Genomic DNA, 115,343 nt, shown 5'->3' on the forward strand with positions numbered 1-115,343 from the left:
ACCAGATCATCGGGCGCCCCGTCCCGGGTTCGTCGCGATCACCCGTAATCCGGTCGTTTTCGGTTTGATCACCGGGACAACGGGTACCAGCTAGCGCAACGGACGGTCTGTCGACTCACACGGACGTTCGTCGGCCGCCGTGGCAAGATGCGCGGCAGCCTGCCGCATCCGATGTTACGAAGGAGTCACCCCCCGGTGAACAGCGTTCCACAGCACCAGCAGCTCGACGACGATCGGCCGTCGCGCCGAATTCACCTACGGCGCACCATGATACGGCGGATCGGCCTCGTCGCCGCGGCTCTGTCGCTGGCGCTGTTCGGCACCGGTCAGGCGCTCGCTGTGCCCACGCCCGTGCACACCGGAGCACCCGGGTGCATGAACGCGGGACCGGCCAAGCCCAACGGCAAGCAGTGGCCCGCCGCACCGGGCATGACGATCAACCAGAAGGGGTCGTACACCGCGAGCCTGGAAACCAACTGCGGCACCATCACCGCCAAGCTCGACGCCGCCAAGGCTCCCCGGACGGTCAACTCCTTCGTCTTCCTGGCCGGACAGCAGTTCTTCGACCACACTCACTGCCACCGCCTGACCACCGAGGGCATCTTCGTGCTCCAGTGCGGCGATCCGACCGGCACCGGGCGCGGCGGCCCCGGCTACAAGTTCCCCGATGAGAATCTCGCCGGTGCGACCTACCCCGCGGGCACCCTCGCGATGGCCAACGCCGGGCCGAACACCAACGGCAGCCAGTTCTTCCTGGTCTACAAGAACTCCCAGCTCCCGCCCAACTACACCCCGTTCGGTCGCATCACCGGCGGTACGGACGTCCTGCAGAACATCGCGTCGGGCGGGACCAAGGACGGCTCCGGCGACGGCGCGCCGGCCACCGATATCGTCCTGCAGTCCGTCACCACCCACTCCTGATCTCCGCTGCTGCCGGACCCGGCGCGGTCGGGTCCGGCAGCACCTTCGTGGCTCACAGTTTCAGCATGCCCGGCCACGCCCGCGACCACGGCTCCCGCGGATCGGCACAGCGCCAGATGGTGACGTCGCGGGTCACGCCCGGCAGGCCCAGTCTGGTCTCCACCCGTCCGGCGGCGGTGACTTCACCGAACCGCGATCGCAGATCGGCCTCGTCGCCGCCGACCCACAGCACCGTGCGCGCGGAATCCGGTGGGACGCCGAAATATCCGAAACCACGACTCGGGCTGTACACCGCGGGCAGGCCGTAGGTCTTCCGGTAGACATCCAGAGCGCTTGCCTGCCAATACGAATCGGTGATCAGCACGGTCGTCGCACGATCGCCCGCCGGAAGTGAGCGGTACGTCGCGGCGGTCGCGGCGGCGAGTTCCGGCCAGCCGAACTTCGCGTAGAGCAGAGAGGACATCCCGTCCTCCGCGGGCGCCGGGGGCAGCTCCCGTTCCGGTTGCAGCGGCAGAACGAGGATCACGATGACTGCCGATACTGCCGCGAGCACCACGGCAATGCCGTTGCGCAGCAACGTTTTCGACCGCCGCGTCCACCAGACCGCACCAGCGGCCAGCACCGCGGCATAACAGCCGACGACATAGTAGGGCCGACCGTCGGTCAGGACGAATGCCACGATCAGAACCGGCGGGACCACCCCGAGGAACCGGTAGGGGCGCAACACCTCCGCGCGGAACAACGCCCAGAGCCCGCAGATCAGCAACAGTACGCCCAGTACACCGGCCGACCCGACCGCCAACGGGACGAAGGTGAACCGGCCGCCGATCGAATCCTGTTCCGCGGCAACCTCAGCGCCCATCCCGAGCTGCGGCCAGCCGTGCCGGGCCTGCCAGATCAGGCTCGGCGCCATCGTCACCGCGACGACGGCCGCACCGCACCACAGGGCCGGGCGGCGCAACATCTCCCGAGGCCCGAAGGCCAGCACGCCGAGGACCAGCGCCAGCCACAGGAACGGGACCAGCCACTTGACCTGCATATCCAGCGCCGTCACCAGTCCCGCCCACAGCAGCAGCGAGTCTCGGCGGGTGCGCACCCATCGGACCACCAGCCAGCAGATCACCACCCACAACGCCGTGTCGACGACGTTGGTGGACAGCTGACCACCCTGGGGCAGCAGGAACGGCGAGACGGCGTAGGCGGTCGCGGCCAGCACCTGCGCCGATCGCGACCCGCCGAACTCACGGGCGATCTGCGCGGTCACCACGATCGCCACGAGGGTGACCAGCACCGCCGGAATGCGCACTGCCACCAGCGATCCCGGGGCGATCAGGTCCATCGACCGCGCGATCACGGGCAACGCCGGACCCTGGTCCGCATAGCTCACCGCGAGCCGGCGGCCCGCGGAGATGAAATACAGTTCGTCCCCGAAGAAGCCGTAGCGCCCGATCGACAGCCCGAGGGCGATCGCCGCGCACACGACCACCGCCGCGACCCCCACGACCGCGAACCGCGGCCGGTCCGAAGCCGAATCCCCTTGCACCACATCGGTATCCAGCACAGTAGACATCAATTCCTCCCCTTCCGCGTGGCCAGATCGAACAACCGGCACACGTCCGCCGAATACTGCTCCACATCCCATTCCGCTTCGCGGATGGCACGCCCCGCCGCGCCGTCGATCGTGTCGCGCATGACCTTGGCCATCACCACCGGATCGAACTCGCCGAAATCGCCCACCCGCTGCCCGTCCCGCAACATATCGATCAGCGGCCGGATGATCTCGTCCTCACCGTCCGCCGCCGAGGCGAATTTCGGCGTCCCGTCCGGACCGCGCAGGTTCAGCACGACCTCGGTCAAGGCCGCGACATAGGCCCGATTCGCATCGATGAAACGCAGATTCGAGTCGAGATAGGCCAGCACGCGGGCACGCGGGCCGTCGGCAGCCTGGATCGCCGGAGTCATGAACTCCGCACCCGAGACGTACAGCTGGATCACCAACTGCGTCATCAGGTCGTCCTTGCCGTCGAAGTGGTACGAGATGACCCCCTTCGAGATCCCCGCCCGCTCGGCGATCCGCGCCAACGAGGCATTCCCGTACCCGACCTCGGAGATCACCTCGACCGCCGCCGCGATGATCTGACGACGCCGCGCCTCCTCGATGAACGACCGCTTCTGGCCATCTGAACTATTTTCTGGCCGCATGGTCAAATTTTATCCCACACGGCCAGACCCATGCTGCCCCCAATATTGCGGGCCCGGCCCCCTACACGACCGAGGGCCGCAATCCGATCGGATTGCGGCCCTCGATGTATGGCGGATCTACAGGTACTGACCCGTATTCGACTCGGTGTCGATGGCGCGGCTGGCGGAGGCGTTCTTGCCGGTGACCAGCGTGCGGATGTAGACGATCCGCTCGCCCTTCTTACCCGAGATGCGTGCCCAGTCATCGGGATTCGTGGTGTTGGGCAGGTCCTCGTTCTCGGAGAACTCGTCCACGATCGAATCGAACAGGTGCTGGATGCGCAGACCCGGGTTGCCGGTGTCGAGCACGGACTTGATCGCGTACTTCTTCGAGCGGTCCACGATGTTCTGGATCATGGCGCCGGAGTTGAAGTCCTTGAAGTACAGGACCTCCTTGTCACCGTTGGCGTAGGTGACCTCCAGGAACCGGTTGTCCTCGCTCTCGGCGTACATGCGGTCGACGACCCGTTCGATCATCGTCTGCACACACTTGACCCGATCGCCGCCGAATTCGGCGATGTCGTCGGCGTGCAGCGGCAGCGTCTCGGTGAGGTACTTCGAGAAGATGTCCTGCGCCGCCTCGGCGTCCGGCCGCTCGATCTTGATCTTCACATCGAGGCGTCCGGGTCGCAGGATGGCCGGGTCGATCATGTCCTCGCGGTTGGACGCGCCGATCACGATGACGTTCTCCAGCCCCTCCACGCCGTCGATCTCCGACAGCAGCTGGGGCACGACGGTGGTCTCCACGTCCGAGGAGACACCCGAACCGCGGGTGCGGAAGATCGAGTCCATCTCGTCGAAGAACACGATCACCGGGGTGCCCTCGGAGGCCTTCTCCCGTGCGCGCTGGAAGATGATCCGGATGTGCCGCTCGGTCTCGCCGACGAACTTGTTCAGCAGTTCCGGGCCCTTGATGTTGAGGAAGAAGGACTTGGCCTCCTTGGCATCCTCACCGCGAGCCTCGGCGATCTTCTTCGCCAGCGAGTTGGCGACCGCCTTGGCGATCAGCGTCTTACCGCATCCTGGCGGGCCGTACAGCAGCACACCCTTGGGCGGACGCAGCGCGTACTCGCGGAACAGGTCCTTGTGCAGGAAGGGCAGCTCCACCGCATCGCGGATCTGCTCGATCTGGCGGCCCAGACCACCGATGTCCTCGTAGCCGACGTCGGGCACCTCCTCGAGCACGAGATCCTCGACCTCGGCCTTGGGGATGCGCTCGAAGGCGAAACCGGCCTTGGTGTCGACCAGCAGCGAATCGCCCGCGCGCAGGCGGCGCACCGGACGATCGGGATCCTCCACGTCGTCGACGTCCACCAGGGCTGTGAGCGGGCCCGACAGCCACACCACGCGCTCCTCGTCGGCATGTCCGACCACCAGAGCCCGGCGGCCGTCGTCGAGGATCTCGCGCAGGGTGCCCAGTTCACCGATCTGGTCGAAGTTGCCCGCCTCCACGACGGTCAGCGCCTCGTTCAGCCGCACGCTCTGCCCGTAGTGCAACTCGGAGGTGTCGATATTGGGCGAACAGGTCAGCCGCATCTTGCGCCCGGAGGTGTAGACGTCGACCGTCTGATCCTCGTAGACGCTGATCAGGATGCCGTAGCCACTCGGTGGCTGACCCAGCCGATCGACTTCCTCGCGCAAGGCCACCAACTGCTGGCGCGCCTCTTTGAGCGTGTCCATCAGCTTGGTGTTGCGAATCGTCAGCGAATCGACGCGCGCTTCCAATTCTCTTGTGCGATCCGGCGAGTCGGCGAGTTGCCTCCGGAGTGCAGCCGCCTCGGCGCGTACCGCCTCGAGCTCTCTCCAGGCCGCCGAATCCGAATTCTCGATGGGGCTCATGATGCCGCTCCTCCCAGTCCCGGTCTATCAACGCTACCGGGCCCGAACCGTTCTCGCTTTCCGACATTGTTTCGTCGTGATCACATCTGGGCTGCGTACTGCGGCTGGTCGAGCGCTTGCGCCGTCCTTGACCCTCCGCCTCCGGCGCGTTGTTCGCCGGACCCGAGCCGAGTGATACGGACCGATGCTCCTTTCACCGGTCGTACTGTTGTAGCAGTAACGCCGCGCGGACCGTATCTGTTTCCGTGCCTACCGCATTCACAGCCCGGAGCGTTACCGACCATCACAGCATCGACCACCGACACATTCGGCCGAATCGCTCCGGCACACACCGAATCAATACCCGCCGATCACCTCGGCCAATAATTAGGCTACCCTTAGTTTCCTTGTTCGGAAACAGATTGAAAGGCATTCGCTTCATATGCTTGCCCAGACTCCCCGCCGGATCGCCGCCAGAACCCTCCGCACCGCTGTGACCAGCGCATTCGCCGCAGCCGCAGCGGTCGGCGGCACCGCGATCGCCGCCGCCGACACCCCTGCCCCCGCCCCTCAGGAGCTGCAGAGCAGCCTGGATCAGTTCGTCGATCCGGGTATTCCGGCCGCCGCCAAGACCAAGCTGATCGTCGGCGGCGACCGGCGCGTGGCGAACATCGAGACGATGAACAAGGGCCTGGCCAACTACGGCAAGGTCGGCTTCAACGTCTCCGGCGTGCAGACCAAGGGCGATACCGCCGATGCCCGGGTCGCGATCGTCTCGCCGCACGGAACCATGCCCGGCGTGCCGATGAGCTGGCAGCACACCGCCGCGGGCTGGCAGATCTCCGACAGCACCGCGTGCGTGATCCTGGCCATGGGCAAGGCGCCCTGCTGAGCTGCTCGCCGACTCCGCTCAGCCCTTGGAAGGGCGGCGCTGCGGCTTGGGCGCGACCACGCCGTCGGCCAGCCGCCGCGCGCTGATCAGGAACGCGGTGTGGCCCTGCATGCGATGTTCCGGGCGAACCGCCAGGCCCACCACATGCCAGGGCCGCACCAGCGACTCCCAGGCCCGCGGTTCGGTCCAGCATTGTTGCTGCCGAAGCGCCTCCACCGTCTCCGAGAGCTGCGTCACGGTCGCCACGTAGACCAGGAGCACGCCGCCGGGGATCAGCGCCTTGGCGACCGCGGGCAGCGCGTCCCAGGGTTTGAGCATGTCCAGCACGGCGCGATCGACCTTCTCGCCGTCGTAGTCGGCGACGTCACCGAGCGTCAGCGTCCAGTTAGCTGGACGTTCGCCGAAGAACCGTTCGACGTTGCGGACCGCATGTTCGGCGTGATCGTCGCGGATCTCGTACGAGAGCACCTGCCCCTCCGGGCCCACCGCGCGCAGCAGTGAGCACGTCAGCGCGCCGGACCCCGCACCGGCCTCGAGTACGCGCGCGCCGGGGAAGACATCACCCTCGTGCACGATCTGTGCGGCGTCCTTCGGATAGATCACCGCCGCACCGCGTGGCATCGACAGCACGTAGTCGACCAGCAGCGGGCGCAACGCGAGATACGGTGTGCCATTGGCAGATTGGACCACCGTGCCCTCGTCGGCGCCGATCAGGTCGTCATGGGAGATCTGGCCCTTGTGGGTGTGGAAGTCCTTGCCCGGCTCCAGCACGACCGTGTGCTGGCGGCCCTTGGCGTCGGTCAGCTGCACCCGGTCACCCTCGGTGAATGGACCGGTCCGTCTGGCCGTCATGGATCTCCGTTCTCTTACTTGTCGGTGCCCCCGGCTAGCCTGCCAGGTATGTCAGCGCCGCCGACGATCACCCCGCCGCCGGAGCCTGCGCATGCGTACACTCCGGCGCTGTCTCCTTCACGGGCAATGGATTTCAAACAATGTCCGCTGAAATACCGCCTGCGCGCGGTGGATCGGATACCCGAGCCTCCGGCGCGGCCCGCGGTGCGCGGCACGGTGGTGCACGCGGTCCTGGAGTCACTGTACGGGTTACCCAGCGGCGAACGAATTCCCGACCGCGCCGCCACCCTCGTCGCCCCCGCCTGGCAACGTTTGCTGGCTGAACGCCCGGAGCTCGCCGAGGTGGTCGAAGAGGGTGGTCTCGACGGTTTCCTGGACGAGGTGCACCGGCTGGTCCAGACCTATTACAACCTGGAGGATCCCACCGCCTTCGACCCGGAGTCCTGCGAATCGCTCATCGAGGTGAGCCTGCCGGACGGCTCCCCGCTGCGCGGTTTCGTCGACCGCATCGACGTCGCCCCCGGCGGCCGCCTGACGGTGGTGGACTACAAGACCGGCCGCTCCCCCGCACCCGGCAGCGAGAACCGCGCCCTGTTCCAGCTCAAGTTCTACGCCCTGATCATGCTGCGCACCCGCGGTGTCGCACCCACCCGGCTACGCCTGATCTACCTGTCCGACGGCCAGATCCTCACCTACCACCCCGACGAGGAGGAACTACTACGCTTCGAGCGCATCCTCTCGGCCCTCTGGACGGCCATCAGCACCGCTCTGCGCACCGGTGATTTTCCGCCCAACCGCAGCCGGCTCTGCCAATACTGCGATTACCAGGCTCTGTGCCCGGCCTTCGGCGGCACCCCGCCGCCCTATCCGGGTCCGCCACCCACCGTGGCGGACCCGCGCTAGGCGCGGCCTAGAACCTGCAGGAGCGGATATCGGTTGCGAGGATGGCCTTGGCGCCCATATCGGCGAGCTGGTCCATGAGCGCGTTGCTCTGCTTGCGGGGAACCATCGCGCGCACGGCGACCCAGCCCGGATCGGCGAGCGGGGAGACGGTGGGCGACTCCAGGCCCGGGGTGATCTTCACGACGGCGTCGAGCAGATCCTTGGGGCAGTCGTAGTCGAGCATCAGGTACTGCTGGGCGAACACCACGCCCTGGATGCGCGCGACGAGCTGGTTGCGGCCCTTGTCACTGCGTTCGGATCCGGCGCCCTCGATCAGCACCGCTTCCGAATCGCACAGCGACTCACCGAACGCCACCAGATTGTGCTGACGCAGAGTCCGACCCGAGCCCACCACATCGGCGATGGCATCGGCGACGCCGAGCTGGATGGAGATCTCCACCGCGCCGTCGAGACGGATCACCTCGGCCTGGATGCCGCGACGCTGCAGGTCGGCCAGCACCAGATTCGGATACGAGGTGGCGATGCGCTTGTCGTAGAGGTCCTCGACCTTCCATTCGCGACCGGCGGGCGCGGCATAGCGGAATCGGGAGCCGCCGAAACCCAGGCTCAGCCGCTCCTGGACCGGTGCACCGGAGTCCAGCGCGAGGTCGCGACCGGTGATGCCCAGATCGAGTTCACCCGACCCGACGTAGATCGCGATGTCCTTGGGACGCAGGAAGAAGAATTCGACCTGATTGGCGTTGTCGATCACCGACAGATCGCGCCCATCGGTGCGCTTGCGGTAACCGGCTTCGGTGAGGATGGCGACGGCGGCCTCGGACAGGGCGCCCTTGTTGGGTACTGCGACGCGGAGCATGGGGATGTTGTCCTTTCCGGACTCGTGACGGAGGGATTGTGTGTGGACGGCCGCGCGGGCATCGCGCGAGCTATCCGTCACAGATGTCGGTACACGTCCTCCAGACGCAGTCCCCGGCCCACCATCAGCACCTGCACCCAATACAGCAGCTGCGAGATCTCCTCGGACAGCGCGTCGTCGCTCTCGTGCTCGGCCGCCAGCCAGACCTCACCGGCCTCCTCCAGCACCTTCTTGCCCTGCGAATGCACACCGGCGTCCAATGCCGCCACGGTTCCGGACCCCTCGGGGCGGTTGACCGCACGATCCTGGAGCTCGGCGAACAGGGTTTCGAAGTTCTTCACGGGTCGTGATTCTTTCAGATCCGGGGGCAGGGTGTTTTTTCGGCCTCCGGTGAGCAACTCTCGGAGTCAAGCGGTCACTCGGCCGGGCCGATCGATGGCGTAGACGTAGTGATGGCCGTCGTCGGCGGGACTGTCCGGCGTCATCGGGCCCTCGGCGATCCGGTGCATCCCGGCCTTCTCCAGCGCGCGCCACGACGGCCGATTCTTCGCGGCGACCGGGATGATCACGCAATCGGCGAGCGGGTATTCGAACCAGGTCGCGGCGATCATCGCGCGAATCATCGCCGGTCCGAGACCGCGCCCGACCCGTTGCGGATCGCCGATGAAGTAGTCGAGCGAGGCCGCCTCGGTCGGCACCGTGATCAACTTCACCAGGTCCTCGAGGTACTCCGGAAAGTCGGTCAGCCGGCACCGCTGCATCAGGCCGATCGGTTCGGCGTCGGCGAAGATCAGCAGATCCTCTCCCGGTTCCTCGCCGCGCATGCACGGGCCGAAGTCGCGTTCGACCGCCGCCGGGGTGAATTCGTGGTTCCACCAGCGATGCACATGAGGCTGTGCCAGCCACCCGCACAGCAGCGGGAAGTCCGCGGCGCTCAGCCGCCGCCAGGTGAACTCGGGCAGGGATCCGCCGGTCATGAAGCCGACGCTAACAGTGCAGGTAGTCCGTTTTCACCCGATTTTTCGCGGCGGCACAGCGCCGCTCGCGGATTCCGGCGACAGGTCACCGGAATCCGCGAGGAGTGGCTATCCGGCGAGCAGCACCTGAAGTTCGGCCACGGCGATGCGCAGCTGTTCGGCGAACGCGTGCATTTCGTTCGCCACCGAGGTCGGCGTGGCCAGGTACAGGTTCCAGCGGTCCGGCAGCAGGACGTACGCGACGCCGATGCACTTGGCGCTCGTGCAGCCGAAACCGAAGTACTCGATATTCGCCGACGGCGCCGAGCTGGTGCTCAGATAGTCGTCACGGGTGATCAGCCAGCCGGGACTGTCGTAGAACGGCATCGGCTCGGTGATGCCGAGCTCGGCGCCGCGACGCCGCTGGATCATCTGCAACTCCCACAGATGCTGTTCGGGCGCCTTGCCGCTCTGGCATTCCTTCGCCCGAGCCACGTGCGCCTGCGCGGCGGTGCGCGCGATCTCCTGCCGCTGCTGCGCCGACAATGCCGGATCATCCATGGCCGCAACGAATTCCAGCATCTCCGGAGTCACCACGCGCATCGCCTCGGTCCGCCCGTTGCGATACTGGCGAGTGGCGATCGATTCGTAGGTGGCCCCGGTGAGCCCCTTGCTGCGCCGGTGCGCGAGCTGATAACTCAACTGCGCGAAGGCATCCGGCGAAATGCCCAGCGATTTGGCCTGCTGGGTGCCGAAATCGGGGAAGGAGACCGTGAGGGTCGCGTTGTCGGCAGCGAACGCCGCGAACGATGCTGCGGCCCGGTGGATTTCACCACGCAACGCCTCGTCCAGCGAGAACTCGACGGCTTCGATCGGCGGGATGCCCTGCGCCCGAGCGCCGGAGCGCTCGGCGTGTTCGGCGACGGTCTGCTCCAACAGCGCGTCCACGAAGGACAGGATCGTGGTGCCGTCCAGCCCGCAGTGCTCGACGTTGATTCCGGCGGTGCCGTCGGCGAATATCAGGAACGACACCGCCTTGTCGAACCACCGGTTCCCGCTGTCGCCGTGCAACAGCTGGTCACAGGCGTGCTGGGTGTCGTGCGGGGCGAAATCCTCCAGACAGACGCTGAACAGCGCGGTCTCGATGACGTCCAGCGCCGCGGCGTTCACCGGTTCGGCGCGCAACGTCGGATACACGCCCGCCCATTCCACCCGGGACAGCGTGGTGAGGTGTCCGACCGCCGTGCCGTCCGCCGCTCGGCTCGCGCCTGATTTCATCACCGCACGCAGGCCGCCCGCGAGATCCTCGGGGGCATAGGGCGTTCCGGACGAATCGAGCACGTCCATCCGGAATATGTTGCCGCGGAACAACACCACGATGTGCCGGGCCTGCGAGGGGCCGGGCCACTGCGCGCTGTACGGCACGCGCACGGTGTCCTGCGGATCGCCGGGAATCCTGGTCTCGGAGAACAGCGACTTGTTCTGCGCCATCGAAAGATGCTGTCCGCGTTGCAGGATCGGCGGAATCAGTTCCTGATCGAGCAGCAGTTTGTAGTCCACCGCCGCGGTGATGATCGCCGCGGCCCGATCGACCTGCCGCGCGCCGGCGGCGTCATCCGAGGTCGCCTCGGACACCGACGCGGCCGAGCGGGCCAGCGGGGTGTCGTCGCGGAAGAGGAAGAAGAAGTTGGCGTTCAACGCAATTCGATCGCGCCGCCCCAGATACCGCGACGGCCAGAACTCGTCCAGCCAACTGCTCACCCCCGGCTCCGCATCGAACCGGACCAGATCCGCATGCAGGGCGCGGGCCGGGCCGTCCTCGCGCAGCAGATCCTGTACCGCGAGGCGGGTCTGCTCGGATTCCTCGTCGGTGAGCAGCGGAGCGCTCCACTGCAGAAAGCGGGCGCAACTGTCTTCGAGTGTCGGCAGCGGCACACGCGGCAGCTGGTCGTCGAAGGCGAAGGTGCGGTCGGTCACTGGCGGTCCTCGGGGTCGATGGGTACGGGGCCGGTTGGTGAGACATGTGCGTATCGATCATCGCGTCCGGTCGCCGAGCGACCGGACGCGGGCCGATCAGACGGACTCGGATCGCCCGGGAGCGGGCGAATCAGGTTCGTACGGTTCGGGTGTCGAATAGTACAACTCGGCGTGCATCCAGCCGTCCTCCTCCACCCCCGAAGGATCGATTCCCTTGGCGGACAAGGTGTTCAGCACCTGCGTGCGCTCGGCATCGGAGGCGAAACGGCGCTGGTGGAAGGTGCCGGGCATCTTGCGGGTGTGGTAACCCAACCGGGACAGCCGCCGGGCGATCGGCTCGTAGTCGTACATCCGCAACACGAAATGCGCCATCCAGGGCAGGCGCTCGCCGTGCGCGTGCACCACCTGCAGCAGCGTGCGATCGGTGACGTAGCCGATGCATCCGGTGGAGATCACCATGTCCGTGGACGCGAGCACCGTGCGCTGTGCCGCGGTCGGTGGACCCGATTCCAGGTCGGCGTGCACCGCGTCGTGTAGCAGTCCGGCGGCGGTGGCGTAGGCCAGCGCCGGCTCGGAGGCGTCCATACCCACGAAGCGTACCTGCGGATGCCGGTCGCGGGCCGCCAGACGGGCGCGGTCCCGCTCGATCCGCGCGGTGGTGTCCCCGCCGCGGTAGTGCTCGGCCAGCTGGGCGACGGTGGTGTCGAACCGCATGAGCGCGGCGCTCACCCCGTAGGAGCAGCCGATGTCCAGGACGGTCGGCGCCGCGCCGACGGCGGCTCGGTAGTCGGCGATGAAGCTCTCGAAGTGCGGTTTGGCCAATTCCGGTATCCGATAGTCCAATTCGGACATGCGGAGGTAGTAGTCACGAGGATCGGTACGGTCGTAGATGTCGTCGAACGAGGCTTTTCCAGTGCTGTGCAAGGAAACCGGCACGGGCACTCCTCTCAATCGAGTAATCGGTCACCGCGCACGGATCGGCCCGCCGCGGCCAGATGGTCCGGCAGGACCCGCCCGAACAGCTGCCTGGTGCGCTCGGCTGTGCCGATCACCCCGGGACGCTCGTTGTAGGCGAAAATTGCGGTGTGCCGCTGTCGATCTCCCGCGACCGGCGACACCCGGTGCAGCGAGAACCGGCCTTGGAACAGTTGCAGATCTCCTGGCCGCAGCTCGAGCCGTCGTACGAGTTCGTCCCCCGCGCCGGTCAGCACCGAGCGCACATCGTCGAGATTCTCCGCCTCCGGCGACCGGATCCCCGGGCAGTACTCGAAGGTTCCGCCCTCGTCCGGCAACTGGGTCAGCATCGACACGGTGAACTCGTTGGTGTCGAAATGCCACGGATGCGACATGCCCGGCGACACGACGTTCAGGCACAGCCCGGCCAGCGGGTCGGCAAACTCGTGCAGCGCGGGCAGTTCGAAACAGTCGGCGAGAAATCGCCGGAACAGCGGACTGCTGTACAGGATCTGGATCAGCGCCTCGGGTGGGATGAGATCGCGTGCCACGAAGGCGTTTCCACGCTCGAGCACGATCCGGCCCGGATGATCCGCCGGCAGATCCGCATCCAGCGGGATGTTGTACGCGTTCACCCGTTCGACGCGATAGTAGGCCTGCGGGGCGAGCGCGACGCCTTCGGTGCGCAGCGCCTCGAGCAGCTCCGGACGAATGAAACCCCGGAGCACACAACAGCCGTCAGCACCCAGGTCGGCCCGTGCCGTGCCGACTACCTCGTCCCATGCCGCGGATCGCGGCTCCCGCAACGGATACCGGACGGTATCGATGATCGCTTCCAGGGTGCCCGAGTCGTCCTGTCCCGAACCGTTTTCCGATTCATGCACCTGCGCCCCCTGTCGCTGTCATGGCGACCATTGTGACCCGGGGACGGCGGGTCCACGGCAATTCGGACAGATCGTTGGCATAAATCACAAACCGGCGAGTAGCCGTGCGCAACAGCGCCATTCATGATCACAACCGATCGGACCGACCGTCCCGTATGTATCGACATCGGCAATCGGCGGCGACGACGGAACCGATGCGCGAGAACGTGCGGCAGACTCAGACGAGTGCGTCCAGATCGGCGATCGTCAGTCCGATCAGGGAATCGCGGAAGGTGTAGCCGGGTGCGGGCGGCACCGGAATCTCACACGGGATCACCAGCACCGCGCAGCCCGCGGCCGCCGCGGACGCCGAACCGGTCGGTGAATCCTCCACCGCCACACAGTGTTCGGGAGCGATGCCGAGCAGTTCGGTGGCACGGCGATACGGGTCGGGCGCGGGTTTGCCGTGCGCCACCTCGTCACCGCACACCGAGATGTCGAAGTGCTCGCGGCCGAGCGTGTTCAGGCACACCTCGGCGACCTCCCGCTGCGTATTGGTGACCAGCGCGCTCCGCAATCCCGCCGCACGGACCATCCGCAACGCCTCCCGCGCGCCGGGCCGCCAGGGAATCGGACCGGCCATCAACTCGGTCACCCGCCGCTGCAGCCACTCCCCCGCCTCGGCCATCCGCACCGGATCCGGTTCGAGTCCCAGACCGGTGAAGATGATCCGCAGGGCATTCGCCGCGGCGGAGCCGATCAGCGCATGTCTGGTCGCATCGGTCATCTCACCGCCGAGTTCGACAGACAGTTCGCGCACCGCGATGTCCCAGAGTTTCTCCGAATCCAGCAGAGTGCCGTCCATATCCCACAGCACGGCCTTCGCGGCGGGTACGGACACCCGGCGACTCCTTTTCCTCGGATCTGTCGTCCGGAGCCGGTTATCGGCCTCCGGGTGCGTACACCGCCCCCCGAAATGGCTACTTTCCGAGGTGATCACGCCGTCGCCAGACTATCGGCCCGGCACCTGTGACCTGGATCCGGCCCAGCACGGGTAACTCGGCCGGATCAGCGCTCATCCCACCTGGGAGTCGAGGATCACCGTCTGACCGTTGACCGAACCGACCCGGCACCACCGCTGCTCCGAGGTGACCTGTCCGTTCTTGTAGTGGTACGTGACCGTGCCGGTAGCCGTATCGCCGTTCTCGGATACCCCGCTCACCGTCACCGAACTGAATTCACCCCAGAATTGCAGGTAGTTGTCGTATCCGCCGGACGAGGACTGATACCCGGAGGACAGCAGCGGCCACGCGGCTGCCGCATTGCCCGGCAGCATGCCGTAGTAGCTGCTCATGAATCCGGCGGGGTCGGCGGGCGCGGCCGCTGTGGTGGTGGTCGTCGTGGTGGTACTCGACGCCGGCGCGGACGTCGTGGTGCTGTTCGCGGTGGTCGGGGCGGCGCTGCCGGTGCTCTGCGCACCGGCGGCAGGCGGCACGGCCGCGGCGGACGCGGCCTGGGTCGACGATGCCGCGGCGACGGTGTGGTCGTCTCCACCGCTGCGCACCATCGCGACCAACCCGACGATCACCAACACCACGACGACACCGGCCGCCGCGAGAACGAGCACGCGACGGTTGGCCGTCAGGGCGGTCGGCTTCGGTTTGTCGACCGGCGCTGCGACCGGAGTCGTCCCGCCCGGACCTCCCGCACCGATGTGCAAGGTCGGATCGGCCGCATTACCCGCCGCCGCACCGCCCGCCATGACCGTCGTCGCGGCCGCACCGTCGACCGCGGATGATTTCGGCAGGATCTTGGTAGCCGAAGGCGGCAGCACCGGCGCTCGTCCCTCGGCGACCGCCTCGAGTTCCTTCTGCGCCTCGGTCATGGTCGGCCGGTCGCCCGGCTCCGCGGCCAGCAAGCGCATCAGCACCGGAGCCAATGTGCCGGCGCGCTGCGGGGCGGGCACCTCCGCGCGCACCACCGAGTGCAGGACGGCCAGCGGGTTGTCGCCCTCACCGAACGGTGGCTGACCCTCCACCGCCGCGTACAACGTCGAGCCCAGCGCGAACACGTCCGACGGGGATTCCGGATTCTCCCCGCGCGCCACCTCGGGCGCCAGATAGGCGGGCGTGCCCGCGAGAAATCCGGTGGAGGTGACCGTGACATCGCCGACCGCGCGGGAAATGCCGAAATCGGTGATCTTCACCGCGCCGTTGTCCGCGACCAGAATGTTGGCCGGTTTCACATCGCGATGCACGATTCCGGCATCGTGCGCGGCAGCCAGCGCGGCGGCCACCCGCGCGCCGATCCGGGCCGCCTCCTGGGGATCGAGATGTCCCTTCTCCTTCATCAGCGTCGCCAGGCTCGGTGCGTCGACGAATTCCATGACCAGCCACGGCTGGCCGTCCTCCTCCGCGACGTCGAATACCGTGACCGCGTTCTGATGATGCAGCCGCGCCGCGATGCGCCCCTCACGCATCGCGCGCATCTTCGCCTCCAGCGCCTGCGACCGCGTCAGGCCGGGTGCTAGCAGAAGTTGCTTCACCGCGACCGTTCGCCGCAACCGGACGTCACTTGCCCGCCAGACGACCCCCATTGCCCCCGAGCCGATGGGATCGCCCAGCCGGTAACGTCCCGCAATCAGCCGGTCTGATGTCATGTTCTCGTGCCCCTCCTACGCTTGCACGCCGAGCCACCCTGCCACTCTGCGTGAAGCCCGGAAACTCAAATATCTTATGCGTTAAAATATTTCGCTTCCGGATGCAGTAGGACGAACGCATCCGTCGACTGCTCCGGATGCAGTTGCAACTCGTCGGACAGTGTGACACCGATCCGCTCGGATTCGAGAATCGACACCAGTTTCGCCCGATCCTCGAGTTCCGGGCATGCGCCGTAGCCGAATGAGTAACGCGCACCACGATATCCGAGCTTGAAGTACTCCTGCACATCGGCGGGATCGTCGTCGGACACCGCATGCCCGTCCAGCACGAGTTCCTCGCGAATCCGGCGATGCCAGTATTCGGCCAGCGCCTCGGTCAGCTGCACGCCGATGCCGTGCACCTCGAGGTAGTCGCGGTAATTGTCCTGTGCGAACAACTCGTTGGCGAAATCGGCGATCGGCTGGCCCATCGTGACCAGCTGGAACGGCAGCACGTCCACCTGTCCGGTTCGTGCCGCGAGTTCGCGCGAACGGATGAAATCGGCGATACACAGGAAACGGTCGCGTTGCTGGCGCGGGAATGTGAACCGATAACGCTCCGGCGCACCGGGATCCGCTTCGGTGAGCACGATCACCTCATCGCCCTCGGAGACCGCGGGGAAATATCCGTAGACGACCGCCGCATGGGCGAGTACACCCTCGGCGGTGAGCCGATCGAGCCAGTACCGCAGTCGCGGACGACCCTCGGATTCGACCAATTCCTCGTAACTGGGCCCCTCGCCGCCGCGTTGCCCACGCAGGCCCCACTGCCCGAGGAACAGCGCCCGTTCGTCGAGCAGACCCGAATATTCCTGCAGCGAAAGGCCCTTCACCACCCGGCTGCCCCAGAACGGCGGCACCGGGATGGGCAGATCGGCAGCCACATCGGAGCGGGCGGGCACATCCACCGGCACCTCGGCCGCCTTGCGTTCGGCCGCAATGCGTTTGGAGCGTTCGTGCCGGGCCTTGCGCTCGGCGGCCTTCTCCCGCGCGGCGATCGCCTCCGGACTGTCGACATCGAGACCGCCGCCGCGTTTGATCGTCATGATCTCGTCCATCAGGCGCAGGCCCTCGAACGCATCGCGCGCGTAGTGCACATCACCCGCGTAGACCTCGGTCAGATCGTTCTCGACGTACGAGCGGGTCAGCGCGGCTCCGCCCAGCAGCACCGGGAACTGATCGGCCATCCCGCGGGTGTTGAGCTCCTCGAGGTTCTCCTTCATCACCACGGTCGACTTGACCAGCAGACCGGACATGCCGATCACGTCGGCCTTCTTGTCCACCGCGGCGTCCAGGATCGTCGCGATCGGCTGCTTGATGCCCAGGTTGACGACCTCGTAGCCGTTGTTGGACAGGATGATGTCGACCAGGTTCTTGCCGATGTCGTGCACGTCGCCCTTGACCGTGGCCAGCACGATGCGGCCCTTGCCCGAATCGTCGGTGGCCTCCATGTGCGGTTCGAGGTAGGCGACCGCGGCCTTCATCACCTCCGCGGACTGCAGCACGAACGGCAGCTGCATCTGGCCCGAGCCGAACAGCTCGCCGACGGTCTTCATCCCGGACAGCAACGTCTCGTTGATGATCCGCAGCGGCGGCACCTCGGTCATGGCCGCATCCAGATCGGCCTCGATATCGTTGCGCTCACCGTCGACGATGCGCCGCTCGAGCCGGTCGAACAGCGGCAGTGCGGCCAGTTCCTCGGCGCGCGAGGCCCTGGAGGAGGCCGTGGAGACGCCCTCGAACATCGTCATCAGCTTCTGCAGCGGGTCGTAGCCGTCGCTGCGCCGGTCGTACACCAGATTAAGCGCCGTCTCGCGCTGCTCCTCGGGAATCCGGCTGATCGGCAGGATCTTCGAGGCGTGCACGATCGCCGAATCCAGTCCGGCTTCGACGCATTCGTGCATGAAGACCGAGTTGAGCACCTGGCGCGCGGCCGGATTCAGGCCGAAGGAGATGTTCGACAGGCCCAGGGTGGTCTGCACGTCCGGATGCTTGCGCTTGAGTTCGCGGATCGCCTCGATGGTCTCCAGACCGTCGCGCCGGGACTCCTCCTGACCGGTGCCCAGGGTGAAGGTCAGCGTATCGATGATGATGTCGCTCTCGGCCAGGCCCCAGTTGCCGGTGATGTCGGCGATCAGGCGCTCGGCGATCTCGACCTTGTGCTGCGCGGTGCGCGCCTGGCCCTGCTCGTCGATGGTCAGCGCGACCACCGCCGCGCCGTGCTCGGCGACCAGCTCCATGGTCTTCTGGAAGCGCGACTCCGGACCCGCGCCGTCCTCGTAGTTCACCGAGTTGACCGCGCAGCGGCCGCCCAGATGCTCCAGACCCGCTCGCAGCACCGGGGTTTCGGTGGAGTCGAGCATGATCGGCAGCGTCGAGGCGGTGGCCAGACGGCTCGCCAGGGCCTCCATGTCCTTGGTGCCGTCGCGGCCGACGTAGTCGACGCACAGGTCCAGCATGTGCGCACCGTCGCGAGTCTGGTCCTTGGCGATGTCCAGGCACCTCTGCCAGTCCTCGGCCAGCATCGCCTCACGGAATGCCTTGGAGCCGTTGGCATTCGTGCGCTCGCCGATCATCAGCACCGACGCGTCCTGCTCGAACGGGACCGCGGTGTACATACTCGACACACTCGGCTCGTGCACCGGCCGGCGATCGCCCCGGGTCGCACCGCGCACCGCCTCGGCGACCTGACGGATGTGCTCGGGGGTGGTGCCGCAGCAGCCGCCGACCAGCGCCAAACCGAACTCGGTCACGAAACCGCTCAGCGCGGCCGCCAATTCCTCTGGCGTCAATGGGTATTCGGCGCCATTGGGACCCAGCACCGGCAGGCCCGCGTTCGGCATCACCGACACCGGCAGCTTCGCGTGCTTGGACAGGTGCCGCAGATGTTCGCTCATCTCGGTCGGGCCGGTGGCGCAGTTCAGGCCGATCATGTCGACCCCGAGCGGCTCGATCGCGGTCAACGCCGCGCCGATCTCGCTGCCCACCAGCATCGTTCCGGTGGTCTCCACGGTGACGTGGGTGATGATCGGAATCCGGCGGCCCGCCTGGACCATCGCCCGCCGCGAACCAGTCACCGCGGCCTTGACCTGCAACAGGTCCTGGCAGGTCTCGATCAGGATCGCATCGGCACCGCCGTCGAGCATGCCCAGCGCGGCCTCGGTGTACGCATCGCGCAGGGCGGCGAACGGCGCATGGCCCAGCGTCGGCAGTTTGGTACCCGGTCCCATGGAGCCCAGCACGTATCGCGGAGTGCCCTCGGCGCCCGGACCCATCTCGTCGGCGACCTCGCGGGCCAGCCGGGTGCCGCGCTCGGACAGATCCCGGATCCGGTCCGCGATGTCGTAATCGGCCAGATTGGGCAGATTGCAGCCGAATGTGTTGGTCTCCACCGCATCCGCACCGGCCTCGAAGTAGGCGCGGTGGATGTGCCGCAGCACGTCCGGACGGGTGTCGTTGAGGATCTCGTTGCAGCCCTCGAGGCCGCGGAAGTCGTCCAGCGACAGATCCGCGGCCTGCAGCATGGTGCCCATCGCACCGTCTCCGATCACGACACGCCGGGCGAGCGTGTCGAGCAAGGTGGTATCGAACTCGGCGCGAGGGGACACAGACATGTACTAGAGGGTAATGGGAAGCACGGACAAGTCCGACGACAGCGCCGGGCCTCAGGCGCCGGAAGTGGTCCGCGCCACACTCGATCCGGCCACCCGGTCGGCCCGCCACACGGTATGCCCGAAATTCGCAACCGGCCCCGCCCAACACGGACACGCTGTCGGCAATATGCCATGAACAGCAGGGCCTGTACACCGTAGGCTGACCGGGTGAACGCCAGTGCATCACCCGATCCGGACCTGCCGACGTTGCGCGATCCGGTGCTCGTCGCCGCCTTCGAGGGCTGGAACGACGCCGCCGACGCCGCCAGCGGCGCCATCGAGCATCTGGAACTGATCTGGGACGCCGAACCTCTCGCCGAACTCGACTCCGAGGACTACTACGACTACCAGGTGAACCGGCCGACGGTCCGCCAGGTCGACGGCGTGACCCGTGAGATCCAGTGGCCCGCCACGACGCTGTCGGTGTGCTCGCCGCCGGGCAGTGAGCGCGATGTGGTGCTGTTACACGGGATCGAACCGAATATGCGATGGCGCAGTTTCTGTGACGACATTCTCGAACTCGTGGAGCAACTGCGGGTGACCACCGTGGTCATCCTCGGCGCGCTGCTCGCCGATACCCCGCACACCCGCCCCGTCCCGGTCACCGGAACCGCCTACAACAAGGAGGCGGCCGAGCAGTTCAGCCTCGAGCAGACCCGCTACGAGGGGCCGACCGGGATCACCGGCGTCCTGCAGGACGCCTGCGTTCGCGCGGGCGTCCCGGCCGTGTCGTTCTGGGCGGCCGTGCCGCACTACGTCTCGCAGCCGCCCAACCCCAAGGCCACCATCGCCCTGCTGCACCGGGTCGAGGAGGTTCTGGACATCGAGGTCCCACTGGGTGAGCTACCCGCCCAATCCGAGGACTGGGAGTCCGCGGTGGACGAGATGACCGAGGGTGACGACGAGGTCAGCGAGTACGTGCGCTCGCTCGAGGAACGCGGTGACGCGGCCGTCGACCTGAACGAGGCCATGGCCAAGATCGACGGCGACGCGATAGCCGCCGAGTTCGAGAAGTACCTACGCCGCCGCGGCGGACCCGGCGGATTCGGGCTGTAATTCCGGTCTCGGCAACTTTGGCCTCCGCTTCGCTCCGGCGGGCCGCGGCCCCCCACGGCTCGATTCTTCCCTCCCTCCGCTCCCCCGCTTCGCTCCTGGCGCTCCACTCAGTCCAGAATCGACCCGGGCCGCGGCCTTCGGTGTTGGCGTTGTCGAGGGTGGGCGGGCCTGGGTTGTCCGCGGGTCGGCGTTGTTCGGGGCGGGCGGGCCTGGGTTGTCCCCGGGGTCGGCGTTGTTCGGAGTGGGCGAAACGAAGGAGCCCATGGGGCTGTCCACGGACGCGCCCAGCGGCGAAGCGTCTCCGTGCGCCGGAACTCGCCCGCGAAGCGATAGGCAAAACCACAGCACCCCAAGGTTTTCGGCGCGGCGCGCCGTTCCGGGGGCGCCGCGTAGGCGACGAAGGAGCAAGCGGCGCCCCCGGAACGGCGAGCCCTAGGGCGCCGAAAACTCGCCGGAGCGAAGCGGAGGCAAATTAGATACCGTCCAGACTCTTGCTTCTGCTTCGTCGGCCAACTTGGCCAGCAGGATCTCGCGCGGGATGGTCTGTCCTGCCAGGTGCTCCAGGGACGGGACCACGACGTGGTGTGCGTCTGCGCGCTTGAGTTCGGCGGTCAGCTCCGCGAAGGCGGTGCCGTCACCGGTTGTCGATTCATGGAACGTCGCGGCGAAGCACATCCCCGCAGAACTGGCGAGGCTGCACATGGCGTCCTCGAGCTCCTCGGAGTCGCCTCCGGCCAGTTCGTCACGCACATACCCGTAGATCAACGCTTCCACCCGAACCTCCGTTGGGATCTGGATAGGGATTCGCTGTTCTGTTGTCGGACCCCCGCACGTGGCGGGGCACTGCTCGACGAGATATCGCTGCTCGTTCGATCCGATACCACTGCTTCGGCGGTACCGCGCGGGCCGGAAATCGACCCGCTTCGAGCATGCGCCATCGACAAATGTAATTGCAGATGTCAATGCGCTGACATTCGGATGCCCTATCCGGGCCATCTGGAGTTAACTGGTGGGATACTGACCGCGTGGCCGCTGGTGACGATCGACCCGTCTGGGCAGTCAGGATGCGTTCAGAACGAGATGCCAGGGGGTGGTCACAAACCGAAGCGGTTCGCGCGATGCGCGCCAAGTCCTCGCACAATCTGCCGACCGACAGCACGTTGCTACGCAACTGGCGGCGGTGGGAGTCGGGCGAATCGCGTCCGGACGAGTTCTACGCGCCGATCATCGCCGCTGCCTTCGACACCGTCACCGCGGCGTTCTTCCCCAAGGCCCGGCCGAGCCGGGACGACGAGTTGCTGTCCTCCACCGGGATGGACACGCTCGAGTTCCTCGGCCGGCTGCGCATGTCCGACGTCTCGGCGGCCACCCTGGACGCCATCCGGATCACCGCCGAGCGGCTGTGCTGCGAATACCCGTGCAGCGATCCGCGCACTCTGCATGCCGAAGGCACCGCGTGGCTGCGGCGCATCACCTCCCTGCTGGACGGCCGGTTGACCTTGGCGCAGCATCGCGAGGTGCTGGTCCTGGCCGGATGGGTCGCGCTGCTGGTGGGTTGCCTGGACTACGACCTGGGCCGACGCACCGAGGCCGAGGCCACCCGCCGCGCGGCGCTGTCCCTGGGCCAGGAGGCCGACCACGTCGAGATCGTCGGCTGGGGCGCGGAGATGGCCGCCTGGTTCGCCCTCACCCAGGGCAACTACCGCGGCGCGATCGACGCCGCGGGCGCCGCTTTGGCAAGCACTCAGCAACTCGCCGTCGGGGTCCAGCTCGCCGCGCAGCAGGCCAAGGGCTGGGCACGGCTGGGCGATCGCACGGCGATGGAGGCGGCGCTGCGGCGGGGGCGCGCGATCCTGGAACGCCTCGACCATCCGGTCAACCTGGACAACCACTTCGTCGTGGATCCGCAGAAGCTCGACTTCTACGCCATGGACTGCTGCCGCGTCATCGGTGAGGACCAGTTGGCGCGAAACTATGCGCACCAGGTGCTCCGGGCCTCCACGGGCCCCGGTGACACCGTCCTCAAACCCATGCGGGTCTCCGAGGCTCGGCTGACCCTGGCCGTGGTGGCCGTGCGCGAGGGCGAACTCGACCGGGCCGTGGACGAGGGGCTGCGCGCATTCACCGGAACCCGGCGCTCGCTGCCGTCGCTGATGTGGATCGCGGGCGAAACCGCACGTGAGATGATCGCGCACTATCCCGAGGACGCTCGCACCCACACCTACCTCGACCAGTTGCGTGAGGTGGCAACACCGTAACCGGGCCTTGTTACGCTCCCCCAATGGATTTCAGTCTACGGTCCTGCTCGTGGCGGGGGCATGCCACCTACGCGCCCGACGAGACCGAACTCGCTGCACGCCTGCATGTTTCGACTCCGGCCGGAGTCGCGTGGCGGTGCCTGCGCTGCGGCAACTTCGTCGTCGGTGATCCGGTGGGCAGCGGTCCGGCCGACGAGGCGCCGGAGGTGCCGCGCGGGCGGCTGCTGCGGGACCGGTTCATCATGCGGTTCCTGGCGATCGAGCGCATTCTGCGCGGTCTGGTCTTCGTCGCGCTCGGGGCGGGGGTGTTCAAGGTGCGCAATTCGCAGCATCAGCTGCGCGCGGCCTTCGACAAGGAGATGCCACTGATCCAGCCGCTGGCCGATCAGATCGGCTGGAATCCGGACAATTCGAAGATCGTGCATTTCATCGAACAGGGCTGGAAGCTCTCGCCGACAGTGCTCACCCTGATCGCGGTCGGACTGCTGGCCTACGCTGCGATCGAATTCATCGAGGCGGTCGGGCTGTGGCTCGCTCAGCGCTGGGGCGAGTACTTCGCGGTCATCGCGACCGCGATCTTCCTGCCGCTGGAGATCTACGAGCTGACCGAGAAGATCACCGTGTTGCGCGCGGGTGCGCTGGTGATCAATGTCGCTGCGGTGCTGTGGCTGCTGTGGTCCAAGCGACTGTTCGGAATCAACGGCGGCGGGCGCGCGTACCACGCCGAACACAACGAGGCGAGCCTGCTCACGGTGGAGCGGTCGGCCGTCGCGCTGCCCGCGTCCTGATCGATGACGCCCGACGCGTCGCGGGCTCGGCGCGCCGATGCCGGGGACGCGTCGTCGCCCGCGGGCATCGGTATTACCCTCGACCCGGTGACCGAGTCCGCTGAAGGATTGCTGCCCGACGCCGCGCCCGCGACGTCCCGGGGTGGGTCCGCGGTGACGCGCACCTCCGGGACGGTCGCGCCGGACCCGGACACGAACCGATCAGCGCAGGATTCGGGCCCGGCCGCGACACCGGGGGCACTGTTCGACGGTGCGGCGCTTCCGCGCGGTCGCGTGGTGTTCGCCCCGGCGGGGATCGACGCCGCGGCGGCGGAGGATCGGTTGCGGCTGTTCACCTTCGCAACGGCCGAGAAGCGCGGCGAGTATCTGTGGGTGTTGCGGGCGTTCGATCAGGCCCGCGCCGCCTACGTGGTGCTGCTGCACGCCAACGATGTCGCCGATACGCTGACCCGATTCCCGGACGCGCCGCGACTGTCCGCGGCCGAGGTGGGGCCGCTGCTGGAACAGCTGCATCAGTGGGGTGTGCTCGAGCGCAGCTACGACGGCACCCGCGCGGCGACCCTGGCCGAATATCGCAACCGGCACTTCGTCTATCAGTTCTCGCAGAGCGGATATCACGCCTATCGCGCGGTGTCGGAGGTTCTCGGCGCACGCTTGGACGAGGCCGCGTTGTCGCGATTGGTCCTGCCGGAGTTGCTGACCGATCTACAGGCCCTGGCTCAGGCCAACCGCGCCGGTGACGCCGAACGCGTCTACCGGATCCTGAATCGTCTCGATACCACCCTGTCCGAACTGGCCGAACGCGCCGCACACTTCTATCTGACCCTCGGCGATCTGGTGCGCACCACCGAGGCGACGCCGGAATCCTTTCTGGCACACAAGGATGCGCTGCTGGCGCATATGCGCGAATTCAGTATGGATCTGGCGCGCTTCGCCCCGCGGCTCGCGGCGGCGATCACCGAGGTCGAGGAGACCGGCGTCGAGGAGATGATCGCGCGAGCCGGGGCCTGTGACGAGCGGGTGCTGCTCGGTGTGGCCGATCGCGAGGAGGATTGGCGCGACCGCTGGCGCGGGCTGCGCGGCTGGTTCGTCGCCACCGCCGCGGATATCGCTGCGGGCGAGGGCAATTCGGAGGCACAGACCAGGTCCGGTGCGGGCCAGACCGAGGCCGAACGGCTGCGCGATGCGACGATGAGCGCCATCGCCGCGGTGCTCTCGCTGTTGCGCCGGGTCACCGAGACCCGCAAGGGCGGGGTCAGCCGGGAATCCGCACTGCGTCATCTGGCCGGGTGGTTCACCGCGACACCGACCGCCGAGAGCGCGCACGCGCTGTTCGACGCGGTCTTCGGTCTGGGCCGTCCGCGGCATCTGTCGATGGAACATCCCGACGCCGATATCATCCCCGCGATCCGATCCTGGTGGGACGCACCCCCCTTGGAGATCGCGCGAACCCTCGCCGAGACCGGGCGGCCACCGACACCGGGCGCGCCGTCGCGCATCGCGCGCAACGACGCGGGTATCCGGCGGCTGCGTCAGGCCCAGTTGGACGCCCAGCGCGCCCGTGCGGCCGCCGCGCAATCGCTGGCCGCCGCCGATCTGCACGAACGCGTACTGGACGACGGCGAGACCGAGGTGCTGCTGCGCCTGCTCGACGCGGCCTCGACCGCGTGGGTTCCGGTGAGCGGGCGGACCGGCACCTCCGGATCCGACAGCGGGGTCACCCTGACGGTCTCCGAACATCCCGGTTCCACCGTCGTGCGCACCTCGCGCGGGCTGCTGCACCTGAACAACCGGCGACTCGAGATCCGTGAGAACGGCCGTGCCCGAACGTCTTCCCCGGGGGCGCGCTCGTGATCCACGCCCGCACAATAGATTCGCTCACCCTGGACAACTATCAGCGCGCTGCCCGGGTGATTCTGGCCAATCATCTGGTGACGCGCAGTTATCCGGATCGGATCGCCCTGCCGCTGCTGCGTCGCTGGGCCACCGAACTGCGCGAGGATCTGGCCGAACTGTTCGGCTACCGGCTCGAGGTCACCGAGACCACCGCCCGGTTGTTCCCGGTGCTGGATCGGCTCGATTCGGGCCGTCCGGCGCGCACGCCGGGTGATCGGCTCTTCGACCGGCGGCGCTATGCGTATCTGTCGCTGGCGCTGGCCGCACTGGGCCGGGCGGGCGATCAGATCACCCTGTCCGAACTGGCCGATCAGGTTGCTTCGTATGCGACGCGGGTCGACGGCCTCGAATTGTCCACCGATCGTGCCGCCGATCGCGATGCGTTCGTCGACGCCGTGGCCTGGCTGGGCGCGCGCGGAGCGCTCACCCTCGCCGATGGTGACGCCGGGGGTTGGGCCGCTGATCCGGAGGCCGGTGAGGCGCTGTACGACATCGATCGGGCCGTGGTCTTCGCGATCTTCCGGCCGCCGCGCGTGCTGCAGCATCTGCAGAGTGTGCGCGGGCTGTTCGAGGACGAATCCGACAGCGGCCCCGGTGTTTCCACACCGCAGGCACGAGCCGCGGATGCCCGCCGGGTGCGGCGCGCACTGGTCGAGCGGCCGGTGGTGTACGCCCAGGAACTGACCGAATCCGAGCGGGTGCAGCTGGGTACGGAGAAGGTCGTCGCCGAGGTGGAGCTGCTCACCGGGCTGCGGGCCGAGCGCCGCGCCGAGGGCGTCGCGCTGATCGACACCTCGGGGCGTTTCTCCGATGTCCGCTTTCCCAGTACGGGCACTCTCGCTCAGGTCGCGCTGCTGCTGGTCGGCGAGATCGCGGATCTGGTGCTGGACATCGACAATCCGGTCGAGCGCCGCCACCGACCCGCACCGGCGCGCACCCTGATCGACGCGCTGGACGAGGCGATTCCGGAGTCGACCGTGTTCACCCCGCTGGTCATTTCCGCTGATCCCGCTACCGCACAGGATGATTCGGATGAGGCGGACGCGGAGGAATCCGGCGAGGTGGAGCAGGAGCCGGGGTATCCGGTGGTGCCGATGTCCTGGATCCGCGAAACCGTCCAGGCGCTCACCGATCGCTACGGGTCCACCTTCGCCGCGCAGTGGCAGGCCGACGTCCCCGGCCTGACCCGGGAGGTCCTCGCGCTGCTCGAGCGGCTGCACCTGGTCGAGCCACTCGCCGTCGAGGACGAGACGGGTTCCGGCGGAACGGATTCCGATCCCGGTCTGTTGATCCTGCCCGCACTGGCCCGCTACCGCGGCGCGGTGGTCACGGTCCGCACGCGCGCCAAGAGCGAACTGTTCGCCTCCGCGACCGCTCTCGGCGACCACGCCTATCCGGCACAGAAGGGGAGTTGATGGAGCTCATCCACGGCGGCGTCCGATTCGTACCCACACGGGCGGGCATCATCAACCTCTGGGACTATCGCGATCAGGAATTCTGTTTCGCCGATGGGCGTCTGGTGCTGCGCGGGCCCAACGGGTCCGGTAAGACCAAGGGCCTCGAGGTGCTGTTCCCCTTCGTGCTCGACGGTCGGATCGAGCCGCGCCGGCTCAATCCGTTCGCGGGCGAGGAACGCACGATGAAGTCGAATCTGCTGTACCGCAAGCAGGAATCGGCGTACTCGTACGTGTGGATGGAGTTCGCCCGCGGGCGACGGGCGGATCCGGAGGTCGTCACCGTCGGGATCGGGATGCGCGCGACGCGTTCCTCGGACAAGGTGACGCGCTGGTATTTCGTCGCCGACGGCCGGGTGGGGGTCGACTTCTCCCTGATCGGACCGGACGACCGGCCGCTGACCCGCAAACAGCTGGCCGAGCAGATCGGCACCGACGCCCTCACCGATCGTCCGGTGGACTATCGCGCCGCCATCGACGCGCGCATGTTCGGGCTCGGGGTGCAGCGCTACGACCAGCTGATCAACCTCATCCTGACCCTGCGCCGCCCGCAGTTGGCCAAGAACCTCGACCCGCGCGGACTGTCGCAGGCGCTCACCGACGGCCTGCGCCCCCTGGACGAGCAGCTCATCCTGGACGCGGCCCGCTCGTTCAGCGATATGGAGGAGGTCGGCCGCACACTCGAGGGCCTGGTCCAGGCCGACACCGCCACCCGCGCCTTCGTCGGGGTCTACCGGAAATATCTTGCGGTGCAGGCCAAGAGCGATGCCGATCAGGTTCGCGGACGCATCGACACGGTGACGCACGGCAGCACGGCACTGTTCGCCGCGACGGCGCTGCGGGAGCGTCGCGAGGGTGAGCGCACCGCCGCCGAGGAGCGCGCCGAGGCCGCCGATCGCGCCTACGAGCAGGCGCTGACCGACCGGGAGACGCTGCAGCGTTCCAGCGCGTACGAGGGCAAACAGCAGCTCGACGACCTGGCCGACGCGGTGCGCAGGCTGGAAACCTCCGCTGCGGTGCACAGGGACAAGGCGACGAAGGCGCAGCAGGCGGTCGATCAGCGCGCCGAGGAGGCCGAACGTTCCCGTGCCGCGGTCGAATCCGCGACGGCGGCGTTGTCCCGGGGCGAGGATGAATTGCGCACGGCCGCCGAGGAGGCCGGTATCGCCTGGTCGGCACTGCCCGAGCAGGCCCGCGCCGAACAGCTCACCACGACCGTGCGCAGTCACGCCGAGGAGCGCGACGCCGACGTGCGCGCGGTGCGCGGTGCGCTGACGTTGGTCGACACCGCCGCCGCGGGACGTTCACGCGCCGAACGTGCCGCGCAGCGCGCGATCGAGCAGCGCGACACCGCCGCGGCCGCACTCGCGGAGGCCGAGGCCACCGTGACCCTCGCGCGGTCGAATACCGCTGCGGCACTGCGTGACTGGTGGGAGGAACATCGCGAGGTCCACGAGCCGGTGCACGCGGGACTGTTCGAGGCGCTCGATGCCGCCCTGGCCGCCGCCGGTTCCGATGACGCGGCCACCCTCACCGAAATTCTCGCCGAGCACACCGAACCGCTCACCGAGCAGATTCGCACCCAGCGGCAGCAGTATCGCTCCGCCGCCGAACAGGCCGGGGCCCGGATCGCCGAACTGCGGGCCGAACGGGACCGGGTCGCGGCCGAGAAGGAGGACGCCCCACCGTCTTTCGCCGCACGCACCGACTCGCGTGCGGAGCGCCCGGGTGCGCCACTGTGGCGCCTGGTGCGCTTCGCCGACGACGTCTCGCCCGAACAGGCCGCCGGCATCGAGGCAGCCTTGCAGGCCGCCGATCTGCTGGACGGCTGGGTATGTCCGGAAGATGCGCTGCCGCCGCATGATTCGGATCAGTTCCTCGTTCCGCTGCCGCCGCATCACCGCCCGACCGGACGCACGCTGGCCGATGTGCTGGTCGTGGAGGATGATTCGGATGCCCTGACCGTGCCCCGCGATGTCGTCTCGGGCGTGCTGTCCTCGATCGCCTTGTCCGAGAAGGTCATCCACGATGACGTCGCGAGTCTCGGGGCGGCCGACGGCCCGACTCCTCCGGTGACGATCGACGCCGACGGACGATACCGCCAGGGCGTACAGCTGGGCCGCCACACCAAACCACATGCCGAATTCATCGGTGCGACCGCGCGTGCCGCCCGCCGCGAACTGCGTCTGGCCGAACTCGCGACCGCCGTCGAGACCGCGCAGGCCGCCGAGCAGGAAGCCGCCGACCAGCAGCAGGAGGCCACCGCCCGGCTGACCCGAATCACCGCCGCCGCCAAGGCATTACCCCGAACCCACGCGGTCACCGCCGCACTGCGGGCGGTCTCCGAGGCCGCGGGCATGCTGCGTTCGCGGGCCGAGGCCGCGGCACAGTCCGAGGGCGATCTGGATCAGGCGGTCGCCGAATTCACCACCGCAGACAAGAAGGTTCGCGGCGTCGCGGCCGCCCATCGCGCGCCGCGTGGTCCGGCCGAACTCGATGCCCTGGCCGCGGCGATCCGGCATTTCGAGAACACCGGTACGGCCCTGTTGCGCCTGCGCGGGGAGCATCAGCGCGATCACGAGCGGGCCCGCGAGAGCGACGACCGCCTGGCTGAATCCCAGGATCTGGCCGAGGCTTTCGCCGAGGAGGCCGAATCGGCGCGCGCCGGGTACGAGGAGCAGTTACGCAAACTCGACACGCTGCGCGAGGCGTTGGGGGCGGGTGCGGCCGACATCGATCACGAACTCGAACAGGCGCGGATGCGGATCGAGGCCGCCCGCGCCGAGCAGAAGGCCGCCCGCAAGGCCGCCTCGGACGCCATCGAGGCGGTCGGCTCGGCCGAGGGCGCCTACCGGGCCGCGCACGACTCGCTCGGCACCGCCCTGACCGAACTGCTGGCCGACGTGAAACACCTTGCGCCCTATGCCCGTCCGGATCTGCTGAGCCTGCTCGGCGCGCCCGAGCACTGCCGCTGGCCCAGTACCGAGGCGGCCTGGTCGACGCCGGAGCAACTGCTGTACCGGATCGAGACCGGCGGACCGGAAGCCACCCCGCGGGTCCTTCCCGAAGAGGTGCAGGAGCTGTTCGACGGCCTGTGCGCCGCCACGGCGTCGGTGCGCGCCGGTGAGGCGGCCCGCAAGTCCACCCGCAGCGCGGTGACCGCGGCGCTGCAGGAATTCGACGCCGCCCTGGCCGCGGCCCGGCAGGACTACCGGCTGCAGTGGGACGCCGCCGACGGGCTCACCGTCGTACAGGTGCACGACGATCAGGGTGCGGCCGCGCTGGCCGATTTCGCCGACCGCATCGCCGGGGCGCGCTCGGATCAGGAATTGCTGCTCACCGACGCCGAGCGCCGCATCCTCGAGGACGCGCTGCTGACCGGTCTGGCCCAGCAGATCCACGAACGCACCAGTGACGCACGCGATCTCATCACCCGCATGGGCAGCGAGATGAAGCAGCGCCGGATGTCCTCGGGCAACACCATCGGCGTGCACTGGGTACTGGCGGACAACCTGTCCGAATCCGCCCGCGCGGTGTGCAAACTGCTGGACCGCGACGCCTCGGAGCTGAGCCCGGAGGATCTGGCCGCCGTACGCGCCCACTTCGCCGCGGAGATCCGGACCGCCCGCGCCGCGCACCCGGAACGCTCGTACCCCGAAATCCTGGCCACCACACTGGATTACCGGACCTGGCGAGTGTTCTCGTTCACCCTGATCACCGCCGACGGCAGTGAGGACCGGCTCACGGTGGCCCGGCACAGCGCCCTCTCGGGCGGCGAACAGTCGGTGTCCCTGCATCTTCCGCTCTTCGCCGCCGCGCACGTCATGCTCGATTCGGCCGATCCCCAGGCTCCGCGCCTGCTCGCCCTGGACGAGGCGTTCGCCGGCGTCGACGACAACGGCAAGAGCGAATTGCTCGGTCTCTCAGTCGATTTCGACCTGGACCTGTTCATGACGGGCTACGACCTGTGGATCACCTACGACCACGTCCCGGCCTGCGCACACTACGACCTGGCTCATTCGGCCGCGGAGAACACCGTCAGCGCAACGCTTCTGGTGTGGGACTCGCGCGATCTGCTGGCCGAACACGACGGCTCCGACCTCACCGCGGCACTGGGTTCGCCGGGCCGCCGTCGAGTGCCGCACACCGTCGAGGGAGCCATAACCCTGGACGAGGCAATGGAACTCACCTCCTGACGGAGTCAGTGCCCGTACAGCAGCATCTGCCGAACCGCGTCGTTGAACGCGTGCGCAAGGCTCGGCACCGCCAGATTGCCACTGCGCCGCCACCACAGCGACAGCGGGACACCGATCAGGACCTGCAGCGGCAGGACCAGGATGATCGTGCGGACGAGGCCCGCATGCAGGCTCACTACCGGAAGGTGCCACAGAGCCCACAGGATCGAGAGCCCGAGAGCGGAACCCCCGTCCGCCGGCTCGCCCGGCCGGTGCAGATAGGAATCGAGTGCGCCGCGGAAGAACACCTCCTCCATGACGAAAACCACGGGCACGTACAGCAGCATCCACTCGGCGAAGGTGAGTAGTCCGAGCCACGGCGACGGGAACGGCATGCCGAAACCCACTGTGTTGTAGAGCGTGAGCAGCACACCGGTGCCTCCCGCGACTGCCATACAGCGCAGCGCGCGACGCCAACCGTCCCGTCCCAGGGCCCGTAGCGACCACGCGGCGGCCAGTGCGCCGGGAATCGTCATCAGGAGATATCCGCAGACCGCCCAGTCGAGTGGGCCGCCGTGTTCGATGTGAACGATCAAATCCGCAACAACCCGAACCAGTTTCACCGTCGGATAGATCAGCAGCACCACGAAGATCGCCAGGACCGTCGCGTCGATCCGCGGCGGGTGCTCATCGCGGACCCACAGCTCGCGAATCGGTCTGCGCTGCAACACCAGTGGAAACAGCAGCGTGAACGGAATGCCCAGCAGCAGGTATGCCTCTGCCCCGAGATGGAGTGCGAACCCGAGCGCGATGTTCGCGGCGACCACCGCGCCGACCACCGCGAACCGCCCGACACGGACCGGCACCGTCGGGCCTGCCCTCTCCTCGGATGCTGCTGCGTCACGAAATTCCGTGCTCGACAATAGTCTTCATCCCCCCGTGTGCAGATCTGTCGATCAAGCATGCGTCATCGGCTCGAGCCCCACAAGCCGCTCGGGACGCAACCACCCCGACAGACTGCGCGCCGGATCACGGTCCGCACTGCTGCGACCGCATCGCAGCAGGTGACTGTGGCGCGGATCCCTCGTCGACGCCGAGTGCGCCCGCGACGGCCCGGGTGAGGTGGTCGACGATCTCCGCGCCGCTCCAGCGCCGGTGCTCGGCCAGGTCGTAGACGACGCGTTCGTCGAAGATGGTGATCCACAGCAGGACCGCGTAGGTGATGTCGAGATCGGGCGCCAGGCCGTCGCGGATCAGCGCCTCGAGCACTTCGGCGAGAATGTCGTGCAGGCCGGTGATCGCCTCGTCGCCGCCGGCGAGCCGCTCGATGAATCCGCTGCTGCTGCGGATGTAGCGCACCGCCGAACCCCATTGCATCGACTGCTCCACCCAGGTGCCGCAGAATCGGTGGAACCGGCCGAGCGAATCGCGTTGTGTGCCGGGCTCCGCAACCGCGGCGTCGATCAGCGAGAAGGCCTCCAGCAGTTGCGTGATCGCCCGGCGGTGGAACGCGGCCATGGCGTCCTGCGGGGTGGGGAAATGCCGGTACGCCGTGGCCACGCCGACGCCCGCCACGGCGGCGAGTTCGGGGATCGAGAAGCCGACTCGACCGGCCCGCAGCAAAGTGTGGACGCCGTCGACCAGCAGCACTCGGCTGCGCTGGGCATCGCTGCGGGTGTTCACGGGCACGATTCCATCCTGCACAAGCGCGTCCGCCGGCGTGCCGGGTGGGTCGAAAACGGTGGGTGCGACATCGGGCGGTGCTCGATTCCTCGTTCGAGTAGAGAAGTTCTTCTCAGTTATCTATCATCTCAATCGAGAAGATCTGCTCATTTAGGGGGCGAGATGCGGGTAGCGGCACCGGGCGCGCTGTTGGTGCTGATCATGGCGCAGCCGAACATGGCGACCGGCATGATGCCGTACTACCGGCACGCCTGGGCACTGGCCCCGCTGCTCATCACGGTGATCTTCGCCGCGTACCTGTTCGCACTCACCCCGACGCTGGCAGTGCTCGGAACACCGCCCGCACGCACGGGGTGGTGGTGGCGGATCGGGCTCGGCAGCGCCTTCGGCATCGGCGCGGATGTGGCCATGGCACTGGCACATTCGGCCTGGCCCGCCTGTCTGGCGCGGATCTGCGCGGGCCTGTCGGTGGGCCTGGTGACCGGCTCGCTGGCCGGACTCATCCTCGAACGCCGAGGTGAGCGCGGGCGCACGGCCATGGCGACCGCCACCGTATTCGGTTCCGCGCTGGGCACATTCGCCGCCGCCGCGCTGGCGCAGTATCTGCCCGCACCGGGAGTCACCGTCTATCTGGCGCATGCGGTCACGCTCGGGCTGGTGGCGCTGATCGTGCTGTCCGATCGCGGCGGGCGCGTCACGGCCGTCGCACGTGGCGCCGCACCCGTGCCCGGCGCGGATGAACCACCGATCGCCGGATATCTCACCGGAATCGCCGCGTGGGTCTCCGCCGGTCTGGTCGTCGCCCTGCTGCCCAGCTACGGCGCGGAGTTGCTGGGTACCCGGAACCTGACCCTGCTCGCACTCCCGGTCACGCTGTATCTGATCTGCGCCTGGCTCGCCCAGCGCGCGCTGCCGCCCCGCGTCCTGCCCGCCGAACCCGTTGCCGCGCAACTGATCATCATCGCGGGCGTCGCGATCGCCGCAGCGGTGTCCTGGGCTCCGAGCCTGCCGCTGCTGCTGTGCGGCGGCGCGATCGCGGGATGCGGTCAGGGCATCGCCTATCGGACCGGGCTGCGCATCGTCAGTGCCGCCGCGACTCCGGATCGGCACGCCCGGATCGCCTCGCGCTTCGCCGCCGTGGCCTATCTGTGCGCGGCGGTCGGCACCGTCGCGCTGGGCGTCGTTGCCACCGTCTGGTCGATGCGCGACGCGGTTCTGGCCGCGGCGGTCGTACTCGCCGCAATTGCCTTGGCCACCTGGATGATCCGCCGCCGCGCAGTGCTGCGTGCCGTGCGACCCACGCCCGTTACACAGACCTCGACAACCGCATAAACGAACCCGCACCGCATTCTCCGTCTGCTTCCCCGAGCACCGTCCGCTCTCGCGAAATTTACCGGAAATATCACTGCGGCACGACGCACGGAATTGCCGCCGTGCGCATTCCTTCATGCCCAAATATCCTGCGTCGCAACGCATTTGCCGAAACACCTCGAAACGGGTTCGTTACCTGCGTTCACCGGGACACAAAATTCGATTGCTTCACTGGAATACACGAGAACCAAATACATTCCCAGCGAATGGATTCCGATCATGGCAGCACCCACCCGGACCCCGTCGATCGCCCGCCGGACGAACGCATTCCGCGTCCGCACCACCGAGGCATCGATCGCCACCACCGAAAACACCGGCGGCACACTCAAACGCACCCTCGGCCGCACGGATCTGATCGCGATGGGGGTCGGCACCATCATCGGCGCGGGCATCTTCGTCACCACCGGCGTCGCGGCCGCCACCAAGGCCGGACCCTCGATCATCCTGTCCTTCGTGCTGGCCGGAGCGATCTGCGTACTGGTCGCGCTGTGCTACAGCGAGCTGGCCTCGATGACGCCGGTGTCCGGCAGCGCGTACACCTACACCTATTCGACGATGGGCGAGGTCCCGGCATTCCTGGTGGGCTGGAATCTACTGCTCGAATACGCCGTGGCCGCAGCCGCGGTCGCGATCGGCTGGTCGGGACTTTTCAACGCCACGCTCCAATCATTGTTCGGCGTAACGCTTCCCAAGGCGATATCCAGCGGGCCCAGCGACGGCGGCGTGGTCAATCTTCCGGCAGTGATAATCGTCGGCGTCATCGTCGCCGTACTCGTATTCGAGGTGAAAATCGCGGCGGCCGTGGTGAAAACCCTCGTCACACTCACCATCGCCGTGCTCGCACTCGTCGTCGCGATCGGTGCGCCGCATGTGCATCCGGGTAATTGGGAACCGTTCGTCCCGTTCGGCGTCAACGGTATCGCCGCCGGGGCCGCGCTGGCATTCTTCGCCTATCTGGGATTCGACGTCGTGGCCACCTCGGCGGAGGAAACCCGCAATCCGCGCCGGGATCTGCCCTGGGGAATCATCGGGTCGGTCGTGATCGCCACCATTCTGTACGTCGCGGTGAGTGCCATATTGACCGGTGTCGCACCGTATTCCACCCTGAACAACGCCGCGCCGGTGGCGACGGCCCTGGCCGCGATCGGCGCGGGCTGGATCGGCAAGGTCATTCTGGTGGCGTCGGTGATAGCGCTCACCAAGGGTCTGCTGATGGTGTTCTACGGTCAGACCCGGCTGGTATTCGCCATGGCCCGCGACGGTCTGGTGCCCAAGGCACTGTGCCGCACCGGTTCTCGCGGTGTGCCGGTGCGGCTGAGCCTGGTGCTGGGTGCGGTGATCGCGGTGGTGGCCGGGCTGCTGCCGATCGACACCGTGGCCGAACTGGTCAATATCGGCGCCCTGTTCGCGTTCGTCATCGTGGCCCTGGGCGTACTGATCCTGCGCCGCACCGATCCGGGCCGCACCCGCCCCTTCCGGACGCCGCTGATGCCGATCGTGCCGCTGCTCGCCATCGCCGGATGTGTCTGGCTGGCAACCACGTTCGCACCGTTGACCTGGCTGCGATTCGTGATCTGGAGCGCCGTCGGCGTTGTGCTCTACCTGACCTACGGGCGCAGACATTCGGTCGTCGGCGGTGGCCGCGCACCCGAGCCCGCCACCGACGAAGCCACCGTGACCGGAGGTGCCGCATGACCGCCCAACTCGACAGCTTCTACCCCACCCGCGTCGACTTCGGCACCCTGGCGGAGATTCACCGCGCCGCGGCCGCGGCCCTGCCCCCGGACGTCTTCGATTTCGTCGAAGGCGGTGCGGGCAAGGAGATCACGTTGCGTGCCAACGTGGCCGCCTTCGACCGCTGGCGCATCCTGCCCGAACCGATGAGCGGGGTCGGGACGCCCTCGACCCGCACCGAACTGCTCGGCATCGAACTCGACACACCGGTCCTGACCGCACCGTTCGGCGGCGACGCCCTCTTCCACGCCGACGGCCACCTCGCGGTCGCCCGAGCCGCACAGCGGCACGGCGCACTGTCGATCGTGCCCGAGGCGGGCAGCTTCTCCTACCAGCAGGTGCACGCGGCCGCACCGCGTGCCGCGCGCATCGCCCAGCTGCACCCGTTCGGGCATGCCCCCGCCGAGGCGGATCGCCTGGCGCACGCCGGATTCGAGGCCCTGTGCATCACCGTGGACTGCCCGGTCGGCGGATTCCGCACCCGGAACATGGGCAATCGCTTCGATCCGGATCAGCGCCTGTTCGCGGGCAACCTCACCGGGGAGAACGGCGCGCCCGGCGTCGCGGAGGTGTTCGGGCAGCTGCTCAAACAGGGCGGCGCGGTGTGGAATTGGGATCAGCTCGCGGAAGCGGCGGCGGGTTTCGGGCTGCCGTGGATCGCCAAGGGCATTCTGACGCCGGCCGCGGCCGAACGCGCCCTCACCGTCGGCGCCTCGGCGCTGGTGGTCTCCAATCACGGTGGCCGCCAGCTCGATCCGGCTCCCGCCAGTCTCGAGATGCTGCCGGGCATCCGTGCGGCGGTCGGGCCGGATCTGCCGATTCTGCTGGACAGCGGTGTGCGCACCGGCAGCGACATCTATCTGGCCCTCGCGCTCGGGGCCGACGCCGTCATCATCGGCCGGGCCGCCATCTACGGGCTGGCCGCCGCCGGGGAGGCCGGGGTCGATCGAGTGCTCGCGCTGCTGAACGAGGAACTGCGCACACTCATGATCCTGTCCGGCGCAGCCACTCTCGGCGATATCGATCGCACCCGGATCGTGCGGGCCCCGGCATGAGGGGCCGGGGCCGCACCGACCTGCGCACAACGCCGGTCCGCGGAAGGAGAACAGTCTCGTGAACGCTCCCTTTCCCGCGGCCCGCATCGGCGGTGGCCTGATCTTCACTTCGGGTCTGGCCGCGATCGACACCGCCACGATGACGCCGTCCGCCGAGACCTTCGACGAGCAGGCGACCAACGTGCTCGACCAGCTCGACGCCGCACTCGACGCGGCGGGCAGCAGCCGCGCACAGGTCCTGAAACTGGACTGCTATCTGTCCGACCGGCGGTGGTTCGCGTCCTGGAACGCGGCCTTCGCCAAGTATTTCGAGTCAGCCGCACCGGCGCGGACCACAACCGTCACCACCCTGCCCATCGAGGGGCTGTTCATCGAAATCCAGGCGATCGCGGTCGCCGAATCCTGAGGGAGATCCATCATGACCGCCGCAACTCCACTCGTGCATACCCGTTCCGCCGTAGGCGATTTCACCATCCGCGACGTCATCGAGGGCCAGACGGCCGGGCAGCTCATCGTGGCCGCCGACGACTGGGGCTGGTGGGTGACGCTCCTGGGCGGCAACACCATCGCACCCACCACCGGCATCCAGCAGGCGGTGGCCGTCGGGCTGGTGCGCGCCGGATTCCTGACGCGGCGCAACCACCGCTACCACCTCACCCACACCGGTCACGACGTCGGCAAGAATCGCGGTTTCGTCCGGTGCGCGGTACGCGGCTGGGAACCCACGTTCCGCAGGCTGTCCGATGCCGCGCTCGACGAATTCATCCCCGCCGCAACCGAACCCGGCGAGGTCGCGCGCGCCTGCACCGATATCGCCCGACGACGCCCGGAGATCTTCGCGGGCATCGGCGCGGCCATCGCCGCCGACGAAACCCCGGGCTGCACCATCGATCTCGGCTGCGCCGATGCCGGTCGGGTGCAGGCCCTGGCGGCGATCGCACCGCGGGAGCGATTCCTGGGCGTGGACATCGAGGCCGAGGTGATCGACGAGGCCACCACGGTCCTGGCCGGGCTCGATCTCACCGATCGGGTCACCCTGCTGGCCGGTTCGGTGCAGCCCGAGGCCAAACCTCCGGCCTGGCTCGCGCACGTCGACCGCGACAGCGTCACCACTGCCATGTCGTTCTTCCTGCTGCATCAGCTCGCCAGCGACGGCGAGGGCATCGCGGCGGTGCTGCGCGGTTGGATGGAGTGGTTCCCGAACCTGCGCCGTCTGGTCATCGGCGACGGGTATCTCCTCGAGGCCGAACAGTGGACCCAGCAACCCTGGTTCTCGCCCACCTACGAGATTTACCACACGATCACCGGTGTGCGACTGTGGACGCAACAGGAGTACGAGGCCGCGTTCGCCGAACTCGGCTGGTCGGTGACCCGGCGCATGGAGGACCACACCATGCTGGTAACCACCGTCCTCGAACGCGGATGACCACCTCGTTCGACGGGCCGCCGATTCCGATCGACACCCGCGCGGCGGTGCTCGATCAGTTCGTCGCCGACGAGACCGGCCGCAGCGGCAGCCGCCCGCGCGGGGTCGCCCACGCGACCGGTCTCGACGACGTGCTCGCCGTGGTGGCCTGGGCACGCGACTCGCGCACCCCGCTCATCCCCCGCGGCGCGGGCACCAGTCTGGAAGGGCATCTGCTCGCCCGCGGGGACGAGCTGGTCCTGGATCTGTCTCGAGCGGATTCGATCCTGGACATCTCGCCCGCGGACTTCACCGCCACCGTGCAGCCGGGGGTGACCCGGACCCGGCTCAACGCGGCGGCAGCCGAATTCGGCCTGCAGTTCACCGTGGACCCGGGCGCGGATGCCACCCTCGGCGGGATGGCCGCCACCAATGCCAGCGGCACCACCAGTGTGCGGTACGGCGGCATGCGGGCCAATGTCGTTGCACTGCAGGCGGTTTTCGCCGACGGCCGGGTCATGCGGCTGGGTCGGGCGGTGCGGAAGTCCTCCAGCGGTTACGACCTGAAGAGCCTGCTGATCGGATCGGCGGGGACCCTGGCGATCATCACCGAGCTGACCGTGCGACTGCACCCGATTCCCGAATGCCTTGCATCGGTGCGGATCTCGTTTCCGGACGTGACCGCCGCGGTGGACGCCGCGGTCGAGATGCTGGGACTCGCACTGCCGGTGAGCCGGCTCGAATTCGTCGATGCCGCGAGTATGGCCGCTGTCAACGACTTCCGCGGCACCCGCTATGCCGAGATGCCCGCACTGTTCGTCGATCTCGAAACGGCCTCGGCCGCAGCGGCGAACGCGAACGAACGCGAGATCCATCGCATCGTCCGGGCGCACGGCGCAACCGCGGTCACCGTGGCCCGGACGCACACCGAACGACACGCACTCTGGGAGGACCGGCACACACTGTTCTTCGCGCTCAAGGCCCGCAGCCCCGGGCACCGGTTCCTGGTGACCGACACCGCCGTGCCGTGTTCCCGCATCGCCGATGCGGTGGGCACCGCGACCCGGCTCGGCGTCGAGCTGGGTCTGGACATCAGCGTGGCCGGACACATCGGCGACGGCAACGTGCATGTCGTAGTGCCCTACACCGAATCGAATCTCCCTGCCGCCCTCCGGTTCTCGGATGCCGTGGTGCGCCATGCACTCGCCGTCGGCGGCACCGCATCGGGCGAGCACGGCATCGGCCTGGCCAAGAAGAAATATCTCCGCGACGAGCACGGCGCCGCCGTGGAGATCATGACCGGGCTCAAACACGCCCTGGACCCGCACGGACTACTGAATCCGGGCAAGATCCTGGACGCGTGAACTCCCGTGTCGCCGTTGCTCAGCGCAGGCCCGGCACAGCGGGATCGGGGGCCGGGACGACGACCGCGGGGATGGGGCCGGTGGTGGTGGGACGCCCGTTCTGGGCGTAGCCCAGCCATCCGGTGCCGACGAAGACGGCCAGCAACACTGCGGTCGGTAACTCCAGCAGCAGCCATCCCTGCGGACACCACGGCAGGGTCCGCGCCGCAGCACGCCCTGTCACACCGCGGGCCTGCCGCATCTGCGGCTCACCCATCGGCACCGACCACTCACCCGCAACTCGCCGTTGCACGCCCGAAACCTCCATCATGTCGACCGGTCCGGGAATGATGCCCGAACGTCGCCGAATACTCAGAATGCCCGCTGACACACACCGCCACACCAGTAATGGTCTGGGAATTCGGCGTGTCGATACATTTTGCCCTTATTTCGCTCCGATGTCGGATTTTCCGGCTCGGTGCACCTACCCCCGGCCAGTCCGGTACAACGCACCGTTGTTCCTTCCGGTAACTGATCATTCGCTACGCTGTGATCACGTCGCGGCGGCAAGACCGATCAACCGGTGCGCCACCGCTCTCGGTGATCGGCTTCACGAACTCATGCTCAGGAGGTACGGTTCGATGCTGCATGCCCCCCGGATACCGTGTGCCGCACTGGTTCTCACACCAGCCGTGGCCGTGGCCGACGTCACACGCCAACCCTGCGGCTCGATCCCCTCCTGGTTCCCGCCCTCGGCACGGCCGCGCCCACCGCGCTGAACACGGGCGTGCGAGTACTCGCATTCGCCCGCGGCCGAGTCCGAACGACGGAGAACCTTGCGCAGAAAATCGAGAGCCGCCATGTCATCCACCCCTGAAATGATCTTCGTCGCCGCCGCCGCACTCGGCGCGGCAGCCCTGGTCACCCTCACCGCGCTGTCCCCCGCCCGCGCCGACGCCGGGTATGGTCGGGCGTACCGGGCCCGATCGAGTTCGGTACCCACAGGTCGCGATCCCTACCTCGCCGGGAGAACATCGGGTGACTTCCACTGACCGCGGCCCACTGCCACGCCGCACCCTGCTGCGCGGTGTCGGCGCACTGACCGCCGCTGCCGCACTCACACATCCGGCTACGGCCACCGCCGACACCCTCGATTGGGCGGGCCTGCGAAAACCCTTGCGGGGAAAGCTGTTACTTCCCAGCGACGGCGAATACCGATCCGCCAAAGAGCTTTTCGACCCGAGGTTCGACTCCGAGGCACCGGTCGCCGTCGTGGAGGCCACGGCGGCGAGCGATGTGACCGCGGCCGTGGCCTTCGCCCGCGAGCATCGTCTGCCGCTGGCCGCCCGCGCGGGCGGGCACTCGTACGTGGGCGCCTCGGCCACCACGGGCGCGCTGGTGGTTGATGTGCGCGGACTCGACGAGATCACGCTGACCGGCGACCTGGTGACGGTCGGCGCGGGCGTGCGCATCCGCCCGGTACTGGCCGAGCTGAACAAGTCCGGCAGGTCGCTGCCGATCGGCTCCTGCCCCACCGTCGGACTGGCCGGACTCACCCTCGGCGGCGGACTCGGCGTCGACTCCCGACGTTACGGATTGACCTGCGATGTACTGGAATCCGCGGATGTCGTGTTGCCCGGTGGAGGTACCGCGCACACCTCGGCGGACAGCTGGCCCGGACTGTTCTGGGCGTTGCGCGGCGGCGTCGGCAGCGCCGGAATCCTCACCTCGCTCACCTTCCGCACCGTCCCGTCGCAGGCTCGCGACATCGTGCGGATCGGCTTCCCCGCCGACGCGGCGGTGCAGGCCCTGACCGGCTGGGCCCGCTGGCTGCCCACCGCCGATCGCTCGGTGTGGTCGAACGTCGAGATCGGCGCTGCCGCAGGCGCTGTCGAATGTTCCATGGTGATGGTCACGCCCGCCGGACAGGGTGCGGCCGCTGCTGCCGGACTGACCGCCGCGGTCGCCAGCACGCCGACATCCACGACCCGCCGAACTCTCGACCATCTGGCGGCCGCCGACGCGATCGCGGGCGGATCGACGATCCCGCGCTCGACCAAGGTCGCCGGATCGGACATACTACGCGAGCTGAACGCGGGGGTGGCGGGCATCATCGTCGATATCGTCACCGCCCGATCTCGCAGCGGCGCAACCGGTTACGTACTCGTCGACCCACTCGACGGCGCGGTGCGCGACATACGGGCCGATGCCACCGCATTCCCCTGGCGCGCGCACGCCGCGACGCTGCAGTGGATCGTGGACGAACCCGACTCACCCGACGACGCGCGCGCGTGGATCACCACCGCGCACCGCACGCTGGGCTCCGCGTCGGTCGGCGCGTACGCCAACTATGCCGAACCCGGTGTCACGGCGGATCAGTACTACGCGGGCAACCTGTCCCGGCTGCGCACCCTGGCTCGATCCGCCGACCCGAATCGCCTGCTGCGCACCGGAATCACGCTCTGAGACGAGTCCCCGGCGCGGAATCCGCCGCGCCGGGAGGCCGAATCAGACCCGCTCGGCCGAGCGGGTGCGCACGCGCAGGGCGATGGGCTTCTGGGTCTCGGCGAAGAAGTCGTTGCCCTTGTCGTCCACGACGATGAAGGCCGGGAAGTTCTCGACCTCGATCTTCCAGACCGCCTCCATGCCGAGTTCCGGATACTCCAGCACCTCGACGGACTTGATGCAGTCCAGGGCCAGCCGCGCGGCCGGACCGCCGATGGAACCGAGGTAGAACCCGCCGTGCTCCTTGCACGCCTTGGTCACCTGCGCCGAGCGATTTCCCTTGGCCAGCATGACGAACGAGCCGCCCGCGGCCTGGAACTGATCGACATACGAGTCCATCCGGCCGGCCGTGGTCGGGCCGAACGAACCCGAGGCGTACCCGTCGGGCGTCTTGGCCGGACCCGCGTAGTAGACGGCCATATCGCGCAGGTACTGCGGCATCTCCTCGCCCGCGTCCAACCGCTCCTTGATCTTGGCGTGCGCGATGTCCCGTGCGACCACCAGCGGACCGGTCAGCGACAGGCGGGTCTTCACCGGGTACTTCGACAGTTCCTCGCGGATCTGCGACATCGGCCGGTTCAGGTCGACCTGCACCACGTCGCCGCCGAGGATGGAATCGGTCTGCTCCGGAAGGTACTGCGCCGGTTCCCGTTCGAGCTGTTCGAGGAAGACGCCCTCGGGGGTGATCTTGGCCAGCGCCTGGCGGTCCGCCGAACAGGACACCGCGATCGCCACCGGGCAGCTCGCGCCGTGCCGCGGCAGCCGGATGACGCGCACGTCGTGGCAGAAGTACTTACCGCCGAACTGCGCGCCGATGCCGAAGGACTGCGTGAGTTTGAACACCTCTTGCTCGAGCTCGACGTCCCGGAAGCCGTGCGCGGCCATGGATCCCGTGGTGGGCAGGGCGTCCAGATAGTGTGCCGAGGCGTATTTCGCGGTCTTGAGCGCGAATTCCGCACTGGTGCCGCCGATCACGACCGCCAGGTGATACGGCGGGCAGGCCGCGGTGCCCAGCGAGCGGATCTTCTCGTCCAGGAATTCCAGCATCCGGGTCGGATTCAGGATGGCCTTGGTCTCCTGGAACAGGAACGACTTGTTCGCCGAGCCGCCGCCCTTGGCCATGAACAGGAACTTGTACGCCGGATGGGCGGGATCGGCTGCGGTGGAATACAACTCGACCTGCGCGGGCAGGTTGGAACCGGTGTTCTTCTCGTCCCACATGGTGATCGGGGCGAGCTGCGAGTACCGCAGGTTCAGCTTGGTGTACGCGTCGAATACGCCGCGCGAGATCCACTCCGCGTCGTCCGCACCGGTCAGCACGCCCTCGGACTTCTTGCCCATCACGATCGCGGTGCCGGTGTCCTGGCACATCGGCAGAATGCCGCCCGCGGAGATGTTGACGTTCTTGAGCAGGTCCAGCGCGACGAACCGGTCGTTGCCGGAGGACTCCGGGTCATCGATGATCTTGCGCAGCTGGGACAGGTGCGCCGGGCGCAGGTAGTGGCTGATGTCGTGCATCGCCTCGGCGGTCAACATCCGTAGGACATCCGGCTCGACCTGCAGGAACGTCCGTCCGCCCGCCTCGAATGTGCTGACTCCCTCGGTGGTGAGCAGCCGGTAGGGGGTCTCGTCGGCGCCGGTCGGCAACAGGTCCGAGTAGAGGAAGTCAGGCGTGGTCACGAATCGCACTCCTTGTGGCTGGAATCGAGCACTTGGCACTGTATCCAGACACCGCCCGCCCATTCGATGTCAGGCAAGCCTAATCTTGCCCGGTACGAAACACAGGTTGCACCTTCAACACGCTCGGTGTACCTGTCATTGAAGTGGGGACGACCAAGGTGGAAGGCAACACATGACCAGTCCAAGCTCGACCCGTCACGGACGCGGCACGAGATCGTGACCGAACGCCGTTGGCTCGACGATCTCGAGTCCCGGGCCTGGCTCGGCTTCGTGTTCACCCGCGACCTCATCGCAGCGGCCGTCGGCCGCGATTCGCTGCGGGCCTCGAACCTGACCTACGTGGAGTACACGGTGCTGGCCCGGCTGGCCGACGCCCCCGACCATCGGCGCAGTTTCGCCGAACTCGCCGCGGTCCTGGAATGGTCGCAGAGTCGGCTCTCGCACCAGATCACGCGAATGGAGAAACGCGGACTCGTTGCGCGCGAATCGATTCCGGACGACGCGCGGCGCACCGCCGCCGTCCTGACCGGCAAAGGTTCGGACGTGCTCACCACCGCCGAACCCGCCTACGTCGACAGCGTCCGCCGGCACATGATCGACGTATTGGACCGTGATCAGCTCACCGCGCTCGCCGATATCTACGACACACTGCTGACCCATCATCGCCGCCCCGCCCAGACCGGGACACCCACCCTCGACAGGCACTCCGACCAGCTGTCCGAGCGCCGGGACGAGCCGCGTCTGCGCGACCGGGACGACCGCGCCGGATGAGGTTCTCGCACGTCCTCGATGTTTGTTTTGGCAAGCAGCGGGTATCGGGTAAGACTAGGCTCGACAGGGCATGCGAGAGCAGCCGTGTGCGCGAGCCAGACGAAGCAACCGACCTACCCTTAACGAAAGGGGCAGGAGTATTCATGTCCGACGTGTCCATCGGCCTGTCGCCGGATTCGCTGCCGACTGGTCCGGCCAACGATCTGCTCCCCCAGCTGGTCGAGCACCTGCGGCAGAATCGCACCGACCTGCGAGAGGAATGGGCCCGTCGCATCGGCGTCGCCGCACTGCTCACGGCCATGACGCCCGAGGAGGTCTTCTCCGAGGCCACCTCGATCTACGACAACTACGTCGAGGCGCTGCAGACCGGTAGCGTCGAAGCGCTGCAGGCATACGCGCGGGACCTTTCCGAACGCATCATCCCCCGGGGCGTCGACACCGAAGAGGTCATCGGCATCGTGCTGCTGCTGCGAGACGTGCTCTCGCGCAGCCTGTTCGAGAAGTACCAATCGGACTTCGATCTGCTCAAGCGGGTACTGGACGCCTACGAACCGGCCGCCAACCGCATCGCGAGCACCGTGGCCATCTCTTTCGTGCAGGAGCGCGAGCGCGTCATCCGCCAGCAGCAGGAAGCCATCCGCGAGCTGTCCACGCCGGTTCTGCAGGTCCGCGAGCAACTGCTGATTCTGCCGATCATCGGCGTGCTGGACAGCCAGCGTGCCCGCCAGCTCACCGAGCAGCTGCTACGCGCCATCCGCGCCAACCGCGCCAAGGTGGTCGTCATCGACATCACCGGTGTGCCGATGATCGATTCCACTGTCGCCAACCACCTGGTGCAGACGGTCGACGCCTCCGGGCTGATGGGCGCGAACGTCATCCTCACCGGTTTGTCCTCGGAGATCGCGCTGGCCCTGGTCACTATCGGCCTGGACCTGACCAAGATGAACGCGGTCGGCGATCTGCAGGGTGGGATCGAGACGGCCGAGCGGTTGCTCGGATACGAGATCTCCCGCCTGACCGATCGCGACGGACGGTAACCCGAGGCGGGAAGATGCCGGTACCCATTCTGAAACAGGGCACCTACCTGATCGCGTCCGTGCAATCTGCCCTCACGGACGCCGACACGGAGCGCCTGCAGGACGATCTGATGACCTACGTCAGCAGATATCGCGCCCAGGGCATCATCGTCGACGTCACCGCGATCGATGTGATGGATTCCTTCGCAGCGCGCTCGCTGCGTACGATCGCCCACATGACCAAGCTGCGGGGTGCGGAGACGGTCATCGTCGGATTGCAGCCCGAGGTCGCGTTCGCGATGGTCCAGCTGGGTCTCACCTTCGAGGACATGCACACCGCACTGGACCTCGAAGAGGGCTTGTCCTGGTTGAACAGACAGCTGCACACCCGCAACCAACGAGATGGTCGTGATCGTGGTCGGTGACAGTGTGGTGATCGCGGTCAAGATGTCGAGCGACATCGTCACCGCACGTCAGGCCGGGCGGGAACTAGCAGCGAAGCTGGGCTTCTCCCTGACCGACATCACCATGATCTCCACGGCAATCTCGGAGATCGCACGCAATATCACCAGCTACGCCGGTACCGGTGAGGTCCGCGTGGCTGTGGAGGATCGAGACGGACGTGCGGCCCTGGTTGTCCAGGCACAGGACCAGGGTCCGGGCATCCTGGACATCCCGCGCGCGCTCGAGGACGGCTATTCCACGGGACGTGGTCTGGGCTTGGGGCTTCCGGGTGCGCGTCGGCTGATGGACCAGCTGATCATCGACTCGGGCCCCGGCCAGGGAACGCTGGTCGAGATGTGGAAGTGGGTGCCTCCCCGTGCGTGACGACGGGTTGATCGGCACCATCGAATGGGCCGCGGCCGGTCGTGCGCTTCCCGGTCAACGCGTGTCCGGGGACCGTGCGGTGGTCCTGGACGCGGGCGGGGATTCGGTGCTGTTCGCGGTGCTCGACGGACTCGGCCACGGGGCCGCCGCCGCCGATGCCGCCGATCGCGCGGCCCAGGTGCTCTCGGACAACCGCGCCGAACCGCTGGACGTACTGGCTCTGCTGTGCCATCGCGCCTTGGCCGAAACCCGCGGCGCCGCACTGACTCTCGCGTTGTTCGACTCCGGTGACCGGGTGCACTGGCTCGGCGTCGGCAATGTCGAATCCCGGATCGTCGCCGCAGCCCCCGGCACCCTCGCGGTCCGCGCGACCGCGCTGCTGACCGCGGGTATCGTCGGCTACCGGCTGCCGCCGAATCTGCAGACGCAGACGGTTCCGGTGCGCGCCGGGGATCTGCTGCTGATGGCCACCGACGGCATCGTCAGCGATTTCGCCGACACCGTGGACCTGTCCCGGCCGACCTCCGAGATCACCGCCGACATCCTCGCGGGCTATTCCAAGGACACCGACGACGCGCTGGTGCTGGCCGCGCGTAATCGTGGGCATACGGGTCCGGTGCAATGAACCGGCGCACCCCCCGTCTGCACGTCGTACCGGATGCGATCTCCGGGCGAGGCAGCGAGGCCGCGACATGACCACGGTGCTGGCAGCGTTCCGCGAGGCGTACACGAATGCGTTACGCCTGCACCTGGATTCGCCGACCCAGTACACCCTCGCCGAAGGGTACGAACTCGGCCGCCGCGCGCTCGTCGAGGGCGTGAGCATCCTGGATCTGACCGAACACCACTTCCGGCTGCTGGGCCGGTGGAATCTGCTCGCCCCGCCGCCCGCGGCCGCGGCCCCGGAGGGCGGCGACCATCCCGGCGGCCCCGACGCCGGGGACACCGCGCTGGAATTCCTGTTGCAGACCCTGGCCGCCCTCGATGTGGCCACACGCGGATTCCTGGACAGCACCCGGTCCTACGAGTTGCAGCGGCTGCGCGCCGAGGACCTGGAGGGACGCGACACCTTCCGCACCGCACTGGTCGAATCGCTGCAGGACGGCTTCTTCGTCGCCGATTCGCACGGCACCCTCACCGAGGTCAACACCGCCTTCGGCGCGCTGACCGGATACGGGCCGGAGACCGTGCCCTATGCGCTGCCGCACCCGTGGACGATCACCGAGGAGACGCACTATCCGGATCTGGGCACCGAGGCGGCGCGGTTCGTCATGCCGGTGCGTCATCGGGACGGGCGGCGGCTGTGGCTCGCGGTCAGTACGTCCTCGCTGATCCGGCCCGAGGACGATGAGCGGATCTTCGTCGGCACGATCCGCGACGTCACCGCCGAACACGACGCGCAGGCCCGCGATCAGGCCGTCTCCCGGCTGGCGACCGCGGTCGCGGCCTGCACCAGCGTCGTGGAGGTGCTCACCGTCGGCCTGGACGAGCTGCGTCTGGCGATCGGCGCGGAGACCGCCGTGGTGTCGATGTGGCCGAACCGCCAGACCGGACCGGAAATGTACGTCTCCGGTGAGGACGCGGTGCAGTCGCGGCAGGTGCTGGACGCGCGAGCGCGCGCGCTGCTGGATCGCGCCTGGGTACGGCCGGGCCGGACGATGTTCGCGATTCCCGAGGGCGCGGCCAGTTCCGAGGGCATCGTGGCGCCGCTGGGCGAGACCGGCGACGCCGCGCTGTGGCTGCGTTTCGCCGCACCCCGCGCGATCAGTCCGGGCGACTGGGCGCTGTTCTCGCTACTCGTCGGTCAGCTCAGCCTGGCCGTGCAGCGCGCACGCAACTTCGACGCGGCCCGTTCCACCTCACTGACGCTGCAGCGCGCGATGCTCGGGCCGATCGAACTGCCGCCGCGGTTCTCGGTGCACTACGAACCCGCGCTGCCACCGCTCGAGATCGGCGGCGACTGGTACGACGTGGTGCAACTCCCCGACGGCACGATCGGCCTGGTGGTCGGCGACTGCGTCGGTCGTGGTCTGTCCGCGGCGGTGGTGATGGGGCAGCTGCGCACCGCGGCACGCGCGCTGCTGCTGCGCGGGGCCGGACCGGCGCAGCTGCTGGCCGAGCTGGACACCGTCGCCGCGCGCATCCCGGGTGCGATGTGCACGACCGTCTGCGCGGCGATCCTGGATCCCGAGCGCGGGACGTTCCGCTACTCCAACGCCGGGCACATGCCGCCGGTGCTGGCCGCCCCCGGCACGAAGGGCCGTCTGCTCGAGGGCGGGCGGGCGGTGCCGCTGGCGACCTTCGACACTCCGCAGCGCCCCGAGGCGACCACGACACTCGAACCGGGCTCGACGCTGGTGTTGTTCACCGACGGGCTCGTCGAACAGCGCGGTGTCGACATCGACATCCGCTTCGACGAACTGGCCGACGAGTTGTCCGATGCGGCCGACATGCCGCCGCGGGAGGTCGCCGACGCCGTGCTGTCCCGGCTGCGACCGGCGGGCGGTTACGACGACGACGTCGCCATGGTCGTCTACCGGCAGCCGCCGCGCGCACTGCACCTGGACGAGACCGCCGAGGCGAGCCGCTTGTCCGGGATGCGCCGCCGTCTGACCGCCTGGCTGGGCGCGGCGGCGGTGCCCGCCGACCTGGCCACCGATCTGGTCGCCGCCGCCAACGAGGCGTGCAGCAACTGCATCGAGCACGCGTATCTCGGCGGCTCGCCCGGCCGGGTGGTGCTGTCCGCGGACTGCGCGCTGGACCGGGTCACCATCGAGGTCTCCGACGACGGCAGCTGGCGACCGCTCCCGGAGGATCCAGGTTACCGCGGTCGCGGGATCGCCATGATGCACGCGCTGACCGACGAGCTGACGATCGATCACGTCGGGGTGGGCACCCATGTGCGGATGATCGCCAAACTTCCAGCGGTGTCGTTCTCGGCGGCCAGCCGGGTCTAGCCGCCGGGCTCCCGCTCGCACACAGCGCCCGCACGCCCCCGGAGCACACCTCGTCGGCAAATGTCCCGAAAATTCGGAATAGTCGGCGTACCTGGGCTTTTCGCGTTCGGGAATACTACGAAACACCGACAATCCACGGGACGATGCGGCATCCGGCGCGGGTTCGTGGCAGATTGTCTAGGTGACCAACACTTCCGGAGACGCGCATCCCCTCGCCGACGCGATGACCACATCGGTCTCGGTGCACGACGAAGCGACCGTGCTCACGGTCGCGGGTGAGGTCGATCTGGCGACCGCCCCGGCGCTGGAGAACGCGATCGAAGCAACACTGGGTGGTAAGCCCGCGGTCGTCATCATCGATCTGACCCAGGTGAGCTTCCTGGCGTCGGCCGGTATGGCGGCCCTCGTCGGCGCGCACAAGCGCGCCGGTGAGACCACCCGCATCATGGTCGTCGCCGACGGCCCGGCCACCGGCCGTCAGCTGAAGGTGACGGGCCTGGACAAGGTCTTCTCGATGCATACGACCCTGGACGGCGCGCTGGCCGCGCTGCGCCAGAACTAGCACCTCGAAGTGCCCGTCGTCCCGGCATGTGCGCCGGGACGACGGGATTTCGGTCGTTTCAGACCAGGCCGCGCAACTGCTCGATGAGCTTGACCCGGTCCGCGGCGGTCTCGGCCATCGGCACCACGTTCAGCACTGTCACGCCGGCCTCGGCGAATGCGGCGACCCGATCCTTCACGAACCCGGCCGACCCGATCAGCGAGACGTCGCGCACCAGCTCGTCGGGCACGGCCTTGGCGGCCGCGTCCTTCTCACCGGCCAGGTACAGCTCCTGGATGCGGTCCGCGGCCTCGCCGTAGCCGTATTTGGTGGCCAGGGTGTGGTAGAAGTTCTTGCCCTTCGCGCCCATGCCGCCGATGTACAGCGCCAGGTGCGGTTTGATGAATTCGCGCAGCCCCTCGACGTTGTCGCCGATCGCCAGCGCGGGCCCGGCGAACACCTCGAGCTCGCCCAGGGCCGGATTCCGCTTCGCCTTACCCGCGGCCAGGCTCTCACCCCAGATGTCGTCGGCCTTCTCGGGCAGGAAGAAGATCGGCTGCCAGCCCTCGGCGATCTCCGCGGCCAGCTGCACGTTCTTCGGGCCCAGCGCGGCCAGCAGCACCGGAATGCGTTCGCGCACCGGATGATTGATCAGCTTGAGCGATTTACCCAGGCCGGTCCCCTGCTCGGCGGGCAGCGGGATCGTGTAGTGCTTGCCCTCGAACGACAGGCGCTCGCGCCGCCACACCCGGCGGCAGATCTCCACGACCTCGCGGGTGCGGCCGATCGGGGCGTCGTAGGGCACACCGTGGAAGCCCTCGATCACCTGCGGGCCCGATGCGCCCAGGCCCAGGATGTAGCGGCCGTCCGAGACGTAGTCCAGCCCGGCCGCGGTCATCGCGGTCAGGGTCGGCGTGCGGGTGTACAGCTGCAGGATGCCCGAGGCCAGCTGCACGCGCTCGGTCTTGGCGGCCAGATAGCCCAGTGCGCTCACCGCGTCGAAGGAGTAGGCCTCCGGTACGAACACGATGTCCAGGCCCGCACGCTCGAGATCCGCGACCTCGGCCGCGACCTCCTTGAATCCGCCCGCATAGTTGATGCCCAATCCGATACGCATGAAGCTCAACCTACTGCGCATCGGCCATCGGACCGCGTGACCCCCCACACTCGAAGATCCGGCCACCGCGCCGACCCGGGTACCGGACCGCACACCCGGCGGCGAACCCGGTACGGTATGCGCATCCCTGGCACCGATCGGCCCGCGCCGATCATTCGAACAGTCGCGCACCGAAACGGGAGGCCCCGCAACATGTCTCAGGACACCGCATCGTCCACCGGCACCACGACCTTCGGTGCCTCGGCCATCGGGCGGTACCTGGACGATCTGGCCGCCAAGATCCCCGCTCCCGGTGGCGGCGCGGTCGCGGCGCTGCACGCGGCCCAGGCCGCCGCGCTGGTGGCCATGGTGGCCCGCTACACCACCCGCGCCAAGGATGCCGACAACCGGCCCGCCATCGACCGCATCATCGCCGCCGCCGACGCGGCGCGCGAGCGCTCGCTGGCCCTGGCCGACGCCGACGCCGAGGCGTTCACCGCCGTCGGCGCGGCCTACAAGCTGCCCAAGGAGTCCGACGCCGAGCGCGCCGCCCGCGGCGAGGCGATCACCGTCGCGCTGCTCGCCGCCGCCCGGGTGCCCGCCGCCGTGGTCGCGGAGGCCGACGAAATCCTTTCGCTCGCAGCCGATCTGCTGCCGATCGGCAATCCGAACGTGGTCACCGACATCGGCGCCGCGGCCGACGCGGCCCGCGCCGCGGCCACCAGTTCCCGGCTCAACATCGCCATCAACGTGACCTCCCTGAGCGAGGGCGAGGGCGCGGAGTTCGCCCCGGTGCTCATCCGCATCGAGGAGCTCACCGCGCGCGCCGACGCGGTCTACACCGATGTGATGGCCGCCGTCCACCGCTGAGTGAAAATCCCGCCGAACAGCACATGAGCGGCGAGGAGCGGTGTTACGACATGCGACAATTTGGTTACGAAGCGCGCGCTTTCGACGGGTCGGCGTGATCATGAAGTTCTAAAATGAACGTCTCATAACCACACCAGCGAAGGGGTGGGGTCATGCGGAACATGATTCGTCATTTGTTCTTCGCGATCATCATCGCAGCCCTCGCGGCGATTACCTCCGGTACCGCCGCCGCGGCATTGCTCACACCACAGCAGATTCCTGCCGTAACGTCGATTTCACCTGCCAACGGTGCACTGGTGGGTATCGCACATCCGGTCACGGTCGATTTCGCGCAACCGGTCACCGATCGCGCACTGGCCGAACGATCCGTCACGATCAGCACCGATCAGCGGTTACCGGGCGCATTCGCCTGGAACGGCGATCGGGAACTGGTCTGGACGCCGGACCAGTTGCTGCCGGTCAACGCTCGATTCACGGTGCAGGCCGGACATGCGCAGACGCGATTCGTCAGCAATGGCGGAACGCATGCCGATGCCAATATGTCCGCGCACACTTTCACCGTATTCGTCCCCGGCCAGGCGCCGCGGGTGATGCCCGCATCGATGGGAAAGCCGTCCCGGCCGACGCCGGTCGGCACCTTCCCGGTGATGGAGAAGGACCGCACCATCACCTTCGATTCGCGCACCATCGGCATTCCGCTCAGCTCGCCCGAGGGTTACTACCTGAAAGGTGAATTCGCCGAACGGCTCACCTCGGGTGGAGTTTTCGTCCATTCCGCGCCGTGGTCGGTCGGGCAGCAGGGCAATTCGAATGTCAGTCACGGATGCATCAATCTCGCGCCCGCGGATGCACAGTGGTATTACAACCAGGTCAGCGTCGGCGATCCGGTGACCACACACTGGTGAGTCGTGACGAGCCGGTGGCGAGCCGCGTGTTTCGGGCGCGGCTCGCCGCCACACCCTAGGCCCGGCTCGCCTCGGCCGCCCGGACGACGTGACGCATCAGCAGAGCGGTGGTGACCGGGCCGACACCACCCGGAACCGGGCTCAACGCACCCGCCTTACCCCGCACCGACGCCGCGTCCACATCGCCGACGATCTTGCCGTCCGGTCCCTCGTTCGTGCCGACATCGATGACCACCGCGCCCTCGCGCACATGGTCGCCGGTGATCAGGCCCGCGCGGCCGGCGGCGGCGACCACGATGTCGGCGGCCGCGGTGACCGCGGGCAGATCGGTGGTGCGGGAGTGGCACACCGTCACGGTGGCGTCCTCGGCGAGCAGCAGCTGCGCGAGCGGCTTGCCGACCACGTTCGAGCGACCCACGACCGCGACATGCTTTCCGGCCAGCGGAATCTCGTGATGCTTGGCCAATTCGACGACGGCCTCGGAGGTCGCGGGCGGGAAGCCCGGCAGGCCGGTCGCCAGCAGGCCCAGTGAATGCGGGCTGACCCCGTCGACGTCCTTCGCCGCGGCGATCGCCGAGCTGACGTCCTGCAACGCGACTCCGTCCGGCAGCGGCGTCTGCAGCATGACCGCGTCGACCGCGATGTCCGCGCACAGGCTCCGCAACTGCGAGCGGATCGCATCGGCGGTCGCGGCGGCTCCCAGATCGACCGTGTCGCAATCGATTCCGAGACGTCCGGCGGCGCGCTGCAGCGATTTCACATACCAGCCGCTGGCCGGATCGTCATTGGCCACCACCAGCACCAGCCGCGGCGCGGCGCCCCGCTCGGTGAGTGCGGCCGCGCGCTCGGCGGTATCGGAGTTGAGGGCGGCGGCGAGTTCCTTGCCGATCAGCGAAATGGTGTCCACCCCTGACACCTTAATCGGCCCGCCACCGGCCCCGACGCGCGGCGCGCACTATCCGCTACTCCTTCGCTACCGAACAGATTCTGGAAAATTCACAACATCCAATCCTCGTCCGACCCCTTTTCGAACCGTATCGTGGTGGCGGCTGTCTCCGAGCCAATTGCCAGCAACACAGCAGATCCGTTCGGTCGGAAAGGTATCGATAGCAGTGAAGATCGCCCGACGTGTCACCTACCTCCTCGCAGCCGCCTCGGCCTTCCTCGTCACGACCGGATCCATCTCCGGCGTCGCGGCCGCCGACAACCCACCCACTCCCCTCTACCGTTCGGCACAGGCCGCCTTCGTCAGCGGCCACAACGCGGCCGGGATACGGGACCTCGAGCGGATGGTCGCCGCCGCGCCCGCCAACCCGCAAGCACTCGCCTTACAGGCCATCTGGGCCGATTACGCGGGTGATCTGATCACCCGGGAGACGGCCTTCAACAAGCTCAACACGGTCGATCCCGGCATGGCCGCGGGCGCACGCGGTGTGCTCGGGGCGATCGGCGCGGGCGTGGGCACCCTGCCCAATCCGCTCCCCTCCATGATCGGTCCGCAGACCGCGCTGGTCGTGCTCGGCTACGGTCTGCTACCGAACGGGGCGATGCGCCCGGAACTCGTCAACCGGCTGCAAGCGGCCTGGCTACAGGCGGTCGCCGCACCCAATTCGCCGATCGTCGTCACCGGCGGCGCACCGCAGAACGGGGTGCCCGAGGCCGCCGCCATGGCGGGCTGGCTGATCGGGCACGGCATTCCGGCCTCCCGGGTCCTGGTCGAGGACCGATCGGGTTCCACGGTGCAGAACGCGCTGTTCAGCACGCGGATCATGCGGGATCGCGGCATCGGCAGCGCGGTCGTGATCACCTCTCCGAATCACGTCCGCCGCGCGGTGACCGATTTCATCGTCGCCGGAACCCGGGTGGTGGGTGCGATGACCTCGCCCAACGAGATCATCTCCCAGCTGGCGCCCCCGTCCAAGGCCGCCCAGCGGGGCATCTATCTCGACGCCACCCACACCTTCCTACCGAATTCGGGTTAACCCGCGGTTCTCGGCCACAATGAATCGATGATCGTGTCCGACATCGATTCGCTGGTCACCACGCTGCGCGCGGCGGGGTGTGTGTTCGCCGAGGAGGAGGCCGCGCTGCTGGCCGAGGCGGCGGCCTCCGAGTCGGATCTGAAAGATCTTGTTGTGCAACGTGTTTCCGGTGTACCGCTCGAACATCTGTTGGGCTGGACGGAATTTCGCGGACTGCGGGTCGCGGTGGCTCCCGGAGTGTTCGTACCGCGACAACGCACCGGATTCCTGGTCGAGCTCGCCGCCGCAGACCCGCACGACCCGTGCGTCATCCTGGACATGTGCTGCGGATGCGGTGCGCTCGGCCTCGCGGTCGCGACCGAGTTGTCCGCCACCGGAGTCCGCGTCGAACTCACCGCCAGCGATCTGGAACCCGCCGCCGTGACCTGCGCCCGGCGCAACCTCGCGCCGCTGAACGCATCGGTGTACCAGGGCGACCTGTTCACTCCCCTGCCCCCGGACCTGGCCGGACGCGTACACCTGCTGCTCGCCAACACCCCGTACGTCCCGACCGCCGCCATCGCCGACATGCCGCCCGAGGCGCGCGATCACGAACCGCGCACCGCACTCGACGGCGGTCCGGACGGACTCACCGTCTTCCGCCGCGTCGCCGCAGCGGCACTGCACTGGCTCGCACCCGGCGGGCGCCTCCTGGTCGAGACCAGCAGCGAACAATCCGCCCTCGCCACGGAAATCCTTGCGCACCACGGACTCACACCGACGGTCGCCGAATCCGAGGAGCTGTACGCGACCGTCGTCATCGGGACCCGCCCGATCACCGGATAGCGCGAACTCTCCGGCGAAACCACGTCATCGAGGCGGCAACCGCAGCGGGCGGTTCAGGGTTGACGCCGGATGACCGTGGGATCCGCGGGGTCCGTCCCTGTGTCAGGCGGGTTCGATGTGCCGGATTGTTGTTGAGGCGCCGAGGCTTCCGGGTTTGCTCCGCCCGGCTGTTGCTGGGGCGACGGGGCTTGCGAATGCGTTCCGCCCGGCGGCTGCGAGTACCCGCCCGGCAGCTCGGTGCCCGCCTGGGGCGAGTATCCACCCGGCAGCTGCGCACCCGGCTGGGGCGAGTTTCCGCCCGGCGACTGCGCACCCAACTGCGGCGCATATCCACCCGGCGACTGCGCACCCGACTGCGGCGCATATCCACCCGGCGACTGCGCACCCGACTGCGGCGCATATCCACCCGGCGACTGCGCACCCGGCTGAGGTGTATATCCGGCCGGTGGCTGCGTACCCGGCTGCGACGGGTATCCACCCGGGGACGGGGTGCCGGGCTGAGGGTATCCGCCGCCGGTCTGCGGTTGCGGATACGAGCCGCTCGCAGGCGGTGTGGGAAATGCCGCGCCGGACTGCTGGGGCATCGCCTGGGGTGACTGGATGCCGAACTGGACCGGGTATCCACCGGTGGATCCGCCCGGCCCCAATGCGCCGAGGTTCTGGGTGATCGCGTCGATACTGGTCTGCACGCCCTGCAGACCGGCTTCGAGCGCCACCGGGTCAGGCTTGGTCGTGGCCGAGACATATTGGGCCACACCGGCTTCGACGGCCTCCACGGCGGCGGTGGCATCCGGCAGCGCCTGATCACGATGGGACTGCGGCAGGGTGGCGATGGCGATCAGGTGGTTGTCCACCGCCAAGGCCGACTGTTCCAGTCCCGCACGCAGATTCACGCTCGAGGCAGTGTCGTAGGCGTTGACGCCGTGCAGAGCGCGGATCGCGTCCCGCAAACGGCGGTGCAGGCGCGCCTCGGGGTCGTGCGAACCCGCCCACGACGACGGCGCGTTCGAGGGCATGCCCGGCACGATCTGGTTGTCGTACGCGATCGACTGCTTCTGGTGGCGGGCGATCGTCATCACGATCGCCGCCACACCGCCCACCAGCACCAACAGCGCCAGCAGAATCAGCAGAAGTACCACCGCTCACCTCCGATGGGTCGAATGGTGCACGGTGGTGGTGTGCCCGTGCCCGGTCGAATGGTGCCCGAACTTCATGTACAGCACGACGATCGCGATGACCACGATTATCGCCAGCGTGGCGGCGATGGCGATCTTGATCTTGCTCCACGGCCGCTCACCGGACACCTCACCGGTCAGCCCGTTGATGTAGACGTTGAACGGCCGATCCATGTAGATCACCGTCAACAACCAGATCGGCAGCAGGACATGCTTGTACGCCAGCGAGTTCCAGGTCGAGTTCAACGAATGGATGCGCTGCTGGTCGCCGCCGATATCGCGGCGAACCGTGTGCTCGATCTCGCTTTCCATCTCCGAACGCGCCTCGGGCAGGGACTCCTCGGCGTCGCGGTCGTAGGTGCGGGCGAGATGACCGGCCACGTATTCGGGTGAGTAGGTCGTCGCGTCCTCGATCGGCCACGGCTCGAGCGTCTTGATCCGGCCGCGGTCGGCGTGCTCGTTGGCCAGCACCGGGACATCCACGAACTGATTGGCGACCTCGCCCTGCACCGGATACCACCGCACCCGGGTCACCGTCTGCAGATCGCCGTCGCTGTCCCGGTAGGTCTCGGTGTACTCGATGCCCTGCTCGCCCTGATACCAGGTGTAGGTGTCGGCGTTGTAGGTGAAGTACGCGTGATAGACGCTCGCGAACGAGCCCATCCGCTTGTATTTCTTGAACTCACTGGGCGCGAACCACCGTCCGGAGACCCACTTCTCGACCAGGACGCGCGCGTTCTTCTCATCGACGCGGAAGGGCACCACGCCGTCGACCGGCAGCCGCGCGGGCGCATTGTGCACATCGTCGCGCTGGATCGGCGTGGCACAGTAGGGGCATCTGGTCGCGGTCAGGCTGCCGACGAACGACGTTGTGCCGCCACAGTTCTGGCATTTGATCTCGTGATTCCCGGTGACCTCCGGCCCCGCGGTGGTGGCCTGCAACGCCCGCAGCTCCCCCATCGCCTCGCGCAGGTCGCGCGCCGCGACGGGCGCCCGCGGCGCCTCGATCTCGGAGTAGTTGCCACAGTTCGGGCACCGCAACTTCTGGCTGGCGATATCGAATTGCAGCTGCCCGCCACAGGCCGAACACGGATAGGTCCGGGTGTGCTCGGTGACATGCAGCATCGCCCGATCCGGTTGCGGCGGAGGCTGTTTCGCAGGCGCACCGGACTGCTGTCCTTCGACGCCGCCCGACGGAACGAAATTGACCGCCACAGCCGCAGCCACCGGCGGCGGCCCCATCGGCCGTTGCGGCGGACCCATCGGCGGAGGCCCGCCATACCCTCCACCGGGCTGCGGACCACCGGGGAATTGCGGCGCACCAGGATTCGGACCACCCGGCAACGGCGGCGGACCACCCGCCGACTGCGAACCACCAGAGTTTGAACCGCCAGGTTGTGGACGTGGCCCACCAGGCGACTGCCGCGCACCAGGATTCGATCCACCAGGCAACGGCGGCGGACCGGCGGGCGGTTGCGGTGCACCGGGATTCGGCCCACCGGGCGGCGATGGTGGACCACCGGGGGAACGCTGTCCGCCGGGGAGCGGACCGCCGGAGGGTGGATGCGGGCCGCCGAACGCTTGTGGCGCAACAGGATTCGGCTGGCCGGGCAAGGGCGGGGGGCCGGCGGGTACCGGCGCGGAACCCGATACGGAGAAATTCGCCGGGGACTGCGAACCCCACGGCGCAGCACCGCCAGTGTCACGTGGCGGCACGGGAGCATTCGGTCGCCCCGGCAACGGCGGCACCGGCCCGGCCGAACCGGGCAACGGCGGCGGCTCGTTTCCCAGCGGCTGCGGGCCACCCGGTCGCGGGCCGCCGGAGGGCGGGAGGCCCGGCGGTGGAGGCGGGTTCTCCCCCGGCCGAACCGGTTGTCCGCCACCGTAATTGCGCGTCGGCGCGGACGCCGGGTATACCTCGCCGGGCGCACCCGACGGGCCCTGCTGCGGCGGACCCCCGCCGCCCGGTGGTGGCGGCGGGGTCTGCGGTGCGCGATCTGGTTGCTGTGGGTTGTTCATGGTTCCCCCGGGACCGTACTGACAGGCAACGACCGGTCCGGACTACTGCGCGGGCGGCGGAGGCGGCGGGGTGTTCGGCAGCGGCGGCGGACTGTTGAACAGGCCCTGCAATGCCGGGACCGTCTCGGCTGCAGCCCAACCCGACATACCGTTGGACCACACGTTCGTCTTCGGCGTGAGCTGGCCGCTGGCGACGAACTGACGCAGCTGCTCAGCCGGATAGGGACCGGCGGCCTGGCCGTTGAGATCGATGTGGAACTGCTGCTGCGAGGGCAGCGGCGGAGGCGGCGGGGTGGGCTGGCCCCCACCGGGCTGCGGCGGGTAACCGGGCTGAGGCTGCGGGTAACCGCCGCCCTGCTGCGGATAGCCGCCCTGCTGCGGGTAGCCCTGCTGCTGGTAACCGCCCTGGTTCCCGGCGATCTGGCCACCGAGCGCGACGCCGAGTCCGGCCTGGATCGCCGCACCCATCGGACCGCCGCCCTCGTTCTGCGCCGCGGCCAACATCGCATCGGCGGTCTGGGCCTGCTGATAGCGGTTCAAATCGCCGACGTTGTTGAGGAATCCACTGGCCTCCACACCACGCGCGACACCACGCGTCATGGCCTGCTGGATCTCCTCCGGCAACGAGATCGACAGGGTGACCTGATCCACGCCGAGGCCGAACGACTGCACCCGCTGGGCGACGAATTCGCGCAACTTGTCGGACAATTCGACCTGACGGCCCTGCAGATCGATGGCGCCCAGGCCGCTGGCCATCACCATGTCCGAGAACGCCAGCGCGATATTGCGCCGGATCATCTCGGTGATCTGCTCCATGTCCACGACGCTCTCGGTGCCGATCACCTGGCGCAGGAACGCCGCGGGATCGGTGACCCGGACGATGGTGGCGCCGTTGGCCCGCACCTGCACCATCTTGAAGTCCGGGTCGCGCACGGTCACCGGTTGCGGTGTGCCCCAACGAAGATCGGTCACCGGCCGGGTGTTGATGTAGTACACCTCGGAGCGGAACGGGCTGTTGAACCCGTACTTCCAGCCCTGCAGCGTGGACATGATCGGCATGTTCTCGCTGGTCAGCTGGTAGTGACCGGGCTGATACTGATCGGCGAGCTGACCGCGGTACACGAACAGCGCGTGCTGTCCCTCGCGAACGATCAGCTGCGCGCCGTTCTTGATCTCGTTGTCGTAGCGCGGAAAACGCCACGCCAACGTCGTATTCGTATCATCGAGCCACTCGATGATGTCGATGAACTCGTTGCGGATCTTGTCCATCAGGCCCATGCGTCGCCTCCGTCCTCCCTCGGGCAGCTCAGCACCCGCCCGGCCCGAGTATGTCACAGGTGGGACGGACCGGGCCTCCCCATATCTCGGTCCGCCGCAACGCTTCGGCTACTGTTCGGATCGTGGACGGTTCCGCTTCGCGATTCAGCTCTTGCGGCCGGTGAATTCCTCCATCGAGTGATAGACGCCGACGAAGTCCAGATACTGATCCCGCACCTTGAGCGGCAACAGCCCGGAGATCGCCCGGTTGAACCGCGAGGTCCACGGCATGACGACCAGCGCGGCGCCCTTCTTCATCTGCGTCCACGCGGTGTCCACCGCATGGTCCTGCTCGATGATCGGGGTGAACATGAAGCCCTTCGCGCCCGCGAACATTCCGGTGTTGATATAGGTCGGACAGAAGGTGGTGACCTTGACGTGGTCGTTCCCGGACTGCTCGAGTTCGAGCCGCACCGAATCCGACCAGCCCAGCGCCGCCCATTTGGAACCGGCGTACACGCTCATGCGGGGATTGGCCACCAGCGCCGCGGAGGACGCGATGTTCAGCACCCGCGCCGGGGTGCCGCGGGACACCATGGCGGGCAGGAATTCCAGCGTGATGTACATCGGCGCAAGGGAATTGATCGCCACGGTCTGCGCGATGTCCGCGCGGTTCGAGGTCTCCCAGAAGTACCCGTTGCCGCGCACGATGCCCGCGTTGTTGATCAGCACGTCGATGTCGCCGACCTCGTCACGGACCGCCGCGCCCGCCTCGGCGATGGCCTCGCGGTCGGAGACGTCGACGACCCGATGATGGACCTTGCCCGGCCCTGACGTCGCCAGTTCGACGGCCGTCTCCTTCAGCGCGGCCTCGTTGACGTCCCAGAGCACCACGTCCGCGGCCTTCTCGCGCATCGCCTGCTCGGCGAAGGATTTGCCCAGCCCCATGGCCGCGCCGGTGATAAGGACCTTCTTACCCGCTACCGAATCCATTTCCACTCCTGTAGTCCGCACCTCTGCCGCCGATTGCGAGATCACTGCTGCCGCAAGGCCTTCATGACGCCGAAGTACAGCGTCATGGCCTTGGCCCACATCGCCTCGGACATGCCGGGCAGGGGCGCGATCGGCAGTGCGCGCTGCACCGCGATGGTCTGGGTGTCGATGTATTTGCGCAGGCCCTCGGGTCCGTGCCGGCGACCGCCGCCGGAGATGCCCAGTCCGCCCGAGGGCGCGGCGACACTCCCCCACGCGGCGATGAATCCCTCGTTGACGTTGACCGATCCGGCCTCGACCCGGGCCGCGATCTGCCGCGCCCGGCCCGTATCACGGCTCCACACACTGGCATTGAGGCCGTAGGCGGAGTCGTTGGCCTGCTCGACGGCTTCCTCGTCACTGGCGACCCGGTATACCGAGACCACCGGACCGAAGGTCTCCTCCCGGTACACGGTCATCCCGTCGCGCACGTCGGCCAGGATCGTCGGCTCGTAGAAATAGGGGCCCAGATCCGGGCGCGCGCGCCCGCCTGCGAGCACCGTCGCACCCTTGGCCACCGCGTCCTCGACATGCGCTGTGACGGTGTCGATCTGGCGCTGGAAGGTGAGCGATCCGATCTCGTACGAGTAGTCCCGCGCCGAGCCGAGCGCCAGTTCCCGCGTGTGCTGGGCGAATTCGGTGACGAAGCGCTCGTACACGCTGTCGTGCACGTAGATTCGCTCGATCGATTCACACAGCTGCCCGGCCGAGGCGAAGCAGGCCCGCACGGCGATCTTCGCCGCCGCGGACACGTCGGCGTCCGCCAGCACCAGCATCGGGTTCTTGCCGCCCAATTCGAGTGAGCAGCCGATCAGCCGCTCGCCGGCCTGGCGGGCGATGGTGCGGCCGGTCCGGCTGGATCCGGTGTAGTCGACATAGTCTGCGCGGGCGATGATCTCGCCGCCGATCACCGAGCCGCGGCCCAGCACCGCCTGCCACAGGCCCTTGGGCAGGCCCGCGCGTTCGGCGGCGTCGATCGCCCACAGTGCGGTGAGCGCGGTCTGATTGTCCGGGCGCGCGAGCACCGCATTACCGGCCGCCAGTGCGGGCAGCGCATCGGAAACCGCAAGGGCCAGTGGGTAATTCCACGGCGAGATCACCGCGACCACACCCTTGGGCCGATGCCGCACCTCGACCCGGGTGAGCACCGGCAGCACGCCGCGTGCGCTGCGCGGGGCCAGCAGTCGCTGCGCCTGCGCCGCGTAGTAGCGGGCGTTGACCGCGACGTCGCCCACCTCGTCGAACGCGTGCACGCGCGATTTGCCGGTCTCGGTCTGCACGATGTCGAGGATGACGTCCTGTTCGGCGAGCACCAGATCGTGGAATCGCCGCAGCACCGCGACCCGCTCCCGCACCGGCACCTTCGCCCATTCGCGCTGGGCGCGCCGGGCGGTGGCGAAGGCGTGCTCGATATCGGCGGTATCGGACTGCGGCAGGTCGGCGATCTTGGCGCCGGTCGCGGGCGCGAACACCTCGACCGAGGGGGCCGCACCGGCCGTGGCCAGCGTCAGCAGACGCTGCACCAGCTCGGACGGGAGTACATCCGCGGGCGCGGTCTGCGGGGCGGTCGTCATTGTCGGCCCTCTCGGTCAGCAGGTAGGACTATTAATTGAACACTCATGTTACATGAACACTGGTGTTAGATTAATAAGAGCGGACCGTATGCTGTCAAGCGAACGCCATCGAACGAGGAGGTTTCACCAGATGTCCAGCGGTGTGGTGGTCCCGCCTCACAACGGCGCCAGACGCGGTCGGCCGCCGCAGACCCCCGAGCAGGCCGACGAGGTGCGCGCCCGGATCGAGCTGGCCACCGCCGCGGTCTTCACCGAGCACGGCTCGCGCGGGCTCAACGTCGCCCGCATCATCGAGCAGGCCGGCATCTCCCGGCCGACGTTCTACCGCTACTTCGGCAATGCCGAGCAGCCGCTGCACTCGCTGCTCACGCTGTCCAACGAGGGCTTGGTCGGCGGGATCCGGACGGCCCTGGAACGTTCGTCCGAACCGGTGCAGCTGGGCATCGCGATCATCGACGCCTATCTGGAATGGGCACGCGGGCACGGCCCGATGCTGCGCCCGGTCTTCGCCGAACTGCACGACCCGGCCTCACCGGTTTCGGCCTACCGCGAAGAGGCATTCGACGATATCCGCGCCCTGGTCCGCACCAAATTCACCGAACTCGGCCGCCCCCTGCCCAGCCCGCTCGACCTCGACACCGCGCTACAGACCTGCGAATACGTGGTCTACCGCGTCTCCTCGGCCGCGAACCCGGGCAGTGAACCCGATCCCGCGCAGGTCACCGCCGCTCGGCTGACCATGATCCGCAGCGTGCTGGTCGCCCTCGGTAGCCGCGCCGATGTCGAACGTGCACTTGCGATTCCAGGAATCTTCGACGAGCCCGCCTGAGTGAGCGCGGCTCGATCGCGAACACCGAGCCACGCCGATGATCGAACGGCGCAGACGCACGCGGGCGAGCAGTGCACCGGATGCCTTTACATCGAGCGGGCGCTCGACACTGTGGCGAGCGAGTTGAGACCGAGATGTCGAAGTGGCGACAGCGAAACAAATTCAGCCGCGTAATCCGCTGGCGCGCAATACACGTCGGCCGATTCCGGCGCGGATGGCGTCCTCGGCGCCGATGATGCGGACGTGGTGGCGAGCGCGAGTGATCGCGGTGTAGAGGAGTTCGCGGGTGAGCAGGGTGGATTCGGGGCCGGGCAGCACGATGGACACCGTGCCGTACTGGCTGCCCTGGCTGCGATGGATGGTCATCGCGTATACCGTTGTGACGCCGGGGAATTGGGTCGGGTGCACCAGATAGGGTTCGCTGCCGCGCTGTAGCGCCGCACGCAGTCCGCCGTCGGGGCCGCGCACGATCACACCGGTGTCGCCGTTGTAGATGCGAGCCTCGTGATCATTGGCGGTGACCAGTAGCGGCTGTCCCGGATACCAGTGTCCGGCACCGGGTTCCGCGCCGATTCCGGACGCGGCGACCCAGCCCGCGGCCATGCGGTCCCAGCGCTCCACGCCGTATCGGCCCTGTCGGTGCGCGCACAGCAGACGATGCGATTCCATGGCGGTGAGTGCGGCTGCGGCATCGCCGTTCTCGGCCGCGGCGGTGCACTCGCGGGCGGCCAGAATCACGTCGTCGCGAACGGCGGCGAACTCCTCGGGTTCGCACAGCGAGAGCTCCGTGCCGCCGTCGGCGAGCAGGTCCAGGGCGGTATCGGCATCGCCCGCGCGCACCGCGACAGCGAGTTCGGCGATCCGGCCGCCGAACCGGCGACCGCGGGTCAGGCGAATAATGCCGCCGCGCAGTCGATCCCGCTCCCGAGGGCTCAGCGCCTCGGCGGCTCCCGACTCCCCGAGGTCGTCGTCCAGCACCTGTTCCAGCACCGGATTCGGCGGTCCCGCAACGGGTCCGGCCACCAGGTCCGCGAGAACCGCACCCGCGTCCACCGAGGCCAGCTGATCCGGATCGCCCACCAGTACCAGGCGAGCGTCCCGGCGCACCGCGGGCAGCAGGCGGCTGGTCATGGTCAGGGACACCATCGAGGTTTCGTCGACCACGATGACGTCGTACGGGAGTCGGTTGAATTCGTTGTGCCGGAAGCGGGTCGCACCGCCGCGCTGCCAGCCGAGCAGACGGTGCAGGGTCGCGGCGGTGAGCTCGGGCAGATCCAGTTCACTCGCCTGCTCGCGCACCGATTCCTGTAGGCGCGCGGCCGCTTTCCCGGTCGGCGCGGCCAAGGCGATGCGCAGTTCGGATGCATCCGGCATCGATCGCTGATGGGCCACCAGCAGGGCCAGGATCCGCGCGATGGTGTGCGTCTTGCCGGTTCCCGGGCCGCCCGCCACGACGGTCGTCCACTGGGTCGCGGCCAGCGCGGCGGCCACCCGCTGGCGGTCCGGCGGATCCCCGGGCGCGCTGCTGTCGGGAAACAGGCGGTCCAGCTGCCGTCGGATGGTTTCCGGATCGATCATCGGATGGGTCTCGGCGCGTTCGGTGAGCACCTCGCGGATGGTCTGTTCCTGCCGGTAGTACCGGTCCAGATACAGCAGCGGGCCCGCACCGGCGGACTCCACCAGGCGTAGTGGGCGCAGCGGCCCGGCCGCACTGCCCTGGACCAACGGACTGTTCCGCAGGGCCGCGAGAACCCGCGTCTGCTCGGGCCAGGGCAGCGACGCCGGATCGATCGGTTCGGCGGCGGAGTCCGCGTCGGTGTCGAAACCCTCACCGTCCACACCGATTTCGTGCATCCTGGCGAGTTCGAGGCAGACCGAGCCCGATCGCACCGCGCGCACCGCCAGCGCGGTCGCCAGCAGAACCGACTCGTCGTCCTCGCCGCCGAGCCGCCCGAGCCGAAGCGCCACATGCACATCCGCGGCCGCGAGCACACCGGCGGCATTGAAGGTGCGCAACAATCCGGTGGCCCGCTGCGCGAGCTGGATCGCGGTCATCGCCACCGTCCTGCCAGCAGATCGGACAGTTCCCCGGCCAGTGCGGGCGGCGGATCCCAGTCGAAAACCCCACAGCCGGGCGGTGTTTCGGGCCCGATCATGCCGCGTACGAACAGATATCGGATACCGCCGAGATGCCGCGCCGGATCGTAATCCGGCAGACGCCAGCGCAGATAACGGTGCAGCGCGGCCGAATACAGGATCGCCTGCAGCGGATAGTGCGAACGCATCATCTCCGCGGCCATCCGCTCGCGGGTGTAATGCGCCACGGTCAGATCGCCCGTGCCCAGCCGGTTGGTCTTGTAGTCCACCACCACGAAACGTGGTCCGGGCGTGCGCAGGACGGCGTCGATACTGCCGGTGAGGAAACCGCGCAGCGGGGTGTCCGGGAGCGTGTCGAGCTGGTCGGCGTATCCGGCGAAGGGGTCGTCGGCGGGCAGGTGCGCGCGCAGCAGATCGGCGATTCGGCGCAGCGTCACCCGTTCCGGGCACGGAGTGTCCCCGCCCGCCAACGGCAGTTCGAAATCCAGCTCGCTGAGCCGATCCCGGCCGGAGACCTCGGCCAGGCTGCCGGTTTCCATCGGCGTGTGCAGCACCGCGAGCAGGGCAGTGGCCAGGGCATCCGGGTCGATGTCTGCGAGCAGCTCGCCGATGGCGTCCGCGCAGCGGGTGCGGACCTCCGCGGCCAGATCGGGGGCGTCGGTGTCGACGTATTCGAGCACACCGTGCACCAGCGTGCCGAAATCGGCGCCGTAGGGCAGATCGTTCATGAGAGACTGTGCGGCGGAAGCGAATTCGGCTTCCTCCGACAGTTCGGCGGAGGGTTCCGAGGGCTCGTCCGAGACGCTCGTATCGGCCTCGGACGCCGCGACGTGCATGTCGTGCGCACCCGCGGTGAGCGCGGAGTAGGATGTACGCCGCCAGTCCTGGTCGAGGACGCGATCGAACCGCGCCGCGACCAGCTCGGCGATGGTCGATTCGTCACGTTCCCAGCGTGGCCGCACGGGTGCGGCGTGCTCGACCGACCGCACCGCGATGACACCGTCCGGCGCTCCCTGCGCCCAGTGCGAAAGATGTTCCCCCACAACATTGTCCGCTGGAACCTCGCCGCGGCCCGGAACATCCGCACTGCCCGGCATCCGCCCCAGCATCATCCGGTGCAGCGGCGCGGCGGCAGTGCCGTACGTCGGCGCCCACCAGGCCACCACCTGACACTGGGCGCGAGTCAGTGCCACGTACAGCAGGCGAAGTTCCTCCCCCGCCTCCTCGGTTTCGCTGCGGCGCTTGCGGTCGTTGTAACCCACGGCCTCCTGGCCGCCCACATCGAGCACCCGATCGCCCCGCTCGTCGTGGAACATCAGCGTCGCCGGATACGGATTGCGCGCGTTGTCCCAGGCGAACGGCAGATATACCAGCGGAAACTCCAGGCCCTTGCTGGCGTGCACGGTGGCGATCTGCACGGCCGCGGCGTCGCGGTCCAGCCGTCGGCTGCGATCGGCGACCGCACCGGAGGCCGGATCGCGCACCCGATCGCCCAGCCAGCGGGTCAATGCGCTCGGGCCCAGCGATTCGCGCAGCGCCACATGGTCGATCAACTGCGCGATATGCCGCAGATCGGTCAGCTCCCGTTCACCACCGGCCACCGCGAGAAGCCTCGGGGCCAAACGGGTCTCGGCGGCCAAGCGCTCGAAGACGGCCGCGAATCCGGCCCGGCCGAACAGTCGCGCGCACTCCCGCAGTTGCTGACCGACGCGGCCGACGAGATCCGCACCGCCCGAATCGATCTCCGCGGCCGAACAGCCCAGCAGCGGCGTCCCCGCGGCCAGGCGCACCCGGTCCGCGCGATGTGGTTGTTCGAGAGCGCGCAGCAGCCACAACCAGTCGGTGGCGCTGCGGGTGGCGAAAACGCTCGCGCCACCGGCCAGCACCGAGGCCACGCCCACCTCGTCGAGCGCGGCCCGCACGACATCGATCTGTGAGCGGGTGCGTACCAGGACCGCGATATCGCCTGGGCCCAGGGGGCGCTCGCCGATCCGCAGGCCGGCGTCCAGCTGCTGTACGATATCGGCGGCCAGATCCTCGGCGACCCGCGAGCGCTGACGGCCGACCGCGGGAAATCCGGACTTGTTCAGCGGTCCCGCGCCGGTGCGCCGAAACCACCTCAGCCGCAAGGGAGTCCGGTCGCCGTCGCCGGACAGGCGGGTATGCGGCCGCACCGCCGCCACCGGATGCACCCCGATCTCCTTGTGCCCCAGCGCCGCACCACCCATCAGATGATCCAGCGCGGCCAGCAGACCGGCATCACTGCGTCGGTTGACACTCAATTCGCGACGTCGATCCGCCACCGCGACCGCGTCCAGATAGCTGAGCACCTCCGCACCGCGAAACGCGTAGATGGCTTGTTTCGGATCACCGACCAGCACCAGGGTGCCGTGCTCGTGGAAACACCGGCGCAGGATCTCCCACTGCAGGGGGTCGGTGTCCTGGAACTCGTCCACCAGCGCGACGCGGAACCGTTCGCGGATGCGGTCACGCGCCCGCGCGCCGTGCACCGGATCGGCGAGGACGTCGTGCAACAGCACGAGCAGATCGTCGAAGTCGCGAATACCGGAGAGGCGTTTGCGCCGTTCGGTTTCCGCGCGCACCGCCGCACCGAACGCGACCCGCTCCGAGGCCGTCGCATCGCCGCACTCCTCCTCGGGTACCAGCCGAGCCTGCCGATCCCGGACCGCAGCGGCGGCCAGCGCGTGCGCATCCTTCAGCGAGAAGGGCGGCACCGCCCGCGCATACCGGGCCAGGAACAGATCCTCGGTGACCGTGGCGACCAGATCGTCGACGTTCTCGACCAGCCGCACCTCCGGATCGTGCTCACCGGCCAACCCCAACTCGTCCAGCATCCGCTGGCAGAAACTGTGCGTGGTCGCGATGGTCCCCGCGTCGAACTCGGACAACGCGGCCAGCAGCCGGGACCGCCGCAGCCGGACCTCGGCCGAATCAGCCTGTGCCAGATGACGAATCAGCTCATCGTCACTGCGCACCGCGGTCTCCGGATCGGCCAGCGCCGCCGCTGCCGCGACGAACCGATCCCGCGTGCGCTCCCGCAATTCCTGCGTCGCCGCCCGGCTGAAAGTCACCAGCAGCAGTTCGGAGATATCCACCCCGCACTCGGCCACGTACCGCACCGCCAGCCCGACGATCGCATACGTCTTACCGGTCCCCGCGCTGGCCTCGAGCACGGTCGTCCCGGTCGGCAACTCCCCACACAATTCGAACCCGCGCCCGGAGTTCGCCGTCGCTGCCGGTGTAGTGGTGATCGGGCTCCCTGCCGGATCCGTCGCGCGTCCGCTGTCGTCCGTCGCCTGAGCAGAAACAGGATCCGAACTTTCGCCCGTCAACGACAGATCGTCCTGCACGGCACGTGCCCAAGACTCGGCCGCACCCTTCGATATCACTTCAGGCCCGGTCGTCTCCTCGGCACGCTCCCACGACTCGGCCGCACCACTCGACTCCGGTTCGGACCCCGCTGCGTCCTCGGCACGCACCCAAGACTCGGCGACGCCATTCGATGTCGCGTCAGGCCCGGCGACCTCCTCGGCACGCCCCGACAACTCGGCCGCACCACTCGACATCGCTTCAGGCCCCGCCGCGTCCTCGGCACGTTCCCAAGACTCGGCGACGCGACTCGATGTCGATTCGGTTCCCGCCGTTGGTGATTCGCGTTCGCCGGTCGAAGGCTCGGCATCGGGATGTACGAGGTCGGCGGACTCGGCTGCCTCGGGTATGTCGAACAGGTCGGCGGTGGCCGGGGTGGCCGGGCGGCGGGACGCCGGGGACTTCGAGGGGCGGCGGCGGGGGCGATGGGCCGGAGCCTCGACGGGGAAAAGTTCCTCACTCATGGCTGTCCCTGGGTTTCGGCGGCGAGCAGCGGGGCCCACAGGCTGCGGGCGAGGGATCCGAAGCGGGTGGATTCGCCCGCCGGATCCGGTTCGGCCAGTTCGGTTTCCAGTAGTTCCAGGCGCGGGGCCGGGCCCCAGATGTAGCGCAGATAGCGGTCGGTGTGCTCCCCGAAGGGCTTGGGACCGTGCGGGCCGCCGAGGAATTCCTGATCCGCGGCCGTGCGGGCTTCGTCCACGCTCGCGCCCTGACAGCGACGCTCGGCGTAGACCGACGAGGCGGCCGTAGCGATCGGCAGCGGTTCACCGAGGCCCAGATCACGCAACCCCACCAGCTCGCGCAGAATATCCTGTGCCACAGCGCCATTGGGGGCGGCCAGCACCGAACGCCATGCGGGACGGCCGAATTTGCCGCGGCCGATGGTCAGCGCCTGCCAGCTCTGATGCCGTTCGGTCGCGGCCAGAGCCAGTACCCGCACCCAGGCCGCGATCCGGTGTTTGGGGGCCAGGCGGGAGAACGTGGTCCGCACCACCGCATCGTCGTGCACATCGGCGACCGTGCCGCGCAGCAGTCTGCCCTCGCCCAGATCGACCGCGATATCGATACTGCGAGAAGGCAGTTCATGGATCGGCCGGGCCACCCGAACCAACCGGTCGACGGTGCTCTCGACCTCGTCGAGCACCGCCGCGCCCAGCCCGAACGGCGGCAGCGTCCCGCGTCGCCATTCGGCCGCGCGCAACGTCTCGGGCTCGGCGCCGTGCAGACGCGCGGCCAACATGCGCTCGCCCAGATTCCATTTGGTCAGGCCGTCCAATTCGATCGGCAGCCGCTCGTCGATCTCCTCTTCCTCCTCGGGCACCCGGATGCCCAGGCGCTGCCACAGGAATGCCCGGACCGGATGTTCGACGAACGAGATCAGTTCCGCGAGTTCCACATCCGACCGTGCGGCGGCAGGCAGCGGTGCGGACAGGAAGCTCGTCGGCGGATGTACCGCACCGGCCGCGGCCTGCGCACCGGCCAGGGCGATCGCGTCGAAGCTGAACGGACGCACCGGATCGAAATTGCGACTGTCGAAGGCCTGCAAGGGATGTCGCGTCACCACCGCATCGAGACCAGGCCCCGGCTGCGCGGCCAGCACGTCGAGCAGCTCGGCCAGCGGGATCGCGGGCGGGCGATGCGCGCCGGTGACCGGATCGGCCCCGGTGTGCAGTATCACCAGCCGCTCCCCGGCCGCCATGATCGCTTCCAGCAGCAACTGACGATCCTCGCTGCGCGGATCACGTTCTCCCACATGCGGATCGCGCGCCAGCACGTCGTCTCCGTCGATACCGCCCGCCCGGGGGAAGACCTCGTCGTCCAGGCCCAGCAGAACCACCACGCGATGCGGCACCGAGCGCATCGGCGCCAGCGTGCACACGGTCAGCTCTCCGGTGCGGAAATTGGTCCGCACGGAGCGTCCGGCCAGCCGCGAATGCAGCAGCGCGGCAATATCGGGCAGCCGCAATGCGATATCGCCGCCGTGTTCGAGGGCCGCGCTCAATTCACGCCGCGCCTGCACTCCTTGCCAGGTGTTCGCATACGACACCTCGGTCAGCAGATCCAGTGCCCGGCCGAGCACCTGCGCCCACTCGTGCGCCGGGCGCACGCCTCCGGCCGGATCGACCGGCGTCGGCCCGCGCAGATCACGCACACAGACCGCGAGACGGTCGGTGAACTCGGCGAACCGCCCGGCCAGATCCACATCACCGGAGTCCACGTCCTCGAGCGGCAGTGCGAGATCGAGCCAGTCCTCCGAGGATTCGCCCGCCGCGACGCCCAGCAGGATCCGGTCCACCGCGGCGTTGAGCGTGTTCTGCGCGAAGTCGCCGAGCCCGAACGCCTGCCGCTGCCGCTGCCCGATCCCCCAGCGCGCACCGGTCTCGGCCGCCCACTCCCGCAGCCGCTCGATATCGTCGTCGTCGAATCCGCACCGCATCCGGACCGGTTCGGCCGCAGCCAGATCCAGTACCTGCGTGACGGTCACCCGGCCGTCGGCCAGATCGAACAGCGCCAGCAGCACCGCGAGCACGGGATTGGCGGTGCCGGCCGTCCGGTCGGCGAGCCGCACGCGCAGGTCGTGCGCGGGATTGCTTGCGGCCGTGGATGTCTCGCCCGATCGATGATCGGCGTGCGGCTGCCCGAACGCCGCTCGCACCAGCGGTGCGAAACTTTCCACGTCCGGGCACAGCACGATCACGTCGCGCGCTTCGAGGGTCGGGTCCTCGGCGAACAGGCCCAGCAGGACGTCCCGCAGCACCTCCACCTGCCGGGCGGGTCCGTGACACGAGTGCACCCGCACGGTGTCGTCACCGGGCATCGGATCCCGCAGCGGCGGCCACACATCCGCCCGGATCCCCGCCTGCAGCCTGGAAAGCACTGTGCTCGAAGTTGTTTCATCATCCCCCGGATGATGAACATCGATCGCCGGGCCCATCCTGCGCACCCGCTGCTGCAACTCGCGCGCATCACGTCCCAGGGCAGCCAGTAGCGGATGCGCGACATCCAGCGCACTCGAATCGGCCGACCGGCGCGCGGCATCGGGCGCCGGATCGACCGCGTCCAGGGTGGCCCACATCGCCGGACTCGGATGCACCAGCCACACGTGCACGTCGCGATGTTCGGCCAGCGCGGACAGCACGTTCACCTGATCGACGCTCAGCCGGGACGGGCCGAACAGCGAAATCCGTTGCGGCAGCTCGACGATTTCGGGTTCCGCGCGCAATCGCGTACACGCCTGCGACAGTCGTTCCGCGGGACTCGGCGTGCCGATCCCCGCGCGCAGCCGCCGCCACAGCTGCGGCTGCCACCGCAGATCCGCCGGAAGCTCGGCGCCGAATCCGTCGGTGTCCGCGCCCGCGACCCAGTCGGCGATCACACTCGGCCGCTGGGTGGCATAACCGTCGAACAGCGCCGCCACGCCCGCGGCCGTGGCGAACCGCCGACCCGCGCGATACGACCGTCCGGACGGATCGTCCGCACCGAGATGCCGCGCCGGAATCGCACACCACACCTCACCGACCGAGGCGTCGAGCACCCGCAGCAGCGACCACACCATGCGCTCGGGCGCCCACGGATCCGCGTCGGCGGCGATACCGCTCGCCGCGCCCAGCACATCGGCGATCAACCCCGCCACGGACGTGAAACGCACATTCGCACAGACCCCGTCACCGGCGTCACCGCCCAGCACCCCGGCCAGCCGCTGCGTGAGCCAGCGCTCCACACCCTTGGCTCCGACCGCGACGACCTCGGCTGCGAACGGGTCCTCGAGCGGCCGGGTCAGCACCGACGCGAGCTCACCGGCGAGGGTGTCCGCCCGTTCGGCCCGGTGGATGTGCAGCGCCATGGACCGCCTCTCCGTCTCTTCCGCGCGGCTTGCGACACCGCGACCGGTGAACTGCGCCCCCGGCCCGGTCGCCTGCCGATCGACCACGCGACATTACCGCCTGCGATCGAGCCGCCTACGCGGCCCCGCGCCCGAGACCGTTCGTCCCCGCCCCGGCGAACCGCAGGCGACGGCTCGCACCGCGAACCGGCCCGACAATCGTGCACCCGCGCCAAGCCGACCCCACGCCCGACACACCGTGACGATCCGGACACGCCGACGATCACATCGACCTCGAATCCGACCCCGAGACAACGCCCGACCCATGGCTACTCTACAGCGAATAGTGCTGAACACCACATTGTCCGCAATTCTCGATATGTACCAAATTCGTAGCAACACAAGCGGATCCACGCGCAACCGCGAATCCCCGCATCGACCGGGACTCGCCACCGCGTGTCACCCCGGCGGACGGTGCGCGATGTGCCACAGTGCTCTGCGGGGAGGCAACGGGAGAAGCGGTTTCGAAAGGCTGGTTCGGTAGATGTCTGCGTCGGTGATTCCCCTCGTACCCAGATCAGGGTTCACGGTTCGCCGCATGGGTGAGCGCTGGGAACTGGTCAATTCACGCCACTACGGCCGCGCGATCGTGCTGAACTCCTGGCCACGCGACCGCCACACCGAAGCCTTCTCGCACTGCTACCGGCTCAACGGCCGCAGCGTCGAGGACCTGCTCGCCGCGTTCCGGTGAGGTGCGCCGCTGTCCCATATGGGACCTCGGCACGGCCGAAATGCACTGCGCAACAATATTTACAGCGAACTAGCATAATGTGCGGCAGAGCTCAAGACGTGCGCCCGATGCATATATCTGTCTAAGGTGTTGCACCGTGCGTTATCCCCGTTCCGCCTCGCGCGCCAGTCGCCCCTCACGTATGGCCCTCGGCGCCTGCGTCCTCGCCGCCGGCCTGATGGCCACCGCACCGGCCGTACACCCGGCCCCTGCCACGGCGTTCCCGATTCGCGTCCAGGGCTGTGCCAACGGCTTCGACTGCGATATGAGCCAGCGCATCGCGCAGGTCAACTCCTACCTGTCCGGACGGCCCGGTGTCACGGGTTACGTTGTGCGCGACCGGAAAACCGGCGCGGTCTACAGCAATGGCAATGCCAACACGCCGATCTGGACGGCCTCCACGATCAAACTCGCCATCGCCGAGGATCTGATCAACCGGCAGCGCGTCGGCGCGATCGTGATCACGCCGCAGGATCGCACACTGCTCGAGTCGATGCTGGCCACCTCCAACGACAACGCCGCCGACATCCTCTGGACCAAATTCGCCGGACCCGACCACCGGGCCTTCAACAACGCGTTCCGCGCCAACGGGATGACCGGCCTGGCCCCGCAGCCCACCCCCGCCGGGAAGGTGTTCCCGGACTGGGGTTTCCAGAAGTGCACCGCCGCGGACCTGGACCGGCTGATGTCCAACGTCCTGGACCACATGAACCCCGCCGACCGCAACTACCTGACCGACCGCATGCGCAAGGTCGACACCAACCAGCACTGGGGTGTCTGGGGCGCGGGTGCGTCGATGAATCCCGGCCTGAAGAACGGCTGGTCCCAGGAGCGCAGCGGCTGGGTGGTCAACTCGGTCGGCTTCGCCGGTCCCAACGAGCGCTACACCCTGGCCGTCATGAACGACCTGGGCAACAAGGGCGGCTACGACGACGGCGAGCAGACCACCACTCAGGTCGCCAAGCTCCTCCTGAGCGGAAGAAGCTGAATCTTCGACCTCCGCTTCGCGCCGAAGGCCGCGGTCCCGAGGGACCGCGGCCTTCGGCGTTGTCGGGGAGTGAGCGGAACTCGGCCGACGGTGGCTTGCTCGTTGTCGGATAGTGCTGACGCTCAGCGCCTGCGCAGGTGCATGGGCGCGCCGTCGCGGGGGAACGGGATGGTGTTGAATCCCCAAGGCATCAGGTAGCTTTCGGGGATCCGCCACTCGTATTCGCGGACCATGGCGGCGATGGCGACCTTGACCTCCAGCATGCCGAAGTGCATGCCGATGCACTTGTGCGCACCCGCGCCGAAGGGCATCCAGGCCAGGCGATGGGATTTGTCCTCGCGGCGGTGTTCGGCGAACCGTTCCGGATCGAAAACCGCTGGGTTGGACCAGTATTCGGGCAGCAGGTGGTTGATCCCGTAGGCCACGTCGATATGCGTGCCCGCCGGAATGTAGTGGCCCGCGATCTCGGTGTCGCGCACCGCGCGACGCACCAGACCCGGCACCGGCGGCACCAGCCGCAGGCTCTCCTTGATGACCAGCTCCAGATCGTGCAGCTCGTCCAGGTCGGCGATGGTCGGCGGCGCGCCGTTGGTCTTCGCATGCAACGCCAGCGCCTCGGCCCGCACTCGCTCCTGCCACTCCGGGTGGTGTCCCAGGTAGTAGGCGACCGCGGTGGCCGTCGTGGTCGTGGTGTCGTGTGCGGCCATGATCAGGAAGATCATGTGATTGACCACGTCGGCATCGCTGAACTGCTCGCCGTCCTCGGTGCGGGCGTGGCACAGCGCCGAGAAGAAGTCCGGGGTGTCCGAACGTCGCTTCTCCGGCAGCATGCGCTGGAAATACGATTCCAGCACCTTGCGTCCCTGCACCGCGGCTCGCCAGGCCGTACCCGGCAGCGGCTGCCGCACGACCGACAGCGCGGCATGGGTGCAATCGATGAACGCGTCGCCCAGGAGCTTGCGTTCGGGCCCGGGATCCGCGGCCATGAAGACCTCGCTCGCGGTCTCCAGCGCCAGATCCTTCACCGTCGGATACAGCTCCACCCGCGCGCTGTCCACACCCGCGGGCACCCACCCGGCGATGGCCTTCTCGACCGCCGGACCCAGTTGCGTCAGATAGGCGACCAGTCGATCACGGGTGAACGCCTGCTGCATGATCCGGCGGTGGTACATGTGCTCGTCGAACTCGAGCAGCAACAGTCCGCGATGGAAGAACGGACCGATGAAATAGTCCCAGCCCTGTCCGAAGTCGTTGCGGCGCTTGCCGATCACCTCGTCCACGGCCTCGGGCCCGGCAACCAGCACCCGCTCCACGCCCAGCGCCTTGTTGTAGCTCACCGGGCCGTAGCGGTGGTATCGATCCATCATCTCCGCGGTACCCCAGCGCAGGTACTGCAACGCGCGACCCAGATACGGCAGCCCGACGTCACCCTTGACGGGGAGCTGTCCACTTCCCTCGGGTGGGGTGGCAAGTGACAGTTCGCGGGAGGGGAGCAGACGTAGCATCCGGTCGATCGGATGCCGGTCGGGTATCTGCAGAAGTCCGAGGTTTTCCCGTTCCGCACTGTCGACGCTGACCATGAACGAACCTTTCAATTAAAAGTACACCCCGTACATTACCGGTACGATGGCAGTGTGACAAGGGATACACCGCGCGAACCGCGCCGCCCTCGGGGGCGGCCGCCCGGTCCGTCGCGTGATCCCGCCGTTCGCCGCGGCGAAATCCTGGACGCCGCCGAACGCGTCGTCGCAGCGTCCGGCACCCCGATCACCTTCGCCCAGGTCGCCGCCGAAGCCGGATACGCCCGCACCGCGGTCTACGCGGTCTTCCCGGATATGCCTGCTCTGGTCGACGCGCTCGCCGAACGGCACATGGAAGGTCTGCTCGCCGCCGCCGACGCGATTCTGGCGCAGCCTATGCCCGTTCGCGAGATGTTGCGCGCCATCGTGGCACTGGTCTGTGATTTCGTCGACGCGGATCCCAACCTGCACCACCTGCTCATGCAGCGCCTGCAGTCCGACGAATCCGGCGCGAGCGTCGTCGGCCACCATCGGCCGCTGTTCGCCCGGCTGTCCGAATGGGCCACCGAGGTCTTCGAATCCATCCTGCGCACCGTCGACGCGGATCCCGCGCTGGCTCGCATCTGGGCCAGCGCGACCATCGGCGCGATCCTGATGTCGGCCGAGGACTGGGGCCGGGATCCGGTGCGCGACCGCGCCGAATTCGTCGACCGGCTCACCGCGTTCCTGTGGCCGTCGGTGGAGAGTATCGGCGGCGACCGCTTCATCGGGCCGCTCGACCTGCCCGACGAGCATGCTTCCGGGCCGGTCCCCGACCGCCCGACACGCCGTCCGAAGGCGTGACCCGGACGCGCCGAGTTCCCACACTCGCCGTGACTGTCCGCTGGTCGCCGACTACGGTATGGCGTGTCGGAAGACCCAACGCAATCGCGCGAGGAGCGGGACATGAGCATCCAGACCGGCGGTAAGCAGCGCCATCGGGTGGTGGTGATCGGTTCCGGATTCGGCGGTCTGTTCGCCTGCAGGCATCTCAAGAAGGCGGACGTCGACATCGTCCTGATCTCCAAGACCTCCACGCACCTGTTCCAGCCGCTGCTGTACCAGGTCGCCACCGGCATCCTGTCCACCGGCGAGATCGCCCCCGCGACCCGCATCGTGCTGCGCAAACAGGAGAACGTGCAGGTGATCATGGGCGATGTGCACGACATCGACCTGGTCAACCGCACCGTCACCTCGGAACTGCTGAACCAGGACACCGTCACCCCCTTCGACAGCCTGATCGTCGCCACCGGCGCACAGCAGTCGTACTTCGGCAACGACCACTTCGCCACCTACGCCCCCGGCATGAAGACCATCGACGACGCCCTCGAACTGCGCGCCCGCATCCTCGGCTCGTTCGAGGAGGCCGAGCTGGCCACCACGCAGGAGATGCGTGACCGGTTCCTGACCTTCGTCGTGGTCGGCGCGGGCCCGACCGGTGTCGAGCTGGCCGGTCAGATCGCCGAACTCGCCGATCGCACCCTGGTCGGCACCTTCCGCAACATCGATCCGCGCGACGCTCGCGTCATCCTGGTGGAGGGTGCGGACGCGGTGCTCAAGCCGATGGGCCCCAAGCTCGGCCCGAAGGCGCAGCAGCGGCTGGAGAAGATGGGCGTGGAGATCCAGCTCAACGCCATGGTCACCGATGTCGACGCGCGCGGGGTGACGATCAAGGACAAGGAGGGCGAGCGTCGCATCGAGGCCGCCTGCAAGGTCTGGTCGGCCGGTGTGCAGGCCAGCGGCCTGGGCAAACAGCTCGCCGAACGCTCCGACGGGACGCAGACCGATCGCGCCGGACGCGTCATCGTCGAACCCGATCTGACCATCAAGGGTCATCCGAACGTCTTCGTGGTCGGCGACCTGATGTCGGTACCCGGAGTGCCCGGCCAGGCACAGGGCGCGATTCAGGGCGCGACCTACGCGGCCAAGCAGATCACCGCCGAGGTGGCGGGGAAGCAGAAGCCCGCGGACCGGGCGCCGTTCAAATATTTCGACAAGGGCAGCATGGCCACCATCTCGCGGTTCGACGCGGTGTGCCAGGTCGGCAAGCTGGAGTTCAGCGGTTTCTTCGCCTGGCTGATGTGGCTGGTGCTGCACCTGTACTACCTGATCGGATACCGCAGCCGGTTGGTCACGGTCTTCCAGTGGTTCGTCGCCTTCCTCGGTCGCCACCGCGGGCAGATGGCCGCCACCGAGCAGTGGGTGTTCGCGCGGCTGGCACTCGAGGCGCTCAACGGCAACGAGGAAGACGCGAGGGAAGTGCGCGCAGAAACCGGGAACGGCGCCGCCGCCCCCACGGCGAAAGCGGCGGCGGACCCCAAGGCAGGCTGAGCCGGGCGAATTTCACGGTATTCGGCGCTCGATGCACAGCGACCTCTTCATTGAATACGGCTTTCCACGCATAAACGGATCCGACCCATCCAGGGCCTGGACTGATCCGAATGCCGGATGTCGATATCCATGTAACGAGAAAGGTCGCAATGGCCGGAGGCAAACACAGAGCGTCCAATCCGAATCGCACCCGCGTCGGCAGTGTCGTTGCGGCGAGCGCGGTTCCGCTGGTCCTGGCCGTCGCCGGAAGCGGCACGGCCACTGCGGCGCCCGCGCAATCCGATGCGGTGCCACAGCACCACGCGGCACACCCGCAGTCGCCTGCGAGCAATATCCCGAACGCACAGCCGCGCATTTCCGGCGACGTACTCACCTCGCTGCCGTCCGCACGGCCGCTGCCCGATCAACGTTATCTCGCTCCGGTCGGCGAATTGCACGCACCGAAGGCGGTCGCACCGGTGGCGCCGATCGCGCCGCCGCCCGGCAAATTCCGTTTCGGTGACGTCCAATTGAACGCGCCGACCTGGATCAATCGCGACCAGGAGGTCGCGGTCAACGACCAGTCGGCCCGCGCCGAGGCGGGCTTGGCCACCTTCCTGGATTCGGTCGGCATGGAACGCAGCCGATCGGACCGGATCGCCGGGGCCACCGTCGGCGACGCCGCCATCGGCGCTGCGGCCGGGGCGACGGCCTCCGCGCCGCTCGCGGCCACCTCCGGCCTCGTCGGTGGTGTGGCCGGTCTGGTGGTGGGAGTTCCGTTCCTGCCCATCGGACTGGTCGCCGGACCCGCCCTGGGCGCCGCGATCGGCACGGGCGTCATCACGGTTCCCGCTGCCGCCATGGGTGCGGCCGCCGGTGCAGCCGTCGGTGCGGCCCAGGGGTTCGCCGCGCCACCGCACGTCGTCGCCGGCTGAATTCGCCGATCAGCACGGGCGGGAAGCGACCCTCGGGTCGGCTTCCCGCCCGTCGCCATTTCCGAAGGGCCTGTGCGCAGTCAGAATTCGGCCGTCGAGATTCGGCCGCTATGCGTGACGGGCAGCGCTGAACGACGTGGCCGGATCCGACCGGTAGACCTCACGCAGATGATGCAGGTAGGCGGACGGGCCGCCGTGAGCTCGGTCCTGTGCACCGCAACGGGTGTGTGTCACACCGGAATTCGTGATGCGGACCGTGGTGGTCGCGCTGCGGCCCTCGGCGGGACGGCCGTCTCCGTCCGCGAGGATGTGGACGTCCGGAGGGAATGTCGCCGATGCTTCGTCGGCCGACGCGACCGGCGAATGGCCGGTGCGGTTGGCGCTGCTCACTCGCAGTGGCCGGGTCAGCAGTGCGTCCAGGGGCGACCAGCACGACCCGAATACCAATACGCAGTCGTCCCGGGCGGCATCACGCACCCAGTCGGGGGCCGCGGTCGGGTTGATCGGCAGCAACGCGGTGAGCCGCTCCTCGACCAGGAGGGTGCGGGCCAGGTCGGCCATCCCGGCGTCGAGGGCCAGCGAGGTTGCGAACTCCGCCCACACAGCCGGGTCCGAAAGCCACAGTGCGACAGGTTGATCGGCCGGGCGTCCCTTGGCCGCGTTGACCGTCTCGGCCCGCAGCGCTGCGACGACCGAGGTCAGCGGGTACGGGTTCGGCAGTACGACGGCGCTACCGGTCGCGAGTGCGGCCGCGACCTGCTCGAGCGCGACGTCGGTGACGGTGGTCATGCGCTGACCGCCGAGGCCCGCAGCGCGGTCACGTACCGCACCAGTTCCGCATCCTCGATCACCGCCTCGTTGCGGCGGTACGCCTCCGTCTTCACCCAGTTGAGCACGTCGGCGACCTCGACCCGGTCCAGCGTCAGCCCGACCCGTTCCGCGACCGCCCGCAGCACCCGGCCGCTGGCCAGGTGGGTCAGCACCACGGACGGCTCGATACCGAGCAGTTCCGCCGGGTCGTAGGGCTGGAAAACGGAAGGACGGGCGAACGGCGTCCCGGTCGAAATCGTGCCCACGCCGGTGCCGACGATCGGAGTCGTCACCGTCAACGGCAGCCCGGTCTCGGTCGAGACCCGCCGCGCGAGCTTCGGCAGCCACGTCAAATCCGGTGCGGTGTGCCACAATTCGCCCTCACCGAGCAACTCGGTGCCGCGATGCGCCAACAGGAGCAACAATTGCTCGGTGGCGACCAGGCCGCTGCGCTCGGCGACGCCCAGCCAGGAACTCGTCAGCACTCGCACCCCCGCGTGCGCGGCTGCCAGGGTGTTCGCCAGGCCTAGCCCGAGGTCGTTGTGCAGGTGGGAGGCGAATACGACGACGTCGTCCGCCTCCGCGAGCAGCCCGGTGAACAGCTCGGAAGACTGCTGTGGCAGCAGCTCGCCGGTGGTGTCGGCGATCACGACGATGCCACAACCCTCTCGGGTGAGAACACCGGCCATATCGGCCATCAGCCGCACATCACCGCGCGGACCGTCGGCATAGCAGATGTCGACGATCACGCCGCGGTCCTTGGCGATCCGAACGAGTTCCGCTGCGCCCGAGAGTGTTTCAGCCGCCGACTGACGAACCATAACCTCGGCCATGATGTCCGAGGCAGGCACCACGATCATCACCCGGCCGTTGGGGGCGTCCTGCACGGAAGCGCACGCCTGCCGCACGTCCTGCGGAGTGGCGCGGCACACCGCGGCCGGACTGACCGAGTCCGCGGCCTCCCGCGCGACCCGCCGGGTGGCCTCGAACTCCTCGGCGCACACAGCGGGAAATCCCGCGGCGAACACGACGTGTCGGGCACCGTCCGCACCGAACATCGCACCCTGATCGCGGGCCAACCGCACCCGAAACTCCGCGCTCATCAATGTCTTACCCTGCGCACCATCGCGGGCAGACTCTTCCCACAACACAATTCGGCCCTGCCGGGCCGTCTCCTTGACCGCGTCCACGACTACCTCACTCTGCATCACACTGGCTGACGGGATTGCCCCTCCGCTGATCGAGCGTCATTGGCCGTGCGCGGTGACGGCTTCAACTGTCACATGATCTTGAAATCCGTGCCACCGATAAGCTCGAAAGTAGCTACGAGCCAGTACATTTGGGAACCTCGCCGCGGATGGTGAGGTTTCCGTTCATGCGGGCGGTTGCTCGAGATTTGCTTTGGACTCCAGTTTTCCGCGTGTTAACGAAAACACTTGTCCCAATTCGGTATCGGTGCGGGCCGCCGCCGCCCGCACTCCCTCGTCGGATGCCGCGAGCAATCAGCTGCGGCCGATGGCAGGCAGTACCGGCCTGGCGACAGGGTTTCCACGACGGAGGTCCCGCGAGCCCTGTTGCGTCCGCTCGCGCCCACCTCGACAATGTTGCGTCGGATGAACACCGGGGCGCAACCCGGTAGAACTGCGCCGCAGGGAACGGTATTGCGATGAATTCGGATGAAAATGATTTGGCTGCAACGCAATCCGTCTCGTGGCAGCCCGGTGACGTGATCGCGGACCGGTACGAGGTTCGCGACGTCGTCCGGACCGGCGGCATGGGGGTGGTCTACCGGGTGTGGCACCGCGAGTGGCAGGTCGAGCTGGCGGTGAAGACGCCTCGACCGGAGTTGCTGGATTCCGCTAGGCACGTGCGGGGTTTCGAAGAAGAGGCCGAGGCGTGGGTCGGGCTGGGCGTGCATCCGAATACGGTTTCGTGCATGTACGTGCGCCATCTCGATGGTGCACCGAGGGTTTTCGCAGAATGGGTGGACGGGGGCAGCCTTGCCGAAGCGATCCGGAGCCGGCGCCTGTACGACGGCGATCGGTCACGTGTGCTGGGCCGGTTGCTCGATATCGCGATCCAGTGTGCCTGGGGACTCGACCACGCGCATGCCAACAGGCTGATTCATCAGGATGTGAAGCCCGCCAACGTCATGCTGGCTCGTGACGGGACGGTGAAGGTCACCGACTTCGGGTTGGCGAATGCACGAATAGCAGCGGGAGAAATCCCCGGCGGTAGACCGGCGGCGAGTGTGATCGCCGGGTTCGGTGGCATGACACCCGCCTACTGCTCGCCGGAACAGGCAGCCGCAGCACAGGATCGGGCGATCACGCTGACTCGCGCAACCGATGTCTGGTCGTGGGCGATCAGCGTGTGGGAGATGTTCACCGGCGCCACCCCCTGCCGGTTCGGGCAGACAGCCGGTGCGGCGTTCGAATCATTCCTCGCCGATGGCCATGCTTCGGACGGAATCCCGCCGCTACCAAAGCAATTGGCGATGCTGCTGCGCAGCTGCCTGACCCTGAACCCGGCCGCCCGACCGAAGTCTGCCGGCCGACTCGCCCGAGCATTGATCGAGCTGTACGCCGAGGTGATCGGCGAGCCCTATCCCCGGCCGTGGCCGAACGCGGAGGGTCTGCGCGCGGACCGGCTGTCCAACCACGCGCTGTCGCTACTCGACCTCGGCCGGCCCGAACTGGCGGAGAACCTGTGGCGCGAAGCGCTCGACGCGGATCGATATCATCCCCACGCCCGCTACAACTACGGCCTGTACCGCTGGCGGAGGGGCCGGATCCTCGACACCGAATTCGTCGCCGAACTCGCCGCAGTGCGTGATCGCCGTCCCGACGCGGTCATCGATCACCTGCTGGGGTTGGTCCATCTCGAGCGCGGTGACACCGCGTCCGCCCGCCGGCATCTCGGGCGAGCCGCGCGCAGCGGTCCGCCCGACCCGGAAGTCGATGCGGCGCTACGGCTGGCTCGCAATCATCCCGACGAGCCGGAGCCGCTTGTGCTGCAAGGGCACAGCGACACGGTCTGCTGTGTGTCGATCGCCGCCGACGGCCGCACCGCCGCGTCCGGCAGCATCGACGGGACTGTTCGCGTATGGGACCTCGAGGTCGGCAGCTGCCGCCACGTCCTGCACGATCGCAGGAGGTTCGGGCGGTCGTGCGGTCCCATCGATGCCGTCGCGGTGAGCGGTGACGGTACCCGCGTCGCCGCCCACGGCCGGGACGGAACGCTCCTGGTCTGGGATGGCGTAACCGGTGATCGCCAGCATCGGATCGCCGACGTGCGGGCGACCTCGATCGCAATCGGCGTCGACGGAGACCTGCTGGTCTCCGGGGGCGCACCGGGCGGACCCGTGCAGGTGTGGGATCTTGCTCGGGGCAGGGTTTTTCGTGTTCTGCGCGAGCAGAACAACCATCATCGCGATGCTGCCCCGGGATCGGTGGGGCTGACCGCGAACAATCGTCTGGCGATCGAATACGACGCCCATGACGGCGAGACGCGGGTTTGGGAGGCCGGCTCCGGGCGTCTCGTGCACTCCGTCGACAGGTTCACGGGGTTCGCTCTCGATACCCATGCCGGGCAGGCGATTTCACGCAAGTCCATGACCAGCATCGAGCCTCACCGACCAGCCGCGATGGTCATCGTATGGCACGTCGATTCGGTTCGAACAAGTCGAGCGACGAGCATCCCACCCGATCGGTTCGCCGGACCAACAGCATTCAGTTCGGATACGCAGGTGGTGACGGCAAACGATCAAGCTCCTTCCGGCCCGGTAGTCGAGGTCTGGGAGCTCGGGCGCGATCGCTGTCTGCGTACTTTCCACGGTCACACCGCGCCGATCACTTCGATCGCGCTGAGCCACGACGGGCGGACCGCCGTGTCCGGCAGCCACGACCATACGGTCCGCGCATGGCCCGTCCGGCCCGCTGGGCCCGCTGGACAGTGGTCGATCGCGCGACTGCCGATCCGGTAACTGCCCGATCCTGCGGTACTACACGATGTACTCAGTTCCGCCATCCTCCGATTCGGCGCCAGTAGTAATCCACGACGCTCTCGATCGGCAGGTGCTCGTGTGTCACTGTGTCGAGCACACGCTGCATCAGCACCGTGCCTCCGACACCATGGAGTTGGTGCCCGATCGCCCGGATCTCAGCGCATGCGCCCATCCACCCCGTGAGCGGCTGGCCGCTGGCGAGGCTCGTGTCGAGATAGTCCTGGTCCAGACTGAGGTTCATCTGTGCTCGGGTGGATTCCCCGGCTGTGCCGAGTCCGCTTTCGATCAGGCCGACCAGGCGCTGCCCGACCTGCCTCGGTTCGGCGATCTCCTCGGCTGTGAGCGGCGATACCTTGATCGTTGCCAGCGCCGGTATGTCGTCCTCAGGTGGCGAGACATACCGCGACATGACCCAAGTGCGGCTGTCCACCTGGTTCAGACCCCGACACGACGGGCATCGCACGGCGGTGAAATCGCCGTACCGTATGCCATCCCACCAACGTGCCCGGCAGCGGCCGCAAACCAACTGCGCGACATAGTTGTCCGCGATGCCCATTCCTGCGCTCCAGAACACACCCGACGGATTGATCCCGCCCGGGATCATCACGATCGTCGCCACATATTCCGCCGCAGCGACGTTGCGTTGCCACGGCAGCAGGTTCTCCAGGAACAGGCCGTCGATGTCCTTGCCCCAATTGCCGTCCGGCGTCTCGACCACGAAGAATATTCCCGTCGCGTCGACGACCACGTCGTCGATGAGGAACCGCTTCGCCTGGTCGGCGTCGAGGGCCCGGAATACGATGTAGCGTGCACCATCACTGTTCTTGATGTGGTCGGGGGCCAGACCCGCGGCGGCCGCTCGTCGCGCCATTCGCTCCGCGTCTTCGACACCGGCGTCAGCGAATTGCCGGATCAGCCCTGCCGACACACCGGTCGGGCTCGCTGGCGCCGCCTGTCCGCCCGCCTCCCGAAATCTATGCCAGAACGCCACGATTCGAACTCCTCACTCACCCTGGCACGAACTACATCTCGCCTCGCCGCCCGAAATCACCGTCGCCCCTTGGCTGCACGCCGTCGCAGGTCGTTCAATCCGCCGTTCAGGTCCCACTCACCGATACCCGCCCACAGCAGTAGGACCACCCCGCCCGGATTCGTCGACGGGGCCAGCGACCGAACCAGATCGCATGCCGCCACCATCCGCCCGAGACCGCCCTCCTGGTCGAGTTGACGACCGATCGCCCTGATCTCGGCTCTCGCTTGCGCGCTCGCATCAGCGGACAGGTTGTTGTCCCAGACCTCATCGAGCCCGTCCCTGTTCCACTGCAGCGCGTGGTCGGTTACCTCCGCCGTCGCGGCCGCGCTGATCCGGCACAACTCACTGATTCGGTGAGCAGCGTGCGCGGGCTCCTGTCCCGCGGGCAACGGTTGCCGGGTCATCCGGGACGGAGGCGAACTCATCGGACTCTGATCGTGCGAATTCTTCGAAGATTTATGCCAGAACGCCATGATCGAACTCCTCACTTGTTCGGGCCGGTATCGCAGTCTGTCCCGGTGAATCTCCACATCGATTATGTAAGAGCCGATTTCGATCTTGGAGATATCCGGCTGCATTTCCGGCTACTCAGGTAGTACACCTCGAGGAATCCGGATCGGGTACCTGTCACCTCTCAGGGCGCCCTCGCTCGGCATCGGGAGAGTCGGACGCGCCCCGCACTGCTGTGCCCCGCCCGGTCCACAACATCTCGTCCCGTGGCACAAGTGCGGGCCGTCGCGAAACGACGGCCCGCACCCCCTCATTCGATGCCGACGTCAGTCACCCGATGCCGGTGGTAGGCGGTACTCGGCGTGTACCAGGGACAGGAGTTCCTCGACGGAGGTGTCCTTGGAAGGACGGTCGAAAGTGATTTCGCCGTGTTGGAGCAGGTTCACTCGGTCGCAGACGTCCACGACCTGGCTGTAGTTGTGTGCAATGAGGATGATCGCCAGGTCGCCCTGTTGTTTGAGGCGATCGAGCAGGCGCAGGATCTGGCCGCCCTCCTTGGCTCCCATGGCCGCGAGCGGCTCGTCGAGCAGCAGGAGTTTGGCGTCGGAGTGCACCGAGCGTGCCACCGCGATGGCCTGACGTTGTCCGCCGGACAGTGAGCCCACCTCCGCGGTGACCGATGGGATGTTGATTCCGATGCGGTCCAACGACTCTCGCGCTCGGCGCTTCATCTCCGCCCGTCGCAGGAACGGCAGCGGGCGGTGCACGAGCTCCTTGTTCAGGTGCAGGTTCAGATACACCGGCAGATCCGGGATCAGCGCCAGATCCTGGAAGACCGTCTCGATCCCCAGCGACCGGGCGTGCACCACCGATTTCAGCCGGGTCTCGTTGCCCCCGAACAACAGTCGGCCGCCGTCGGGCTGATGGTATCCGGTCAGGATCTTGATCAGCGTCGACTTGCCCGCGCCGTTGTCGCCGATCAGGCCCAGGATCTCCCCGCGGGCCACCCGCAGGTTGATGTCCCGGAGCGCCTGCACCGGCCCGAACCGCTTGCTGATGTGCTCGGCACGGATCACATCATTCGGATTTTCGGTTGTCTGCGTCATGCGCTGCTCACTCGTTTGCGTAGATGTCCGAGATAGACGTTCAGCAGCATCGCGATCACGATCGCGACGCCCAGCACGACGTCGAAGGTGTTCGCGCTGACTCCGGCCAGGGAGAATCCGTCGAACACGATGCCCAGCAGCAGTGCGCCCAACAGCGCCCCGACCACCGTGCCGCGACCGCCGAGCAGGGCGGTGCCGCCGATCACCGCGGAGGCCACCGCGAGGAACATCGTGTTCGGGCCGCCGTTGGTCGGATCGAACGAGCCCAGCCGCAACCCGTCGATGATGCCGCCCAGGCCCGCCAGCGTGCTGACGAGCGAAAAGTTCACCACCTTCACGAGATTCACCCGGATGCCGGCCTCGGCCGCGCCCACCGGATTTCCGCCGGTGGCCTGTGTACTGATGCCGAATCGGGTGGCGGACAACAGGGTCTGCATCACCGCCACCACGCCCAGCACCCACAGCAACTCGGACCAGTGCGCCTTGCCGAACGCGGAGACCACCCAGCCCGAGGCCGGTGCGGCGACCGGTGCGCCGTTCGACATCAGCAGCGAGATACCTTCCAGCAGAAAGGAACTGCCCAGCGTGACGATGAACGAGGCGATGCCGAACCGGGTCGAGATGAACCCGTTGGCCGCGCCGATGGCCGCGCATACGACCAGCGCCAGAATCAGCGCCAGAATCAGTGGCGTTCCGCCGTTGTAGAACGACATCAGCACGAACGGCGACAGTGTGAACATGAATCCCGCGGACAGATCGATCTCACCGCAGATCAGCAGCATCACCTCGCCCGCGCCGACGATGGCCCACGGCGCGAGGTAGTGGATGATCGTGATGTAGTTGTCCGAGATGTTGAAACCCGTTGTGGTGACACTGAAATAGATCGCCACCGCGACGGTGGCGACCAGAATGCTCAGTTCCTTCTGCCGCACCAGCGCTTGCGCGACGGTGCGGCCGAAGGACCGTTCTGTCACAGCGTCACCGTCGAGGGCTGCGGCAGCGGGATCGAGGCGGGCATGGTGCCCAGGTTGTGGCCCTGCTGCCCCTCGTACGCACTGCCCGAGTTGTACGCCGCGACATTCTCTTTCGTCACGAAGGTCAGCCCGGTGTCGGTTTCCGGCGGCGCGAGCAGTGTGCCCGAGACGCGGTACAGGTACAGATACAGGACCGACAGGAAACCCTGCATGTACGCCGACTGGTCGATGGTGAATTCCAGTGCGCCCGAGGAGACTCCCTTGATGGTGTCCGCGAGCGTGTCGAATCCGCCCGCGTGCACCTTGCCGACGATGTTCTTGCTCGAAATCAGTTGCGCGATCGAGGCGGTGCTGCCGGCGTCCACCGCGTACAGTCCCACCGCATCGGGCTGGCCCGCGTAGGCGGCGGTCATCGCGTTGAGCTCACCCGCTTGTGCCGCACCGGTATTGATCGATTTGACCACCACGCCGGGCGCGGCCTTGGCCAGTGCCGCGGTCAGCCCGTCCAGGCGCGGCTGCAGATTGTTCGCGCCTGGCTGGGCGATGCCGACCAGGATGGTGCCGGAGGTGACGGTCTGTGCGATCCGCTGCCCCATCAGCGTGCCCGACTTGTACAGATCCTGGCCGATATAGGTCAGCGGATAGTTGCCCGGTGCGGTGGCGTTGTAGGCAACGACCGGAATCCCCTTGGCCAGCGCCTGTTTCGTGGGCTCGACGAAGGCGTTGTTGTCGGTCAGCGGGATGGCGATGCCCGCCGCGCCGGAGTTGATCGCGTTCTCGAACGCGCTGACCATCTCCGAGACGGTGCCGTTCTCCGAGCCGGTCCACTGCGGCGTGGGCAGATTGAGCAGTTTGGCGGCGTCTTCCATAGCCGTGCGCGTGGGGATGAAGAACGAGTTCGTCGTGACGTGATTGACGAACACGAATTTCCACGCCGGGGTCGACGGAAAATTGCCCACTCCACCGGATCCGGAGCGCGTGGCACTGGCGCAGGCCGACAGCAGCGTGCCCAACGCCGCCGCGCCGCCCGCGCCTCCGAGTAGTTTCAGCGCACCGCGCCGGCTCGCGGTCCGGGAGATCTCTACGGCATCGGAAAGATGTTCTGACATTGCGGGTTCCTCATCTACCAACTCTGTTGCGGGTCGCCCGGCCCGCGGCCGGGGCGTCTTGTGATCAGCCCTCGGCCGCCTGGCGACGTTCCCAGCCCGAGCTGAACAGGTTGAAGTTCACCGACTTTCGCGGATGCCGGGCGAGCGCCTCGTAGTCCAGCGAGATGCCCAGCCCCGGGCCCTGCGGCAGCGGGAAGTATCCGTCGACCACCTCGGGCAACCCGGGTGCGCAGTCCTTGACGAAGACGTCGGCGAAGTCGTTGAAGTGTTCCTGCACTTTGAAATTCACCGTCGTGGCGGCCAGGTGCAGATTCGCGGCGGTGGAGATGGGCCCGCCGACGTTGTGCGGGGCCATCAGCAGATAGTGCGATTCCGCGGTGGCGGCCAGTTTCTTGGCCTCCCACAGCCCTCCGGAGTGGGTGATGTCGGTCTGCAGGATGTCCGCGGCCTGCAGCGCGAACAGTTCGCGGTAATCGTATCGGGTGTGCATGCGCTCACCGGTCGCGATCGGAATCGAGGTGTGCGCGGCCACTTTCGCCAGTGCGGCGAGATTCTCCGGCGGTACCGGTTCCTCGAGCCAGGCCGGATCGTACGGTTCGAGCAGGCCGGCCAGGCGGATCGCGGTGGCCGGATTGAACCGGCCGTGCATCTCGATCATGATCTCGACCTCGGGCCCGACCGCCTCGCGCACCGCGGCCACGAGCTCGAGCGAGCGCGTGGTCTCGGTGTGATCCAGTTCGAACATCCCGGCCCCGAACGGATCCACCTTCATCGCCCGGTATCCCCGTGCGGTGACGCGTCGCGCGGCCGCGGCGAACTGCTCCGGAGTCCGCTCGACCTGGTACCAGCCGTTGGCGTAGGCCTTGATCCGATCGCGCACCGCACCGCCGAGCAGCCGGTACACCGGCACGCCCAGGGCCTTGCCCTGGATGTCCCAGCAGGCGATCTCGACCGCCGCCAGCGCCGACATCGCGATCTCCCCGGCCCGCGCGTAGTCCAGGCGCATCATCCGGTGCACCAGCGATTCCACCTCGAACGGGTCGCTGCCGCGGATGTGGTTGTCGGTCGCCTCGGCCAGAAAGCCCAGCAGGGCGTCGGTGTGATTGAGCATGCGGACCTCGCCGAGTCCGGTCACGCCTTCGTCCGTATGGACCTCGACGATGGTGAGATTTCGCCACGCCGTGCCGAGAACGTGCATGCTGAGCTTGGTGATCTTCATCAGATGTCCTGTCGTGCAGTCGGTTCGAAGATACAACGCTTTGACATTTACCATCCAATCATTCGATGATTTAGTCATGAACACTTTCTCCGCCGGTCCGCTGGGCAGGCATCGCACGATGCACGGCCGGGTGGTGGACTGGCTGGGCGAGCGGGTGGTCTCGGGTGTCTACGCCGAGAATTCCCAGCTGCCCAACGAGTCCGATCTCGCCGCCCAGCTGGGCGTCAGCCGCGGCGGGGTGCGCGAGGCGGTGAAGGCCCTGGCCGCCAAGGGATTGGTCGATCCGCGCCCGCGGATCGGCACGCGGGTGCTGCCCCGCTCGTCGTGGAATCTGATGGACCGGCAGGTGATCGGCTGGCACAACACCGATCCCTCGTTCGTGCACGATCTGCTCGAACTGCGCCTCATCGTGGAGCCGGGCGCGGCCCGCCTGGCCGCCGAGCGGGTGGATCCCGAACAGGTCGAGGCGATGAACGCCGCCTACGAGGCGATGGCCGAGCATGCCGCGCGACTGCCGCAGCACAGCGAGGAGTTCGTCGCCGCCGACCTCGCCTTCCACCTTACGTTGTTGCGGGCCAGTGGAAATCAGCTCGTCGAGCAACTGGGGCGGCTCCTGGAATCCGGGCTGCAGCACGGCCTCGAGGCGACCAGTGAACTACCGGGCGGAGTGGAGCGCACCCTGCCCATGCATCGCGCGGTGCTCGACGCGGTCCGGCGGGGTCGTCCCGACGCGGCCGCGCGCGCATGTCGAAAGCTCATCGAAACAACGGCCGATGCGATGGCGGCCCGAACGGAGTCCTGATGTCCGTACGAGAATTCCTCCGCGCGAGCGGTATGTCGGAGACCGACGGCCCCGCACCGGCCACGAGCGAGAAGCGTTTTCCCGACGGTGCGCAGTACCGTGTCGAGATCCCCAGCGTGGAGGGGCCCGCGGTGCTGGCCGCCGTGCTGGACGAGGCTCGTGCCCGGGACGTGCGAGTACACCGCATTTCGCAGGGCAGCGGCGTACTGTTGCTCACCGATGACGAACTGTCGGACATGGCCGCGCGGGGCGCCGCGGAACCGGTCGAGGTGAGTCTGTTCGCCCGCCCGCTGGCCGGATGGGGCACCGGCGCTGCCGCAGCGGCTTCGGGCGCGGGTGCGGTCGGTGCGCAGGCACGCGGGGCCGAGCAACTCGCGCAGTGTCTGCTGGATATCGAGCGGGCCGCGCACTTCGGCCTGCGCAGTGTGCTGATCACCGATATCGGGGTGCTCGCCTCTGCCGCGCGGATGCGTGAACAGGGTTATCTGCCTGCGGATATGCAGTTCAAGATCAGTGTGCAGATGGGGCTGGCCAACCCGGCCGCGATCCGGATCGCGCAGGATCTGGGTGCGAACACCTACAACGTCCCGACCGATCTGAGCCTGGCCCAGCTCGCCGAGATCCGGCGCGCGGTCGACATCCCGTTGGATATCTACGTGGAGGCTCCCGACGATCAGGGCGGCTTCGTCCGGCATTACGAGATAGCCGAGCTCGTCCGGGTCGCCGCACCGGTGTACCTGAAATTCGGGCTGCGCAACGCCCCGAACATCTACCCCAGCGGGACGCATCTCGAGGCGACGGCCGTGGCGTTGGGGCGCGAACGCGTGCGCCGGGCACGCATCGGGCTGGATCTGCTGCGCAGATTCGCTCCCGATGCGATCACCTCCGAACTCGGTGCGGCAGGGCTGGCCGTGCCGTCTCCCGTCGGCGCGGTCGCGAAATGATCATGCGCGCAGGACGATCCGACTCGACCGCGGACCGTCAGGAATGGGCGTACCGCACGACGGGAGCACGCTGATGTCGCCGCGCGCAGTTCGCGTCGAGGCACCGGGGCAGGTACATGTCGTGCCGATGTCGCCGCACACACCGGGGCCCGGTGAGGCGATGGTGCGGGTGGCGTGGACGGGTATCTGCGGGTCCGATCTCGAGGTGGTCGCCGGGACACGGCCCGCGCCCTATGTGCGGTATCCGGTCGTTCCCGGGCACGAATGGTCGGGGACCGTGGCCGAGGTCGGTGCCGAGGTCGATCCGGAGTTGATCGGCAAACCCGTTGTAGGAGAGGGTTTTCGATCCTGCCTGCGCTGCGACGCGTGCCGACGTGGCGATACCAATCTGTGTGCGAACGGATACGCGGAGACCGGATTCACCCATCCCGGAGCCTGGGCGGACTACCTGACGTTGCCCGCGCGGCTGCTGCACACGCTGCCCGCCGACGCCGATCTGCGTGCCGCGGCGGCGCTCGAACCGGCCGCCTGTGCCGCCGCGGCATGTCTGCGCGCGGAGGTGCAGACCGGTGAGCGTGTCGCGGTGGTGGGCGCGGGGACGCTCGGACTGCTCATCACCCAACTGGCGGCAGCGGTCCGGCCGGGTGAGTTGACCGTCATCGATCGACGAGCCGAATGTGAGTCGCTGGCCAGACGTTGCGGAGCAACGCATTTCAGCACCGAGATCGAAGGCTCCCAGCGGTACGATGTCGCGCTGGAGGCCGCGGGCGGGATCGGGACCGCGCGCCTGGCCACCTCCCTGGTACGTCGCGGTGGGCGTGTGGTGCTCACCGGAATCCCTGCCGCGGAACCGGATCCGATCTCCCCGGCCGCTCTGGTGCTCGACCAGATCACCGTGCACACCGTCTTCGGCGCGCCGGGACGGGCCTGGACCCACGCGGTACGCGCATTCGCCGCGGGGGCCCTGGATCCCGCGCCGCTGGTGTCGCACGAATTCCCGCTCGAGCAGGTCGATTCCGCACTGCGGGTGCTGCGCGAGGGCGACGCGGTGAAAGTGCTGCTGCGGCCGTGATTTCCGTCGAACAGCTCACCGCACCCGTCGCCGAGCACGGCGAAGGGCCGGTCTGGTGCGACCGCTGGCCCGGTCTGCGCTGGGTCGACATGCTCGCCGGGGACGTCCTCGAACTCGATTCCGGCACAGGCGAAGTCCGCCGTTTCCCGGTCGGCACGGTCGCCGCAGCCCTGCGCCCGCGCGCCGAGACCGGCGTGGTGCTGGCCCTGGAACGCGGATTCGCGCTGGCCGACGACGAGTTCGAGCGGATCACTCCCCTGCCCGAGCTGTGGTCCGATCCCGGCATCCGGATGAACGACGGCGGCTGTGATCCCCAGGGCCGCTTCCACTGTGGCTCGATGGCGTACGCCGAGACTCCCGGCGCGGGCGCGCTGTATCGCCTGAACCTCGACGGCAGCGTGGACGTCGAACTCACCGACGTGACCATCTCCAACGGCCTGGCCTGGAGCCCCGACGGCACCACCGCCTACTACGCCGACACCCCCACCCACCGCGTGGACGCATTCGACTACAGCCCGGAATCCGGCCTGTCCCACCGCAGAACCGCGATCCGCGTCCCCGCTGAACACGGCTCCCCCGACGGTCTCACCGTCGATGCCGAAGGCGCCGTCTGGGTAGCGCTGTGGGGCGGCAGCGCGGTCCACCGCTACTCCCCCGACGGCAACCTCCTGGACATCGTGCACCTGCCCGTATCCCAGGTCACCGCATGCACATTCGGCGGCCCCACCCGCACCGACCTGTACATCACCACCTCCCGCCAGGGGATCGATCCCGCCACCCAGCCCGCCGCGGGAGCCCTGTTCCGCGCCTCCCCCGGCGTCACGGGCCGGCCGACCCTCCCCTACCGAGGAGCGATCTGATCCCTCGTCCGTCAGGTCGTCCGCGTGCCGGTGAGTGTTCCGGATGCCAGGACGTGTCCGTCGAGAGCCGATGGCAGATGGTCGATATCGAGCTTCGTGAAGTCGACGACGGTGTCGAGGGCGTAGAGGTGGAAACGGTAGCGATGCGGCCCGTGGCCGGGCAGCGGTCGCGGGCCGACGTACTTGGCTTGGCGGCGGCGATTCGGGATGAAGCGGATGTTCGGATCCGCCGGGGTCACAGCGCCTTCCGGGAGACCGGCGTCGGAAGGCTCGAAGGCGGCGACGGTGTGGATGCCGGGCGTGCTGGTCGGGACGTCGAGGTCCTCGATGACCAGGACCAGATCCTTCGTCTCCGCGGGGAGGGCGTCCCAGGTGAGCGCGGGTGAGATCTCCTCGCCGATGAACTGTCCGCAGTGCTTGGCCGGAATCACTTGTCCGTCAACGAAATTCGGCGAGGTGAGGGCGATGCGGTGCTCGGTCGCGAGTTCGGGAGCGTTGGCGATGCTGACGGCTTCGTCCGGACGCCGGTTGCGCAGCAACCGACCGATGGGAAATAGGAGGGCTTCTACGGGGTGCATGGTGCTCCTGTTCACGAGTCTGCGATGCGAAGCAGGAGTGGGGCGACTCGCGCGATGTCGTCGCGTTCGGCTGCGGTGAGTTCGTCGAGCCGGCCCTTCAGCCAGTCCCGGCGGTGGCGACGCGACGCGGTGACCGCCACTGTGCCCGCATCGGTGAGCGAGAACAGGACCTTGCGGCGGTCCTGCGTCCCACGGACTTTCGTCACGTAGGCGAGTTGCTCCAGCCGTCGAACCGTCTGACTCATCGAGCCGAGCGTGACGTGCGCGGCCTCGGCGAGATCGCTCAGGCTCATCCGGTCCTGTTTGTCGAGCACGATGAGCACGAGCAGCGCCGCATCCGGGACCTCGCCCTCGACCCGCTCGGAACGGAATCGGCTGTACAGGCGTACGACCGCGCGCCGTAGCTCCGCGCTGACCTCGTCGACGTCCTCGCTCACTCCACACCTCCAATGCTTAGTACACCGTAGCATCTGCTTAGTAATACTATGCAAATCGAGGCGGCGAAACCGCTGTCGTCGTTACCCGACGCGCCGCTTCGCAGACACGACTCAGACGCGCAGGGCCGCGACGTCGGACGCGGCGGGTTCGGCGGACAACCGTGGACCCGTCCACGTGTACAGTGAGCCGCCCGCCGCGAGCGGCAGGAGCGCGGCATCCAGACCCGTTGTGCGTGCGGGGCTTTCATCCGGATAGCGGAGCACGCTGGTGATCGCGCGAGGGGCGCAGAGCGCGTCGTCCGTGGGTGAGTTCTCGCCGAGTTCGAGGCGGTGGCGTAACAGCGGGGTGCGGTCCAGATCGGCGACGAGGTCGCCGCGCCAGTGGCCGGTCGATTCGCCCGTGCGGCCGATCTGGATGCGTTCGCGCAGGTGCAGGCGGGCATCGTCGGCGAGATGGACGGTGCTGACGGTTTCGTGGGTGGCCCCGCCCGCGATGATGGTCGGTTCGGGATCGAAATCCAGTTCACCGCCCGCACCGACCTCGAACGACCAGTGCGCGTGCGACAGCGGCGTCGCACGGCCCGGGAGGGCGATGGTCGCGGCCACCGAGCGCACCCGCAGCCGGGCGCCCGGCTCGACCACGACGGCGATGTCGAGTTCGTCACCGCCCAACGGTGTTGCGGCCGTGCCGATCAGATGGACGACGTCCGGACCGGTGTGCCGCGCAGCGAGTCCCCCGGTGGCCTGAATGCGCGGCAGCACACCGGGACTCGCCACGATCCGTACCTCAGTGCGCAATGGCGGCACCCTCGGCGGCATCGCGTTCCGCGATCGTGCGCAGTTGTTCGCGCACCCAGTTCAGCACGGGGGTGGCGGCCGGATCCTGGGTCAGGGAGGTGAACACGAAGGGGCGTCCCTCGCGCACCGCGGCCGAATCACGATCCATCACAGCCAGATCCGCGCCGACCAGCGGGGCCAGATCGGTCTTGTTGATGACCAGCAGATCCGAATAGGTCACGCCGGGCCCGCCCTTGCGGGGCACCTTGTCGCCACCGGCCACGTCCACCACGAAGATCTGCACGTCGATCAGACCGGAGGAGAACGTGGCGGTCAGATTGTCCCCACCGGATTCGACCAGGATCAGATCCAGCGGCGGATTGGCCTCGATCAGATCGTCGATGGCATCGAGGTTGGCGGTGATGTCGTCGCGGATCGCGGTGTGCGGGCAGCCGCCGGTCTGCACGGCGGTGATCCGTTCGTCGGGCAGGACGGCGTGCCGCCGCAGGAAATCGGCGTCCTCGGTGGTGTAGATGTCGTTGGTCAGCACCGCCAGCGACAGCTCCTCGCGCAGCTGGCGGCACAGCGCCGCGGTGAGCGCGGTCTTCCCGGACCCGACCGGACCGCCGATGCCGATCCGCACCGGCTCACCCGACGAACGCACCCGCTTGGGGCGGTCGTGCGCGTGATCGTGCGGTTCACCGTCGATCAGATGTGGGGGCATGAGGGTGACTCCTTTCACGACCGAACCGGTCGTATCAATACGTCCTCAGGAGGCGAACAGCGGCATCGGGCGGTCCGGATGCCGCTGCGCGAGCACATCCTGCAGTGGATCGGACACCGCGGCCGGACCGCGCGCTGCCTCGGCCGCCGTGCGATCACACAGCTCGGCGAGCCGGATCGTTCCGGCGGCCACCGCGGCCGGATCCAATGCCAGCAGCCGCTGCGCGGCTGTCGCGGCGCCCGTCATGGTGGTGTAGACAACCACCCCGGCGATCTCCCGCGCACTCACCTGCGCCGCGATGCCGACCACGCCGAAGACCGTCGACAGATGCGGCCGCGCCCCCAGTTCCCGCCAATCCTGGTGCGGCCAGACCTGTTTCGCCAAACGCAGCAAACCCCGCCCCTGAGCCCGCGAGGCCGCCCGAGCCGCCGGTGCGGGCGTGCGCGCATCGGCTTCGCCCTCGGCGCGCCGCACATCCCACTCCCCCGCACACACCGCGGCGGCCAGCGATGCGGTCACCAGCCCGGACGTGCGAATACGCCGTCGCAGATACAACTCCAGCGTCACGACATCCCGCACCAGCCCCGAGGCCACCGCTTCCTCCACCCCGCCCGAATGCACATGCCCACCCACCGGCAACCGCGAGTCGGCCAGTGTGAACAACGTCGCCAGACTCATCGGCGCGACCCCGGGGCGAACATCCCCCGATCCTATGCGCACCACCCCCACACCTGCGCGGACAGCCGAGTGACACCGACCACGCCGCCTCCGCGAAAGCGCCGGGCTGTTCAGCGCCGGAAGGTGCGGGACATCAGGCGCTGGGCCGGGCCGCGGGTGAGATCGGACCAGGCTTGCAGCGGTCCGGACCACCACGGCGAGATCTCGACGGGCTTGGCGACGACGGCATGGCAGACGACGTCGGCGGCTTCCTCCGCGGTCAGGCCGGGCATACTGCCGAAATCGGTGGGTGCGCTCATCCTGGTGTGCACGAGCGGCATGTACACCGAGGTCGTGGTGACGTTGTCGGCCGCGATCTCGGTGGCCACCGTGCGCAACCACGTGTCGAAGGCCGCCTTCGAGGCGCCGTAGGCCGCCCAGCGCGGGGCCGGTGGCATCCGCAGTCCCCAGGTCGAGATGTTGACGATATGTCCCTCGCGACGCCCGCGCATGCTCGGCAGCAGGGCCAGCAGCAGCCGGACCGGGCCCAGATAGTTGATATCGATGGTCCGGGTGAAATCGTGGAAGCGGTCGTAGGACTGGTCGATCGAGCGTCGAATCGACCGGCCCGCGTTGTTGATCACCACATCCACGTGCCCGTATTCGTCGAGCAGTTCACGACCGAGCCGGTCGGTGGCGTCCATATCGGTCAGATCGACGCGGTGGACGTGCGCGATGCCGCCGCTCGCGGTGATCTCCGCGGCCACCGCCTCCATGTCCTCGAGCGACCGCGCCACCAACAGGACCGTCGCGCCCGCGGCAGCGAGTTTGAGCGCGGTTTCCTTGCCGATGCCGTGCGAGGCGCCGGTCACCAGGACCACCCGGCCGGACACCGCCTCGCGCAGCGCGTCGTTTCGCGGGCGAGAGGTCGGGTACAGCAGACGCGTCGCCAGTCGTTCGGCGAGCGGGCGGCCGTTCGCGGACGAGGTGTCGTTCACGACTCGACTCTAAAACGCGGTCCTGATCCGCGCGCGTGAAACACCGCACGCGGTCAACCCGCGGCCGCCTCGACCGCCGGCTCCCGCTGAGCACGCGCCGCACGTCCCCGACCGGCGAATATCGCGATCACCGCCATGATGGCGAGCAGCGCGGCGCCGACCGTCGTCGCGACATGCATTCCGTCGACGAACGAACCCCGCGCGGCCCGCACGAGCCCGGCATCCGCACCCGCCCGAGCAATCGTCTCCCCCAGCGTCGGCGCGTAGTCACCGCCGGACCGGAACACCAGTGCCGCAAGCGATCCCAGCAGCGACAGGCCCAGGCCGTTACCCAGTTCGAAACTGGTCTCGGAGATGCCGACCGCGGAACCGGCGCGTTCGGGCGGCACGGAGGACACCGACACCTCGGACACCAGCGTGAACATCGTGCCGTAGCCCAGGCCGGCCACCGTGGAACCCGCTATGTACCAGGCGATCCCGCCGTCCACGCCCACACCGAACAACATCAGGTTGCCCAGCGCCGCCAGACCCAGCGCACCGGCGAAGGCCGTACGCGTGCCGAGTCGGCGGGCCACCCGGGCGCCGCCCATCGAGCAGACGAACACCACCGCGGCCGCCGGAATGCCCAGCAGCGCGGCGGACAGCACGTCGCGCCCGGCGACCGATTGCAGATAGGTGCTGGTCAGATAGCTCATCGCGGCCAGCGACATCATCCCGGCGGTGGACGACCCGATCGCGACGGAGAACAGCCCCCGCCGGAACAGGCTCAGGTCCAGCAGCGGCTCGGCCAGATGACGCTGCCGCCGCACGAAGGCCACCAGCACGACCACACCCACCAGCCCGATCACCACCGTGATCAGGTCGATCCCTTCTGCCGCAGCCTGTTTGACCGCGTACACGACCGGCAGAATGCCGCCGATCGACATCGCCACGCTCAACAGATCCAGCGGCCCCCGACCCGCCGCCCGATGTTCGGGCAGGACGAACGGTCCCAGTACCAGCAGCACCAGCAGTACCGGGATGTTGATCAAAAAGACCGCGCCCCACCAGAATTGGTGCAGCAGCATACCGCCGATCAGCGGCCCGACCGCCGACCCGCCCGCGAAGAAGGCCGTCCACACGCCGATCGCGGCGGCCCGCCGACGTGGGTCGGGGAACAGGCTCGAGATCAGCGACAGACTCGACGGCAACAGCGTGGCCCCGCCGATGCCCATCAACGCGCGCGCCACGATCAGCACACCCGCACTCGGCGCGAAGGCCGCGAGTATCGAGGCGAGTCCGAAGACGCACGCCCCGGCGAGCAGGATGTTCCGCCGCCCGATCCGGTCGCCCAGATTGCCCATGGTGATGAGCAGTCCGGCGATCAGGAATCCGTAGATGTCCAGGATCCACAGCTGCTGGGTGGCATCCGGATCCAGGTGCGCGGTCACCGTCGGCATGGCCAGGTACAGCACCGACATATCCATCGACACCAGCAGCACCGGCAGGATCAGAACGGCCAATCCCAACCAGGCGCGCCGCGCCGTCGCGGACACACCGGTGCCTGTCTCGCTCATCACCTATCCTTCGAATCGCGCGTACGACGTACGCGATAGTCTGGGTACAGCGTACGCACCCGGCTGGGTAAACGAAAGCGAGTGACGTCAGTGAACCGAGCGGCGGGCGGTCCCGATCCGAAACTCACCCGCGCGGCCATCGTCGACGCGGCGATCGCACTGGCCGACGAGGCCGGGGTGGACGCGTTATCGATGCGGCGCATCGCCGACCGCATGGGCGTGGGCGCGATGTCGCTGTACCGGCACGTCCCGAACAAGGACGCCCTACTGGCCGAGATGACCGACGAGGTGGCCCGCCGCAACCCCTATCCCGCGCCGGAGCGGGACTGGACCTGGCGCGATCGGGTACGCATCGCCGCCGATATCGATTGGCGGCTCTACCAGCAACATCCCTGGGTGCTGTTCACCTTCGCGGTGCCGCGCTACAACTTCGGCCCGCACAGTCTGGTCTGCCTGGCCTGGCTGGTGGAGGGTTTCGCGGAGCTGACCGACGATCCGCACGAGGCCACCCGGATGTCCCTGGCGGTGTGGAGTTATATCTCCGGTATCGCCCTACAGCAGGTCAGCGCCGCGATGCTGGCCAAACGCGAGAACGACCACGAGGACACCTCGGCCCTGGACGCGCTGCTGGAGGGCACGCCGCGCTGGCCGACCCCGCCCGGTCTTGCACCGCTCGAGGGAACCGGCCGCGGCGATCTGCTGGATCCGGTGCAACTGTTGCGCACCGGCCTGACCGCACTGTGTGACGGATTCGCCGCGGGCCGGTGAGCTGGGCGGCCTACTCGGTGACGACGGCGTAGGCGAATCCGTCCCACCCCTTGCTGCCGACGGTCTGCAGGACCGACGCCTCGAGCCGCGGTTCGGCGCCGAGCAGCTCGATCACCTCGCGGCTGGCGCGCACCGCCGCGTCGGTCGAATCCGCGTCGGCGATACCGCCGTTGCGCACGACGTTGTCGACGATGATCACCGAGCCGGGACGCGTCAGGCGCAACGCCCACCGCACGTAGTTGGAGTTGTTGACCTTGTCGGCATCGATGAAGACCAGATCGAACGGCGCGGGATCCTCCGTCGCCAGCACCGGCAGGCTGTCCAGAGCCGCGCCGACCCGGATCTCCACCCGCTTGCCGACCCCGGCCCGGTCCAGATTCTCGCGAGCGACCTCGGCATGACGCGGTTCGAATTCCAGACTCAGCACCTGCCCGTCCTCTCCGACGGCCCGAGCCAGCCAGATCGTGCTGTATCCGCCGAGCGTGCCGATCTCGAGCACCCGCCGCGCCCCGATCGACCGCGCGATCAGATGCAGGAACTTGCCCTGCGCGGGCGAGACGTCGATCGGCGGCAGTCCGGCCGCCGAATTCGCCTGCAGCACACCGGCATCCCCGTCCCCGACCAGGGTCTGCACCAGATAGCGATCCACGTCGTCCCATTCGGCATTCGTCATGATCGCAGTCTGCCACCACCACGCCCCGGAACGGGGGCGTGGCGTGGGCGTCGGCCATTCACGGCTCGGGCAGTTCGTCGACCTCCGAGCCCACCCCGTCCCCGGTGATCGTCAGGCGCACGTAGACGTTGGTGAACCGGTTCACCTCGCTCAGCTTCACGAATACCTTCCGCGGCAGGTAGTTTCCCGCCGAGCAGGTCGGCTCGCAGCTGTTGATCTGCATGATGCCGCTGCCCATGGCCATCGTGCCCGTCCAGTCGGTCCACTCGATCTTCTCGATCGCCAGATCGGCGTTCGAACCGCAGTGCATCGAACTCAGCGTTACCGGCCGGATCTCCCCGGGTCCGCCGCACCGGCCCACCACCCGCGGTGGCTCGACATCCTGGGCGGGCAGTGCCGCACCGCTCGACGGCGACGCCACCCCGCTCGACGCCGCACCTGTCGCCGGACGGCGAGCACCCTCGGACAGCCACACCCCGACGCCGACGGCAACCGCACCGGCGATCACCGCCGCGATCAGACTCACGGCAAGCAGCCGACGCCGGCGCACACCGGCGTTGCCTCCCCCGCCCCCTCCACCGGTAGTTCCCCCTCGTCCGGCACCGTTCGCATCGCCGGTGCTCCCCGCTTCGACCGCACTCCCCGATCTGCCGCTGTCCCCTTCCCCCGCAGGACGCACCGCCCCGCCGGTGCTCCCGGCTCTGCCGAAATCGCCTACCTCGCCGGAGCTCTCCGTCTCCACGGCATTCTCCGGGCCGCGGGAGCCGACCGCCGCATCACCGGATCCCGGACCGGCGCCCACGGTATCCGCAGCCCCCGCCGGGGGCGGTGACACCGATTCCGGCCCGGGCCCCTGAGGCGGCGGAAGCGCTGTCCACCCCGAGAGCCCAGCACGCACCGCGGCCACCAGTTCCCCGCAGGTGCCGGGACGCTCACCGGGATCCTTGGCCAGGGACGCGGTCACGGCGGCATCCAGTTCCGCGGGCACGTCCGGGCGGATGGCGCGCAGGCTGGGCGGCGGCGCGGCCAGGTGCGCGGCGATCATCGATGCCTGATCCGAGCGTACGAAAGGCGTTCTGCCGGTCAGCAATTCGAAGACGGTGCAGCCGAACGAATAGATGTCGGCCCGATGGTCTCCCCCGTCGGCCTCGAACAGTTCGGGGGCGGTGTACGCGAAACTGCCGCTGACGACCCCCGCGGTCACCGTGTCGTCCACGGCGCGGGCGATCCCGAAATCGGCCACCAGGGCCCGCTCGCCGTCCGCATCGTCCCCGTCGATCAGGATGTTCGCCGGTTTCACGTCGCGGTGCAGCACCTGATGGCGATGAGCGAAGTCCAGACCGGCGGCGGCGTCCGCGATCAGCCGGATCGCCCGTCGCAACTCCAGCGGGCCCGCCTGCCGGACGGCGGCGGCCGCGTCGCCACCCTCGACGTATCTCATCGACAGCCACAGGATCTCCGCACCGGGAGCACTGCGATCGAATACCGGCACGATATGGGGATGCTCGAGCCGTCCGGCCAGTTCGGCCTCCCGCTCGAACCGGGCCCGCACCCGGGCATCCCGGCCGCGCGCCTCGTCGAGCACCTTCAGTGCGACCAGGCGCGACAGCCGCGGATGCGCGGCCAGATATACCGCGCCCATTCCGCCCGTGCCGAGCAATCGCTCTATCCGGTATCCGCAGAATACGGTCCCGGGCCGTAGATCCATCCTTCCCCCGCCGTGTCGAGCTGCGCCGTGGATCCACGGTACCGCGCCGGGGATCCAGCGTCCTCGAACATGGAAACCGTTGGGCCGCAGCGCAGCGCGCGCACCCTGCGGTCAGAACAGGAAGTACCGCTGTGCCATGGGCAATTCGGTGGCGGGCTGTTCGGCCCAGACCTCGCCGTCGACGCGGACGGTGAAGGTGTCCGGATCGACCTCGATGCGGGGCATGGCGTCGTTGTGCGGCAGATCCGCCTTGGTGCGCCGCCGGACGTTCGCCACCGGGACCAGTTTGCGGTTCACCCGCAACCGGTCGGCCAGGCCCGCCTCGATCGCCTGTTCGGAGACGAAATGCAGTGCGGTACCGGCGGTTACGGCGGGAGCCGCGCCGAACATGGGCCGGGGCAGCACCGGCTGCGGGGTCGGGATGGAGGCATTCGCGTCGCCCATGGCCGCCCACGCGATCGCGCCGCCCTTGAGCACAGCGTGCGGCCGCACCCCGAAGAAGGCCGGTTCCCACAGCACCAGATCGGCCAGTTTGCCCACCTCGACCGAACCGATCTCGTGATCCAGGCCGTGCGTGATCGCCGGGCAGATGGTGTATTTCGCGATGTACCGGCGCACCCGGTTGTTATCCGCGGCGCCGTCGCCGGGCAGCGCGCCGCGCCGGCGCTTCATCATGTGCGCGGTCTGCCAGGTGCGCATGACGACCTCGCCGATGCGGCCCATGGCCTGGGAATCGCTGCCGATCATGGAGATCGCGCCCAGATCGTGCAGCAGATCCTCCGCGGCGATGGTGGAGGGCCGGATCCGGCTCTCGGCGAAGGCCAGATCCTCGGGCACGGACGGATTCAGGTGATGGCACACCATGAGCATGTCCAGATGCTCGTCCAGGGTGTTGACCGTATGCGGCCGGGTCGGATTGGTCGAACTGGGCATCACGTTGGGATGCGCTGCGACGGTGATGATGTCGGGCGCGTGCCCGCCGCCCGCGCCCTCCGTGTGATACGAGTGGATGGCCCGGCCCGCGATCGCGGCCAGGGTGTCCTCGACGAATCCGGCCTCGTTCAACGTATCCGAGTGCAGGGCGACCTGGACGCCGGCCGCATCGGCGACGGTGAGACAGGCATCGATCGCCGCGGGCGTGGTGCCCCAGTCCTCGTGCAGCTTGAATCCGCCTGCGCCGCCGCGCAATTGCTCCCACATCGCCTCGTGACGCACGGTATTGCCCTTGCCGAGCAACAGGATGTTCACCGGCCACCCGTCGGTGGCCTCGAGCATCCGGCCCAGATGCCATGCGCCGGGACTGACCGTGGTCGCCTTGCTGCCCTCGGCCGGGCCGGTGCCGCCGCCGACCATCGTGGTGATGCCGCCGCCGAGTGCCTCCTCGAGCAGCTGCGGGCAGATGAAGTGCACGTGGCAGTCGATCGCACCCGCGGTGAGGATGCGCCCGTTACCGGCGATGATCTCGGTTCCGGCGCCGACCACCAGATCCGGGTGGACGCCGTCCATGGTGTCGGGATTGCCCGCCTTGCCGATGGCGCAGATGCGCCCGTCCCGAATACCGACGTCGGCCTTGATGATTCCCCAGTGGTCTACGATCACCGCACCGGTGATCACGGTGTCCGGGGTCCCCTCGGCGCGGGTGGCGCGGGCCTGGCCCATGGATTCGCGCAGCACCTTGCCGCCGCCGAACACGGCCTCGTCACCGGCGAGACCCGGTCCGCCGCAACGGTCCTCGGTGATCTCGATCAGCAGATCGGTATCGGCCAGGCGAATCCGGTCACCCACGGTGGGCCCGAACAGCTCCGCGTAACGGGCACGGGACAATTCGACCATCAGGCGTCCAGCTTTCCGGGTGCGTCGATACCGATACCGTGCACCTCGCGCGAACCGCCGAGGGGAACCAGCGAAACCTGCTGTCCCAAACCGGGTTCGAAGCGCACCGCGGTGCCCGCGGGAATATCCAGGCGACGACCGTGCGCGGCCGTCCGATCGAACCGCAGCGCGGAGTTGGCCTGCGGGAAGTGTACGTGCGAGCCGACCTGCACCGGCCGATCGCCGGTGTTGACCACCTCGAGTGCGATCCGGTCCGCACCGGCGTTGATCTCGACGGGCGTTGTGCCGTACAGGAATTCGCCGGGTACCAGACCCGTGGTGGCGCTCTCCCGGGCGGATTCGTCGTGCGTCATGGGCTCAGCCGATCGGGTGGTGGACGGTGACGAGTTTGGTGCCGTCCGGGAACGTGGCCTCCACCTGCACATCGGCGATCATCTCGGGAATGCCCTCCATGACGTCCTCGCGGGTGAGCACCGTGCGTCCCGAGGCCATCAGTTCGGCGACGGTGCGCCCGTCACGCGCGCCCTCGAGCACGTGGTCGCTGATGATCGCGATCGCCTCGGGGTGATTGAGCCGCAGCCCCCGCGCCCGACGACGCCGGGCCAGCTCGGCCGCATAGCTGAGCATCAGTCGTTCCTGCTCGTGCGGCGACAATCGCATGCGGACTCCTCGGCGGATCTGTCGGTGTCGGACATTCTGGCACGGCGGCCCCACAATCGCGCGCCGGAGCAGCGCGCCCCGTACGCGCAGGTCAGTCTGCGACGGGCAGATTCTGCAGCCGGACCTGCCCCCGAGCGATCACCCGATCCTGTTCATCGGTGATCGCCACCTGCCACAGCTGCTGCAGGCGACCGCGGTGGATCGGCGTCGCGGTGCCGCGCAGCACACCCTCGCGGACCGCGCGAAGGAAGTCGGTGTTGTTGTTCACTCCGACGACAGATCCGCGATCGCCGTACCAGACTCCGCCGCCCACGCTGGCGAGCGTCTCGATGACGGTGCAGTACACGCCACCGTTGACGATGCCCGCGGGCTGATGCAACTGCGGGGACACGACCCACTCCCCGACCACGCGCTCGGCCGAGACCTCGGTGTACTTCAGACCGATCAGGTCGGAGAAGCTCCCCTCGCTGAAACGGGTCATCTGCTCGGGAGTCAGATCCGCCAGCGAGCGGATCTCGGACCGGTCGTTCTCTGCCATGCGAAAACAGTTGCATACCCCAGCTAACGCCCGGCTCGCGGGTCGGACGAACGGGTTTCGTCGGTATTCCCACGCCGGAGACGAGAGCGGCGGGTCCGGCACGATGGCCGGACCCGCCGCGGCAACAGATCAGGGAGTCAACCGCAGCCCTCGGGACTCTCGCTCGATCCTGACGCCGATTTTCAGTGTAGGGCAGGCTTACCTAACTAAGCAAGTCCGTCGCACCGGAAGACCGCGTTCCTGCATCGCTGCCAGCAGATCCTGGCCGCGTTCGGCGCCCAGCGTTGAGGAGGTACCCGCCAGAGCCGGCACATACGTCGCCGCGCCGACCACGCTCTCGGCCACCAGCGACCAGAACCGGCGCGGCGTCAGCCCCGAGCATCGCCACAGGGCGACCTGCACGAGCGTCAGCGCGGTCGAACAGCGATGCGCGAGCCACACCTGCAGCGCCCGCTCGCACGGCAGCACCACCACGCCCGGCTCCCCCGCCAGCCGATCGCCCTCGACGACGCGAATCGTGGTGTCGGACAAGCCCGCCCAGTCGATGCCGCCGTCGTTGTCCGAATGCACCCACAGATTCTCGAGCCCCGGATCCCAGGCACGCCCCTCGGCCACCAGCAGTGCGACCACGCGGCCGACCACCGCGTGGATCAGCGCCGTGGCCACCACCTCCGCGGCGATGTCGGCATTGCTCATCTCGGCCGCGTGGCGGCGGTACATCAGGGCGATGCGCCCCTCGTCGAGACCGTCGGACAGCCGCCACCAGCGGCGTCGACCGTGGTCGACCATCGCGGCGACGGCGTAGACACGCGGATGTTCCGGCTGCAGGGCCCGCAACCGCTGACAGGCATGCCCGAATACCGGCTCGCAGTGGCGGGGCGGACAGGCGGTGATCGGCTCGAACATTCGAACCTCCTTCGGGTAACAGTGCGGACCTGAACAAAAGATAGGTTAGGCTTACCAGACTTCATGGGGCAATGGATGGAATCAATCAGGAGTTATTCGTCGCCGCGACCGGCCGTATGAAAAATCCCACAGAGCTACCGGCTGGTTACGACGGCATGTAGTACGCATTTGCGTCGTTGTCTCCGTAAGCTTGTGGGATGGCAGGTCTTGGTGAACTCGAGAAAGCGGTCATGGACCAGTTGTGGTCGGCCGATCAACCGCAGACGGTCAGGCAGGTTCACGAGGCCCTCGCAGCGCATCGCGAACTCGCGTACACGACAGTGATGACGGTTCTGCAGCGGCTGGCGAAGAAGGATCTCGTCGTTCAGCAGCGCGACGACCGAGCCCACCGGTACGCCCCCGTGCACACCCGTGACGAGCTGGTCGCCAGCCTCATGGTCGATGCACTCCAGCAGGCGGACGAGGTCGGCAGCCGTCGCGCGGCCCTGGTGCACTTCGTCGAGCAGGTCGGAAACGACGGGGCTGCCGCTCTGCGCGAGGCACTCGCTAAGCTCGAAGCCACCGAGGCCGCACGCACCAAGTCCGACACCACGCGCAACGCGTCCGACGACAAGGGAGTCGCCCCGCCGCAGTAGAGAGCTGCGGCGCTCCCGACGCCGCGATCTCGGGCCCTGGCCCCACAACGCAGTGAGCTGAGCATGAACGCAACCGCGCCGGTATTCGCCGGTCTCGCTTTGCTTCTGGCGGGACCGGTCCCAGCCCTGCTCAGCCGAGCCTCGTGGCCGTACCGGACGCCACGGGCAGCCCTGGTGCTGTGGCAGGCCGTCGCCCTCGCCGCGGTGCTCAGCGCCTTCGGCTCCGGCCTGGCCATCGCCAGCCTGCTGCTGGTCCCGGGCCCCGACGGGCGGCCGACCACCTCGCCCACCCGGGAGATCCACGCGCTCGGCCTGCCGCTGTGGTCGGCCTATGTGATCGTCCTCGCACTGACCCTGCTGGTCGGCGCACGCCTGATCTACATGGTGATCCGCGTCGGCATTCACACCCGACGCCGCCGGACCCGCCATCGCATCCTGGTCGACCTGCTCGATCAGGGTGGCGACATCAGCGGTCACCGCGCCGCGGACATCCGCGTGCTGGCCGCGGCCGAACCGATCGCCTACTGCCTGCCCGGTCTGCGCCGCCGCGTCGTGCTGAGCCAGGGCACCTTCACCAGCCTGACCGAATCGGAGCTGACCGCGATCGTCAGCCACGAGCGTTCGCATCTGCGCGCCCGGCACGATCTGGTGCTCGAGGCGTTCACCGCCGCACACGAGGCGTTCCCCCGGTTCGTGCGCAGCAAATCCGCGCTCGACTCGGTGAAACTGCTGATCGAACTGCTCGCCGACGATTCCGCGGTCAAGGTCACCGGCGCGACGCCGCTGGCCCGCGCGCTGGTCGCCTGCTCGAATTCGACCGCGCCGCAGGGCGCGATGGCCGTGGGTGGGCCGACCACCCTCATCCGCATCCAGCGCCTGGCCGGTCCGCTCGGCGATCTGCGCATCGCTGTCGCGGCCTATCTCGCGGCCGCGGCCATCCTGGTGGTGCCGACCCTCGCGGTGGCGATTCCCTGGCTCGTCGAGCTGAAGCGCCTGTTCCGTGCCTGAACCGGGCGTGGTTCGCGCGCCGCGGTTCGCCGATCTGGGCCTGCCGGTCCCGCTGGTCCAGGCGCTGCGCCGGGCCGGGCTGGAGACCGCCTTCCCGATCCAGGCCGCGGCCGTCCCCGACATTCTCGCCGGACGCGACGTATTGGGCCGGGCCGCAACGGGATCGGGGAAGACCCTGGCCTTCGGCCTGCCCATGCTGGTGCGACTCGTCCGCGCGGCCTCGGCTCCCCGTCGACCCCGCGGCCTGATCCTCGCGCCGACCCGGGAACTCGCGCTACAGATCGAGACGGCATTGGACGAGCCCGCCCTCGCGCTCGGGCTGCGACTGGGCACCGCGGTCGGCGGCGTGCCGATCGCCCGCCAGGCGCAGCGGCTGGATCGCGGCGTGGACCTGCTGATCGCCACTCCCGGACGGCTCGCCGATCTGATCGCGCAGGGCGCGGCCGGACTCGACGCGGTCCGGGTGGTCGCGGTGGACGAGGCCGATCACCTGGCCCAGCTCGGTTTCCTGGACCAGATCACCGCCCTGTTGGATCTACTGCCCGCAGACAGTCAGCATCTGCTGTTCTCGGCCACTCTCGACGATGCGGTGGACGTTCTGGTGCAGCGGTACCTGCGTGAACCGGTACTGCACGCGGTCGACGCGAACACTACGGGTGGGCCCTCGGATCTCGTTGCGCGCCAGGATGATACGGAATCACCTGCACTTGCCGGTACCGGGACGAACGCATCCGCCCCGCCGCGCGAGGTCGGTTCGAGCCCGGCCATCACCCATCATCTGCTGTATCTGCGCAAGGCCGACAAACGCACGGTGGTCGCCGAGATCGCCGCCCGCGAGGGCCGCACCCTGCTGTTCGTGCGCACCCAGTACGGCGCGGACAAACTGGCCCGCCGCCTGCGCGAATCCGGAATCGCCGCGGCGGTCCTGCACGGCGGCAAGGCGCAGAACCAGCGCACCCGCACCCTGGCCGCCTTCGCCGACGGCTCGGCGCCGGTTCTGGTCGCGACCGACGTCGCCGCCCGCGGCATCCACGTCGACGACATCTCTCTGGTCGTGCACGTCGACCCGCCCGCGGACCCCAAGGACTACCTGCATCGCGCGGGCCGCACCGCCCGCGCGGGCGCGACCGGCACCGTGGTCACCCTCGTCACCGAGGACGAGCGGGAGACGGCCGAACACCTGGTCCGCGAAGCCGGAATCCGCCCCACCCACACGAAGATCCGTCCGGGCGACCGCCACCTCACCGACCTCACCGGCGCCCGCCGCCCGTCGGGCACCCCCGTCCCGGATCCGACCGCACCGGCTCCCCCGCCGAGTCCCCGCACCGAACCCGGCGATCACCATCGCCGATCCCGAACCGGCCGTTCGTATTCCACCCGCCGAAATCGCCACACGCGCTGACCTCACACCCCGGGACGGCAGCTACCGCACCGAAACCGGTCGCGCTGCGCGTTTCGAGCCGCCTCCCGCCTGCCCAACCTCCGCGCACTCAGTCCGGTCATCCGATTCGCAAGGCACACGAACAGTTCCGCGCAAAGCCGGGCACTCGGCCCGTTCCTTGCGGTGGGCACCCGCCGCCACCGCCGGACGGACGCGTCTCACCAGCGCAGGACCGCCGGGCGATCGCTGATTCGGTACGACGACATAGTCCGGCAATTCGGACAGGTGGATCGATTAGGCTGGCATCAGTCGATCGCGGAGGGGCAACGATGACCGAACGCAAACCGGCCGGTATGACCTACGAATCGTGGTTGGACAAGCAGATTCGTGAGGCGACCGATCGCGGTGAATTCGATGATCTGCCGGGTGCGGGCAAGCCGCTGCCGGACGCGGGGCAGAGTTACGACGAGAACTGGTGGCTGAAGGATTATCTGCGGCGCGAGGGCGTGAGCGGGGACGGCGTGCTGCCGCCGTCACTGCTGCTGCGGCGCGATGTCGAGCGGCTGCCGGACGCGGTGCGGGCGATGAATTCCGAGCAGCGGGTTCGTGAGCACATCTGCGAACTCAACACCCGGATCGTCGCGTATCTGCGCATGCCGCACGGACCGCACGTCAATGTGACACCGGTCGATGCCGACGAGGTGGTCGAGCAGTGGCGCGCCCGGCGGCAACCGGCGGCCCGGCCCGAACCTCGCGCGGATTCCGAGCGCACACCTGCCGGACCCCGATGGCGTGCGGTGTTCCGCCGACGCCGCTGAGACAGCCGCCGATCGCTCGCACAACCGTGCGGTGACCGGCCCACGCCACGTTCGCCGAGGTCGTCCGCGCAACCCGGGAATTCCCCTACAATTGCCGGAGTGCAGTTTCTACCGGGCCATCAGCCGCCCTACGACCTGACCTACGACGACATCTTCCTCGTCCCGAATCGGACGGAAGTCACGTCCCGATTCGACGTCGACCTGTCGACCAGCGACGGGACGGGCACGACGATCCCGATCGTGGTGGCCAACATGACCGCGGTCGCCGGACGCCGGATGGCCGAGACGGTCGCCCGGCGCGGCGGCATCGTGGTTCTGCCGCAGGATCTTCCGCTCGGCGCGGCCGCGGACACGATCTCCTTCGTGAAGGCCCGCTCCCTGGTCGCCGACACCCCGGTGGTGCTGGGCCCGGATCATTCGGTCTCCGAAGCGCTGGCACTGATCCACAAGCGCGCGCACGGCGCGGTGGTGGTCGTGGAGAACGGCCGCCCGATCGGTGTGGTCACCGAGGCCTCCTGCGCCGACGTCGACCGCTTCGCGCGCCTGGGCGCCGTCGCCGAGACCGGATTCGTCACCGCCGACGCCGCCACCTCACCCCGCGAGATCTTCGAAGCCCTCGAATCCCAGCACGCGCACCTCGCCGTGCTGGTGGCCGCGGACGGCACGCTCGCCGGTGTGCTCACCCGCACCGGCGCGGTCCGCACCGGTATCTACGACCCGGCGATCGACGCGTCCGGCAAGCTGCGCATAGCGGCGGCGGTCGGCATCAACGGCGACGTCCCGGCCAAGGCGAAGGCGCTGGTCGACGCCGGCGCCGACGTGCTGGTGATGGATACCGCGCACGGCCACCAGATCAAGATGCTCGAGGCGCTGCGTTCGGTCGCCGATCTGCGTCTGGGCGTCCCGCTGGTGGCGGGCAACGTGGTCTCCGCCGAGGGCACCCGCGATCTGGCCGCGGCCGGGGCCGACATCATCAAGGTCGGCGTCGGACCCGGCGCCATGTGCACCACCCGCATGATGACCGGCGTGGGCCGCCCGCAGTTCTCCGCGGTGGCCGAGTGCGCTTCGGCGGCAAAGGATCTCGGCGTACACATCTGGGCCGACGGTGGTGTGCGGCATCCGCGCGACGTCGCTCTGGCGATCGCCGCGGGCGCGTCGAACGTGATGATCGGCTCCTGGTTCGCGGGCACCTACGAATCACCCGGCGACCTGCGCGTCGACCGCGACGGCAACGCCTACAAGGAGAGTTTCGGCATGGCGTCCAAGCGTGCGGTCGCCGCGCGCACCGTCACCGACAACGCCTTCGACCGGGCCCGCAAGGCGCTGTTCGAGGAGGGCATCTCCTCCTCGCGGATGCGCCTGGATCCCGAACGGCCGGGCGTGGAGGATCTGATCGACCACATCTGCTCGGGCGTGCGCAGCGCCTGCACCTATGCCGGGGCCCGCACGCTGGGCGAACTGCACGACAAGGCGGTGCTCGGCGTGCAGTCCGCGGCCGGATTCGCCGAGGGCCGTCCGCTCCCGTCGGGGTGGTGAGAGTCCGGCGACCGCACGATGGGCTCGGTCGCCACCGCGTGCCGCGGTGGCGACCACGGCGGCGGCTGCCGGTAGCATGAAGGTTGCCGGTCCGGGCACGAGGAAGGCCCGCGACCGGATCCGTATCCACGAACAGCTTCCGCTTGCGAAAGGAACCAGTTGTCACCCGCGTCCGAGGGCGCCACTCAGGAGGGCTCCTCTACCGAGCCGGGTGACATACCCGGCGCCCCCGTCATCGCAGCAATTCCCGGACATTCGAAACATCGGGGACGGTGTTGAGACGTGTCCGTCCTGCTCACAATTCTGAGTCTGCTGGGCTTCGTCGCGCTCACCGCCGGCACCGCCCTGTTCGTCGCCGCCGAATTCTCGCTCACCGCGCTCGAGCGCAGCACTGTCGAGGCGCATGCCCGCGGTCTCGATGGCGGCGTCCGCGGGCCCTCCGTGGTTACGCAAGCTGCCGCCTCCGGGCGTGGCGCTCCCGCCGGTGGTGATCGCCGCGCCCGCCAGGTACGTCACGCGCATCGGACCCTGTCGTTCCAGCTGTCCGGCGCGCAATTGGGCATCACCCTCACCACCCTGGTGACCGGTTATATCGCCGAACCCGTCCTGGCCCGGCTGATCGAACCGCTGTGCACCGCACTCGGCGCGAGTGCCGGTGCCGCACAAGGTATTTCGCTGGTCGTTTCGCTGGTGCTGGCCACCTCGCTGTCCATGGTCTACGGCGAGCTGGTGCCCAAGAACATCGCGATCGCGGCACCCCTGGCCACCGCGCGCCTGACCGCCATCCCGATGATCAGCTTCTCCACGTTCTTCGCCTGGCTGATCAAACTGCTCAACGGCACCGCCAACTGGGTGGTCCGGCAGCTGGGCATCGAGCCCGCCGAAGAACTGCGGTCGGCGCGTTCCCCCGAGGAATTGGGCTCGCTGGTGCGCACCTCCGCCCTGCGTGGCGCGCTGGATCTGCGCACCGCGCAGGTGGTGGGCCGGTCGCTGGAATTCGGCGAGCGCAGCGCCGAGGAGTTGATGACGCCCCGGGTGAAGATCGAGTCCCTGGATCAGGACGAGACCATCGCCGATCTGCTCGCCGCCGCGAGCCGCACGGGATTCTCCCGGTTCCCGGTGATCGACGGCGATCTGGACAACACCCTCGGCGTGGTGCACGTCAAACAGGCGTTCCTGCATCCGGTGCGGGATCGCCGTCACATCGTGCTGCGCGCGATCGCGCATCCGGTGCCGATCGTTCCGGCCAGCCTGGACGGTGACGCGGTGCTCGAACGGGTGCGCGCGGACGGTATGCAGGTGGCGCTGGTGGTGGACGAGTACGGCGGCACCGCGGGCCTGGTGACGATGGAGGACATCATCGAGGAGATCCTCGGCGATGTGCGCGACGAGCACGACGAGGAGGAACTCGACGTGCGCCGCACCTCCTCGGGCTGGAACTGCTCGGGTCTGCTGCGGATCGATGAGGTCGCCCGCACCACCGGATACGACGCACCCGAGGGCGAATACGAAACCCTCGGCGGTCTGGTGCTGACCCGGCTGGGCCGGATCCCCGAGACCGGTGACGAGGTGCTGCTACCCGATCCCGGTACCGGACAACAGAATTCGACCGGACCGCATGGCGGCAGCGGCTGGCTGGCCCGCGTGGAGCGGATGGACGGCCGGCGCATCGATCGGGTGCTGTTGCAACCGGTGGACGCCGATACGGTGGCGGAATGGGAGCTCAGCCATGGGTGATCTGTTCGGTGTGCTGCTGACGCTGGTGCTGCTGGGCTGCAACGCCTTCTTCGTCGGCGCGGAATTCGCGCTCATCTCCGCGCGCCGCGATCGGCTCGAGGCGCTGGAGGCACAGGGCAAACGCGGTGCGGTGACGGTCATCCGGGCCGGTGAGCACCTGTCGATGATGCTGGCCGCCGCACAGCTGGGCATCACCATCGCCTCCCTGCTGCTGGGCCGGATCGGCGAACCCGCCATCGCACATCTGCTGACCTACCCCTTCGATCTGGCGCACGTGCCCGAGCAGTTGCTGCATCCGATCTCGTTCGCGCTGTCGCTGTGCCTGGTGGTGATGCTGCATATGCTGCTGGGCGAGATGATCCCGAAGAACATCGCCCTGGCCGGGCCGGAACGTGTTGCGCTGCTGCTGGTTCCGGTGATGTTGATCTGGCTGCGGCTGGCCCGTCCGGTGATCACGCTCTACAACCTGGCCGCGAATCTGTCGCTGCGGGCGCTGCGGATCGAACCCAAGGACGAGCTGGACACCACCGTCTCGTCGGTGGAGCTGGCGGAGATGCTCGGCGAATCCCGTTCGGAGGGTTTGATCGACGAGGACGAGCATCGCCGGCTCACCCAGGCGCTGGGCACCACCGACCGCATCGTCGCCGATGTGATGGTGCCGCTGGCCAAGACGCGGTGTGTACCGCTGCGCGGGGACGGAACCACACTCGGCGATATCGAATCCGCGGTCGCCGAGACGGGTTTCTCGCGGTATCCGGTGCGCACGGACGACGGTTCGCTGGTCGGCTATCTGCATGTCAAGGACGTGCTGGACAAGGTGGCCGACGACGATGCGGGCCCGGCCACGCCCATCCCCCGCACCGATATCCGCCCGCTGCCGACGGTGAGTATGGGCACCACCCTGTACGAGGCGCTCGCGCGGCTGCGACGGACCAGCAGTCATCTCGGGCGCGCGGTCGACAGCCGCGGCAACACCGTGGGCATCGTCGCGCTCGAGGATCTGGTGGAGGAGTTCGTGGGCACGGTCCGCGACGGCACCCACCGGATCGCGGAATGAGGACCGCGATGAACGACCCGGTCCGCGACACCACCGCGCAGCCCGCCGTCCGTGCCGAGAAGTATTGCCGCACAGCGGAAACCCGGCTCCTGCCCGAGCCGCAGTGGCGTGCCCGCGCACAGGAGCATCGCGATCGGGTCGAGACTCTGGTCGGCCCGTATCTGCAACGCCGGGCCGCCGGGTCGAAACATCCGGTCATCGATTTCCTGTTCACCTACTACGGGCACAAACCGGCACAGTTGCGCCGCTGGCATCCGGGTTACGGTGTGGCACTGGAGAATGCGCGCGAGTACGACGGCGCGCGGGGTTACCGGGGCCGGGAGGACGGCTCGGGCCCGCCCGCCTGGAGCGCGGATCCCGCATATCTCCTGCGCCGCCGCGACACCATCGAATTCGTGGCGAACCTGTTGCACGCCA

99 protein-coding genes (1 of these 99 only partly in view) are annotated in these 115,343 nt (G+C 68.2%); 48 read left to right on the forward strand and 51 right to left on the reverse strand.

What is annotated here, in order from left to right:
* The first annotated feature begins 195 nt into the window (after positions 1–195).
* Positions 196–921: a peptidylprolyl isomerase gene (locus tag K7711_RS28690; protein ID WP_308014992.1), complete on the forward strand. Its 726-nt coding sequence runs from the start codon at positions 196–198 to the stop codon at positions 919–921.
* Positions 922–973: 52 nt separating this feature from the next.
* On the opposite strand, the gene K7711_RS28695 is transcribed toward K7711_RS28690, so the two are convergent.
* From K7711_RS28695 to arc, 3 genes are all read right to left on the reverse strand, one after another.
* The gene (locus K7711_RS28695; RefSeq protein ID WP_235747954.1) at positions 974–2,491 is read right to left on the reverse strand and encodes an ArnT family glycosyltransferase; all 1,518 of its coding nucleotides are present in this window, start codon (positions 2,489–2,491) and stop codon (positions 974–976) included.
* The gene (locus K7711_RS28700; RefSeq protein ID WP_222972595.1) at positions 2,491–3,123 is read right to left on the reverse strand and encodes a TetR/AcrR family transcriptional regulator; all 633 of its coding nucleotides are present in this window, start codon (positions 3,121–3,123) and stop codon (positions 2,491–2,493) included. The genes K7711_RS28695 and K7711_RS28700 overlap by 1 nt, the downstream gene beginning before the upstream one ends.
* A 117-nt stretch (positions 3,124–3,240) precedes the next feature.
* Positions 3,241–5,001 (reverse strand): proteasome ATPase, encoded by a 1,761-nt coding sequence (gene arc / locus K7711_RS28705; RefSeq protein ID WP_222972596.1) that lies wholly within the window; start codon positions 4,999–5,001, stop codon positions 3,241–3,243.
* A 472-nt stretch (positions 5,002–5,473) separates the two neighbouring features.
* On the opposite strand from arc, the gene K7711_RS28710 reads away from it, so the two are divergent.
* Positions 5,474–5,872, forward strand: a complete 399-nt coding sequence (locus tag K7711_RS28710) for an MTB12 C-terminal domain-containing protein (RefSeq protein ID WP_222972597.1) — start codon at positions 5,474–5,476, stop codon at positions 5,870–5,872.
* An 18-nt stretch (positions 5,873–5,890) separates the two neighbouring features.
* Here K7711_RS28710 and K7711_RS28715 read toward each other — a convergent pair whose 3' ends face one another.
* The gene (locus K7711_RS28715; protein ID WP_222972598.1) at positions 5,891–6,724 is read right to left on the reverse strand and encodes a tRNA (adenine-N1)-methyltransferase; all 834 of its coding nucleotides are present in this window, start codon (positions 6,722–6,724) and stop codon (positions 5,891–5,893) included.
* Positions 6,725–6,772: 48 nt separating this feature from the next.
* Here K7711_RS28715 and K7711_RS28720 point away from each other — a divergent pair, with 48 nt between their 5' ends.
* Positions 6,773–7,627, forward strand: coding sequence for a RecB family exonuclease (locus K7711_RS28720; protein ID WP_222972599.1), 855 nt, complete (start codon positions 6,773–6,775; stop codon positions 7,625–7,627).
* Positions 7,628–7,634: 7 nt separating this feature from the next.
* Here K7711_RS28720 and hisG read toward each other — a convergent pair whose 3' ends face one another.
* The 9 genes from hisG to metH form a co-directional block, all read right to left on the reverse strand.
* Complete coding sequence (gene hisG / locus K7711_RS28725) at positions 7,635–8,483, reverse strand: ATP phosphoribosyltransferase (protein ID WP_222972600.1); 849 nt, start codon at positions 8,481–8,483, stop codon at positions 7,635–7,637.
* Between the two features lie 77 nt (positions 8,484–8,560).
* Entirely contained in the window at positions 8,561–8,824 is a 264-nt protein-coding gene (locus K7711_RS28730) for a phosphoribosyl-ATP diphosphatase (RefSeq protein WP_040824192.1), read from the reverse strand.
* Between the two features lie 66 nt (positions 8,825–8,890).
* Positions 8,891–9,460: a GNAT family N-acetyltransferase gene (locus K7711_RS28735; protein WP_222972601.1), complete on the reverse strand. Its 570-nt coding sequence runs from the start codon at positions 9,458–9,460 to the stop codon at positions 8,891–8,893.
* Between the two features lie 108 nt (positions 9,461–9,568).
* Entirely contained in the window at positions 9,569–11,416 is a 1,848-nt protein-coding gene (locus tag K7711_RS28740) for a choline/carnitine O-acyltransferase (RefSeq protein ID WP_222972602.1), read from the reverse strand.
* Positions 11,417–11,512: 96 nt separating this feature from the next.
* The gene (locus K7711_RS28745; protein ID WP_222972603.1) at positions 11,513–12,352 is read right to left on the reverse strand and encodes a class I SAM-dependent methyltransferase; all 840 of its coding nucleotides are present in this window, start codon (positions 12,350–12,352) and stop codon (positions 11,513–11,515) included.
* Positions 12,353–12,363: 11 nt separating this feature from the next.
* On the reverse strand, positions 12,364–13,254 hold the full coding sequence (locus K7711_RS28750) for a HalD/BesD family halogenase (protein WP_308014993.1): 891 nt from the start codon (positions 13,252–13,254) through the stop codon (positions 12,364–12,366).
* A gap of 217 nt (positions 13,255–13,471) precedes the next feature.
* Positions 13,472–14,134: an HAD family hydrolase gene (locus tag K7711_RS28755; protein ID WP_222972604.1), complete on the reverse strand. Its 663-nt coding sequence runs from the start codon at positions 14,132–14,134 to the stop codon at positions 13,472–13,474.
* A gap of 174 nt (positions 14,135–14,308) precedes the next feature.
* Positions 14,309–15,892 carry a serine/threonine-protein kinase gene (locus K7711_RS28760; protein ID WP_222972605.1) on the reverse strand — a complete coding sequence of 528 codons (1,584 nt, stop codon included), beginning with the start codon at positions 15,890–15,892 and terminating at the stop codon, positions 14,309–14,311.
* 74 nt (positions 15,893–15,966) lie between these two features.
* Positions 15,967–19,545: a methionine synthase gene (metH, locus tag K7711_RS28765; protein ID WP_222972606.1), complete on the reverse strand. Its 3,579-nt coding sequence runs from the start codon at positions 19,543–19,545 to the stop codon at positions 15,967–15,969.
* 207 nt (positions 19,546–19,752) lie between these two features.
* Here metH and K7711_RS28770 point away from each other — a divergent pair, with 207 nt between their 5' ends.
* Positions 19,753–20,640: a PAC2 family protein gene (locus K7711_RS28770; protein ID WP_040823123.1), complete on the forward strand. Its 888-nt coding sequence runs from the start codon at positions 19,753–19,755 to the stop codon at positions 20,638–20,640.
* Between the two features lie 432 nt (positions 20,641–21,072).
* On the opposite strand, the gene K7711_RS28775 is transcribed toward K7711_RS28770, so the two are convergent.
* A complete protein-coding gene (locus tag K7711_RS28775) occupies positions 21,073–21,414 on the reverse strand; it encodes a hypothetical protein (RefSeq protein WP_222972607.1) in 342 nt (113 codons plus the stop codon).
* A gap of 344 nt (positions 21,415–21,758) precedes the next feature.
* On the opposite strand from K7711_RS28775, the gene K7711_RS28780 reads away from it, so the two are divergent.
* From K7711_RS28780 to K7711_RS28800, 5 genes are all read left to right on the forward strand, one after another.
* Positions 21,759–22,898 carry an NsdA family TPR-like regulatory protein gene (locus tag K7711_RS28780; protein ID WP_235747955.1) on the forward strand — a complete coding sequence of 380 codons (1,140 nt, stop codon included), beginning with the start codon at positions 21,759–21,761 and terminating at the stop codon, positions 22,896–22,898.
* Positions 22,899–22,921: 23 nt separating this feature from the next.
* On the forward strand, positions 22,922–23,686 hold the full coding sequence (locus tag K7711_RS28785; protein ID WP_222972609.1) for a DUF2127 domain-containing protein: 765 nt from the start codon (positions 22,922–22,924) through the stop codon (positions 23,684–23,686).
* Positions 23,687–24,007: 321 nt separating this feature from the next.
* On the forward strand, positions 24,008–25,540 hold the full coding sequence (locus K7711_RS28790; protein WP_222973097.1) for a TIGR02677 family protein: 1,533 nt from the start codon (positions 24,008–24,010) through the stop codon (positions 25,538–25,540).
* The gene (locus K7711_RS28795; protein ID WP_222973099.1) at positions 25,540–26,997 is read left to right on the forward strand and encodes a TIGR02678 family protein; all 1,458 of its coding nucleotides are present in this window, start codon (positions 25,540–25,542) and stop codon (positions 26,995–26,997) included. Before K7711_RS28790 ends, K7711_RS28795 begins: the two co-directional genes overlap by 1 nt.
* Positions 26,997–31,232 (forward strand): TIGR02680 family protein, encoded by a 4,236-nt coding sequence (locus K7711_RS28800; protein WP_222972610.1) that lies wholly within the window; start codon positions 26,997–26,999, stop codon positions 31,230–31,232. The genes K7711_RS28795 and K7711_RS28800 overlap by 1 nt, the downstream gene beginning before the upstream one ends.
* 5 nt (positions 31,233–31,237) lie before the next feature.
* Here K7711_RS28800 and K7711_RS49040 read toward each other — a convergent pair whose 3' ends face one another.
* Both K7711_RS49040 and K7711_RS28810 read right to left on the reverse strand, forming a co-directional pair.
* A complete protein-coding gene (locus K7711_RS49040; RefSeq protein WP_222972611.1) occupies positions 31,238–32,077 on the reverse strand; it encodes a CPBP family intramembrane glutamic endopeptidase in 840 nt (279 codons plus the stop codon).
* Between the two features lie 163 nt (positions 32,078–32,240).
* Positions 32,241–32,900: a TetR/AcrR family transcriptional regulator gene (locus K7711_RS28810; protein ID WP_222972612.1), complete on the reverse strand. Its 660-nt coding sequence runs from the start codon at positions 32,898–32,900 to the stop codon at positions 32,241–32,243.
* A 156-nt stretch (positions 32,901–33,056) separates the two neighbouring features.
* On the opposite strand from K7711_RS28810, the gene K7711_RS28815 reads away from it, so the two are divergent.
* From K7711_RS28815 to K7711_RS28840, 6 genes are all read left to right on the forward strand, one after another.
* A complete protein-coding gene (locus K7711_RS28815) occupies positions 33,057–34,226 on the forward strand; it encodes an MFS transporter (RefSeq protein ID WP_222972613.1) in 1,170 nt (389 codons plus the stop codon).
* A gap of 258 nt (positions 34,227–34,484) precedes the next feature.
* Positions 34,485–35,960: an amino acid permease gene (locus K7711_RS28820; protein ID WP_222972614.1), complete on the forward strand. Its 1,476-nt coding sequence runs from the start codon at positions 34,485–34,487 to the stop codon at positions 35,958–35,960.
* On the forward strand, positions 35,957–37,054 hold the full coding sequence (locus K7711_RS28825) for an alpha-hydroxy acid oxidase (RefSeq protein ID WP_222972615.1): 1,098 nt from the start codon (positions 35,957–35,959) through the stop codon (positions 37,052–37,054). Before K7711_RS28820 ends, K7711_RS28825 begins: the two co-directional genes overlap by 4 nt.
* A gap of 58 nt (positions 37,055–37,112) precedes the next feature.
* Positions 37,113–37,460 (forward strand): RidA family protein, encoded by a 348-nt coding sequence (locus K7711_RS28830; RefSeq protein WP_222972616.1) that lies wholly within the window; start codon positions 37,113–37,115, stop codon positions 37,458–37,460.
* Positions 37,461–37,472: 12 nt separating this feature from the next.
* Positions 37,473–38,480 carry a class I SAM-dependent methyltransferase gene (locus K7711_RS28835; RefSeq protein WP_222972617.1) on the forward strand — a complete coding sequence of 336 codons (1,008 nt, stop codon included), beginning with the start codon at positions 37,473–37,475 and terminating at the stop codon, positions 38,478–38,480.
* Entirely contained in the window at positions 38,477–39,823 is a 1,347-nt protein-coding gene (locus K7711_RS28840; RefSeq protein ID WP_222972618.1) for an FAD-binding oxidoreductase, read from the forward strand. Before K7711_RS28835 ends, K7711_RS28840 begins: the two co-directional genes overlap by 4 nt.
* A gap of 19 nt (positions 39,824–39,842) precedes the next feature.
* Here the strand turns inward: K7711_RS28840 and K7711_RS28845 are convergent, their stop codons facing one another.
* Positions 39,843–40,115, reverse strand: a complete 273-nt coding sequence (locus K7711_RS28845; RefSeq protein WP_222972619.1) for a hypothetical protein — start codon at positions 40,113–40,115, stop codon at positions 39,843–39,845.
* Between the two features lie 547 nt (positions 40,116–40,662).
* Here K7711_RS28845 and K7711_RS28850 point away from each other — a divergent pair.
* Entirely contained in the window at positions 40,663–40,854 is a 192-nt protein-coding gene (locus K7711_RS28850; protein WP_222972620.1) for a hypothetical protein, read from the forward strand.
* Positions 40,841–42,268 (forward strand): FAD-binding oxidoreductase, encoded by a 1,428-nt coding sequence (locus tag K7711_RS28855; protein WP_222972621.1) that lies wholly within the window; start codon positions 40,841–40,843, stop codon positions 42,266–42,268. Before K7711_RS28850 ends, K7711_RS28855 begins: the two co-directional genes overlap by 14 nt.
* A 42-nt stretch (positions 42,269–42,310) precedes the next feature.
* Here the strand turns inward: K7711_RS28855 and K7711_RS28860 are convergent, their stop codons facing one another.
* Positions 42,311–43,987 (reverse strand): fumarate hydratase, encoded by a 1,677-nt coding sequence (locus K7711_RS28860; protein ID WP_222972622.1) that lies wholly within the window; start codon positions 43,985–43,987, stop codon positions 42,311–42,313.
* Between the two features lie 216 nt (positions 43,988–44,203).
* On the opposite strand from K7711_RS28860, the gene K7711_RS28865 reads away from it, so the two are divergent.
* The 7 genes from K7711_RS28865 (at position 44,204) to K7711_RS28895 (ending at position 50,121) form a co-directional block, all read left to right on the forward strand.
* Positions 44,204–44,758 carry a MarR family winged helix-turn-helix transcriptional regulator gene (locus K7711_RS28865; RefSeq protein ID WP_222972623.1) on the forward strand — a complete coding sequence of 185 codons (555 nt, stop codon included), beginning with the start codon at positions 44,204–44,206 and terminating at the stop codon, positions 44,756–44,758.
* A gap of 143 nt (positions 44,759–44,901) precedes the next feature.
* Positions 44,902–45,795, forward strand: a complete 894-nt coding sequence (locus tag K7711_RS28870) for an STAS domain-containing protein (protein WP_040823156.1) — start codon at positions 44,902–44,904, stop codon at positions 45,793–45,795.
* Between the two features lie 14 nt (positions 45,796–45,809).
* Positions 45,810–46,199, forward strand: coding sequence for an STAS domain-containing protein (locus K7711_RS28875; protein ID WP_040823159.1), 390 nt, complete (start codon positions 45,810–45,812; stop codon positions 46,197–46,199).
* Positions 46,177–46,602, forward strand: coding sequence for an anti-sigma regulatory factor (locus tag K7711_RS28880; protein WP_051193150.1), 426 nt, complete (start codon positions 46,177–46,179; stop codon positions 46,600–46,602). The genes K7711_RS28875 and K7711_RS28880 overlap by 23 nt, the downstream gene beginning before the upstream one ends.
* Positions 46,595–47,227, forward strand: coding sequence for a SpoIIE family protein phosphatase (locus tag K7711_RS28885; RefSeq protein ID WP_222972624.1), 633 nt, complete (start codon positions 46,595–46,597; stop codon positions 47,225–47,227). Before K7711_RS28880 ends, K7711_RS28885 begins: the two co-directional genes overlap by 8 nt.
* Before the next feature lie 67 nt (positions 47,228–47,294).
* The gene (locus K7711_RS28890; protein ID WP_222972625.1) at positions 47,295–49,559 is read left to right on the forward strand and encodes a SpoIIE family protein phosphatase; all 2,265 of its coding nucleotides are present in this window, start codon (positions 47,295–47,297) and stop codon (positions 49,557–49,559) included.
* A 181-nt stretch (positions 49,560–49,740) separates the two neighbouring features.
* The gene (locus tag K7711_RS28895; RefSeq protein ID WP_308014994.1) at positions 49,741–50,121 is read left to right on the forward strand and encodes an STAS domain-containing protein; all 381 of its coding nucleotides are present in this window, start codon (positions 49,741–49,743) and stop codon (positions 50,119–50,121) included.
* Between the two features lie 58 nt (positions 50,122–50,179).
* Here the strand turns inward: K7711_RS28895 and K7711_RS28900 are convergent, their stop codons facing one another.
* A complete protein-coding gene (locus K7711_RS28900; protein WP_222972626.1) occupies positions 50,180–51,217 on the reverse strand; it encodes an LLM class F420-dependent oxidoreductase in 1,038 nt (345 codons plus the stop codon).
* Between the two features lie 192 nt (positions 51,218–51,409).
* Here K7711_RS28900 and K7711_RS28905 point away from each other — a divergent pair, with 192 nt between their 5' ends.
* Together K7711_RS28905 and K7711_RS28910 are read left to right on the forward strand one after the other, a co-directional pair.
* Positions 51,410–52,066 carry a cyclodeaminase/cyclohydrolase family protein gene (locus tag K7711_RS28905; protein ID WP_222972627.1) on the forward strand — a complete coding sequence of 219 codons (657 nt, stop codon included), beginning with the start codon at positions 51,410–51,412 and terminating at the stop codon, positions 52,064–52,066.
* A gap of 152 nt (positions 52,067–52,218) precedes the next feature.
* The gene (locus K7711_RS28910) at positions 52,219–52,971 is read left to right on the forward strand and encodes a L,D-transpeptidase (RefSeq protein WP_222972628.1); all 753 of its coding nucleotides are present in this window, start codon (positions 52,219–52,221) and stop codon (positions 52,969–52,971) included.
* A gap of 55 nt (positions 52,972–53,026) precedes the next feature.
* Here K7711_RS28910 and K7711_RS28915 read toward each other — a convergent pair whose 3' ends face one another.
* The gene (locus K7711_RS28915) at positions 53,027–53,878 is read right to left on the reverse strand and encodes a bifunctional 5,10-methylenetetrahydrofolate dehydrogenase/5,10-methenyltetrahydrofolate cyclohydrolase (protein WP_222972629.1); all 852 of its coding nucleotides are present in this window, start codon (positions 53,876–53,878) and stop codon (positions 53,027–53,029) included.
* Between the two features lie 205 nt (positions 53,879–54,083).
* Between K7711_RS28915 and K7711_RS28920 the strand changes: the two genes are divergently transcribed.
* The gene (locus K7711_RS28920) at positions 54,084–54,953 is read left to right on the forward strand and encodes an ElyC/SanA/YdcF family protein (RefSeq protein ID WP_308014995.1); all 870 of its coding nucleotides are present in this window, start codon (positions 54,084–54,086) and stop codon (positions 54,951–54,953) included.
* Positions 54,954–54,980: 27 nt separating this feature from the next.
* The gene (locus K7711_RS28925; RefSeq protein WP_222972631.1) at positions 54,981–55,778 is read left to right on the forward strand and encodes a putative protein N(5)-glutamine methyltransferase; all 798 of its coding nucleotides are present in this window, start codon (positions 54,981–54,983) and stop codon (positions 55,776–55,778) included.
* Between the two features lie 53 nt (positions 55,779–55,831).
* Here the strand turns inward: K7711_RS28925 and K7711_RS28930 are convergent, their stop codons facing one another.
* The 5 genes from K7711_RS28930 to K7711_RS28950 all read right to left on the reverse strand — a co-directional run bounded on the left by K7711_RS28930 (position 55,832) and on the right by K7711_RS28950 (position 62,835).
* The gene (locus tag K7711_RS28930) at positions 55,832–56,917 is read right to left on the reverse strand and encodes a hypothetical protein (RefSeq protein WP_222972632.1); all 1,086 of its coding nucleotides are present in this window, start codon (positions 56,915–56,917) and stop codon (positions 55,832–55,834) included.
* Between the two features lie 3 nt (positions 56,918–56,920).
* On the reverse strand, positions 56,921–58,180 hold the full coding sequence (locus K7711_RS28935; protein WP_222972633.1) for a TFIIB-type zinc ribbon-containing protein: 1,260 nt from the start codon (positions 58,178–58,180) through the stop codon (positions 56,921–56,923).
* An 834-nt stretch (positions 58,181–59,014) separates the two neighbouring features.
* Positions 59,015–60,250: an SPFH domain-containing protein gene (locus tag K7711_RS28940; protein WP_222972634.1), complete on the reverse strand. Its 1,236-nt coding sequence runs from the start codon at positions 60,248–60,250 to the stop codon at positions 59,015–59,017.
* Positions 60,251–60,394: 144 nt separating this feature from the next.
* On the reverse strand, positions 60,395–61,222 hold the full coding sequence (locus tag K7711_RS28945; RefSeq protein ID WP_222972635.1) for an SDR family NAD(P)-dependent oxidoreductase: 828 nt from the start codon (positions 61,220–61,222) through the stop codon (positions 60,395–60,397).
* A gap of 41 nt (positions 61,223–61,263) precedes the next feature.
* Positions 61,264–62,835: a succinic semialdehyde dehydrogenase gene (locus K7711_RS28950; protein ID WP_222972636.1), complete on the reverse strand. Its 1,572-nt coding sequence runs from the start codon at positions 62,833–62,835 to the stop codon at positions 61,264–61,266.
* A gap of 130 nt (positions 62,836–62,965) precedes the next feature.
* Here K7711_RS28950 and K7711_RS28955 point away from each other — a divergent pair, with 130 nt between their 5' ends.
* Positions 62,966–63,664: a TetR/AcrR family transcriptional regulator gene (locus tag K7711_RS28955; RefSeq protein ID WP_222972637.1), complete on the forward strand. Its 699-nt coding sequence runs from the start codon at positions 62,966–62,968 to the stop codon at positions 63,662–63,664.
* Positions 63,665–63,826: 162 nt separating this feature from the next.
* On the opposite strand, the gene recD is transcribed toward K7711_RS28955, so the two are convergent.
* Genes recD through recC form a run of 3 tightly spaced genes read right to left on the reverse strand, consistent with a single transcriptional unit; the run spans position 63,827 to position 72,995 of the window.
* Complete coding sequence (gene recD, locus K7711_RS28960; RefSeq protein ID WP_222972638.1) at positions 63,827–65,719, reverse strand: exodeoxyribonuclease V subunit alpha; 1,893 nt, start codon at positions 65,717–65,719, stop codon at positions 63,827–63,829.
* Positions 65,716–69,615 (reverse strand): UvrD-helicase domain-containing protein, encoded by a 3,900-nt coding sequence (locus K7711_RS28965; RefSeq protein WP_235747960.1) that lies wholly within the window; start codon positions 69,613–69,615, stop codon positions 65,716–65,718. The genes recD and K7711_RS28965 overlap by 4 nt, the downstream gene beginning before the upstream one ends.
* Positions 69,612–72,995, reverse strand: coding sequence for an exodeoxyribonuclease V subunit gamma (gene recC, locus K7711_RS28970; RefSeq protein WP_222972639.1), 3,384 nt, complete (start codon positions 72,993–72,995; stop codon positions 69,612–69,614). Before recC ends, K7711_RS28965 begins: the two co-directional genes overlap by 4 nt.
* Positions 72,996–73,572: 577 nt before the next feature.
* Between recC and K7711_RS28975 the strand changes: the two genes are divergently transcribed.
* Together K7711_RS28975 and K7711_RS28980 are read left to right on the forward strand one after the other, a co-directional pair.
* Positions 73,573–73,725 (forward strand): hypothetical protein, encoded by a 153-nt coding sequence (locus tag K7711_RS28975; protein WP_235747961.1) that lies wholly within the window; start codon positions 73,573–73,575, stop codon positions 73,723–73,725.
* A gap of 181 nt (positions 73,726–73,906) precedes the next feature.
* On the forward strand, positions 73,907–74,752 hold the full coding sequence (locus tag K7711_RS28980) for a serine hydrolase (RefSeq protein ID WP_222973108.1): 846 nt from the start codon (positions 73,907–73,909) through the stop codon (positions 74,750–74,752).
* Between the two features lie 122 nt (positions 74,753–74,874).
* Here K7711_RS28980 and K7711_RS28985 read toward each other — a convergent pair whose 3' ends face one another.
* Positions 74,875–76,332 carry a cytochrome P450 gene (locus K7711_RS28985; RefSeq protein ID WP_222972641.1) on the reverse strand — a complete coding sequence of 486 codons (1,458 nt, stop codon included), beginning with the start codon at positions 76,330–76,332 and terminating at the stop codon, positions 74,875–74,877.
* 54 nt (positions 76,333–76,386) lie between these two features.
* Between K7711_RS28985 and K7711_RS28990 the strand changes: the two genes are divergently transcribed.
* From K7711_RS28990 to K7711_RS29000, 3 genes are all read left to right on the forward strand, one after another.
* Entirely contained in the window at positions 76,387–77,115 is a 729-nt protein-coding gene (locus tag K7711_RS28990; protein ID WP_222972642.1) for a TetR/AcrR family transcriptional regulator, read from the forward strand.
* Between the two features lie 102 nt (positions 77,116–77,217).
* Positions 77,218–78,642 (forward strand): NAD(P)/FAD-dependent oxidoreductase, encoded by a 1,425-nt coding sequence (locus tag K7711_RS28995; protein WP_222972643.1) that lies wholly within the window; start codon positions 77,218–77,220, stop codon positions 78,640–78,642.
* A 149-nt stretch (positions 78,643–78,791) separates the two neighbouring features.
* The gene (locus K7711_RS29000) at positions 78,792–79,556 is read left to right on the forward strand and encodes a hypothetical protein (RefSeq protein ID WP_222972644.1); all 765 of its coding nucleotides are present in this window, start codon (positions 78,792–78,794) and stop codon (positions 79,554–79,556) included.
* Positions 79,557–79,664: 108 nt separating this feature from the next.
* Here K7711_RS29000 and K7711_RS29005 read toward each other — a convergent pair whose 3' ends face one another.
* The gene (locus tag K7711_RS29005) at positions 79,665–80,345 is read right to left on the reverse strand and encodes a Sua5/YciO/YrdC/YwlC family protein (protein WP_222972645.1); all 681 of its coding nucleotides are present in this window, start codon (positions 80,343–80,345) and stop codon (positions 79,665–79,667) included.
* A complete protein-coding gene (locus tag K7711_RS29010; RefSeq protein ID WP_222972646.1) occupies positions 80,342–81,574 on the reverse strand; it encodes a hydroxymethylglutaryl-CoA lyase-like TIM-barrel protein in 1,233 nt (410 codons plus the stop codon). The genes K7711_RS29005 and K7711_RS29010 overlap by 4 nt, the downstream gene beginning before the upstream one ends.
* Before the next feature lie 458 nt (positions 81,575–82,032).
* Here K7711_RS29010 and K7711_RS29015 point away from each other — a divergent pair, with 458 nt between their 5' ends.
* Positions 82,033–84,351 carry a WD40 repeat domain-containing serine/threonine protein kinase gene (locus K7711_RS29015; protein ID WP_222972647.1) on the forward strand — a complete coding sequence of 773 codons (2,319 nt, stop codon included), beginning with the start codon at positions 82,033–82,035 and terminating at the stop codon, positions 84,349–84,351.
* A gap of 31 nt (positions 84,352–84,382) precedes the next feature.
* Here K7711_RS29015 and K7711_RS29020 read toward each other — a convergent pair whose 3' ends face one another.
* The 6 genes from K7711_RS29020 to K7711_RS29045 form a co-directional block, all read right to left on the reverse strand.
* Positions 84,383–85,120: a hypothetical protein gene (locus K7711_RS29020; protein ID WP_222972648.1), complete on the reverse strand. Its 738-nt coding sequence runs from the start codon at positions 85,118–85,120 to the stop codon at positions 84,383–84,385.
* A 299-nt stretch (positions 85,121–85,419) separates the two neighbouring features.
* The gene (locus K7711_RS29025) at positions 85,420–85,830 is read right to left on the reverse strand and encodes a hypothetical protein (RefSeq protein WP_222972649.1); all 411 of its coding nucleotides are present in this window, start codon (positions 85,828–85,830) and stop codon (positions 85,420–85,422) included.
* Positions 85,831–86,181: 351 nt separating this feature from the next.
* Positions 86,182–86,961, reverse strand: coding sequence for an ATP-binding cassette domain-containing protein (locus K7711_RS29030; protein ID WP_040823201.1), 780 nt, complete (start codon positions 86,959–86,961; stop codon positions 86,182–86,184).
* A complete protein-coding gene (locus K7711_RS29035) occupies positions 86,958–87,935 on the reverse strand; it encodes an ABC transporter permease (protein WP_222972650.1) in 978 nt (325 codons plus the stop codon). Before K7711_RS29035 ends, K7711_RS29030 begins: the two co-directional genes overlap by 4 nt.
* Positions 87,932–89,044, reverse strand: a complete 1,113-nt coding sequence (locus K7711_RS29040; RefSeq protein WP_222972651.1) for a substrate-binding domain-containing protein — start codon at positions 89,042–89,044, stop codon at positions 87,932–87,934. The genes K7711_RS29035 and K7711_RS29040 overlap by 4 nt, the downstream gene beginning before the upstream one ends.
* 64 nt (positions 89,045–89,108) lie before the next feature.
* A complete protein-coding gene (locus tag K7711_RS29045) occupies positions 89,109–90,263 on the reverse strand; it encodes a mandelate racemase/muconate lactonizing enzyme family protein (RefSeq protein ID WP_222972652.1) in 1,155 nt (384 codons plus the stop codon).
* Positions 90,264–90,339: 76 nt separating this feature from the next.
* On the opposite strand from K7711_RS29045, the gene K7711_RS29050 reads away from it, so the two are divergent.
* From K7711_RS29050 to K7711_RS29065, 4 genes are all read left to right on the forward strand, one after another.
* On the forward strand, positions 90,340–91,065 hold the full coding sequence (locus tag K7711_RS29050) for a FadR/GntR family transcriptional regulator (RefSeq protein ID WP_222972653.1): 726 nt from the start codon (positions 90,340–90,342) through the stop codon (positions 91,063–91,065).
* A complete protein-coding gene (locus K7711_RS29055; RefSeq protein WP_222972654.1) occupies positions 91,065–92,009 on the forward strand; it encodes a U32 family peptidase in 945 nt (314 codons plus the stop codon). The genes K7711_RS29050 and K7711_RS29055 overlap by 1 nt, the downstream gene beginning before the upstream one ends.
* 73 nt (positions 92,010–92,082) lie before the next feature.
* Entirely contained in the window at positions 92,083–93,081 is a 999-nt protein-coding gene (locus tag K7711_RS29060; protein WP_222972655.1) for a zinc-dependent alcohol dehydrogenase, read from the forward strand.
* Complete coding sequence (locus K7711_RS29065; RefSeq protein WP_222972656.1) at positions 93,078–93,941, forward strand: SMP-30/gluconolactonase/LRE family protein; 864 nt, start codon at positions 93,078–93,080, stop codon at positions 93,939–93,941. The genes K7711_RS29060 and K7711_RS29065 overlap by 4 nt, the downstream gene beginning before the upstream one ends.
* 11 nt (positions 93,942–93,952) lie before the next feature.
* On the opposite strand, the gene K7711_RS29070 is transcribed toward K7711_RS29065, so the two are convergent.
* The 7 genes from K7711_RS29070 to K7711_RS29100 form a co-directional block, all read right to left on the reverse strand.
* A complete protein-coding gene (locus tag K7711_RS29070) occupies positions 93,953–94,519 on the reverse strand; it encodes a YbhB/YbcL family Raf kinase inhibitor-like protein (RefSeq protein ID WP_222972657.1) in 567 nt (188 codons plus the stop codon).
* Between the two features lie 11 nt (positions 94,520–94,530).
* Positions 94,531–94,956 (reverse strand): MarR family winged helix-turn-helix transcriptional regulator, encoded by a 426-nt coding sequence (locus K7711_RS48565; RefSeq protein WP_222972658.1) that lies wholly within the window; start codon positions 94,954–94,956, stop codon positions 94,531–94,533.
* Between the two features lie 111 nt (positions 94,957–95,067).
* Complete coding sequence (locus K7711_RS29080) at positions 95,068–95,754, reverse strand: urease accessory protein UreD (protein WP_222972659.1); 687 nt, start codon at positions 95,752–95,754, stop codon at positions 95,068–95,070.
* The gene (gene ureG, locus K7711_RS29085; protein ID WP_040823227.1) at positions 95,744–96,457 is read right to left on the reverse strand and encodes an urease accessory protein UreG; all 714 of its coding nucleotides are present in this window, start codon (positions 96,455–96,457) and stop codon (positions 95,744–95,746) included. The genes K7711_RS29080 and ureG overlap by 11 nt, the downstream gene beginning before the upstream one ends.
* 45 nt (positions 96,458–96,502) lie before the next feature.
* Positions 96,503–97,135, reverse strand: coding sequence for an urease accessory protein UreF (locus tag K7711_RS29090; RefSeq protein WP_222973110.1), 633 nt, complete (start codon positions 97,133–97,135; stop codon positions 96,503–96,505).
* A 110-nt stretch (positions 97,136–97,245) separates the two neighbouring features.
* Positions 97,246–98,112 (reverse strand): SDR family NAD(P)-dependent oxidoreductase, encoded by an 867-nt coding sequence (locus tag K7711_RS29095; protein WP_308014997.1) that lies wholly within the window; start codon positions 98,110–98,112, stop codon positions 97,246–97,248.
* Positions 98,113–98,165: 53 nt separating this feature from the next.
* Positions 98,166–99,668, reverse strand: coding sequence for an MFS transporter (locus K7711_RS29100; RefSeq protein WP_222972660.1), 1,503 nt, complete (start codon positions 99,666–99,668; stop codon positions 98,166–98,168).
* Between the two features lie 81 nt (positions 99,669–99,749).
* Between K7711_RS29100 and K7711_RS29105 the strand changes: the two genes are divergently transcribed.
* A complete protein-coding gene (locus K7711_RS29105; RefSeq protein WP_308014998.1) occupies positions 99,750–100,436 on the forward strand; it encodes a TetR/AcrR family transcriptional regulator in 687 nt (228 codons plus the stop codon).
* 10 nt (positions 100,437–100,446) lie between these two features.
* On the opposite strand, the gene K7711_RS29110 is transcribed toward K7711_RS29105, so the two are convergent.
* The 7 genes from K7711_RS29110 to K7711_RS29140 form a co-directional block, all read right to left on the reverse strand.
* Positions 100,447–101,109, reverse strand: coding sequence for an O-methyltransferase (locus K7711_RS29110; RefSeq protein ID WP_222972661.1), 663 nt, complete (start codon positions 101,107–101,109; stop codon positions 100,447–100,449).
* Between the two features lie 58 nt (positions 101,110–101,167).
* Complete coding sequence (locus K7711_RS29115) at positions 101,168–102,817, reverse strand: serine/threonine-protein kinase (RefSeq protein WP_222972662.1); 1,650 nt, start codon at positions 102,815–102,817, stop codon at positions 101,168–101,170.
* Positions 102,818–102,928: 111 nt separating this feature from the next.
* Positions 102,929–104,650, reverse strand: a complete 1,722-nt coding sequence (locus K7711_RS29120) for an urease subunit alpha (protein ID WP_040823237.1) — start codon at positions 104,648–104,650, stop codon at positions 102,929–102,931.
* Positions 104,650–104,961: an urease subunit beta gene (locus K7711_RS29125; protein WP_222973120.1), complete on the reverse strand. Its 312-nt coding sequence runs from the start codon at positions 104,959–104,961 to the stop codon at positions 104,650–104,652. Before K7711_RS29125 ends, K7711_RS29120 begins: the two co-directional genes overlap by 1 nt.
* Before the next feature lie 46 nt (positions 104,962–105,007).
* A complete protein-coding gene (locus K7711_RS29130) occupies positions 105,008–105,310 on the reverse strand; it encodes an urease subunit gamma (RefSeq protein WP_153407424.1) in 303 nt (100 codons plus the stop codon).
* Between the two features lie 91 nt (positions 105,311–105,401).
* Positions 105,402–105,848: a PaaI family thioesterase gene (locus tag K7711_RS29135; RefSeq protein ID WP_222972663.1), complete on the reverse strand. Its 447-nt coding sequence runs from the start codon at positions 105,846–105,848 to the stop codon at positions 105,402–105,404.
* 198 nt (positions 105,849–106,046) lie between these two features.
* On the reverse strand, positions 106,047–106,754 hold the full coding sequence (locus K7711_RS29140) for a hypothetical protein (RefSeq protein ID WP_222972664.1): 708 nt from the start codon (positions 106,752–106,754) through the stop codon (positions 106,047–106,049).
* A gap of 197 nt (positions 106,755–106,951) precedes the next feature.
* On the opposite strand from K7711_RS29140, the gene K7711_RS29145 reads away from it, so the two are divergent.
* The 8 genes from K7711_RS29145 to K7711_RS29180 form a co-directional block, all read left to right on the forward strand.
* Positions 106,952–107,389 carry a BlaI/MecI/CopY family transcriptional regulator gene (locus tag K7711_RS29145; RefSeq protein WP_051193160.1) on the forward strand — a complete coding sequence of 146 codons (438 nt, stop codon included), beginning with the start codon at positions 106,952–106,954 and terminating at the stop codon, positions 107,387–107,389.
* Between the two features lie 63 nt (positions 107,390–107,452).
* A complete protein-coding gene (locus tag K7711_RS29150; RefSeq protein WP_040823243.1) occupies positions 107,453–108,397 on the forward strand; it encodes a M56 family metallopeptidase in 945 nt (314 codons plus the stop codon).
* Positions 108,390–109,799 carry a DEAD/DEAH box helicase gene (locus tag K7711_RS29155; protein WP_222972665.1) on the forward strand — a complete coding sequence of 470 codons (1,410 nt, stop codon included), beginning with the start codon at positions 108,390–108,392 and terminating at the stop codon, positions 109,797–109,799. The genes K7711_RS29150 and K7711_RS29155 overlap by 8 nt, the downstream gene beginning before the upstream one ends.
* Before the next feature lie 308 nt (positions 109,800–110,107).
* Positions 110,108–110,596, forward strand: coding sequence for a DnaJ family domain-containing protein (locus K7711_RS29160; RefSeq protein WP_222972666.1), 489 nt, complete (start codon positions 110,108–110,110; stop codon positions 110,594–110,596).
* Between the two features lie 99 nt (positions 110,597–110,695).
* Positions 110,696–112,132, forward strand: a complete 1,437-nt coding sequence (locus K7711_RS29165; protein ID WP_222972667.1) for a GuaB1 family IMP dehydrogenase-related protein — start codon at positions 110,696–110,698, stop codon at positions 112,130–112,132.
* Between the two features lie 282 nt (positions 112,133–112,414).
* Positions 112,415–113,869: a hemolysin family protein gene (locus K7711_RS29170; RefSeq protein ID WP_222972668.1), complete on the forward strand. Its 1,455-nt coding sequence runs from the start codon at positions 112,415–112,417 to the stop codon at positions 113,867–113,869.
* The gene (locus K7711_RS29175) at positions 113,862–114,926 is read left to right on the forward strand and encodes a hemolysin family protein (protein WP_222972669.1); all 1,065 of its coding nucleotides are present in this window, start codon (positions 113,862–113,864) and stop codon (positions 114,924–114,926) included. Before K7711_RS29170 ends, K7711_RS29175 begins: the two co-directional genes overlap by 8 nt.
* Positions 114,927–114,934: 8 nt before the next feature.
* On the forward strand, positions 114,935–115,343 hold the 5' portion of the coding sequence (locus tag K7711_RS29180) for a 3-methyladenine DNA glycosylase (protein ID WP_235747963.1). The gene runs 560 nt beyond the window's last position; the window shows 409 of its 969 coding nt (coding positions 1–409); the start codon lies at positions 114,935–114,937; the stop codon falls past the right edge of the window.

Source organism: Nocardia coffeae, from assembly GCF_019890715.1.
Lineage (GTDB): Bacteria > Actinomycetota > Actinomycetes > Mycobacteriales > Mycobacteriaceae > Nocardia > Nocardia jiangxiensis.

Bases quoted from the DNA above. Each gene is read 5' to 3' on its own strand.
- K7711_RS28695 (WP_235747954.1), bottom strand. From the start codon at position 2,491: ATGTCTACTGTGCTGGATACCGATGTGGTGCAAGGGGATTCGGCTTCG.
- K7711_RS28700 (WP_222972595.1), bottom strand. From the start codon at position 3,123: ATGCGGCCAGAAAATAGTTCAGATGGCCAGAAGCGGTCGTTCATCGAG.
- arc (WP_222972596.1), bottom strand. From the start codon at position 5,001: ATGAGCCCCATCGAGAATTCGGATTCGGCGGCCTGGAGAGAGCTCGAG.
- K7711_RS28715 (WP_222972598.1), bottom strand. From the start codon at position 6,724: ATGACGGCCAGACGGACCGGTCCATTCACCGAGGGTGACCGGGTGCAG.
- K7711_RS28720 (WP_222972599.1), top strand. From the start codon at position 6,773: ATGTCAGCGCCGCCGACGATCACCCCGCCGCCGGAGCCTGCGCATGCG.
- hisG (WP_222972600.1), bottom strand. From the start codon at position 8,483: ATGCTCCGCGTCGCAGTACCCAACAAGGGCGCCCTGTCCGAGGCCGCC.
- K7711_RS28735 (WP_222972601.1), bottom strand. From the start codon at position 9,460: ATGACCGGCGGATCCCTGCCCGAGTTCACCTGGCGGCGGCTGAGCGCC.
- K7711_RS28760 (WP_222972605.1), bottom strand. From the start codon at position 15,892: ATGACATCAGACCGGCTGATTGCGGGACGTTACCGGCTGGGCGATCCC.
- metH (WP_222972606.1), bottom strand. From the start codon at position 19,545: ATGTCTGTGTCCCCTCGCGCCGAGTTCGATACCACCTTGCTCGACACG.
- K7711_RS28780 (WP_235747955.1), top strand. From the start codon at position 21,759: ATGCGCGCCAAGTCCTCGCACAATCTGCCGACCGACAGCACGTTGCTA.
- K7711_RS28785 (WP_222972609.1), top strand. From the start codon at position 22,922: ATGGATTTCAGTCTACGGTCCTGCTCGTGGCGGGGGCATGCCACCTAC.
- K7711_RS28800 (WP_222972610.1), top strand. From the start codon at position 26,997: ATGGAGCTCATCCACGGCGGCGTCCGATTCGTACCCACACGGGCGGGC.
- K7711_RS28815 (WP_222972613.1), top strand. From the start codon at position 33,057: ATGCGGGTAGCGGCACCGGGCGCGCTGTTGGTGCTGATCATGGCGCAG.
- K7711_RS28820 (WP_222972614.1), top strand. From the start codon at position 34,485: ATGGCAGCACCCACCCGGACCCCGTCGATCGCCCGCCGGACGAACGCA.
- K7711_RS28825 (WP_222972615.1), top strand. From the start codon at position 35,957: ATGACCGCCCAACTCGACAGCTTCTACCCCACCCGCGTCGACTTCGGC.
- K7711_RS28835 (WP_222972617.1), top strand. From the start codon at position 37,473: ATGACCGCCGCAACTCCACTCGTGCATACCCGTTCCGCCGTAGGCGAT.
- K7711_RS28840 (WP_222972618.1), top strand. From the start codon at position 38,477: ATGACCACCTCGTTCGACGGGCCGCCGATTCCGATCGACACCCGCGCG.
- K7711_RS28850 (WP_222972620.1), top strand. From the start codon at position 40,663: ATGTCATCCACCCCTGAAATGATCTTCGTCGCCGCCGCCGCACTCGGC.
- K7711_RS28870 (WP_040823156.1), top strand. From the start codon at position 44,902: ATGTCCGACGTGTCCATCGGCCTGTCGCCGGATTCGCTGCCGACTGGT.
- K7711_RS28875 (WP_040823159.1), top strand. From the start codon at position 45,810: ATGCCGGTACCCATTCTGAAACAGGGCACCTACCTGATCGCGTCCGTG.
- K7711_RS28880 (WP_051193150.1), top strand. From the start codon at position 46,177: ATGGTCGTGATCGTGGTCGGTGACAGTGTGGTGATCGCGGTCAAGATG.
- K7711_RS28890 (WP_222972625.1), top strand. From the start codon at position 47,295: ATGACCACGGTGCTGGCAGCGTTCCGCGAGGCGTACACGAATGCGTTA.
- K7711_RS28900 (WP_222972626.1), bottom strand. From the start codon at position 51,217: ATGCGTATCGGATTGGGCATCAACTATGCGGGCGGATTCAAGGAGGTC.
- K7711_RS28905 (WP_222972627.1), top strand. From the start codon at position 51,410: ATGTCTCAGGACACCGCATCGTCCACCGGCACCACGACCTTCGGTGCC.
- K7711_RS28910 (WP_222972628.1), top strand. From the start codon at position 52,219: ATGCGGAACATGATTCGTCATTTGTTCTTCGCGATCATCATCGCAGCC.
- K7711_RS28925 (WP_222972631.1), top strand. From the start codon at position 54,981: ATGATCGTGTCCGACATCGATTCGCTGGTCACCACGCTGCGCGCGGCG.
- K7711_RS28940 (WP_222972634.1), bottom strand. From the start codon at position 60,250: ATGGGCCTGATGGACAAGATCCGCAACGAGTTCATCGACATCATCGAG.
- K7711_RS28945 (WP_222972635.1), bottom strand. From the start codon at position 61,222: ATGGATTCGGTAGCGGGTAAGAAGGTCCTTATCACCGGCGCGGCCATG.
- K7711_RS28950 (WP_222972636.1), bottom strand. From the start codon at position 62,835: ATGACGACCGCCCCGCAGACCGCGCCCGCGGATGTACTCCCGTCCGAG.
- K7711_RS28955 (WP_222972637.1), top strand. From the start codon at position 62,966: ATGTCCAGCGGTGTGGTGGTCCCGCCTCACAACGGCGCCAGACGCGGT.
- recD (WP_222972638.1), bottom strand. From the start codon at position 65,719: ATGACCGCGATCCAGCTCGCGCAGCGGGCCACCGGATTGTTGCGCACC.
- K7711_RS28965 (WP_235747960.1), bottom strand. From the start codon at position 69,615: ATGAGTGAGGAACTTTTCCCCGTCGAGGCTCCGGCCCATCGCCCCCGC.
- recC (WP_222972639.1), bottom strand. From the start codon at position 72,995: ATGGCGCTGCACATCCACCGGGCCGAACGGGCGGACACCCTCGCCGGT.
- K7711_RS28975 (WP_235747961.1), top strand. From the start codon at position 73,573: ATGGGTGAGCGCTGGGAACTGGTCAATTCACGCCACTACGGCCGCGCG.
- K7711_RS28980 (WP_222973108.1), top strand. From the start codon at position 73,907: ATGGCCCTCGGCGCCTGCGTCCTCGCCGCCGGCCTGATGGCCACCGCA.
- K7711_RS28985 (WP_222972641.1), bottom strand. From the start codon at position 76,332: ATGGTCAGCGTCGACAGTGCGGAACGGGAAAACCTCGGACTTCTGCAG.
- K7711_RS28995 (WP_222972643.1), top strand. From the start codon at position 77,218: ATGAGCATCCAGACCGGCGGTAAGCAGCGCCATCGGGTGGTGGTGATC.
- K7711_RS29000 (WP_222972644.1), top strand. From the start codon at position 78,792: ATGGCCGGAGGCAAACACAGAGCGTCCAATCCGAATCGCACCCGCGTC.
- K7711_RS29005 (WP_222972645.1), bottom strand. From the start codon at position 80,345: ATGACCACCGTCACCGACGTCGCGCTCGAGCAGGTCGCGGCCGCACTC.
- K7711_RS29010 (WP_222972646.1), bottom strand. From the start codon at position 81,574: ATGCAGAGTGAGGTAGTCGTGGACGCGGTCAAGGAGACGGCCCGGCAG.
- K7711_RS29015 (WP_222972647.1), top strand. From the start codon at position 82,033: ATGAATTCGGATGAAAATGATTTGGCTGCAACGCAATCCGTCTCGTGG.
- K7711_RS29025 (WP_222972649.1), bottom strand. From the start codon at position 85,830: ATGAGTTCGCCTCCGTCCCGGATGACCCGGCAACCGTTGCCCGCGGGA.
- K7711_RS29030 (WP_040823201.1), bottom strand. From the start codon at position 86,961: ATGACGCAGACAACCGAAAATCCGAATGATGTGATCCGTGCCGAGCAC.
- K7711_RS29040 (WP_222972651.1), bottom strand. From the start codon at position 89,044: ATGTCAGAACATCTTTCCGATGCCGTAGAGATCTCCCGGACCGCGAGC.
- K7711_RS29045 (WP_222972652.1), bottom strand. From the start codon at position 90,263: ATGAAGATCACCAAGCTCAGCATGCACGTTCTCGGCACGGCGTGGCGA.
- K7711_RS29050 (WP_222972653.1), top strand. From the start codon at position 90,340: ATGAACACTTTCTCCGCCGGTCCGCTGGGCAGGCATCGCACGATGCAC.
- K7711_RS29055 (WP_222972654.1), top strand. From the start codon at position 91,065: ATGTCCGTACGAGAATTCCTCCGCGCGAGCGGTATGTCGGAGACCGAC.
- K7711_RS29060 (WP_222972655.1), top strand. From the start codon at position 92,083: ATGTCGCCGCGCGCAGTTCGCGTCGAGGCACCGGGGCAGGTACATGTC.
- K7711_RS29070 (WP_222972657.1), bottom strand. From the start codon at position 94,519: ATGCACCCCGTAGAAGCCCTCCTATTTCCCATCGGTCGGTTGCTGCGC.
- ureG (WP_040823227.1), bottom strand. From the start codon at position 96,457: ATGCCCCCACATCTGATCGACGGTGAACCGCACGATCACGCGCACGAC.
- K7711_RS29090 (WP_222973110.1), bottom strand. From the start codon at position 97,135: ATGAGTCTGGCGACGTTGTTCACACTGGCCGACTCGCGGTTGCCGGTG.
- K7711_RS29100 (WP_222972660.1), bottom strand. From the start codon at position 99,668: ATGAGCGAGACAGGCACCGGTGTGTCCGCGACGGCGCGGCGCGCCTGG.
- K7711_RS29110 (WP_222972661.1), bottom strand. From the start codon at position 101,109: ATGACGAATGCCGAATGGGACGACGTGGATCGCTATCTGGTGCAGACC.
- K7711_RS29115 (WP_222972662.1), bottom strand. From the start codon at position 102,817: ATGGATCTACGGCCCGGGACCGTATTCTGCGGATACCGGATAGAGCGA.
- K7711_RS29120 (WP_040823237.1), bottom strand. From the start codon at position 104,650: ATGGTCGAATTGTCCCGTGCCCGTTACGCGGAGCTGTTCGGGCCCACC.
- K7711_RS29130 (WP_153407424.1), bottom strand. From the start codon at position 105,310: ATGCGATTGTCGCCGCACGAGCAGGAACGACTGATGCTCAGCTATGCG.
- K7711_RS29135 (WP_222972663.1), bottom strand. From the start codon at position 105,848: ATGGCAGAGAACGACCGGTCCGAGATCCGCTCGCTGGCGGATCTGACT.
- K7711_RS29140 (WP_222972664.1), bottom strand. From the start codon at position 106,754: ATGTTCGAGCCGATCACCGCCTGTCCGCCCCGCCACTGCGAGCCGGTA.
- K7711_RS29145 (WP_051193160.1), top strand. From the start codon at position 106,952: ATGGCAGGTCTTGGTGAACTCGAGAAAGCGGTCATGGACCAGTTGTGG.
- K7711_RS29150 (WP_040823243.1), top strand. From the start codon at position 107,453: ATGAACGCAACCGCGCCGGTATTCGCCGGTCTCGCTTTGCTTCTGGCG.
- K7711_RS29160 (WP_222972666.1), top strand. From the start codon at position 110,108: ATGACCGAACGCAAACCGGCCGGTATGACCTACGAATCGTGGTTGGAC.
- K7711_RS29175 (WP_222972669.1), top strand. From the start codon at position 113,862: ATGGGTGATCTGTTCGGTGTGCTGCTGACGCTGGTGCTGCTGGGCTGC.